The following is a 115343-nucleotide window of genomic DNA, read 5'->3' on the forward strand; positions in this document are numbered from 1 at the left end:
CATAACAAATGAAACGTTCCGGAACCGCAACTTTACCACTTCACTACGGAAAAGTACCGCCTTGGCTCTACGAAAGAATGGCTGTACTTGGGCTTTCTATTGTTGAAGTAATGCTTGCAGACTACGGGAAAAATGAAGTTCTCCGAAGGTTGGCAGATCCTTTTTGGTTTCAAAGTTTTGGTGCAGTGATGGGAATGGATTGGCATTCTTCAGGAATTACAACTTCGGTAATGGGAGCTTTAAAACGCAGCATCAACCAAAATTCCAAAGAGCTCGGAATTTATATTTGTGGCGGAAAAGGAAAGCTTTCCAAAGAGACACCAAACGAACTTCTTCTCATCGCAGATAAAACCGGATTAGATGGAAACGAGTTAGTTCGTGCGAGTAAACTTTCAGCAAAAGTTGATAATACTGCGATTCAGGATGGTTATCAGTTATATCTTCACAATTTTATTTTGTCAGACGAAGGAAATTGGGCAGTTGTACAACAGGGAATGAATGATTCTGATGGTACAGCGCGCCGCTACCATTGGCATTCTGAAAATATGAAATCTTTTGTAGATGAACCTCATAAAGGAATTCAGGGAGTCAACCGTGGAAATATTCTAAATCTTACAGCAAATGAAGCACAGGAAAACCGCAAAGGAATTTTAGAAATTTCTCATACGAATTCTGAAAAGATCATGCAGGATTTTGCCAATTTAATTTTGCCGGCTCATCATGATGTTCGTGCTTCAGATGTTGATTTAAAAAAACTCGGAACGCTTTTGTACATGACCAGAGAAAATCAGCCTGAAAATTTTGAAGAATTATTGTTGTTAAAAGGAGTAGGGCCACGAACTTTACAGAGTCTTGCTTTGGTAAGTGAAGTTATCCATGGTGCTCCTTCAAGATTCAGAGATCCTGCGAGATTTTCTTTTGCACACGGCGGAAAAGACGGTCATCCGTTTCCTGTTCCTATTAATGTTTATGATGAAACCATCAATATTCTCCAAAAAGGAATTGAAAAATCTAAATTGGGAAACTCTGATAAGTTACAATCCATTAATAAACTTCACACGATTATTTCAGAAGCTGAGAAAAATTTCACTCCGGATTTTGATATTAATGAAGTCATTGAGGAAGAACGCCAAAATTCATGGAGATTTGGTGGGAAAACAGTATTCGGCGATGCTGAAAAACCTTCAAAACCTAAACCAATTCAGCTTTCTTTGTTTTAAATTTTTGACTTAGGAAACGGAGACGTTAATAAAATTATAATTTAATCCGTTAAAAAATTCCCATTGTTTGAGCACGTTGATAAATTTGAAAAAAATAAAAAATATTGATTCGTGCGAGTTTTGAAAATTTTAGTCGGAGTTTCCCGTCTTGAATTTTTGGTTCTTTTGTTTGACTTCGTCGAATCTTCGATTTCAAGACAAAAGAACTAAATGATAATTTATACAAAATATTTCACTTTTAATTCCAATAAAAATTTTAATTTTAAAATCTCAAAATATTAATTGGATGACCAGCAAAGCCTTCGAAGTTTATCGTGATTTTCCTTTTTTCTTTCAAGAAGAACTTGATGAAATTATTCAGGCGCACGAAAAAGTAGTTTTCCAAAAAGGAGAAGCTATTCTTCAGGAAGGCAAAATGGCCAATGAATATTATATTTTAGAAAAAGGTTTGGCGCGTTCTTTTGTTAATGATTTTAACGGAAATGATGTGACAACAAATTTTTTTACAGAAAACGAAATTATCATCGATGTTTCTTCTCTGTTTCAAAGAATTCCCACTCAGGAAAATATGGTCTGCATTACAGATTGCGAATGTTGGAAGCTTGATTTTGATGTTTTCCAGGAGCTTTTTCATAAAATCCCGAACCTTAGAGAATGGGGAAGAGCCTGGATGTCTCAACAGCTTTTTTTATACAAACAGCGGTCTGTAGAGATGTTTACACTTTCTGCAACCAAACGTTACCTTCATCTTTTAGAACAAAAATCTCAGGTGATACAATTTGCACCTTTAAAACAAATTGCTTCTTATCTGGGAATTACAGACACTTCATTAAGCAGAATCCGCAAAGAAATAGTATCTCATCCGAAGAAAAATTAAATCTTGTCTTATGGCAAGTTGATTTTCGCAATGACTTGGTAATTTTGGTTAAAAGTTTAACATCAAAAATTACAAAATGGAAATCAATCAAATTTACGTCAACCTTCCCGTAAAAGATGTTCAGAAAACGAGAGAATTCTGGACTAAACTAGGTTTTTCGATCAACGAACAATTTTCCGATGAAAAAGCAATCTGTGTAATAATGAAGCAAGATCATATTTACACCATGTTTTTAAAAGAAGAGTTTTTCCAAACTTTTACAGACAGACCCGTTGCAAAAGGAGATACCACTCAAACGCTTCTTGCAATTGGCGTAAACAGTCGTGAAGAAGTAGATGAAATGGTGAAAACTGCTACAGAAAATGGAGGTTCGAAATACAGTGAACCAAGAGATTATGGCTGGATGTATCAGAAAACTTTTTCAGATTTAGACGGTCATCAATGGGAAGTACTTTTTTCAGATATGTCCCAGCTTCCTGCGGATTTTTAAATCTTCATATTTAACCTAAAAAAAATTGAAAAAATGAAAGTCAATCAAATTTACGTGAATCTTCCGGTGAAAGATATTCAGAAAACAAAAGAGTTTTGGACTAAAGTAGGATTCTCCATCAACGAACAGTTTTCAGACGATAAGGCAGTTTGTGTGGTGATGAGCGATACTATCTATGTGATGTTTTTAACGGAAGAATATTTTCAGACTTTTTCAGAAAGACCGGTTCCGAATGGCGATACTACACAAGTCTTGGTTGCAATCGGTTTAAACAGCCGTGAAGAAGTTGATCAGGTTGTAAATGCTGCTGTAGCGAATGGAGCTTATCAACATGAAGAACCACAGGATTACGGATGGATGTATCAAAATTCTTTTTGGGACATCAATGGACATGGTTGGAATGTCACTTTTGCAGATATGTCACAAATACCTACTGAGTAATTGAGGCTCTCGCAGATTTAGCTAATACCGCAGATTTATAAAGTGAAAAATTTGCTATAAAAAATAATAATAAACCCACAAATGGTCTTCAAATATTCACAATTATCCGTGAAAATCTGAGAAATCCGTGGGTGAAAAAAATCAAAATTATGGATACACCAAAATCATCAAAATTAGAAATTATAATTCCTGCATTTCGAGGACACAGTCAGAGTTTTCTGATGGTTCTTGATGGAATTTCAGAAGAAGATGCTTTAAAAAGAATTGAAGGCAGAACAAACCACATCGTTTGGATGGTTGGAAATTTTCTCGATATGCGTTATGCAATGGGAAGCGTACTCGGTTTAAATGAAGAATTTGAATTTAAAGATTTTTTCTTTCAGGGAAAAGCCTTAGACGAAAACTTAGAATATCCATCTTTACAGCAATTGAAAGATTCTTTTCATAAAATTTCACCTCTTGTTTATCAGAAATTATTGGAAGCTTCAGACGAAGATTTAGCAAAAGCTTTTCCAATGGGAATGAATATCGAATTTTTCCCTGAAAACGTGCTTAATTTCGTTGGAATGTGCATCGGTCGTGAAGATTATCTCTGCGGACAAATCGGATTGATGCGTAGAATTCTCAATTACGAAGGAATGAAATACGACTTTGATGAGAATATGAAGTATTAAAATCAAATGTAGATTTGAGTATATTTCAAACAGATTCTTTTTCGTTCAGAATGACAAATTGAATGAAAATATAACTTATTTTCTTTGCTGAGTAGGACGCCTTTACGAACGAAAAATGTTTTCAAATACTTTAAAGAAAATCTTTGTGCTCTTTGCGTTTAGATAAACACAAATGACACAAATATTTACACAAATTTCACGATAAATTTAATTGTTTTATTCGTGAAAACCATTAGCGAAATTCGTGTTTAAAAAAAACTAACTTTTAAAAAATAAAAATCATGGCAAAATTAAATCCGTACCTGAATTTTGATGGTACAGCAGAAAAAGCATTTACATTTTACAAATCTGTTTTCGGCGGAGAATTCGTTGGAGAGATCCACAAAATGGGTAACGCTCCCGGAACTGAAAATTTATCAGACGAAGAAAAAAACAGAGTGATGCACATTGCGCTTCCTATTGGGGGTGACCTTTTGATGGCTTCAGACATTGTGCCGTCATTCGGACAAAACTTAACCGTTGGAAACAATAATTATGTTTCTGTTTTCCCGGATTCCAAAGAAGACGCAGATAGAATTTTCAAGGGACTTTCTGAAGGTGGAAATATCGAAATGCCACTTGAAGACCAGTTTTGGGGTGATTATTTCGGAAGTTTTCAGGATAAGTTCGGTGTTCATTGGATGATCAATTATAACGAAGAATACACAAAATAGTTTTATATTTAATTAATGAAAGGGTAGATGTTGAGTTTACCCTTCTTTTTACACATTAAAAAACAAAATATTAAATGGATAAAGTTAAAATTGACATTACAATCTTGGCGTCCGTGGAAAAAGTTTGGGATTATTTTAATGCTCCAAAACATATTACCAAATGGAATTTCGCTCATGAAAGCTGGTTTTGCCCAAGTTCTGAAAACGATCTGAAAGTAGGTGGAAAATTCAATAATAGAATGGAAGCAAAAGACGGAAGTTTCGGCTTTGATTTTATAGGAGTTTATGACGAAGTAGTTCCGAATGAAAGAATAAAATATCACATTGAAGACGGAAGAGAAGTAGAAGTGATTTTTGAGAAAATAGACGAGAAAACAACCAAAGTGACCGAAATTTTTGATCCTGAAAAACAAAATTCAGTTGAGATGCAGCGTGAAGGTTGGTATGCGATTCTTAATAATTTTCATAAATATGTAGAAAACCATTAAACTTTAAAGCTGTAATCATGATCAATTTAGTAATAATGGCAAGATGCTTAAAGCCTATTTATACTGAGAATTATGTTGTGGAAAACAAATTTTTGCAGGGTATTATAGCAATGCCTGCAAGAAGAGCGCTGGAAAAAAAACAAATAGATTCTCTCACAAAACTGTCAGATTATTCTGAAAAAGAAGTAATGAAATTTCATGGTTTCGGAAAAAATACGATTTCGAAGCTTAAAAACTATATGAAAGAAAATAATTTTTCTTTTAAAAATTAAACACTTTGTCAAAGTTTAAATCTTTGACAAAGTGTTATATAAAATCAACAAGAATAAATCAAAATTATGAATAACAATATTTTCCCATGTCTTTGGTATGATGGGGATGCAAAAGAATCAGCTGAATTTTACTGCAAAATATTCGACGGAAAAATTACAGCAGATACTCCGATGGTATTGAATATAGAACTTTTCGGACAAAAATTAATGCTTTTAAATGGAGGTCCACATTTTGAAAAAAATGCTTCCGTTTCATTGATGGTGATGTGCGAAACTGAGGAAGAGGTTCAGAAATATTGGGATCAATTAGAAGATGGAGGGATTGTTTTGATGGCATTAGATTCTTATCCTTGGAGTAAAAAATACGGTTGGATTAGGGATAAATTTGGCGTAACATGGCAATTATATTTAGGTGAAAAGAAAAGTGAGCAAAGAATTATTCCGACTTTAATGTTTATTCATCAAAATAACGGAAAGGCAATGGAAGCTATGAAATTGTACACAGAAGTTTTTCCTAATTCAAAAATAGAAAGCGTTCTGAAATACGGAGACGGAGTAGGAGATGAAAACCACGAAGTTCCGGAAAATGTACAGCACGCCCATTTCCAGATTAATGGCTATTCTTTATTCTGCATGGATAATTCTTACGATCATAAATTCGATTTTAATGAGGGGATTTCAATGGTTATTATGACAGAAAATCAGGAAGAAACAGATCATTTTTGGAATTCGTTAACTGCAGATGGCGGAAGAGAAAGTATGTGTGGTTGGCTGAAAGATAAATTCGGAATGAGCTGGCAAATTGTACCTAAAAGATTAATCGAATTGATGAGCGACTCTGATCAGCTGAAAGCGCAAAAAGTAGTACAGGCAATGATGAAAATGCAGAAAATTGTGATTCGGGATTTAGAAGAATCTTATAATTTTTAGGCAATTAAGCTGGAAGTTTGATGTTGGAGGCTGGAAGTAATATAAAGACTGAAATAACTTCCAACATCCAGCTTCCAACAACTAACCTTTTCCTCTTCGGCTTGCTGTTTGATGATATTCATAAAAAGATTTGCTTATGAAGACACAGAACAAGTCAAAATCACTTTCCAAAGTACCTAAAGAAGGTTTGTATCCTGAAATTATCAGACAAAATTATTTAGGAAGTAAAAAACTACTTAATAAAAAAGCAATCATCTCAGGTGGCGACAGCGGAATAGGACAAGCTGTAGCGGTGCATTTTGCAAGAGAAGGAGCCGATGTTGCTGTTATTTATAAAGAAAGTGTAAAAGAAGCTAAAGAAACCAAGAAACTAGTTGAAAAAGAAGGACAGAAATGTATTCTTCTAAAAGGGGATATTTCTAAAAAAGCATTTAGAAAAAATTCTTTAGAAAAGATTGCTAAAGAATGGAAAACCATTGATATTTTGGTTAATAATGCTGGAATTCAGTTTCCAAAAAGCGATGTCGAAAAAATTTCAGATGATCAGATTAACGAAACATTCAATGTCAATATCATTTCAATGATTTCATTTACAAGAGATTGTTTGAAATTAATGAATAAAGGCGGGCGAATAATTTGTACCACTTCGGTAACTGCTTATCGTGGCAGCGATCATCTCATAGATTATTCGTCAACAAAAGGCGCAATTGCAACATTCGTTCGTTCTCTGGCGACAAATCTTGCAGAGCAGAAAATTTTGGTTAACGGTGTTGCTCCCGGTCCGATCTGGACTCCGTTAGTGAAAGAAACTTTTGACGATATTGCTTCTTTCGGAAAAGATACACCTTTAAAAAGAGCCGGCCAACCTTCAGAAGTTGCACCTGCATATGTTTTTCTGGCTTCGGAAGATTCCAGTTTTATCACGGGTGAAATCATTCACATCAATGGCGGAGATTTTGTAGGTGGATAAATAATTTTACTTAAACCTAAAAATTAAATTATGGAAATTTTAGAATTTGAAATAAAGATCAACGCAACTCCAGAAAAAATATGGACGGTTCTTTGGGACGACATGCATTATAGACAATGGATCTCAGCGTTCACGAAAGGCTCTTTTTATGTAGGAACTTGGGATGAAGACAGTATTATTAAATTTTTTGATCCCAATAACAACGGAATGTACAGCCGTGTTTTAAAAAATGATCCCAATAAAGAGATGACTTTTCTACATTTAGGGGAAATTTACGATGGTATAGAAGTTCCACAAGATTGGGGTGATGCCACGGAAACTTATACATTAGAGGAAACTGAAGAGGAAACAATATTAAAAGCCACCATTAAATCTTCACCAGAATTCAAGGACTTTTTTGAAGAAAAATTACCTGCAGCACTTCAGAATGTGAAAAATTTGGCTGAAAATCAGCTTTGATTTATTAGAAAGACACCATTGTTTTTTACCAAAATTATACCCAAAAAAAATCATTATTATGGAAAACTTATCATACAATATCATTATTGATGCCCCAAAACAAAAAATATGGGACGTTTTGTGGACCCCAGAAACGTATAGTGAATGGACAAAATTTTTCAATCCTAAATCAATTTCATTGATGAGATCGGATTGGAAAGTTGGCGGAAAGACCTATTTTACAAATACCGAAGGCGAAGGAATGGTTTCCACAATCGACAGTCTGGAAAAACCTGATCAGATCGTTTTTAAACATTTGGGAATGGTTGATAAAGACGGAAATGAAGACACTCAAAGCAAAGAAGTGATGGAGTGGAACGGTTCTTTCGAAAAGTATTTCCTGATCTCGCTTGATGATGGAACGGTGAAACTTCAGGCAGAAGTTCAGGCCGAGACCGAATGGAAAGACCACATGAATGAGGGTTTTACAAAAGGTTTACAGATCGTGAAAGATCTTTCCGAATCAAAATAATATGAATCGAATAGTATCTATCAAGAGGTTTTTACAGGAAACCTCTTTTTTTATTTAACTTTAAAAAATATTCTCAATCATCTGTGGAAATCTGTGATATCTGTGGGAGTCTAAAACAATTATCATGAAACTACTGGCAATTCTTTTTATTACATTCATTTTAGCGCTACTGGGCACAAAAATATTTCAGGGAAATTGGGATCTATTATTTTCAGGAAATCTCGGAATGGCAGTTTTTATGCTATTCACAGGCTTTGCCCATTTTAAATTCCAGAAAGGAATGGCTTTAATGATTCCTGAGTTTATTCCGGCAAAAATGTTTTGGGTCTATTTTACAGGTGTAATCGAGATTGCCGCAGCAATTGGTTTAATGATTCCTTCAATTCGTGAGATTACTTCAATCTTGTTGATCATCTTTTTTGTGTTAATATTTATTGCAAATATCGATTCGTCAAGAAAGAAAGTCAATATTTTTAAAGCAAATTATTCAGGTCCCGGAATGGTTTATTTGTATAAAGAAAGAATTCCCATGCAGATTATTTTAATAGTCTGGACTTGGTTTTTTGGAATTTATCTGAACTGAAAATGAGTTTTAAATCGATTAAAATAACTTTGATGTAAACAAAATTTAAAACCAACATCACAATTTTTCTCTCTCACCGAAAATCCTTATTTTTGCATATCTAAAAAGTAAAAGTAAAGAAATGAATTCCTACAAAAATCCATTGGAAGAGCGCTACTCCAGTGAAGAAATGTTATTTAACTTTTCTCATAACAATAAATTCCAGAATTGGAGAAAGCTTTGGATCGCCCTTGCTGAAATCGAAAAAGACCTTGGACTTGACATCACAGACGAGCAAATCGCTGAGTTAAAAGCCAATGCAGAAAACATCGATTATGATGCAGCTGCAGCTTATGAGAAAAAATTCCGTCATGATGTAATGGCTCACGTTCACGCTTATGGTGATGTTGCGCCTTCTGCAAAAGGAATTATTCACTTGGGAGCAACTTCGGCGTTTGTAGGAGACAATACAGATTTAATTCAGATCCGTGACGGACTTTTAATTTTAAAGAAAAAGTTGGTGAACGTGATGAAAAATCTTTCTGATTTTGCTATTCAATACAAAGATTTACCAACTTTAGGATTTACACACTTCCAACCAGCTCAGCTAACAACTGTTGGAAAAAGAGCAACACTTTGGTTACAAAGTTTAGTTCTTGATATTGAAGAATTGGATTTCTTCTTAGAAACTCTACGTTTCAGAGGAGTAAAAGGAACAACAGGAACTGCTGCAAGTTTCCTTGAGCTTTTCAATGGTGATTATTCTAAAGTAAAACATTTAGATAAAGAATTGTCAAAAAGATTCGGATTCGAAAAAGTTTTCGGAGTTTCCGGACAAACTTATGACAGAAAAATTGATGCTAAAGTTGTGGCTTTATTAGGAAATATTGCTCAATCTGCACATAAATTTACAAACGATCTACGTCTTCTTCAGAATTTGAAAGAAATAGAAGAACCATTCGAGAAAAACCAAATCGGTTCATCTGCAATGGCTTACAAACGTAACCCAATGAGAAGCGAAAGGATCGGAGCGTTGGCAAAATACGTAATGTCTTTAACGACAAGCTCTGCAATGGTTGCTTCAACACAATGGTTCGAAAGAACTTTGGATGATTCTGCAAACAAGAGATTAACTATTCCTCAGGCGTTTTTAGCGGTTGATGCGATCCTATTGATTTGGAATAACATTATGAATGGAATCGTAGTTTATCCGAACAGAATCAACAAACATATTATGGAAGAACTTCCTTTTATGGCGACAGAATACATCATCATGGAAGAGGTGAAAGCTGGTGGTGACCGTCAGGAAATCCACGAAGTAATCAGAGTTCATTCTATGGAAGCGTCTAAGAAAGTGAAAGAAGAAGGTAAAGAAAACGACCTTATCGAAAGGATCTTAAATGACGATTCATTAAAGCTAGACAAATCAAAATTAAAAGAAGTTCTTGATCCTAAAAATTTCATTGGTTTTGCACCTATTCAGACGGAAGAATTCATCGCAAATGAAGTTCAGCCGATAATTGATGCTAACAAAGACTTGATAGGATTAGAAGCCGATCTTAAAGTATAAATTGATATGCAGTCTTTTTGGGCTGCATATTTTGCATTACACTTTGTCAAAGTTGAAAATCTTTGACAAAGTTTTGAAAACTGAAATGTTTTTTGGACAGCTTTATCCGCCTTCCGTTCCCGCTTTTTGCCTCCACTTTGTTGCGGCAAAAGAGCTCCACTCAAGTCGGGCTGCAAAATGGAGGTTGCCAAAATAAATTTCAGTTAAAAAATTAAAATAAACCTAATAAATATCTGACATCTAATGTCTAATAACAAAAGAATTTTCGTAGAAAAAAGAGGTATTTTCGATGTAGAAAGTCCAAAAATTTTTGATGAAGTAAAAGCGGTTGTTCCGTCTATCCAAAGCGTAAAAGTGTATAACGTTTACGATATTTTTGGATTAAACGATGGTGAATTCGAAAAAGTGGTAAACAGCACTTTCGTAGATCCGGTTACTGATATTTTGATCGAAGAAAATCCTGCACAAGGAACTCATTTCGCATTAGAATTTTTACCGGGACAATACGATCAGCGTGCTGATTCTGCACAACAGTGTATTGCTTTACTGACTGAAAATGAGAAGTCTAAAGTAAGAAGCGGTAAACTTATCGAGTTCGAAGGAGTTTCTGAATCTGATTTGGTTAAGATCAAAGACCTTTTGATCAATAAAGTAGAATCTCAGGAGAAAGATCTATCAACTTTAAATATTCCTGCGGAAGAAACACCGTCAAAAGTGATTGTTCACGAAGGTTTTATCAATTTTGATGATGTTCAGCTTGAAGCATTCTTTAATGATCACGGTTTTGCTTTAGGATTGGATGATTTGAAATTCATTCAGGAATATTTTAAAACAGAAAAGAGAAACCCTACGGAAACTGAACTTAAAGTTTTAGATACGTATTGGAGCGACCACTGTCGTCACACAACGTTTGAAACAGAATTGTCAAATATTGAATTTGAAGGACAGTTTAAACATACATTGGAAACTATTTTCAATGATTATATCGAAAAAAGAAAATTCTTAGGACGCGAATTGAAACCAATCTCTTTAATGGATTTGGCGACCGTTTGCGGAAGATATTTTAGTAAAACCGGAAAGCTTGATAACTTGGTGGTTTCAGACGAAATCAACGCTTGTACCATCCAAATAGAAGCTGAATATGATGGTAAAAAAGAACCTTGGTATTTATTATTCAAAAACGAAACGCACAATCACCCAACAGAAATCGAACCTTTTGGTGGAGCTTCAACATGTTTAGGAGGCGCGATCAGAGACCCTTTGTCCGGACGTTCTTTTGTTTTCCAGGCAATGAGATTGACGGGTGCTGCTGATGTTTTAGAATCAGTTGACCAAACATTACCAGGAAAATTACCTCAAAAAACAATTACAAAGCAAGCTGCGAACGGATATTCTTCTTACGGTAACCAAATCGGTTTGGCGACTACAATGGTTTCTGAAATCTACGATGAAGGCTACAAAGCAAAAAGAATGGAGGTCGGTTTCGTTGCCGGAGCTGTTCCTGTGGATTGGGTAAGACGTGAAAAGCCTCAAGCTGGTGATTCTATCATTATTTTAGGGGGTGCAACAGGTCGTGACGGAGTTGGTGGAGCAAGCGGAAGTTCGAAAGAACAGGACGAAACTTCAATCCACACGATGAGTTCTGAAGTTCAGAAAGGAAATGCGGTTGAAGAACGTAAAATCCAGAGATTATTCAGAAATCCTGAAGTAGCGAGATTGATTAAAAAATCGAATGATTTCGGAGCGGGTGGAGTTTCTGTAGCAATCGGTGAGATTGCTGATTCTTTGGAAGTTAACTTGGATGTTTTACCTTTAAAATACGAAGGTTTGAACGGAACCGAGCTTGCTATTTCTGAATCTCAGGAAAGAATGGCGGTTGTGGTTGAACCAAAAGATAAAGAACAGTTCATCAAATTCTGTGAAGCTGAAAACATTGTGGCTGTAGAAGTTGCAAAAGTAACAGATTCTGGAAGAATGCAGATGTTTTGGAAAGGTGATAAAATTGTTGACCTTTCAAGAGCGTTTTTGGATACAAACGGTTGTTCTAAAAGCCAAGAAGTTAAGATTACACATCTTAATGAATTGAAAGAAGAGGCACAGACTTTTAACGAAGAGAATTTCTTAAAAATATTAAGCGATAAAAATGTTGCCTCTCAAAAAGGTTTGTTGGAAATGTTCGATTCATCGATTGGTGCTACTACGGTTGCGATGCCTTTAGGTGGAAAATATCAGCAGACTTTGATGGAAGGAAGCGTTCAGACGTTACCAATTTTAGGAGCAAAAGACATCGAAACGGTTTCTTTGGCAAGTTGGGGATTTGATGCTGAAATTTCAAAGCAAAACTCATTGTTAGGAGCTTCTTATGCAGTGGTTGAAAGTGTTGCGAAGATCGTTGCGATGGGTGGCGATTATAAAAATATCAGATTCAGTTTCCAGGAATATTTTGAAAAATTAGGACAAAATCCAGAAAAGTGGGGGAAACCTTTGGCGTCTCTTTTGGGTGCTTATGATGCTCAAATCAATTTTGGTTTAGCAGCGATTGGAGGCAAAGATTCAATGAGTGGAACATACCAGGATTTGAATGTTCCCCCAACGTTGATTTCTTTCGCTTGTGCTAATGGAGAAAAGAAAAATATCATCTCTCCGGAATTTAAACAGGCAGGAAATAAATTGTATTTCTTCAACCATATTCCACAGGAAAACGGACTTCCAAACTATGATAAGTTGAAAGATGTTTACGAACTTATTTTCGAAAATATCAAAGCTGGAAAAGTGGTTTCTGTGAAGACGATTAAAGAAGGTGGAGTTGCAGTTGCTTTAGCAAAAATGAGTTTCGGAAACAGATTGGGAGCTGAAATAAATATTGCTGATGAGAACGTTTTATTAGCTAAAAATATCGGAAGTTTAATCATCGAATCTAATGAAGAATTAAGTTCTGTTGAACTTCAATTAATTGGTGAAGTAAAAAATTCAAATGTTATGAAAATCAATAATTTGAATTTTGAAATCGAAAAATTACTTGAAGCGAATACAAAAACTTTCGAAAATCTTTTCTCAACGGTTGAAAAAGAAAAAATCGTGGTTGAATTAGATTCAAAACTGAACTCAATCAACCCAAGAAATATCATTATTAAGAAACACGGGATTGCTCAGCCAAAAGTTTTTGCACCGATTTTCCCAGGGACAAACTGTGAGTATGATACGTTGAATGCTTTTGCAAAAGAAGGCGCAATTGTCAACAGTTTACCTTTAATCAATATCAATCATCAGTTGCTTGACGAAAGCATCGATGCGTGGGTGGAAGAAATTAAACAGTCGCAAATTTTAGCATTCTCTGGAGGGTTTTCTGCAGGTGACGAACCAGATGGTTCTGCTAAGTTTATCGTGAATGTTTTGAAGAACGAAAAGATGAAAAATGCCGTTCACGAATTGCTTGACAGAGACGGGATGATTATCGGAATTTGTAACGGTTTCCAAGCGTTGGTAAAGTCAGGATTGTTGCCTTACGGAAGAATCAAAGATTTGGATGAAAATTCTCCGACGTTGGCTCACAACGCCATCAGAAGACACATTTCTCAAATGGTCAATGTGAAAGTATTAAATGATGAATCGCCTTGGTTGAAAGGAATGAAAGATCAAGTTTTCACCATTCCGATTTCTCACGGTGAAGGTCGTTTTATGGCTTCGGAAGAAGAAATTCAGAAATTATATGAAAACGGACAGATTGCCACTCAATATTTAGATTTAGACGGAAATATTGCTCACGGAATGCCATTCAATCCAAATAACTCATTATTCGGAATTGAGGGAATCACAAGTCCTTGTGGAAAAATCTACGGTAGAATGGGACACCCTGAACGTTTTGCAGAAGGATTGATGAAAAACATTCCAACTGCGAAATATCATAATATCTTTAAAAACGGAGTTGAGTATTTCAAATAAGCGATTTGATAATTAATTTTTAGTTCAAATCTAACGGATTTTAAAAACCAGTTAGGTTTAGAAAAAACAGATTATCTTCGTACCTAAAATTACAATTTGGATACTTCAAATAATAATAACAAGAAAATGACCGTCATCAATGGCGGTCATTTTTCAGATTTAGAAGGTTTTTACCAAGAGATTTCTCAACTTTTTATGAAAGATGAAGATTGGAAAGTAGGAACCTTAGATGGCTTTGATGATATTTTATATGGAGTTGAAACAGATATTGTTTGGAAAGATTCTCAAAAGTCAAAAGAAGATTTAGGTTTTGATCTAACTAAAGAATTTTACGAAAATAAGATCAGACAAGGGAAACCTTTCAATGTACAATTGATTCAGCAAAAATTAGACGAATTAATTGCCGGGAAAGGGCAGACTTTATTTGAAATTTTAATTGAAATTATAGAGTCGCATAAAAATATTACGTTGATTTTAGATTGATCTTTAAACATAAATTACACGAATGTTTTTCGCAAATAACACAAAATACCTGTGAAGATCTGAGAAATCTGTGGGAATTACCAGTATCAATTTAAAATTAATTGAGATTGTTTCGTCGCTTCGCTCCTCGCAATGACTGTTTAGTTAAAAATATATTTCCAGTAAACTAAAACTCCCACAATCACAGAAAGTATCGCCATCAAAGTAACGGCTCCTGCAGAAACATCTTTTATAAAACCTATTCTTTTATCAAATTCAGGTTGGATGATATTACAAATTTTCTCGATTGCTGTATTGAAAATTTCAGCAGTTAAAACTCCAAAACTGACAATAAGGATAAGAATTGTATCAAAATTTGACAGTTTTAGATAAAAAATCAGAAAAATATTGATTAAAAGGGCGAAAACTTCAAGTTGAAAATTTCTTTCAGATCTAAGCATAAAGAAAATACCTCTAAAAGCATTCAGAAAACTTTTATGAATCGGAGGTTTACGCATTTTTTCTTTTTTACAAATATAGAAAAAAGGATAAGATTTTAATTTTTCTCTTATATTTGATAAATTTTATTTTAATGATGAAAAATGTACTTTTTTTACTAGGCTTAGTAGTTTCTACTAACCTTTTTTCACAGAGCTATAAGAAAGAAATTGCCAAATCTTCTTGCGATTGCGTAAAGTCAATTAAGACCGAAGGAAAAAGTGGTTCTGCAATAACTGCGGAGCTTGGAGTGTGTATGCTGAAAGCTACAATGCCTTTTTCAAAAGAGATCAAAAAAGATTATAATATCGATCCTACTGCTGATATTATGGACAGTGCGAAAATGGAACAGTTAGGAATAAAAATGGGAATTCTGATGGCGGAAGAATGTCAGGAAGAGTTTTTAAAAATAGCTCAATATTCTGACGAGGCAGAGGGAGGAAAAGAATCTTCGGAGCTTTTGATCAACGGAACGGTATCTAAAATCGAGAAAGAAAACTTTATTGTTTTCCATGTGGTAGGAGAAAATAAGATACTGAATAAGCTTTACTGGATCTCTTCTGTGGATTCTAATTTAGATTTACCTAAAGAATATCAAACTTTGATGAACAAGAAAGTTAGCATCAGTTATTTTACGATGGAGATTTTTGATCCGAAAATTAACGACTACAAAACTCTGAATATTATCTCAACACTTAAAACAGAATAATGATGTTTGTTAATAACTCTCCATATTATTCTTTTTTATCTGTTTTCTATTTATTATATTTGTAGAAACTTATTTTTAAATCTATGAAATTTATTATTTCAAGTGGTGAACTGCAGAAGGCTTTGCAAACTGTAAGTGGCGTAATATCAAGTTCTCAGTCGAGACCGATTTTAGAAAATTATCTTTTTGAACTAAACGAAAACAACGTTACCATTACTGCATCTGATGGCGAAACGACACTCATTACTTCTTTGGAGGTAAAGTCTGACGATTCTGGTAAGTTTGCGGTTCCAGCTAAGATTTTTCAAGATTTTATTAAAACCTACGGCGAACAGCCTCTTACTTTGGTAGTGAAAGACAATGCTGAAGGTACAGGAAGTTTGCTTGAAATTTTGGATGAAAAAGATAATTTTGCTGTGGCTTTAGATAACGCAGACGATTATCCTGAAATTCCTGAATTTGATGCTTCTCAAAGTATTACAATGCCTGCAGGAGTTTTGTCTGAAGCTTTAACCAATACGCTTTTTGCAACAAGTAACGATTCTCTTCGTCCGGTAATGACAGGAGTTTTGTTCCAGTTTGGGGAAAACGAAACCAACTTTGTTTCTACAGATTCTCACAGATTGGTGGTGTACAAAAGAACAGATTTGATGAATGCCGAACCAATGGAATTCATCATGCCTAAAAAGCCTTTGAATATTTTCAAAAATATTTTAGCAAGCTCAAACGAAGATCTTACCATCGACTTCAACGAGAATATGGCTAAATTTACTTTTGGTAAACATATCTGGATCTGTAGATTGATTGACGGAAAATATCCTAATTATACTGCGGTAATCCCTAAAGAGAACCCGAATGTTTTGACAATCAACAGAAACCTTTTATTAGGAGCAATCAAAAGAGCGTCAATTATGTCTAATAAATCAACCAATCAGGTAAGATTCAAATTATCTGCAAATATTCTTCACCTTCACGCAGAAGATACAGAATATGCAAACAAAGCAGATATGCAGATTCCTTGTGATTATAACGGTGAAGACATCAATATCGGTTTCAGTTCTAAATTCTTAACAGAAATGTTGGGTATTTTAGGAGCAGATGATATTACCATGAAAATGTCTCAGCCGAACAGGCCGGGAATCATCGAGCCTCTTGATGGTCTTGAAGAAAACGAAAATATATTAATGCTTTCAATGCCGGTAATCGGATTGTAAGATTAAAAAAAATATAAGTGAAAAGGATCTCAAATTTTTGAGATCCTTTTTTTGTTGGCTATTTTATTGATGATATTTAATCTACAGGTTTTACCTTGTAACTTTTCATTGCATTATTAATTTGAGATTGCTCCGTAATATCATTATATAAAAAATAACTTGGTGCTTGAATTGCGTCCACTTTTGTTACTTGTATTTCAATTATTGTTTTAATCGGGAATTTATCAGTAAATAAATCTGTTAATGATTTTACCTTTAATGCAAAACGATCGTCAGTTTTATCAATAAGAGTAGCAATACCCTTTAATTTAAATCCTTTTTGAACAAACACATCCACAAAGCTTATACAAACATTTGGATTATCTTTTATATTGTCAATACTATTTGGAGATGCGAGATTTGCAATTAAAAATGTGGTGTCGCCTTTGTAAGTAAATATTTCTTTAGGTGAAACATTTGGTTCGTTGTATTTATTGGAAGTTGCTAACCAACACAATACACTCTTGTCTATATATTTTTTTACTTCGTCTGTTAGCATTTTTATTTTGTTAAGTTATTATATAATTTGCTGATCTTTGATGGCGTGATAAGAATAGAGGCAATATTTGCTTTTACATATTACGTCATCAAAGTTGGAGTTTTGATAAAAATAAAGAAATATTGTATAATAAACAATTTTTAATTCAAACCTGAATGAAAAAAATGAATTTTACATTTCTGCTTAATTAATATAACTCTTTTTATTCAATCAACTAAAATTCTATCATCAAAAACTTCTTTTCTATTTTTTAGGATTGAATCAAAATCAATGGGTTTAAAACTAATCTGTCTTTTATAAAATTTAAAATCATCATTGTAAATCTCTAAAATTTTATCTTTAGTTTCTTTATTGGGATTTTGTAAATATTTTTCACAAAGGCAAAGTGCCAATTCTTGTTTCGCAGATTCAAGCCTCCATTGATTACCGACCATATGTTGTCCGTCTACTTTAAATTCCACTTTTTCATCTAAAACATCATATTTGATTTTACAAGATTTAAAACTAATTTCTCCGGTATATTTTTCGGTACAGGAAAACAGTATTGTCAAAAGGGAGAATAGATAGATTGGTTTCATTTTGTAAAGCCTATGGTAGCTATAGTTTTTATTGTTTTAAAAATTCACGGACATTTTCATAGTTTTTTTTGCTATTTTCCAGAAAACTTAATCTTATTTGAATTTTATTTTTATTAATTAATAAAAATCCTTTTACTAAAAACTGATCAAGTTTTGTTTCACGTTTCGATATTACATTATTTAGAGACTTTAAATAAATTAGTATTGAAGAATTATTGTTATTATCGAATAATGCGGTTTTCTTTATATCTTTTTGTTCGACAAAATATTTTCCATTTTTATAAATAATTCCGTTTACTTTCGTCAGTTCAAGTTTTCCTCGAATTAACATACTCAATGAGTCAGCTAAAAGAACTAAAAAAAGCAAGTTCAGAAATAAAGAAATTCCTAATAACAAGTTTTCTCTTTCATAAAATAATTTTCCCACCCATCGATGTCTTCCAGATGATGAAGGTGGTCTATGAGCCAAATATTCATAATTTATTGTTATTAAACCAAAAATGGCTAATAAAATTATTGATAAACTCAAGTATTTTATAACTTTTAATTTATTATATTTAATTGTAAGTTCTTTCACTATTGATGGTAAATTAGTAAAAATTGCAGCTAACGGAAAAAGTATTGGTGAAGTGCAGGTCAAATGTGGAAATTTTTTCAATTATCTTTTCCTTCTACATTTTGCCAATATAATGTTAGCCGAAGTTGCTATTTGTAGTTTATTTTGCGATTTAACTCAATTGGATTATTGTCTTGTAAAATATTATTTTGCATCTCTTTAACCTTTATAGAAATATCCACTGTATTACCTTTCGGATCGGTAAATGTAGCTGTCTTCCAACCTTTTGAATTTATATTAAATGGGTCATTAAAATATGATTTTGCAAGTGTTTCATATTTTTTCCAATCAATTTTTACTGTTTTTGTTCGTGCGTCAAAAATATTCCCGCCTTTCTTGACTTCTATCAAATTAAATGAATATTCATTGTTTGAATCTTGAATAGAAACGATCAACCCAGGTAAACCACTGAAAATATAGGGACCATCTGCAAAAGGTAATTCTGTAGTAAACCAAGCGATCCAGTTTCTTCCTCCATAATGTGTTTCTGCTTTTTGAGATCTATATTTTCCAATGAGTTTTTGTTCCGAAGTAATATTCCAATTTAATATTTCCTCAACTGGAAGAAGATAATCTGTTCCCAAATAAGTTATTACTTTTTCAATTCTTTTTTGAGCTAAATTCTTTTTGATATAGAATTGGTTTTCAACACCCATTTTAAACCTTCCGTGTCCATTATTCAACTTTATTGAATCTAAATTTTTGTCTAGTGAATCTCTAAAAATTGAACTATTTTTTTTTAAATCCAAAATCATATAATCGGAATTGACATCATCTGGTTTTTCTGAATTTAGTTTGTATTTTGTTTCGTAAATAAAACTAAATTTTTGCGAGAAGCAAAAAGTAGATATTCCAAGAAAAAATATAATAAATTTCATTTGTGAAGAGAGTTTGTTTAAAACTTCTGCTAACGGTTTGGAGCTTTGCGAAGTGAGAAAATTATAAGAATGAAAAGTTGAATAATTCACAATCATAGCGATTTTTTTTTCAATGAAATTAAATTGCTAGAAAATGTGGAATTGAAAAGTAGGGGCGAAAAAGATGTGAAAACCTTCAATTCAATATTTTTTCCCGAATTTCAAATAACTTGTTATTTACAGGTGTTTTTAAGTGAAAATTTCCTTAAATTCATCAATAAAAGAAAATTGTTCATATCCCAAATATTTGATTTTGATTTCAATTTCATTTTTTAGAAGGAAGTAATTTTTATGATAAAATTCTGATATTTTTATTGTTTTTTTGTCATTTTTGTACAAATATAAATATTCATAAGTTCCTCCTTTAGATGTTTGATGAGAATACTTCCATCCTGTAATTTCAGAAAATTTGTAAGTTTCAATTTTAAGTCCAAAAAATCTTCTTACTTCAAGCTGATTATTTTCAATTTTTACGATAATAATTTTTGTTCGTAATTCTCCAACTAAGAATAATAATGTTAAAATAAGAATTGAGGGAACGAATATTTTTGGAAATATTTTGTCTTCGTAATATGGATTATTAAAGAACGTCGGTATTACTTTTATTACAGTAAAAATTACAGCAAAAAATAAAATTATAGTGAAATATGTTTTAATTGTGAATTTTGATTTCATTTTGTTCTGCAGTTTTTTTTAGGAGACGTTTTTCGGTAACGTTTAACCTTACGCATTTCGCCAATCCAAACTTATTACGTTAAAGTAATATAATTATCTAGTTCAAAACAATTTTAAATCAACATTAAAAGAAAAATATTGATCTCAATATTTATAGAAGTATTGAATTTTTGGCTTCCAACTTTTCAATCAAATTCCCTTTCACCACCGTAAAAGTATAATCTTTAGCTTCTGCAAACGAAATCTCGTATTTTCTTTCAATATTTCTCAATTCTTCTGGAAATTGGGATAAAATATGGTCGTAATATTCATCAAGAAAATCTTTTGAAGGCATTTTGTAATTAATCTTTAATTGAAAACGTCTGATGATGGCGGTATCAATAATTTCTGCGTGATTGGTAGCACACAATAAAAGTGCATTTTCAGGATAATAATCAATTAGCTGAATCAGAGTATTAACCAGTCTTCTCATTTCACCAACATCTTTATCGTCACTTCCACGGGCTTTTCCGATTTGATCGAGTTCGTCGAGAAAAAGAACCGATCTTTCTCTTGCAGCCTTGTCGAAAATCATTTTGATGTTTTGAGAAGTTTCCCCGATTCTTGATGAAACAATGTTGCTCAAATTTAAGATGATAATACTTTTTCCTAAAGCATTGGCAATTGCTTTTGCGGTCATTGTTTTTCCGCAACCTGAACTTCCTTCCAGAAGTATTTTGTTATTAACCGGAAGTCCGTATTCCTGAAGTTCTTTGATGTAAGTATGTTCTTTGATGAGCTGTACAAATTGTTCTTTATTTTGAGGCTCAAGATAAACTTCATCAAGCGTTACAGCTTCTTTATCCTGAATAATGAGATTGTACAGATTCATATTTCTTGAACATTTATATTAATCTGCAAAGATAATTGATTTAAAATTTTGAATCCTATTTAAATGAGTCTGAAAAACAATTTCTCCATTTAATTTTCAAATTCTTGTAAATTAAATTCATCTATTTTAAAGCATTTTAAATCTGCTCAATCCGCAAAATATGCGAGAGAAAATTGTAATTTTTATTAAGCTTTAGATTTTAAAATAGATTCAAACTTCTCAACATAATTTTCATCAGCAAAGTCTATAAAAAACTGATTCTGCCAGTTTTGAGTTTTTGTTGCCTGTTTATTTTGTGGAATATCCCAGTTCGGATAGACTCTGAAACCTCTTTTTCCATCTTTAAGATCTGTACTGAGAATTTGATTTTTAATTAAAACATCTTTCGTAAAAAGGAAAAAACCGAAATTCTCAGATGTTTCAGTTAGAATTAAATAAAAATCGGAAGTGTCTTCAGAAGTAAAAGGTTCTGTTTCTTTAGAAATAGGATTTCTTTTCCATAAAGTGACGAACTGACCAATTTTTGTTGGGGTTACTTTAGCTTTTCTGAATTTAATTTGAAAGGAGTTGAGCTGAAAGTTGCATCCAAAATATTCTTTGGATTCTTGATCTTGATGTAGCTTGGAAATGACTAAATCGAGTTTTGAAAAAAGTAATATTTGAAGTTTCTCGAGTAGGGTAGTCATTGTTTTATGTTTTCGGCTCTTTTACTCCGGGTGAGTAAAAGAGCAGCAGTTCTAGACTGCAAACATAAATAAAAATATTAATTGAAATTTGTTAAATAAAAGAAAGTGTTTATTAAAAACTAGTTTCTTTCTTTTCTAGTTGTTACAAAATAAGAAGTAACAATAACTGCACATGTAGCGATACCAATATAAGCGATCATAATTTTTAAATTTTTAAATTATTTATTATTTATTGCGAATTTTATAATTGCAATATTACGACTTTCAAATGACGTGCCAAATTGAATCTCTATGATGTATATCAGTGTTTTGTGTATGTATAAACAGGTTTTTATATAAATTTAGTATTAATAAATTGACTATTGAAGATGTTTGATTCTTTTATTTTTAATTGTTTAATTCATAAAAAATTAAGAATATGTTAATGTTTTTATATTTGTCGTTTTCAGGTTGATAAAATCAAGGAAATGGAATGTAAAGCATATTAAATATTAGAAATATTAAAAACTGACTTTTTTATACTTTAGTTTTATGTCATATTTTTCCGGTTTTTTGAAAAACATGTAAAAAATTACACCTTGAAATAAAATAAGTGTCAGTAATTGCAGTAAGAAAATGAAACGGATTTTTGTTTGTTGCCGAAAATCTTAATATAACTTTTGATCGTTTTTGCAGAAAAAACTTGTGCGTTTTCCTTTTCCAGTATCTTTTTTTATGACTTCTGCACCACATTTTGGGCAGTTTTTCTGATGGTAAATCTGAAAATGTTTACTCAAGACATTGGCTTTTTTCCATTTTTTAAAATCGAAGCTGTAATTTCTTGCTTCTGAAATGATTTCCTTTAATTTTTTCGGAGGCAAATTTCCAATCAGACTTTCCGGATGAATTCCAACTCTGAATAAAGCTTCATTTTTAATAATATTTCCAACTCCTGAAAAAATATCCTGATTCATCAAGGCATCACAAATCATCATTTTAGGATTTTCTTTTAAAACTTTTTCAGTTTTTTCTGGGCTCCATTTGTCGCTCATCACATCAGCTTCCCAGTCGATTTTTTTAAGAAAACTTTCATCTACAGTTTTTACTGAACAAGTATAAAAATACATTCCGTCATCTTTGAAAGTCAGCCCCAATCGGAGCGTGTCGATGTCTTTTCTTTTATATAAACTGTAAGAGCCAAACATCAATAAATGAATTTTGAAAATAATTGTATCGAAAATCAAATAAGTTTGCTTGCCGAAAGTTTTAATTTCTCTTAAAACCTGTCCTTTTATATTATGAACTTCAGAGATTTCACTTCCATCAGCTTTAATCACCTTTTCACCTACAAATTTTTGCAGATCTTCTTTCATTAAAACAATTGTTGGACCTTCAGGCATGAGTTGGTTTTTAAAGAAAAACTCAAATATTATTCCTTTAAAAGTAAAATTTGAATTAATTTTGAAAAATGATGAATTTGAACCAAATTTTTACCAGTCAGCGTACCGGTAACAATCCAAATACTACAGCTTCAAGAACAGATTTTCAGAGAGATTTTGATAGAATTATCTTTTCTTCGGCTTTCAGAAGACTACAAAATAAAACGCAGGTTTTTCCACTTCCGGGAAGTGTTTTTGTGCATAATCGTTTGACGCATTCTTTAGAAGTTTCTTCTGTAGGAAGAAGTTTAGGAAGTGTGATCGGAGAATTTATAGCTGAAAATTTTAAAAGTGATCTTACAGAAGATTCAAAGAATTTTTACAACCATAATTTAGGAAATGTAATTGCTGCAGCCTGTCTGTGTCATGATGTTGGAAATCCTGCTTTCGGACATTCCGGGGAAGATGCAATTGCCAGTTATTTCGACCGGAATGAAAATGATCTGAAGCCTAAATTTCACGAAAAAGAATGGGCTGATCTGGTTAATTTTGAAGGAAATGCCAATGCAATTCGGGTTTTAGCACAACAGCAAAACGGAAAAGATGCAGGAGGAACTCAATTAACGTTTGCAACTTTAGCAAGTATTGCAAAATATCCCTGTGAAGCCATTGCCAAGAAAAAAGGAATTATCCACAGAAAAAAATTCGGATTTTTTCAGAATGAAAAAGATATTTTCCTTGAAATTGCAAAAGGAACAAATTTAATCTCAGAAAGCGAAGAACCATATATTTTTAAAAGGCATCCTTTCGTATGGCTAGTAGAAGCTGCCGATGATATTTGCTACAATATTATCGATATGGAAGATGCGCACAGATTGGGTATTGTTTCAACGGCCGATTGCACAAACTTGTTTTTTGAGCTGGTAAAATCAGAAACTGATGATGTTGACAGAGTAAAAAGAAAGCTCGATTCTATAGGAAATGACAACGAAAAGATTTCCTATTTAAGAGCAAAGGTTATTAATGCTTTAATTAATAAATCGATTTCGATGTACAAGCAAAACTTTAATAAAATTCTTGAAGGAAACCTTGATAAAGCCTTGCTTGATATCTATAAAAGTGAAAATAAAGCTTTGCAGGATATCGAAAGCTTTTCAGTCGAAAAAATATACAATCATAAAGCAGTTGTGGAAATTGAAAATGCAGGATACAACGTAATGTACGAATTGCTTGATCATTTTATTCCGTCAATTTTAAAATCTGAAGATCAAATTAAATCTTACGATACCAAAGCTTTAAAATTAATTCCAAAACAATTCATTTACGAAGAAGGAAGCGATTACCAGAAAGTTCTTGGTGTGATTGATTTTGTTTCGGGAATGACTGATAATTACGCAACTGACCTTTACCGAAAAATAAAAGGAATTGATATTGGGATGACAATGTAGGATTAATCATTTTAATTTGATTTATCTGTAATTATTTTTGTATCTTCTCAACGAATTAAAATTAAATAATATGTTTCCAATTTTAGGGGTACTTATATTTTTTGGGCTTATCGTCCTTTTCGCTTCCTTTTTTACTGTAAAGCAGGAATCTGCGGCTGTTGTAGAAAGATTAGGAAAGTTTTTGAAAGTGAGTCATGCTGGTTTGCATTTGAAAATTCCGTTTCTGGATCAGATTTCAAAACGTCTGAATCTTAGAATTCAGCAATTGGATGTTATTATTGATACTAAAACATTAGATAATGTTTTTATCAAAATGAAAGTTTCTGTACAGTATCAGGTAATCAGAGAAAATGTAAAAGATGCCTATTATCGTTTAGAAAATCCTGAAAATCAGATTACATCTTACGTTTTTGATGTAGTGCGTGCAGAAGTTCCAAAAACGAAATTAGATGATGTTTTCGTAAGAAAAGACGATATTGCAATTGCTGTAAAAAGTGAATTGCAGGAATCAATGCAAAGTTATGGTTATGATATTATCAAAGCTTTGGTAACCGATATCGATCCGGATGAACAGGTGAAGCACGCCATGAACAGGATAAACGCTGCAGAACGTGAAAAAACTGCTGCAGAATACGAGTCTGAAGCCCAAAGAATTAGAATTGTTGCCGTTGCAAAAGCTGAAGCAGAATCTAAAAAACTTCAGGGACAGGGTATTGCAGACCAAAGAAGAGAAATTGCAAAAGGTCTTCAGGAATCTGTCGGAATGCTAAATTCTGTAAATATTAAACCTCAGGAAGCTTCCGCATTAATTGTTGTAACCCAACATTATGATACTCTACAGTCGATTGGTGCAAATAATAGAAGCAACTTGGTTTTATTACCTAATTCTCCTACAGCAGCGAGTTCTATGTTGAATGATCTGGTTGTTTCAATGGCAGCAACACAAAAAATGGAAGAGTATTCTAATGCTCCATCGCCTAATCCGCCAAAAAATAGAGGACATCAGGAATAAATAATTTAAAAAAATCCCTTTCAAAAATAATTGAAAGGGATTTTTTTTATTTCTTGGTTTTAGAAACCTGCTTTATCAAAGTATATTTAATTGAAGAAGCATCCATTGGTGGATTTTCAATTTTCTCTGTTTTTACTTTTAAAACATATTCATATCCCGGTTCGTAAGTGAAACCTTCAATGTTGGTGTAGAAATTTTGCCAGCTATCAGATTCTTTTTCTTTTACCTGAAGACATTTCATAGGAGCTACTCCTGTGCAATCTGCTGTTTCGGGACCTACAATAAATGTTTTTTCATTGTCTGATGTCGAGTTGGGCATCGGCTTACATTGTGATAAAACAAATAAAGACGATACTAGTAATGTTCCTTTTAGAAAGAGTTTCGCATTTTTCATAACTTCATATAATTTGGGGTTGGGTTACAAGTTTTGTGCCAAAGAAAATTCATGGATGTTTTCCATTAAATTTCTGTTTTCCGATCAAAAGCTCAAAAAACAGCTTAAAATCAGACAATAAAGACCAAAGTGGATATTTGAAAGTGGCAGGTTTATTTCTTTCAATAAAAGCGTGACTGAGCCAGGCAAAACCATATCCAAATATCGGAATATACCATAAGAACCTTTCTTTACCGGTGTATATTACAAAACCGATGACGATAAATACAAATAAAATTCCAAGAAAATGAAAAATTCTTGTTCCTAATTTTTTGTGTTCACCGAGGTAAAACTCATAGAACTCATCGTATGTTTTTATTCTTTCAGACATGGCATTATAGTTTAAAGTTCTTAAAGAACCTTAGCAATAATTTCGCCAATTATTTGTTACTCAAAGATGCTTAGTATTTTAGGTGTAATGTCAATAGTTTAAAGTTCCAATCATAAATGATTTTGAAGCGTTCAAAGCTTGAGATGTTTGCGCTAATTCTTTTACAACACCTTTATTTTTGATATAATTAGAATGAATAAAATAGGTGTCTTTGTTTTCTCGAGTAATAAACCCAGTATGAAAATCTAAACCGACAATATACACCTGATTTTTATTTTTGCTTAAAATATAGGTATCCAAATCTTGCCGTTTGCTGAAATATCTGATGTCTTTACAAAGCTTTTTTATCATCACCGACGAAGCCTGTTGTGCTAAATAAGTTCTGTTAATATCAAAGCCAAAATCAGTCAACGTATTGGTTACAAAATATCCACAAGCAATTGTTCCTTTCTGTGGTTCCCTCGATGTTCCGTTAAACGACCATGGAGTAGTAGCCCAATAATTTGGAACATCATAATTGATAAATGTAAAAAGATATTTTTTCTTATCTTCTTCAGATTTTTTGTTGATCAACACCAAAAACTCTTTGTACGGAATTTTATTTTCTTCTACATTTTCACTAATTGAATGATTGTCAGATTCAACTTTAGTTTTGTTGCATCCGATAATGACTAAAAATAGTAAACAGAAAAGATATTTCATCAATCAATTAGGCATTTCTCAGCTTGCTGTTTTTATATCCGTAACAGAAATAAATAACCAAGCCTACAGCAAACCAAATTCCGAAGTAGAACCAGTTTTCATGGCTCATTCCGGTAAGAAGATATAAGCAAGAGCTTAAACCAATCAATGGAATTAGAGATAGATTTTTAATGAAAGTAAGAATGCACAATAGTATATTAAGAATTATAAATACGAAAATTGCAATTCTAAATTCAAGATAAGTATTATCTTTTATAACAATTTGATGTTTGTTTGAAAATGTTTTGAATGAATTTTCAATTGATTTTGAATTATCTTTAGTTTCATTTTTTAATACAAAAAATGGTTCTTTTACATTTTTTTGAGAAGTAAGTAAATTGTTTTCAATTTCTTGGATGGTATATTTTTTACCATTTAAGAGTGTTTCTCCATTTTTGGTGATGACTACAGTATCTGGTTCTTCAAAAAACGTTGGTTGATAACTGTAAAACCCGACCAATCCACCAATAAAAATGATTGGGAAAATAATTTTTCCGTTAATATAAGGAAGGTGAAAACGTCCTTTAAGTTTTTCTTTTGGCGGAAGCATTAAAACCCCTGCGCAAACCAAGACAAACGCAAAAATAGTCCCAATACTTGTAAAATCTAAGATAAAAGTTTTATCGGTGAAAATAATAGGAACACCTACTACAATACCGGTAACAATCGTTGCAAATGAAGGTGTTTTGTATTTTGGGTGAACATCCTGAAACTTTTTCGGCATCAATCCGTCACGGCTCATTGCGTACCAGATTCTCGGCTGTCCCATCTGGAAAACCAATAATACGGTAGTAATTGCCACAATTGCTACGAAAGAAACTGTTAATTCCATCCAAGCAACGTTTGCATTTGTTTTTTCAAAGATGAATGATAGTGGATCTCCGATTCCGTCAAATTTTCTGTAATCTACCATTCCGGTTAAGACTAAAGTCAGAGCAATATAAATAACGGTACAAAGAACCAAAGAAATAATCATTCCTTTTGGTAAGGTTTTTTGTGGGTCTTTTGTTTCTTCAGAAAGTACACTCAGTGCATCAAATCCTATGTATGCAAAGAAAACTCCTGAAACAGCGCTCATCACTCCGGCAAAACCATTCGGCATAAATGAAGGATTTCCTGTTTCCAGACTTACTGGTGTCCAGTTTTCAGTATTAATGTATGAATATCCAACCAAAATAACCAAAACGATTACGGCAAGTTTTAATATAACTAAAGAATTGTTGAAGTTTTTGCTTTCTTTTACTCCACGGTAACACAGCCAGGTAATCAACCCGTTAATAACCAATGCAGGAATATCAACGATGAATTTTAAACTTCCCAATAAAGGAGCATTTACCCATGCGTTAATTAATTCTTTATTTTCAGAACCATTTTGAAAAGCTTTTTTAGCTTCGGTATAACTGCAAGTAAGATAATCAGGAATGTGCATTCCGAGACGTTCTAGAAAACTTGTGAAATAATCTGACCACGAAAAGGCAACGTAAATATTTCCGAAAGAATATTCCATAATCAAAGCCCAACCGATTACCCAAGCAATCAATTCACCAAAACTGGCGTAAGCATAGGTATAAGCAGAACCTGCCGTTGGAATTCTACTTGCAAATTCAGCGTAGCACAAAGCAGTAAAACCGCAGGCAAAACCACAAATTAAATAAAGAAGAATCACACCGGGACCGCCTCTGAAAACGGCCTCGCCCAAACTACTGAAACTTCCTGCTCCAATAATGGCTGCAATACCAAAAAATACAATGTCCCAAGTTCCTAAAACCCTTAAAAGATTAGTGGATGTGTCTGTCTCTGAATAGGTTTTCCTTCTGAAAAGTTGATTCATTCAATGTTTATATAAAGTTGAAAAAAACAAATGTAATTATTTCTGTGAAATAATTAAGATTTTCTTAATATTTCTTATATAAAAGTTAATTACTGCTAAAAAAGAATTGAGATACTAACAATGTGCAAAAAGACTTGTTTATACAATATCTTTTCGATATTTTCGTTGATGGATTGTGGATAACTCTTATCTGAAAATTAAAATATTTGGTCTTGTTTTTGAAGGCTTATCCAATTTAAAATTTGATATTAATGAAATCAAAAAAAATACTTTTAGCGGCTGCTGTTTTCTATTTCGGAGTTTCCGAAGCGCAACAGTCTCAATACTTTACCCAAAAGGAAAACTATAGGTTTAACTTAGCTCAGAATCTTTATCAGACAAAAATATACAACGCTTCTCAATACGAATATGCCCGTCAGTATTTCTATAATCAGAATCTGGAGCAGTCGAAAAAAGAAGCTGCGCAGTTTTTTGATAATGTAATTGGAGTTATTCTTCAGAAAAATCATGCGGAAGACGGTTTGACGGCTTTCATGAAAGAATATCCTAATTCTGCGTACTTTGCACAGGCAAACTTACCTTTGGCAGATTATTATTTAGCTAAAAAAGATTTTAAGGAAGCTTTAAAAACTTTAAAGAAGGTTAATCAATATCAATTAACCAAAGAAGAAAATACACAATATATTCTGAAATTGGGGTATGCTAAATTTATGATGGGCGATTCTAAAGGTGCAATTGATGCATTGGAAGAAGCTCACAAAACTGCTGATGAATCTCAAAAAGGCGACATTGCTTATATGTTGGGCCATTTGTATTATTCTAAAAGACAGAATGATCAGGCTTTCCAATATTTTGATTCTGTAAAAGATCAGCCTAAATATTCAAAATTGGTGCGTCCGTATTATGTGCAGATGTATTATAATGATAAAGATTATGATAAAGCAATTTCAGAAGGAAATGCTTTGTTGAATGAAGATATTTCAGATTCTTATAAAGCAGAAGTACACAAAATCATTGGTGAATCTTATTTCATGAAAAATGATTACAATTCCGCTTATCCACATTTGAAAGACTATTTAAGTGTTCAGCAAAACCCATCTGAAAACGATTTGTATGAAATGGGGTTTGTAGCAGCACAGCTTAAAAAATATGACGAAGCCGTTTCTTATTACAACCAATTATTAAACAGTAATTCGGCTTTGGCTCAGAATGCTTATTATCAATTAGGAAATGCCTATTTGGCGGTTGACAAAAAGCAGGAAGCACTTTCTGCATTCCGTTCGTCTTATCAGATGGATTATGATGCAAGTGTAAAAAAACTGGCGCACGAACAATATGCAAAACTGAGTTACGACATTGGTAATCCTTTTGAAAGCCCTACAACAGTTATTCAGAATTATATTGCTACCAATAATAACGATGCTAAAACTGCAGAAATGAGATCGCTTTTGGTGAAATCTTATCTGTATTCCGGGAACTTTAAAGAAACTTTGAATGCGATTGACAAATTGCCAAACTCAAATCCTGAAATCGATAAAGTAGATCAGGAAGTTTCTTATCTTTTGGGAACGGAAGAATTCAATAAAGGGAATTTCGATGAAGCTGAAAAATATTTCCTTAGAAGTTTAGAATTCGATTTAAATAAAGAATTCCACAGCAGAGCTTTGTATTGGTTGGGGCAGGTTTATTACCAAAAAGGAAATTATCCTTCTGCAATCGTGCGTTACGAAAAACTAACGAACGAAACTTTCCCTGAAAAACAGCAGCTTCCTTACGATTTGGGATACGCTTATTTTAAATCTAAAAAATTCGATCAGGCAGAGCAATATTTTACACAATATTTAAAAAATCCGAAACCTGAGTTTAAAAATGATGCTGAACTTCGTTTAGCAGATATTAATTACGCCAACAACGATTTAGATCAGGCAATTGCGATTTACGATAAAAATAATGAAGATGCTACAGACTATACTTTATATCAAAAAGCGTTGGCTTTAGGATTTAAAGACGACAATATTGCGAAAATTACCAACTTAAAATCATTAATTTCAAAATATCCTGCTTCAGAATACATCGATGATGCACAATATGAAATTGGAGTAGCTTATGCCGCTCAGAATGATTTTACCAATTCAAATGATTTCTTCGGAAAAGTAATTAAATCTTCTTCAGATAAAGATTTGATAGCGAATGCATCAATTTATAGAGCGCAAAATTATATTGACCAAAACCAAAATGATAAAGCGTTATCTGAGTTAAAATCTCTTGGTGAGCAGTATAAAAATACAGCTTACGCACAGAAAATTGCTCAGGCTGCAAAACCGATTTTTACAAAAAATGGGGATGTTTCAGGTTACGCTGATTTTGCAAGAAATATAGGTGTAAATATCGATGCATCTGAAATTGATGAAATCAACTTATCGACTGGAAAACAGTACTTCACGAAGAAAGATTATAAAAATGCAATCTCTTATTACGAGAAATATTTAACTCAAAATCCTACAGGAGAAGGTCTTTATCAGGCTAAATACGAGTTGGGTGAAAGTTATTACCAGACCAATAATCCTACAAAATCATTATTAGTTCTTCAGGAAGTAGCAAATGTACAGAACGATTATCAGGATGATGCGGCAACTCGAGTTTCTCAAATTTATCTTGCTCAAGGAAATTCTGCTGAAGCTAAAAAGTATTTAGAAAATATTAAAAATTCATCAAACGTCAACGTTAAAAATTATGCTAATGTTGAGTTGATGAAAATGTATGCTGAGGAAAAGAATTTCTCGGAAGCTGAAAAATTAGCCAACGCTGTAATTGCCAACAATAAAAACTCTGCTGCAGTTATTGAAACAGCAAAAGTAATTAAGGCAAGAAGTCTGATGAATTCAGGGAAAGATAAAGACGCACAAACGGCTTATACAGTTCTTGAAAAATCTTCAAACACGGAAGTTGCAGCCGAAGCTTTCTATGCGAAAGCATTTTATCAAAACAAAGCGAAAGCTTATAAATCTTCCAATGAAACGATCTTTAAAATTGCCAACAATTACGCATCAGAAGATTATTGGGGAGCAAAAGCATTGGTTTTGATGGCGAAAAACTATATAGGTCTGAAAGATAATTATCAGGCGAGTTATACTTGCGACCAGATTATCTCAAACTATGCAGATTTCCCTGAAATTGTTGCAGAAGCGAAGGAAGTTAAAAAGCAGATTAAAAAATAAAATGTACTGTCGTATTTATGTAAAATGTATTCATGTGATTTAATCATTAATACTTTTTACTTTATACATTAATACAATATATATGAACAAGAAAATTCAAATACTATCTATATTATTTCTGGGGATTTCGTCTGTGGCGTTTTCTCAGATCAAAGAAGAAAAGCTGATTCTTAATAAGAAAAGAGAACCGGAAGTAAAGAAAATCGAGAAGAAGAAAACTTCTGTCGTAACAGAGAAAAATTATCCACCTGAAGAGAAGTCGGCAAATCCTGTAAAATATACGATCACTGATGTTCCCGCGGTTTCAGATTTTAAAACTTCTACGATTCAGGGTGAAGATGTAACTCCAAAGTTTGACGGAACGGCTCAAAATAACTATTTCCAGCTAGGAATGGGGAATTACGGAAAAATTTTAGCCGATGCTAATATTTCTACAACGCTTGAAAATAAGCTGGAAGTCGGTGCAGATGTTCATGTTTTATCTACAAACGGACTGAAAAAAGTCTATCCTTGGGATTCTAAGCAAAGTTCGGCAACTTTAGGAGCTTTCTTAAATTCTTACGGGGAAAAAGGGAAAATCAATGTGAATGCTGAATATGGTTTAAATAACTATAATTATTATGGGATTTATGCGGTCAATCCTTCAGCTGATGTAGATTTACAACAAAAAGTCAATCAGTTTAAGGTAAATGGTTATTATGATTTTTATTCTAATGAAATTTTAAATGATGTAAGAGTAAAATCTTCATTTTTGAGTGACCATTTTGATGCAAAAGAAAATCAGGCTTCCATTTTAGCTAATCTTTCAAAACATGCTGTAAAGCTTTCAGACAATGGGATTGTAATGAATGCTGATCTAGGATTAGGTTTGGAAACAGTAAAAACAGATTTTGCGTTATTAAACAAAAATTCTTCAACGTTTTTCAATGCAGATATTGCTCCGAAAGTAACCTTTGCAAAAGGTGAATCTTATCTAATGTTAGGTTCTTCATTTAACTTTTTAAATGCAAGAAATTCTAATTTGATTTTAGCGGAAGAATTAAAAAATAACAAAACGTATTGGTTTCCACAGGCTGAATTTCAGGTGGCTGCTTCTAAAGAATTCAAATTCTATGGTGGAGTAGATGGTGGTTTAAAACTAAATACGTACGCTGAATTATTACAGGAAAATCCATTTTTGGTTTCAGACCAAATGTTGAGACCTACAGAAACGCAATATCATTTTTATGCAGGTTTGAGAGGTGATATCGACGAAACTTTTAAATATGATGTTTCAGCAGGATTCGGAAAAATGAAAAATATTATGTTCTTCGGAGCCAATAATCTTTTCACTAATGAGTTTACTTTAGACAGACCTGGTTACGATTTTGCCAATACTTTCTCTACAATCTATGACGATGGAAATGTAAGTGATATTAAAGGTAGTTTACAGTATTTCCCATTAGAAAACCTGGTTGTAGATGTAGATGCAAGATTTTTAAAGTATGATTTAAAGAACTACGAAAATATTTACAACGTTCCTTTAGTTACAGGAAGCATCGGTGCAAAATATACAATGTTTGAGAAAAAATTGTCTTTAGGTTTTAAAGGAATTTTCGCAACAGACAGAACAACGAACTCGTATATGCTTGAAGGAGTGGGAACTCCGTCGTTGATTTTCCAGTCAACTGAAGATACCAATGATAAAGTTGGTGGTTATGCAGATTTAAACTTATCTGCGGAGTACAAAATTCACAAAAATTTCAGTATTTTCGCACTCGGAAACAATCTTCTAAGCTCAAAATACCAAACGTACAAAGGCTATAAAGTTCTTGGTGCGCAGGTTGTAGGAGGGGTGAAAATCACGTTCTAAATATAGATAATGAGTAATTGGTAATGGGCAATATTTGCATTACTTATTATTAATTACTCATTACTTATAAAACCGGCTTCGTAGTTCAACTGGATAGAATGGCGGATTTCGGCTCCGTTGGTTGGGGGTTCGAATCCCTCCGAAGTCACAAAAAAAACGGAAAAGCATTTTTTAGCTTTTCCGTTTTTTATTTATAAATCTGCTGTTTAGCATTCTTCCTTTTAGATTGTATTCAAAAATTCACTTAGATCTTCTTCTTTTGCCAATCCTATTTTTGATTTTACTTTAGCTTTATAAACTCTTATACTTCCTACAGCAAATTTTTCAATAAGAGCAATTTCTTTTCCGGATAAATTTAGCTTAAAATACACGCATAGTTTTAATTCTTGATGGGTAAGAATCGGAAATCTTTCAGAAAGTTTATCCATGAATAACTTATTTTCCAGTGAACTTTCGTTAATAAGCTCATTGTCTTTTTTGTCAAGCTGTATTAAATTGTTTATTTTAAATTGAAGATCTCTTAAAATCTCTTCTGGTTCAACATTTTTGGTCTTCTTTATTTTTTTTAAATTTTCAAGAAATGCTTTTTGAGTTTCTGTTTTCAAATTAAGATTGAGGTGAAGATTTTTTACCTTTTCTTTTTGAAGTTGAAGATCTTTCTCAAGAATTTCTTTTGAGGTTTCAAATATTATTTTCTCTTTTTCTACAAGCTCTTCTTTTTTCTTTTTTCGCATTCTTAAAACGATTATAAACGCAATAAAAACAGCTATTACAAAGGCTAAGAAAAAAACAAGAAGTATATTTTTTTTCTTTTCATCCTCTTTGTCTTTATTGATTTCTTTAATGATGTAGCTGTCGATAGTATCTACTGTTTTGCTTAATTCTATTTGAGATAGACGGTCTTGTTCCTCATTCAATTCCGCCAATTTCATTGAAATACCTTTAAAATCTTTGAAATTATCATTTCTTAAATAATAATCTTTGATCAGTTTAGTCAATAAAATTTTATCATCTACTTTTTTCAGTTTGGGTTCAATAATTTTGAGAGATTCAACAATTTCAGCTTCATCAGTTCTTTTCCCTGTGATATCGTAAATCTTCAAAATATCTCTGGCTGCGAAAAGCGCCATTCTGTTATTCCCGTTTTTAAAAGAGAATTTCCATTTTTCTAAAAATAATTTCTCAGAAATGTCATATTTTTTCAAATCTAAATAATATTGAGCTAAACTTCCCTTCATAAAGTGAATAAATACTTTTTGCTCATTATTTATTTTCTTTTGCTCTGTTAATAACCGTATCCCTTCATTTGTTTCTTTAATGGCCAGATTTAATTTTCCCATTTTTGCATAACACATTCCGAAGTTATTATGCATTGATGCAACATAAAGCAACTCTTTCTTTTTATCATAAGTATTGAGTGCTTTCTTAAAAAATATAAATGCATTTTGATAATCTCCTTTGTTATAGAGAAGCCTTCCTTTAAAATGGTATAAATGAGGTAAATAATATTTGTTTCCTATCTTTTCATTTGCTGCTATGGCGTCATTAATATGACTCATAGACCATTCGGGAGAGCTAATTTCAAACTGAGTTGCCAGATTATAGTTGCAGGCAATGGAAACGTATTTATATTTTCCGTTATTAAGTCTTAAAAGATCATATACAAGCGGAATTTGTTCGTTTCTTTTTTCTGCGTGATAAAGTATATTTACAAATTTACTGCTTATTAGATAAAGCTTTTTGTTGCTTTCATTATATTTCTGTAATTCTTCGTTATAGAAATTTTTAATAATAATATCACGATCTTCTTTTTGCTTATAAAGAGTTTTGTCTATTTTCTTATGTAATTCATCAAAATATTCATCTCCTTTCGATGAATTACAGGAAATAAATAAAAAGCTAAAGAATAAAGAATAGAGTAAATATTTAATCATTTATGGTAAATGTCTTTATAATGGCAATATCAGTATATTTTTTTTATTTATCAAATTATAAAAAATATTAAAAAAATATTTTTTAAGAAATTAATGCTTTGTAAAATGTAAATTATTTATTTTCAAGTATTTATTTGTTTAAAATTAACATTTTTTTTTAACATTTCAATTTTTATTAATATTAATTAATCATTCTTTTCTTATTAATTAAATCTGCTCGATGTAAATTCGTTTCTATACAGTTTGAAAAAAATAAAGATTTATTTAAAAAAAAGTTAAAAACAGCAATTTAATAATATTTATGAATCATTTCATTGTAAGGAACAATGATTTATGAAAATGATAATTTGAAAATGAAGTTAGATTATAAAAGAATCCATATTGGAAATTTAATTCAAGAAGAGGTTAAAACAAGTAAAATTGAAAATGGTCGAATCTATAACTTTATGAACTGTGATGAAAAAGAAATCGAAGAAATGTATAAATCGACCGATCTTCCCACTAATATATTGTTAAAATGGTGTAAACTTCTTGAATATGATTTTTTTAGAATTTATTCGCAACATCTGATTTTGTTTTCTGCGCAAAAATCGGGTTCTAAGTCGAATAAAGAAAATAAAAGTTCTCTTCCTAATTTTAGAAAAAACCTTTATACCAAGGAACTTATCAGCTTTGTTCTTGAACTTATACGAACTGGAAAAAAGACCAGAGCTCAGATTATAGAAGAATATAGAATTCCTAAAAATACACTATTGAAGTGGATTGAAAAATATTAAAAAATTTGCTTATCAGAGCCAAAAATTACAATAAACATAACACCGAAAAGTATATCAGGATCACCTATAGCTAAGTATATCAAAATATTTATATAAAGAAAAAAGAAACTAATGATTAAGCCAGATTATCAAAAGATTTATATGGATCTTTTAAAAATGAAGTTTCCTGAAAAGGAAAAAGAATGTTTACCATTGTTACAGAAAAAGAATTTTTCACAATTGGATGTTATTAAACTTGAAAGAATATTATTTAATGAGCAATCACTTAATAATGGAATTCATCGTTCTTATGATAAATCAACAATTTTTAAAATTCTCGATTACCAAAAAAAGAACAATCTGAACAATAGTGAACTTGCAAAACATTATGGACTCAGCAGAAACACAGTTGCCAAATGGAAAAAATATTTTCTAGTTTAGTTTTTTTCTAAGAAACTTTAACTATTCTTTTTTAGGGTCAAGTAACATCTGTTGCTTGGCTTTTTTATGTTAAAAGTATATCTATTAATTAAAATATTCAATAAAAGTTTTCATTAAATGTAATAATTTGGAAATTTTGACAAGCTTTAATGATTGATCTGTAAAATATGTAATTTGCTTATTTTTAGATAATTGCATTTTTTTTTAATTTGTATAATTCCGGAATTTTACCAGATATGTATTTTTTCTTTTCAAAAAACTGATTTAAGTTTGTTTCAATAAATATTTAGAGCTGATCAGCGAAAATCCCATGTCAGGGATTGTATGACAAAAAATAATCAGTAATTTTAAAATAATTAAACAGATGAAAAATTTTAAAAAACTATCGAGAAAAGATTTGAAAAATGTAGTTGGTGGGCAAGCCTGTACATTATCAATTCAAGGATCAAATGGAGAATGGGTAACGAGATCAGGAACATGCGCAAAAAAAATGGAATTAGTTACGATTGGAGAAGTAACATTGCCAACTTTTACAAGTTATTGCGAGACTGGATTAGGGCAAGTGCCTGTGACATCAAATGGAGGGAAATCTCGTTGTTAGTAAAATATTAATTTAAAAAAATAAGGAGGTTTTTTTAAACCTCCTTTTAGCAATATGAAATATTATTTTTTTTATTTTCTATTTTTTATAGTATTGTCATGCTCAGAGACAAAGCACACATCTATTATAGGCGATATTAGTAATTTGCCTGATGGAAAAATGTATTTGTATAAAGACACTCCAGATAATAAAATAGATAGCACAGATGTAAAGAATGGTAAATTTGAGTTTAATTATAATTGGACAAATAATGAACCTGTTTATTTAGGGCTTGATCATCTTGATAAAAATAAAATTGTTAGAGCTTTTAATTTTCCTACTCATTCTAAATATAGAGGTTCAGGTTGGAATTCACCGAGTTTTTTTTCAGATTCAATTATTTTTATAAAAGGGAAAATTACAGATTTCAAAATTAATGACATTAAACTTCCTGCTAAATTTAAATTTGTTACAAGTCCGACAATAATTGCAGGAAATCAAACTAAAGCCTTATATGATATAGATGAAGACTTATTTGAAAAAATTGATAATAAAACAGTTGAAATTATAAATGAAAAATTAAAAAAATATCCGTATTCATATCATTTACTTTATAAAATTACTGAAAATAAGAATAGCTTCTCACCACAGCAAATTGATGAATTTTTAAAATCTTTTAAAGGTGAGATTACCAAAAGTGATACCTACCAAAAATTGGCTACTTATAATAAAAAAAGATTTAATGAAAAAAGTCTCTCTTTACCATTACTTGAAGATAGCAATGGTGTAAGAAAAGATATTTTAAATAAAAATTACAAAAAACACTTAGTAATCTTTTGGGCTAGTTGGTGTGGTCCTTGCAGACAAGAAATACCATTATTAAAAAAAGTTTATTCTGAAAGCAATAAAGAAATAGAATTTGTTTCAGTATCAATAGATAAGGATAAAAAATCTTGGCAGGAAGCATTGAATATTGAAAAAATGGATTGGAAACAACTAATTGTGAATGAGAAAAATAAAACAGATTTTGAATCTATACAAATTCATTTTAAACTTAATCAATCGATTCCTTATACAGTTTTAGTAGATAATAATATGAATATTTTGGCTTTTTCAATAGGATTGTCAGATGAAATTGAATTGAGAAAGATGATTAAAAAATAAGCTAATTATACAAAATTAAATGTATTTGTATTTTTTACAATAGGATTTATTACATGAAAAAAACATGTGTAAATCTAAGCACTGTGAATATGTTTTTTTGTCATAAAAACTAAAATTTATTATTTTTTCTTGAATAGAATGTGTGAAGAAAATATTTTTTATTATCTTGATCCCCGTTAAACATTACCAAATCACTCAATGAACTTCGACAAATTAATAGACCATTTTAAACTAGACAAGCAAGAATTTTATTTTCAGTTTAATTCCCATCCCAATTATCCTTCCGCTTTAGCTTTTAGCGACACCCTTAATTTTTTAGGCTTAAAAAATGATGCCTATGAACTGGATAAAGAGTATTGGGACGAATTACCTGATGAATTTATGGCCTTGGTCAACAATTCTTTTTCTTTAGTAAAAAAGAAGGAAAATGATTTTACTATCTATTCCGATAAAGTAAAAAATCTAAATAAAGAAGAGCTTTACAAAAATTCGGATGATTTTGTACTTCTTTTTGAGAAAACAGAGAATGTAAAGTCAACATCATTTTTTAATTTCAAACCGTTTATTTATGCAATTTTCGGGATAATTCTTCTCTATTCATTCCTGCAGTTCACTTGGTACGAAGGTATTTTCAATCTATTGTCGTTACTGGGAGTTTATATTTCTTTGGAGCTTTTTAATCAGAAATTCGGGCAAGAATCTGTTGTTGTAAGCAATATTTGTGGCGGAGCGCCGAATAGTAATTCTAAAAGCTCATGTGCAACCATTTTTTCTGCTGATAAAACAAATATTTTAGGCTTAAAGCTTTCCGATTTTAGCTTAATCTATTTCTTGGGAATGACTTTTATCGGTCTTTTATTTCCGGGCGCTCAGTTTGTTTTAAAAATTATTTCACTGATTTCAGTTGTCGTGATTTTATATTCACTTTATGTTCAGACTTTTGTAGAAAAATCACTTTGCAGAGTGTGTCTCTTTATTATTTTTATTTTGTTGGCGCAGATTGCAGTGAGTTCTTTCTATTTCGACTTGGCAGTTTCTTTACCTATTGTTTTTATCGGTGCAGTTGCATTTATATCTTTGTTTTTTACGATTGCTTTTGTCAATAATCTGATGAACCAAAAAGAAGAACTTAAAAAGTCGAATGCAAAAAACCTTAGATTCAAGAGAAATTATGATTTGTTCAAAAGAGAGCTTTTAGACAAAGAAAAAATTGAATTTTCAGATAAAAACACTTTCTTTTTGGGAAACAAGGACGCAAAACTTCATATCTCGGTAGTTTCAAATCCTTATTGCGGATTTTGTAAAGATGCGCATAAAATTCTTGAGGATTTATTAGCAAAATATCCGGATGATATCTCTGCACAGATAAGATTTAATTATTTAGGTGAAAGTGCTGGCGAAAAATATACCCAGCTTATTTCCGACTTTTTGAGTATTTACAAAAACAAATCACAAAAAGATTTTTTAAATACGATCGATACTTGGTTTAAAAATAAAGATGAGGGCGAAATTAAAATAAAATCCGGAACACAAGATCCGGAAGATCTTACAAATATTATTCAGATGACTTCTGAAAATAGTTCTGCCGGACTTAATTTTACTCCTGTTTTCATTATTAATGGTTATCAGTTTCCGGATAAATATGACCGCGACGATATTCATTATTTCATTGGGGAATTGATTGAAGATGAAGATTTTTAAGTTTAAAATAAAATTGATTAATTTTATACGAATTAAAAAGCGGATTCCGAAAAGCTTAAAAAGAGTAGGAAATTACCAAATTCAATCTTTATGAAAAACCTTAAAAAAATCAACCGACAGGCAATGAAAACCATTCAGGGAGGTATTGTCTGCACAGGCGGACAACTTTGCCTGATCAACGGAAAATGGAAATGTATGCCATACGACGGATGTGGCGGCGGAAACCAACCTTAATGAACCATCAAATCAACCAAACTATCTATTATGAAAAATTTAAAAAAAGTCTCAAGAAGTCAGATGAAAGACATTAACGGAGGAGCTTCAACTTGTTCTCAGGCATGTTGCCCTCCTCCAGGAATAAAAAGATGTCCCAACATTTATTGTTTTGCACCATGTCCCGTAGAATCTTAAAAATAATTATATGAAAAATTTAAAAAAAATTTCAAGAAACCAGATGAAAAATATTACCGGAAGCGGTGGAATAATCGTAAAACAATGCGTAAACATCTGTTGTCCGCCTCCTGGACAAATTAAATGTCCAAAATTGATTTGCCCGGCAGTAGTATGCCCACAATATGTATAGAGAATTTTATAAATAATAATACTCATTTTAAAGAAAGAGGCTGTGCATTTAGCCTCTTTTTTGATATATTTTTATTGAAGTTTTTGTTTTAAAATTTTGATTTTTGTAATTCTTCTTCTTAAGTCGATTACATTTTTAGGAATAACCACGGATTATAGACTTTGCAATTAATTAAGATGAGATGAAAAAAATCAATTTATTATTCAAATCACCTCCTAAAAAAGTTTCTCAAGATTTAATTTAACTAAAGTACTCAACTATTTTTTGTTGTACATAAATGTAATTGTGAAAATGTTCACTGTTATATTAATGAATTGATGGTAAATGAAAATATTCTTCTCATATAAATACTAATTTTAACTTTTTTTAACTTAAGCAGTTCTAAAGATTGAAATATTTCTTTTATATTTGAAATAAGTAAAGCGGTATCCGAAAAGCTAATAGAGTAGGAAAAAAATAAAATTACAATAATGAAAAAATTAAAAAAAATTTCGAGAGAAAGTATGAAATCAATTTTTGCTGGAGAAAGAGGTCTTTCCAATTCTGGTACTAATGCTTGTGAATCACCTATTAATCATAACATGTACGGCGTCTATATGGGTGAACAGTGTACTTGCGTAAGAACGGGAGGTAACTGGATCTGCGGACAATGTTATCATGGAGGTAATTATGCTATAATTGCATCTATCTCAAACAACTGTGATCAATTTGGCGGTTTTTCTGGAGAAGGAGGCCTCTAATTGAATAAAAAAGTTTTTAAAAGAATGGTCCGTATTAAATTCATTTGAATACGGACTTTTTTAATTTATTATTTTGAAAAAAAAATTCCCAAATTACATCCAGCCCGATTCTAAAGATTGCGGCCCTACTTGTCTCAGAATTGTCAGCAAACATTACGGAAAAAGTATTTCCCTGCAACAAATTCGTAACCTTTCAGAAACCACCCGTGAAGGAAGCAGCTTGCTTGGTTTAAGCGATGCTGCCGAAGATTTAGGCTTCCGTTCTTTGGGAGTTCAGGTTGATTTTAATACATTGGATGAAGAAGTTCCTTTCCCATGCATCGTTCATTGGAACAAAAATCATTTTGTGGTTGTCTATAAAATCGATAAAAATAATTTGGTGTATATCTCAGATCCGAGTTACGGACTGATTACCTATTCCAGAGAAGAATTTATCAAGCGATGGATTGGCGAAAACGCTAACGAAAATACAGAAGAAGGAATTGCTTTGATTCTGGAAACTACCCCAGCATTTTTCCAAACCGAATTTGATGAACAAGAAAGTAGAGCCAGTTTCTCTTTTCTGTCTAAATACTTACTAAAATATAAATCGTTAATTGTTCAGTTAGCGGTAGGATTATTAGCGGGAAGTTTATTGTCGCTTATTTTACCTTTCCTTACTCAGAGTATTGTAGATGTCGGAATTCAGAATCAGGATCTGAATTTTATCTATCTTGTTCTTCTCGCTCAAGTGATGCTTTTCCTGGGCAGAATGGGAATTGAAGTTATCCGAAGCTGGATTTTGCTTCACCTTTCAACAAGAATCAATATTTCAATCATCTCCGATTTCTTTATTAAATTGATGAAACTTCCAATTAGTTTCTTTGATACAAGAATGACCGGAGATATTATGCAGAGAATTAATGATCATCACAGAATCGAACAGCTTCTGACCAATTCTTCTCTGAATACACTGTTTTCATTAGTCAACCTCATTATTTTCAGTATCGTATTGCTGTTTTATGATTATCGTCTGTTTATTGTTTACATCGTTGGAGCGGCTTTATACATTGGGTGGATTACGTTTTTCCTAAACAAAAGAAAAGAGCTTGATTATAAAAGGTTTTCACAGGTTTCGCAGGAACAGAGTAAAGTTATTGAGCTTATCAACGGAATGCAGGAGATAAAAATGCATAACGCCGAAAAACAAAAACGATGGGACTGGGAATTTTTACAGGTAAAACTTTTTAAACTTAAAATAAAATCGCTCTCATTAGAGCAATGGCAATCGGTTGGAGGAAATTTCATCAACCAAATGAAAGATATTCTGGTAAGTTTTCTTTCTGCTAAATTGGTTTTGGAAGGAAATCTTACTTTAGGGATGATGCTTTCTGTGCAATATATTATTGGACAATTGAATAGTCCTTTATTACAATTAATCGATTTTGTAAAACAAACTCAGGATGCTAAAATTTCTTTGGAAAGACTACGCGAAATTCATGATAAAGAAGACGAGGAAAGTAAAGATGATCAGTATACAACGGAAATTCCTGATAAAGACATAGAAATCAATAATATGTCTTTCAGATATATTGGTTCAGATGCATTTGTTTTTGAAAATTTAAATTTAAATATTCCTCACCAAAAAACAACGGCAATCGTTGGAGCCAGTGGAAGCGGTAAAACGACATTGCTGAAATTATTAATGAAGTTTTATGAACCTAACGAAGGTGAAATCAGAATTGGAAATACCCAAATGAAAAATATTTCACCAAGATTCTGGAGAGATCAGTGCGGTGTGGTAATGCAGGAAGGCTATGTTTTCAATGATACCATTGCCAATAATATTGCAGTCGGAGAAGATTATGTAGATAAATCTAAATTGAGAAAAGCTGTAGAAATTGCCAATATCAAAGAATTTATTGAAGATTTACCGTTAAGTTATAACACAAAAATAGGAAATGAGGGAGTTGGTGTAAGTGGCGGACAAAAACAAAGACTTTTCATTGCAAGAGCTGTTTACAAATCTCCGGAGTATATTTTCTTTGATGAAGCAACCTCAGCTTTAGACGCAAATAATGAAAAAGTAATTATGGAAAATCTGGAGCAGTTTTTCAAAGGCAAAACAGCGATTGTCATTGCTCACAGATTATCAACCGTAAAACATGCCGATAAAATTGTTGTATTAGATAAGGGCAAAGTTGTAGAAGAAGGAAATCATGCGGAACTGGTAGCTTTAAAAGGAGAATATTACAGACTCGTTAAAAATCAACTGGAATTGGGTAATTAAATTTTAAAATAATTCATCTATATCGGAATTATTTTTTATATTTAAATCTCATTAAAAGCGTTATCCGAAAAGCTATAAGAGAGTAGGAAAAACCAAAAAAAATAATTTTTATGAAAAATTTGAAAAAAATCTCAAGAAAAGAATTGAAAGACATTAAAGGAGGAGGTCTTTCTGATGATTGTTTTGCTCACTTTGTTCCTGGTGACCAAATTCCAGAAGATGGAGGTTATGCTTGTCCTTGTAGACTAGTGTGGTGTCCAGAAAGAGGATCATGCATTCATCAAAATATGTACGACCCGCAAGAATGTCAGACTGGTCTTTAATGAGATGAAAATTTATTAAAAGCGTTACCCGAAAAGCTATAAAAGAGTAGGGAAATCAAAATCAAACTAATTTATTATGAAAAATTTAAAAAAGCTAAAAAGAGATGAATTAAAAAATGTAGTTGGAAGCGGTCATGGAGATTGGCAACTATATTGTGATCCGAATTATAGTGGGAGTGGTTCCCCGAAAGGAACATGTAATTCTGGGTATATAATGTGTCTCGATTGTTGCTACAGAATAGAGCAAAATTTTTGTGATTAATTTTATAAATTGATTATTTTCAGAAAAAAGTTAGACTAAATAATATCACAATAATTTATCAATATGAAAAATTTAAAAAAACTTTCAAAAAAGAATTTGAAAGAGATCCATGGCGGAGGTTATGGGGAAAATGATTGGGGTGCTTGTCGTATTAATGGAGTATGGGTGCCTACAAAGTGTTTAGATCGTTGTCCGAATGGTACAGATCCAATATGTTTAGCTCCGGAAGTATAATTAAAAAACAAATTTATTATGAAAAATTTGAAAAAATTAAATAGAAGCGAGTTAAAAAATCTTAAAGGTGGTGGACCAACTAGGGCTTATTGTTATCAACACATGACTCAATTTGTAGAAGCTCTTCCTGATGATTTTTGTTATCATGAAGAAAATGCAGGTCATATTGCTTGCGAGTGTAAAAGACTTTATGGTCTTTAATTTGAAAATAAAAGTTAAATCCTCATTTTTGAGGGTTTAACTTTAAATATACAAACGTGAAAAAAGACATTTTAGACAATATAGAACTACGCTCAGAAAGCGTTCAGGATATTCTCACACAACCACCACATTGGATGTTCCGATGGGGAAATACGATTATATTTATTATTCTGTTGCTCATTCTTGCAATGAGTTATATCATCAAATATCCGGAATTTGTTCCGGCTCCTATTGTGGTGACTTCGCAAAATCCGCCTGAAAAAATTGAAGCAAGAAGCAGCTCAAAAATTGAAAAAATATTTATCAAAGATCACCAAAAAGTAAAAAAAGGTGATGTAATGATGGTTCTGCAGTCTACAGCAAATTATCAGGATGTTTTAAAACTTAAAAAACTCGTAGATTCTATTGCTTCAGATCAGTTGCTTTCTTTTCCGATTAAAGAGGCTTCTCATTTCAAATTGGGCGAACTTCAGGGTGATTACAATAGTTTTGCAAAAGCTTTTCAGGATGAGAGTTTATTTACTCGTTTACAACCCTATGCTCCGGAAAATATTGCCACTAACCTTAGTATATCAGAATCGAGAAGCAGAATTGCTACTTTAAAACAACAAAAAAATCTGGAAGTTGCAAAAGCTGAACTTTCCCGTAAAAGCTATCAACGATCACAGGAATTATTTAATCAGGGCGTGATTGCTGCGGTAGAATTAGAAAATGAAAAAATAAAATATCTTCAGGCTCAACAAAACTTAGAAAACTTAAATATTTCTCTTTCTCAATTACAGGAAAGTATTTCTAATTTCAATAAAACAAAAAGCGGAACAGCGATTAATACAGAAAAAGATAAAATCACGTATTCATCTCAAACCCTTCAATTATTCGAGCAATTGCGAAAATCTTTGAAACAATGGGAACAGAACTATCTTATTATTTCTTCGACTGATGGAATGGCAAGTTTTCAGCAATTTTATGGTGAAAATCAGTTTGTAAAAGCAGGTGATCCTATATTATCTATTTTACCGGATCATACAGAGCAAATAGTTGGAAGAATGTCGGTTCCTACAGCCAATTCTGGGAAGATTATTCCGGGTGAAAAAGTGTTGATTAAATTAGACAATTACCGTTTTCAGGAATATGGAATCATCGAAGGAAAAGTTCAAAATATTTCATTAATTCCGGATGATAAAGGAAATTATTACGTGGATGTTGTTCTTCCTAAAGGCTTAAAAACTTCCTATAATAAAACATTGAAATTCGACAAAGAATTGAGAGGAAATGCCGAAATCGTAACACAGGATTTAAGATTAATTGAAAGGTTTTTCTACCAGATTAGAAAACTGTTGGGCTATCAGTCTTAAAAATATAACATCATTATTTTGAATTTACTTTTTAACTGACTTTTAAACTACTGAACTTCAATAAAAGTTCAGTTTATACAAACTATTTTTCTATTTTTGCTAAGTGAAACTTTTAAGATTTATATTGACAATTTATTTCATTGCACTGCTGATTATGCCGTGCAGTGATGTCAAAGCTGAATCTGGAAAAGATAATCATACCCAAATTTCACTCAATACTGAGGATTCTCATTCTCATAATATAGATGATGGCTGTTCTCCTTTCTGCTTTTGCAGCTGTTGCCAAATTACGGTAACTGCATTTAAAATGGAACCTTTTTTAGAAGTTCCTAGTCAGGTAAAAGCCTATTTTTCAAAAAAAATTCTTTTTCATAGAAACAACATTGCCTATCAGGTTTACGACCATATTTGGCAACCTCCCAAAATTTAATTTTTAACGATCAGATGAAAGAATTCTTTCATCAAAACCTTTAGGAAAACTTTGCAATATCATTGCATGGTATTCTTAGTCATTTTTGCATTTCAGGAATGTATCAATTATTTGATGCAGGAAAGAGATTAGGTCAATAAAAATTAAATAAAATTCTATGTTAGATAAAATCATAAAATTTAGCATCAAAAACAAGATTGTCGTTGGAATAATGACTTTGTTGTTGATAATTTGGGGTGTTTGGAGCACAACTAGATTACCGATTGATGCTGTACCCGATATTACCAATAATCAGGTGCAAATTATCACGGTTTGTCCTACACTTGCAGGTCAGGAAGTAGAGCAGCTGGTTACTTTTCCCATTGAGCAAAGCATTGCAAACATTCCGGATATCGAAGAAACAAGAAGTATTTCCAGATTTGGATTATCGGTTATAACCGTTGTTTTCAAAGAAGATGTTGATGTATATTTTGCGCGTCAGCTTATCAGTGAAAAACTAAAAGAAGCTGCAGAAGAAATTCCAAAAGGCATCGGAACTCCTGAATTGGCTCCTGTAAGTACCGGTTTAGGTGAGGTTTATCAATATATTCTGCATCCTAAAAAGGGAAGTGAAAACAAATATTCTTCTCAAGAACTGCGAACAATGCAGGACTGGATTGTAAGAAGACAGCTTAATGGCACACCGGGAATTGCAGAAGTCAATAGTTTTGGCGGTGAGTTGAAGCAATATGAAGTCGCTATTGACCCTAACCGACTGAAAGCGATGGGTGTAAGTGTGACTGATATTTTCACATCATTAGAAAAAAACAATCAGAATACAGGAGGAGCTTATATCGATAAAAAACCGAATGCCTATTTCATCCGTGGAATTGGGGTTGTCGCTTCTCTTGAAGATATAAAAAACATTGCTGTAAAGAACAACACAGGCAGTGTTCCGATTTTTATAAAAGATGTTGCCGATGTAAGATTAGGAAGCGCAGTACGTTATGGAGCAATGACGTTTGACGGAAAAGTTGACGCAGTAGGAGGGATTGTAATGATGCTTAAAGGAGCCAACAGTAATGAAGTGGTAAATCTGGTAAAAGAAAAAATCCCGACGATTCAAAAATCTTTACCCAAAGATGTCGTTATCGAACCATTTTTAGACAGAACAGATTTGGTGGGAAGAGCTATCAATACGGTCGAAAAGAACCTAATTGAAGGTGCATTGATTGTCATTTTTGTTCTTGTGCTATTTCTTGGGAATTTCAGAGCCGGATTAATCGTTGCTTCAGCAATTCCATTGGCATTGCTTTTTGCGCTTGGAATGATGAATGTCTTTGGCGTAAGTGCAAACCTGATGAGTCTTGGAGCAATCGATTTTGGACTGATTGTAGACGGTGCAGTCATCATTGTAGAAGCTACACTTCATCATTTAGGGCTCAGAAAATCGACTCAAAAACTGACGCAGGCAGAAATGGATGAAGAAGTTTTTCTTTCCGCTTCAAAAATAAGAAATAGTGCAGCATTTGGTGAAATTATTATTCTCATCGTTTACATTCCTATCTTAACTTTGGTTGGAGTAGAAGGTAAAATGTTTACACCGATGGCAAAAACAGTAGGTTTTGCAATTTTAGGAGCCTTGATTTTATCATTGACTTATATTCCGATGATGAGTGCCTTATTTTTATCTAAAAAACCTTCCACAAAAGAAAATTTTTCAGATAAAATGATGCGCAGGTTGCAGAATATTTACCAGCCTTTATTACAGAAAGCACTTCGTTTAAAATATGTTTTAGTTTCGGCTACTGTTGCATTATTTGCAGTCAGTATTTTTATATTCAGCAGAATGGGAGGTGAGTTTATCCCACAATTGCAGGAAGGAGATTTTGCATTTCACTGTATTTTGCCACAGGGAAGTTCGCTTACCCAAAGTGTGGAAACATCGATGCAGGCATCAAGAATTATTAAACAGTTTGATGAAGTAAAAATGGTTGTAGGAAAAACAGGTTCTGCCGAAGTTCCTACCGACCCGATGCCGCCGGAAGCAACGGATATGATTATTGTTTTAAAACCACAAAAAGAATGGAAAACAAAAAAATCTTACGATGAATTAGCAGACGAAATCTCTGAAAAACTGGAAAACATTCCCGGTGTTTTCTTTGAGAAAAATCAACCGATACAGATGCGTTTCAATGAATTAATGACCGGAATTCGTCAGGATGTTGCGGTGAAAATTTTTGGTGAAAACCTGGATTCTCTTGCGATTTATGCGAATAAGGTCAATAATGTAATTCAATCGGTGGATGGTGTAACTCAACCTCAGATTGAACGCGTTAGCGGACTACCACAAATCAATGTAGAATACGACAGAACAAGAATGGCGAACTACGGATTGAATATTGAAGATGTCAATAACACGCTAAGTACCGCTTTTGCAGGTAAAAGCGCAGGTTTGGTTTTTGAAAATGAGAGACGTTTTGATTTGGTTGTTCGTTTAGACAGCCTTCACAGAACCAATATTGATGATGTGAATAATCTGATGATTTCCACCAATTCGGGAAATCAGATTCCGCTTTCTCAGGTCGCTAATATCAGTTACAAACTCGGTCCGGCACAGATAAGTCGTGAAGAAGGAAAACGTAGAATCGTAATCGGTTTTAATGTGAAAAACCGAGATGTGGAAAGTGTGGTGAAAGATATTCAGGCAAAACTGGATGATAAAGTAAAGCTTCCTTCTGGTTATTACTTCACTTATGGCGGGCAATTCGAGAATTTACAGGCTGCAAGTAAACGATTGATGATTGCTGTTCCGGTTTCTCTTTTATTAATTTTTATGCTGCTTTATTTTACATTTAAATCTTTAAAGCAAGCCGTCTTGATTTTTACAGCCATTCCGATGAGTGCAATTGGGGGTATTTTCGCATTGATTATTCGGGATATGCCATTCAGCATCAGTGCAGGAATTGGTTTTATCGCATTGTTTGGAGTTGCAGTTTTAAACGGAATTGTTTTGATTGGAACTTTCAATCAATTAGAAAAAGATGGAGAAACTGATATTCTGAAACGTGTTTTTGAAGGAACTAAAACTAGGCTTCGTCCGGTTTTGATGACTGCAGCGGTTGCTTCTTTAGGATTTCTTCCGATGGCGATTTCCACCGGAGCTGGTGCAGAAGTTCAGAAACCTTTGGCAACCGTTGTGATTGGCGGATTGATAACGGCAACTTTCCTTACATTATTCGTTTTACCAATGCTTTACATTATTTTCAGCACAAAATTCAATATTAAGAATGTCAAAATGAAACCTTTAACGACAGTGATTATTTTAGGTTTTTTATTATTTGGACAAACATTGACGGCTCAAACAACAAAGACTCTGTCGGTAGAAGAGGCGACAGAAATGGCGCTGAATAATAACTATTCAATAAAATCTAAAAACTTGGACGTTAAAGTTTCTGAAAGCCTGAAACCAACGGCAAATGAACTTCCCAAATTGAGTTTCAATGCACAATTGGGACAATACAACAGTCCGAAATTTGACCAGTCGTTTTCTATTTCACAAAGTATTCCGTTTCCTACTTTATTTAAAGCGAGAAAAGAATTGATTGCGCAGGAAATAAAAGGAAAACAAATTAACAAAGAAATTACGGTTAATGAGCTTGCAAAACAGGTGAGAACATATTTTTATCAAATTGAATATCTGCATTATAATCAAAACAAACTGTTGAAACTGGATAGCCTTTATCAGGATTTTATCAGGATTGCAACGGTAAGATTTAATGCAGGTGACATCAAAAAAATAGAAATAAGCACTGCAGAAACGCAGAAAGGGGAAATCAATTTATTATTAAATCAGAATAAAATTTATCTTAATAATGCCTACAAAAACCTGAAAACCCTTCTGAATACGGATGATGATATTCAGATTACTTTCAATAAAAATTATGAACCTTTGAAAGCAGAATATGTTCTGGACAGCACTGCTATTGCCAATCATCCAACGGTAAAAGCTTTTTATCAGGAAATGGAAATTGCCGATAAGAATAAAAATGTTGAAAAGTCACAAGGTTTGCCGGAGTTTACTTTAGGCTATACCAATCAGTCGATTATAGGTTTTCATACGTTGAATGGTCAGGAAAAATATTATGATGCAGGAAACCGTTTCAGTGTTGCAAGCATCGGAATTGCGATTCCGTTGACTTTTGGAGCAACCAAAGCACGAATTCAGTCTTTAGAATATCAAAAACAAATGGCAGAATCGAATGCGAAACAACAGCAAAAACAATTGACCGCTCAGTTGGAAAATGCATTAAACCAATATCAGCAAGACATTCAGCAATATCAATATTACGTTGACCAGGCTTTACCAAATGCTGAAAAAATAGTTAAGGCAGGGCAACTCGGTTATAAAACGGGAGAAATCTCTTACGTTGAATATTTATTTGCTTTGCAGACTGCAACCAATATTCAGCTGAAATATCTGGAGTCTATACAACAGGTCAATCAGTCTGTAATCATCATTAATTCTTTAATCAACAAATAAAATGAAACGAAATATCATCTATATCACCCTTACTTTTATTTTTCTCGTAAGCTGCGGAAAAAAAGAAACAACTGTAGAACCTGAAGGTGAAATTAAGACAGAACAAACCGAAGAACACGGCGAAGAAGCCCCTCAAACGATTGCGAGTCTTACCGAAGAGCAAATAAAAAGCGTGGGTGTTACTTTAGGAAAAATTGAATTAAAAGAACTGACTTCCACGATTAAAGCAAATGGTACATTACGGGTTCCAAACAATAATAAAGCGACTATCACTTCAATGTATGGCGGAATTATAAAGACTTTGAATGTTCAGATTGGGGATTTTGTAAAAAAAGGTCAGGTCATCGCATCGATAAGCAATCCTGAATATATTCAATTACAAGAGCAATATCTTACGGTGAAAAGCAGAATTGCGTTTGCTGAACAGGAATACAGAAGACAAAAAGAACTGTTTGATAATGATGCCGGTGCAAAGAAAAATCTGCAAAGTTCTGATGCCGAACTGAAAACTTTAAGAACTCAAAAATCATCTTTACAAAGACAGCTTCAGATTATGGGAATCAATCCTGCCAATGTGAATAATGGTAATTTACGTTCAGGTTTGGTCATTACATCGCCAATTAGCGGAACGGTAAGTAATATTTCTGCGCAGATAGGAAGTTACGTTGATATCTCATCACCGGTTGCTGATGTGATTGATAATGGTTCTCTGCATCTCGATTTACAGGTTTTTGAAAAAGATTTACCAAAAATGAAAGTCGGGCAAATTGTTCATTTTAAACTGACCAACAACCCGGAAACCGAGTACGATGCAAAAATATTCAGCATTGGTTCATCTTTTGAAAACGAAAGCAAAACCATTTCTGTACATTGTTCTGTCACAGGAAATAAAGCCGGATTAATCGATGGAATGAACATCACAGGAATTGTAAGTCTTGATAAAAGTACGACACCAGCAGTTCCTAATGAAGCGATTGTAGAAGCAGACAGCAAATATTATATTTTTATTAAAACAAATAAAAAACCTGAAGAACACGCTGAAGAAAAAAGTGAACATGCACACGAAGAGAAAGCAAACCAAAAAGAATCTAAAACAGTCAATTTTGAAAAAATAGAAGTTGTAAAAGGTTCTTCCGATATGGGGTATACAGCAATTACTACTGTTACCGAAATTCCTGCAGATGCATCTGTAGTTACAAAAGGTGCCTTTTTCGTGAATGCCAAATTATCAAATTCAGGCGATCACGAACATTGATTTCTGTTCAAAAATTTAATTTAAATAAAAACACCGTCTGCAAATTTCACAGACGGTGTTTTTTAATTATGATTCTTGAAGCTATATTTCATTCATCAATTCCTGAAACTTTTCAGCAAACAATCCAATATGAAAACCATCCATCAATCCGTGATGCGCATGAATAGAGACAGACATTAATTTTTTACCATTATTTTCGGTTACTTTACCAAAAGATATTTTGGGGCAACTGTCCGGAAATGTAAAACTTCTTGCATGAGAAAGTGAAGTAAAATCAAACCACGGAACAGCAGAAAAATGGATAACATTTTCTCCCGAACCTGCAGGAATCAAGCCTGTAGATTGCTGTACTCTTACAATTTCTTCTTTTGCATTTTGGTTAAATAATTCTTCGTTTTTATCATAATCCATATAAGAGAAACCAAAGGTTTCATCGGGTCTGTTGATGGTTGCAGAAGCATTGATCTGATCAAACAGATATACCTCTTTATCAATAATTCTATAACGGAAGTTTTCTATTGCATTGGCAGCTTTTAAAGATCTGTACAGATAATAAAGGAAAAAAGAGTTTCCTTTTGCCTTTGCTTGTTGATAGGCTAAAGTACAGTCGATCGTAATGTTTACTCCAAAAAAAGGTTCTTCAAATTTTGAAAAAAATAGAAAATGGTCTTTTCTTTTCCATTCCTCTTGCTTAATAAGCTGTTTCATATTTTATTAAATTTTATATTAAAAATTGATGAGAATCACTAATTTTATTTCTCAGCAGTATTGTGTATTTTTCTGCCGCAAATTTCAACCTATATAAAAAATCCCGAAAGGACATTTGTCCCAAATAAGAATATGTTACGCACAAACCAGACATTTTTAGATTTTATTACAAAACTTTACGAGAAACAGGAGAGAAAAGAAGACGTGATTTTGAAACAGTTTGCAAAAGGAGAAAGACTTTTGATGCAGAACGACAAATCATCCAAAGTCATGTTGATGAAAGATGGGATTGTAAAATGCTATTTCAGTGAAGAAAACGATAAAGAATTTATTCTTGAATTTTTAGGAAAAGGTGAAATTCTTGGCGAGATAGAATGCATTAGAAACATTCCCTGTTTATGCAATATCGAAGCGATGACCGATGCTTCGGTGTATGCGTTGTCGGTTCCTTACTTTCGCGAGTTGTTAAAAAATAATTTAGAACTCAATGCTCTGCTCGTCGATGCTTTTGCAGAACGCATTGTGAATACTTCAAAACGGGCGTCTTTCCAACAATTATACACAGTTGAGCACAGTTTACGGAAACTTTTAGAACTTCAGTCAAAACAGGATATTCAGCTTTCTAAAGAAGATTTAGCAGCGTATTTAGGCATTTCTGTGAGAAGTTTAAATCGAAGTTTGAAAAATTTAGCTGATTGATGCAAAGTTTTTTACTTTCAAAATTGCTTAAACTTTATGAGTAAAAAAGGGGAAAAGTACGCAAAACCTTTAAAAATCTTTGATTTTTATTCTTTTGAGAGCTATGATTATCTAATAATAGCATTATAATTGTCTTTTGTTCCTTTTGCGGTTAAATCTAAAATTAGTTTAAATAGACTTTTTAAAATCTGCTTAATTTGCCCAATCAGCGAGAAAATTATTTTTTAAAGTCATAATATTGGTTTCCTGTATATCAAATTTCTTTCAAATTCTCCAACATGAAAGAGCAGGATGCTGTAAAGTCTCGGAATGTTTATTTTTATGAAAATGAAATGAAAGAATAATTTTCTTTCTAATTGTTTGTAATATGTCATTATTCAAATGCCTTTGGACTCTTTGCTGAGTGAAATCGAAGATTCGACGAAGTCAAACGCCTTTGCGAATTTTAAAAGCAGTTAGTAGTAAAAAAATCTTTGCGAACTTTGCGTTAAATAAAGTATTGTGATAATTTACAGATAATCAATTTGAAAATTATTTTACTGATTTTTGTGTTTTTTAAACAACTATTCACAAGGATCAAAATCATACAGCAATATAAATACATTATGAAATTTCCAAATACATCCAAATTTCTTGGCTCTCTCTTGATTCTCGCTTTATGCTCAACCGGATTAAAAAGTCAGGATAAATTCCCGGACGGAACCGCAATTCCAAAATGGTTTAAAGAAAACAAACCAACAGACATCAATAAACTAGGTAAGAAATACATCATCACAGATTTTGGTGTAAAGAATGACAGTACCATTCTTCAGACAAAACAGGTTCAGAATATTATCGATGAAGCTTCAAAAAACGGAGGTGTAATCGTTATACCAAAAGGAACTTTTCTCATCAGTTCGCTTTTCTTTAAACAAGGCACACATTTATATTTAGAAAACGGAGCAAAATTAAAAGGAAGTGATGATATCAATGACTTTCCTGTAGTGACAACCAGAATGGAAGGTCAAACTGTGAAATATTTTCCGGCTTTAATCAATGCAGACGGATTAGATGGCTTCACAATTTCAGGAAAAGGAACTTTGGATGGAAACGGACTTCGTTTCTGGAAATCATTCTGGAAAAGAAGAGAATGGAATCCTAAATGTACCAATATGGATGAAATGAGACCGAGAATTATCTATGTTTCCAATTCAAAAAATATTCAGATTGAAGGAATTACCGTGAAAAATTCGCCGTTCTGGAGCACGCATTATTACAAATCTCAATTTGTAAAATTATTAAACTTAACGATTTTAGCGCCAAAAGAACCTGTAAAAGCACCAAGTACAGACGCCATCGACATCGATGCCTGTTCAAATTTGTTAGTTAAAAACTGTTATATGTCGGTAAACGACGATGCCATTGCTTTGAAAGGCGGAAAAGGTCCAAAAGCAGATGTTGACCCGAATAACGGAGAAAACAGAAACATCATCATCGAAGACAATACTTTCGGATTCTGCCATTCTGCGCTTACTTGTGGAAGCGAATCGATTCACAACTACAACATTATTTTCAGAAATTCTACGGTGAAAGATGCATCAAGGTTATTGCACTTGAAAATGCGTCCAGACACGCCTCAACATTATGAGTACATCACTTTAGAAAATATCAAAGGAAATGTAAAAACCTTCATTTACGCAAAAGGATGGAATCAGTTTTTTGATTTAAAAGGCGAAGAAAGACCGAGAAAAGGATTGGCAAATAATATTACTATCAAAAACATTGATTTAAGTTGTGAAACAGCGTTTTCTATTGAAAAATCAGATTTGTTTGATTTAAAAGATTTCACTTTTGAAAATTTTAAAGTTAAAGTTCTGAAACCTGAAATGCAAAACCTGAATTATATTCAGAATTTAAAACAAAAAAATATTAAGGTGGAGCAAGTTGCTTCTCTCACACAATCTTACGATAAAAAAGACGATTCCGATATTGCTGCAAAATGAGTTGTTTTTCCAAAATATTCGTTCTTTTATGTTTATGCTCTCAATTATTGCATTCTCAATCTAAGGAAATCCAATTCCTGAGCGGGAAAGATTCTGAGCATACCAAAGAATGGGATTTTTGGATAAACGGTGGACGAAAATCAGGAATCTGGGATAAAATTCAGGTTCCTTCTCAATGGGAACAGCAAGGTTTTGGTTCATACAATTACGGACGAGATTATGTAACCTACGGCAAAAATTTTAAATTTAATGACGAAGTAGGTTTTTATAAACACCATTTTTCAGTTCCAAATTCCTGGAAAGGAAAAACCATCAACATCGTTTTTGAAGGTTCAATGACCGATACCGAAGTGAAAATCAACGGAAAATCAGCCGGAGCAATTCACCAGGGTGCTTTTTATGAATTTAAATATGATATTTCAGATAAATTAAATTTCGGGAAAGAAAATATTTTAGAAGTCAAAGTTTCCAAAATGTCGGCTGATAAATCGGTCAACAATGCAGAACGTCTCGCTGATTATTGGGTTTTGGGCGGGATTTTCAGACCTGTTTATTTAGAAGCAACTTCAAAAGAACATATTTCCTGGACAGCGATTGATGCAAAAGCAGACGGAACTTTTCGTTCAAATATTTATTTAAAAGGAATCCAATCCGCCAATACTATAAAGGTTGAATTATTTGATGTTAAAAATAATTTAGTCGGCGAATCTCAGGTTCAAATTCAGAAAGGAGATACTTTAAAACAGATTCAGTTCTCCCTTAAAAACCCAAAACTTTGGACGGCGGAAACACCGAATTTGTACAAAGCAAAATTCACTTTAAACAAAAACAGAAAAACAATCTTTCAGTCCGAAGAAAAATTCGGTTTTCGAACGATAGAAATCAAAAAAGGTGACGGAATTTTTATCAACGGAACAAAGGTAAAAATGAAAGGCATCAATCGTCACGTTTGGTGGCCGGAAACGGGTAGAGCAGTCAATGAAGACATCGATTTAATGGACGTTCAGCTCATCAAAGAAATGAATATGAACGCCGTTCGTTGCTCTCATTATCCACCGAATAAATCATTTTTAAAAATTTGTGATTCGCTCGGTTTATATGTTTTGGATGAATTGGCAGGTTGGCAAAAAAAATACAGCACAGAAGTTGGCAAAAAGCTGGTGAAAGAAATGGTTATAAGAGATGCAAACCATCCTTCCATTATTTTCTGGAGCAACGGAAACGAAGGCGGACATAATTTTGATTTGGATTCCGAATTTGCAAAATATGACTTGTCAAATCGACCTGTAATTCACGCACATCATAAACCAGGAAATGCTTTCAACGGAATCGACTGCAATCATTACGAAGATTATTACAGCACAAAAAATATCCTTGAAGGCGAAAATATTTATATGCCGACCGAGTTTTTACACGCACAAGATGACGGCGGTGGCGGAACTTCTTTAACTGATTATTGGGAACTGCATTGGAACTCAAAAAAAGGAGCGGGCGGTTTTCTGTGGGCTTTCGTGGATGAAGGTTTGGTACGAACGGATTTTAACAATCAGATTGATGTGAACGCAATTAACGCTCCCGACGGAGTTTTGGGGCCACATCGTGAGAAAGAAGGCAGTTTTTACGCCATCCGTGAAATTTACAGTCCGGTAAAAATTGATTTGAAATCCTTACCAAATGATTTTAATGGAGTCATTCCCGTGGAAAACCGTTATCATTTTACGAATATTAATGAGCTACAGTTTAAATGGAAATTAGTGAAATTTAAAAATCCTTTTGATTCAGAAGCAGGATTTGATTTGGCTAACATGAGGAAAGTATCTTTACCAAATATTAAGCCTACAGAAAAAGGGCAGCTCAATCTTCGATTACCGGAAAATTGGAAAGAAAACGATGCTTTATTCCTTACAGCAACCGATATTTTCGGAAAAGAAATTTACACTTGGACTTGGAAATTGAAGTCAAATGATGGGATTTCAAAACAATTTTCAAAAGCTTTAATCAAAGAATTTTCAGTCTCGATTATAGAAAACGATTCATTATTTATTTTAAAATCAGACGAAAAAGAATTTTCCATCGGGAAAAAAGATGGCTTATTAAAATCAGTCATTGTCGATAGAAAAGGCAAAAAAATGACCTTCAAAAATGGACCTGTTTTCGTAAACGGAACTATGGAATTATCATCCATTAAATCTTTTGTAGAAGGACAAAATCAACTGATTGAAGTCAATTATAAAAACGGAAACAAAATAATTTGGAAACTAAATCCAAACGGAATTTTAGAATTAAATTATGAATATTCTTTGTCCGGAGATTATCATTTTTCGGGCGTAAGTTTCGATTATCCTGAAAATTATGTCATCAACGCAAAATGGCTCGGAAAAGGACCTTATCACGTTTGGAAAAACCGTTTACAAGGACAAACTTATAATGTTTGGCAGAATTTGAAAAACTCAACAAGAACAGGACAATCACCATGGATTTATCCTGAATTTAAAGGCTATTTTGATGATATTTCGTGGCTACAGTTGGATACTGCAGAAGGAAAAATAACAATCGGAACAAAAGAAGAAAAAATGTTCGTCAGACTTTTTGATTTTTACGGAATCTACGGAGCGGAAGGTTATCCGAAATTGCCAAGCGGAAATATTTCATTTTTGGATGCAATTCCACCGTTGGGAACTGTTTTAGCGTTTAATATTAACGATAAAACCGAATCTTTAGGATTAGAAAGCGAACCAAATCATCTGAACGGAACGTTTAAAAGAACTTTGTATTTCTACTTCGGATTGCCGGATTTGGGCGATGAAAATAAACAGTTTACCATGCCAAAAGAAAATATTTTAACGGATTAATAATGAAAAATAGATTAGGATTTTTAATGTCTTTTATTTGTTCGTTGATGTTTGCTCAACAAACAACTTTCAAATTTGATTTTGGTGGAAACAGAGTTGAAAAAGGTTTCATTCCAATTAATTCAACATCAAAATTTGACAGAAAAATCGGTTACGGCTTTATGGATATTTCGGGTTTAAAATCTGTTGACAACGGCGGCAATGCTTTGACCGGAGATTTTATTACAAGTGACAAGCCTTTTTATTTTTCGATGGTGATACCTGAAGGAAATTATGATATCAAACTGAATCTTGGGGATACAAAAAGAGGTTCTGAAACCACAGTCCGTGTAGAAAACCGTCGTTTGATGTTGAATGATATTAAAACAAAACATGGTGAAATTGTTGAAAAACAAATTACCGTTCATGTAAAAGACAGCATTATCCGAAATCAAAATGGCGAAAAAATCGGAATTGTAAAATTAAAACCAAGAGAAACAAAATATTTACACTGGGACAATCTTTTAACGATTGAATTTAATGATAAAGCTCCGAAAGTTTGTTCAGTCATTATTCAGCCCAACAAAACGGCAAAGACCATTTATTTAACTGGCGATTCAACAGTTGTGGATGCGCAGTACGAGCCGTGGGCTTCGTGGGGACAAATGTTACCGTATTTTTTCGTTCCAAATGAAGTGGTAATTGCCAATTATGCCGAAAGTGGAGAAACCTTAAAAGCCTTTGAAGACCGCCATCGAATCGATAAAATCTGGAATAAAATAAAACCGGGAGATTATTTGTTCATTCAATTCGGACACAATGACCAAAAAGCAGGAAATAGTACGAAATCCGGCTACAGAAAACGTTTGAAAGAATGGATTTTAAAAGCCAAAGAACTGGGTGCAATTCCGGTTTTGGTAACTTCTATGAACCGTCGGGTTTTTGATGAAAACAATAAAATTGTGAATACTTTAGATGATTTTCCTGATGCAATGCGGGAAATTGCGAAAGAAGAAAAAGTTGATTTAATTGATTTGAATGCGTTGAGCAAAACCCTATTCGAAGCAATGGGACCGGAAGCGGCGAAGAAAGCATTTGTTTATTATCCTGCGAATTCTTACCCAAATCAACCAACAGCTTTGGCGGATGATACGCATTTTAATCCTTATGGAGCTTATGAATTGGCGAAATGTGTAGTGAAATCTATCGTTGACCAAAACTTGCCTTTGAAGAAATTTATTTCAAAAAATTATAAAAATTTTAACCCAAATAAACCTGATGATATTAAAAAATTCCATTGGCCGGAATCTGTTTTTATGGAATCTTTAAAACCCGATGGAAATTAATTGCTGTGAATAAAGATATGCAGTTTGTCATTCAGAACGAAACGAAGTGTAGTGAAGAATCTCAATTTTAAATAGATTTCTCGTTCCTCGAAATGACAAACGCCTAAAGCAAAGGTTTAAAAATGAAAACCAAGGTTTTCAAAACTTAAGTGTTCTTCTCAAAAGTCGAATCACAAACTTAAAATAACTAATGTGTATAAAAACTTTTGTGACTTTTGTGGTTCAAAATAAAAAGTTAAAAAAATGAAATTTAAAAATATCATAAAACTCAGTGTCATCTGTTTTGCTTTCGGAAATCTTTCCGCACAAAATCCCTGGCCAAAAACTACCGAGACCGCAAAACCGTGGACGCGTTGGTGGTGGATGGGAAGTGCCGTTGACGAAAAAGGTCTGGATAAACAACTTACAACACTTTCTAAAGCAGGTTTTGGAGGAGTAGAAATTGTCCCGATTTACGGCGCAAAAGGTTTCGAAAACAAATACATCAATTATCTTTCTCCGGAATGGATGAAAATGTTGCAATTCACTACAGACAAAGCTAAAAGTCTGAAAATGGGCGTTGATATGGCAGTCGGAACGGGCTGGCCAATTGGCGGACCGCAAGTTGGTGAAGAAGATGCTGCAACGAAAATGATTGTTCAGAACTATGCAATTAATCCAAATGAAAAATTTTCTGAAAAGATTGTTCTGAAAGACGAAAAACAGAAGAACTTAAAAACAGTAAAACTGGATATTGTAACGGCTTACAACGAGAAAAATGAAGCGGTAGTTTTAACAGATAAAATCAATGTAGACGGAACTTTAAATTGGAAACCAACCTCCGGAAAATGGACAGTTTACGCAGTTTTTATCGGTAAAACTTTACAAAAAGTAAAACGTGCCGCTCCGGGTGGCGATGGCTACACATTAGACCATTTTTCTCCTGATGCAACGAAAGATTATCTCAAAACTTTCGATAAAGCTTTTGGAAATTCAAACTATGGAATCCGTTCGTTTTTCAATGACAGTTACGAAGTTTACAACGCAGATTGGACGGCTGATTTTAAAGATGAATTTAAGAAAAGAAGAGGGTACGATTTGAGTCCATACATCAAATATCTGGTGAGTGATGAAGAAAGCGAATTGTCAGGAAGAATAAAATCTGATTATCGTGAAACAATGAGCGAACTGATTCTACATAATTTTACTGAAAATTTCACCAATTGGGCTCATTCCAAAAACTCGAAAAATACCAATCAGGCACACGGTTCGCCCGGAAATTTACTGGATTTGTACGCTGCAGTCGATATCCCGGAATCTGAAACTTTCGGAAGTACAAAATTTGATATTCAGGGTTTGAAAAGGAATGTGGAAGACATCAACACCAAGGAAATTCCTGATATTAATATGCTGAAATTCGCTTCTTCGGCGGCAAACATTACCGGAAAACCTTTGATTTCTAATGAATCTTTTACGTGGTTGACGGAACATTTTAAAACGTCTTGGTCACAGGTAAAACCGGAAGCCGAGCAAATTTTTCTATCAGGAATCAACCACATTTTTTATCACGGAACGACTTATACGCCGGCTGATGTTCAGTTTCCGGGCTGGTTGTTTTATGCTTCGACTAATTTTGTTCCGGAAAATTCTTCGTGGCCAAATATTAAAGGTTTAAATTCATACATCGAAAGAACTCAATCCGTTTTACAAAATGGAAAATCAGACAACGAAATCCTGATGTATTGGCCTATTTATGACCAATGGGCAAATCCGAAAGGAAAAGATATGGCGTTTAAAATTCACAATATTGAAAAATGGTTGCATCCGACTGTATTTTATGAAAATCTTGAAAAATTAGGGAAATCAGGCTATTCTTTGGATATGATTTCGGATAAGATGATTTCTGAAGCGAAGTTTGAAAATCAGAATATTCAGGTTTCAAAAAATGGAGGTTCTTATAAAGTTTTAATTATTCCACAACTAAATTATTTTTCTGAATCAACTTTAAAAAATATTTTAAATCTGGCTCAAAATGGAGCTTCTGTGATTTTTCAAAGTGAGCCGAAAGACGTTCAGGGATTTTTTGAATTTGAAAAAAGAAGAAATGAATTACAGTCTTTATGGTCTAAAATTTCTTTTCAGCAGGAAGGAATTTTAAAATCAGCAACATTCGGAAAAGGACAAATCGTTTTGAGTTCTGATGTTGAAAAAGCCTTAGAATATTTAAAAATTGAAAGAGAAAAACTGACCGATACAGGATTGAAATTCGTCAGAAGAAAGTTCGATAACGGAAAATACTATTACATCGTCAATCACACTTCCAAAGAAATTAATCAGAATATTCCGCTGAATTTTGTTGGAAAACAAATTGCTTTGATGAATCCTGAAAATGGAGATTTTGGAGTTGCCGAAACTCAGAATAATTCGGTAAAAGTTCAATTAAAATCAGGAGAATCTTTAATTATAAAAGCTTTAGAAATTCCGGATAATTCTATTTCAAAATGGAAATACATTGAGAAAACAGACGCTCCGATTGTTTTAAACCAACCTTGGCAACTGACCTTCAAGGAAGGCGGTCCCGAACTTCCGAAGTCAAAAACTTTAGACAAACTTCAACCTTGGACCAATTTCACAGACGATGCTTCAACGCAGAGTTTTTCGGGAACTGGAGTTTACACAACATCATTTAAATTAAATAAAAAAGCCGACGATTTTGTACTGAAATTCGACAAATTGTATGAAAGTGCAAAAGTCATTATCAACGGACAAGATGCCGGAATTGTCTGGAATCTTCCGTTTGAAATCAACGTCGGAAAATATTTGAAAAAAGGGAAAAATATCATTCAGATTGAAGTTTCAAACCTGATGGCAAACAGAATCCGTTATATGGACCAGAATAAAATCCAGTGGCGAAATTACCATGAAATCAATTTTGTAAACATCGATTACAAACCATTCGATGCATCCAACTGGAAAGTTCAGCCTTCCGGTCTGGATGGTGAAATTCAATTAATTCCGGTATATTTCTCAAAATAATTTAATGACAGTCTGCAATTTACAATCTTTGTGTTCTTAGCTGAGTTTACGCCTTTGCGAACTTAAAAACATTTAGTAGTTAAAAAAAACTTTGTGGACTTTGCGTTAAAAATTTTAGAAAAACGGGTTAAATTAAATAGTATAATAAAATTATGAAACAAGTCATAGTAAAAACATTAGTATTAGGAACGCTCCTCACATTCGGATTTTCCAATGCTCAACAGAAACCGAAAGTTGTTTTAGATAACTTTTTCAATAACGAAAAAAAGGAAAACAAAGAAACCAAAATCCTTGAATCTTGGCATTATACCTGGAACGACACTTCAAATGGAGGATTTTCTTTGCTGGGTGAAATCTTCCAGAAGCAAGGCGCAGAAATCAGCACTTTGACGACCGCTCTATCAAAAAAAGATTTGAAAAAAGCCAATATTTACATTATCGTTGACGCTGATATCGACAAAGAAGCTTATGGAGGAAAAGCCAATCTTATTGATGCCAATTCTATCAAAAACCTTACGGAATGGGTGAAAAAAGGTGGCGTTTTGGTTTTGATGAGCAACGACAACGGAAATTCTGAGTTTGAACATTTCAACAGATTGGCGGGAGAATTCGGGATTCATTTCAATGATGACAGTTACAACCGTGTTCAGAAAAGAGAATTTGAACAAGGGAAAGTAATGGTTCCTGCTGGAAATGAGGTTTTCTCCGAGCAAAAATTATATATGAAAGAAGTAAGTTCGATAGATGTAAAAGCTCCTGCCAAAGCCATTTTGACGGCAGAAGGCAAAAATATCGGTGCGATTGCAAAAGTCGGCAAAGGAACCGTTTTCGCGTTGGGTGACCCGTGGTGCTACAACGAATATATCGACGGGAAAAAACTTCCGACAGATTTCACAAATTATCAGGGGACTGAAGAATGGGTAAAGTGGTTGCTGAAGCAGGTTTCTAAAAAATAATTGAATTTGTGCAATCGGTTGAGCTGAAGTGATTGAATTTATTTGACTACGTCGAACCACGTTGTTAGGTTTGGGCAGCTTTTTCCGCCCTCCGTTCTCGCTTTTTTGTCTCCGCTTTGCTACGACAAAAAGAGCTCCACTCAGGTCGGGCTGCGAGAAATCGAGGAATGAGATTCATCGATTCAAAGTGAAAATAAAAGATTAGAGATAAATTCAATGTAAAAAATCCTTGTCAAGGTTTTAAACCTTGACAAGGATAACAAAGGGAAGCAAGTTGATTTCGGAAGGCAAAGATTAAAATTTGGCTTTTGGTAAAACGTAAAGTAATTATTCTTGTCCGCTAAAAAATTGAAATATAATTTACAGGTCGCTCTTCTAAAGCTTTAATTCATTGAATAATTATTTTCTATTAACAGTTCGTTTTTAAAGGAACTTTTTAAAATCCCAGCGGGATTTACTGTTAATAGATAAAATGAAGAACATACAAACAAGCTCCGTAGGAGCGACCTGTTGCTTCATCTTTTTTATAGAAAAAAAATGAAAAATAATGTGCATTATGAAAATTAAATACATATTCATTACATCTGTCATTTTTCTTTCGCAAACCATTTTTGCCCAAAGACAAATGGAATACCTGAAAAGAGGAATCGTTGCGATTCCTTCAGAATCAGGCGTTTTTGTGAGTTGGCGTTTATTGGGAACAGAGGAACAAAATGCGAAATTTGATGTTTATCGTACAGAATATCGCACAAAAGGTGCCTATACAAAAAAACTAAATAAAGAACCACTTCTTGAAGGAACCAACTTTTTAGATAAAACGGCAAAAAAAGGCAAAGGTTACACCTATTTTATTCAATCTTTTGGTGAGGATTTGACTGTCAATTATGATTATGCAAAATATACAGCAAATCAGAAACCTTATTTTTCAATTCCGTTGAAAACGCCTGAAGGCTACACTCCGAATGACGCTTCTGTTGCTGATTTGGACGGTGATGGAGAATACGAAATTATTCTTCATCAAACAGGAAGGTCGCACGACAACAGTCAGAAAGGAGAGACAGACCCGCCGATTATTCAGGCTTATAAAATGAATGGAACGTTTTTATGGGAAATTAATTTAGGTAAAAATATAAGAGAAGGAGCTCATTACACGCAGTTTTTAGTTTATGATTTAGACCAAGACGGAAAAGCTGAAATCGTAATGAAAACCGCCGACGGAAGCAAAGACGGAAAAGGAAAATATATTGGTGACCCAACCAAAAATTACGTCAATGAAAACGGAATGATTCTTTCCGGACCGGAATTTCTGACGGTTTTTAACGGAGAAACCGGAGCGGAAATTAATACCGTAAATTATGAAGTTCCAAGATTTTCAGGCAGCTTGAATCCGACCAACGAAGAAATGACGGAAACTTGGGGAGACGCAAAAGGAAACCGCATCGACCGATTTTTGGGAGCTGTTGCTTATTTGGACGGAAAAACTCCGAGTGTAATTATGTCAAGAGGATATTACACAAGAACTGCGATTGCAGCTTGGGATTTTAAAGATAAAAAACTGAGTCTTCGCTGGCTGTTTGATACTGAAAGTTCGGAAGAAAATAAAAAATACCGCGGACAAGGAAATCACAATTTGAGCATTGCAGATGTAGATAATGACGGTAAAGACGAAATTATTTTTGGCGCAATGACGGTTGATGATGACGGAAAAGTTTTGAACAGCACAGGTTACGGTCATGGCGATGCGCTGCACGTTGGAGATTTAGACCCGTCAAATCCTGGATTGGAGATTTTTGACATTCAGGAGAGATTTGATGATGCAGGAGCGCATTTCAAAGACGGAAAAACAGGGGAAGTTTTATGGAAATTACCTTCGACGGTTTACAGTAAAGCAGGCAAATTTCAGGGGCCGGGAAGAGGTTTGTCTTTAAATATTGACCCTCGTTATGAAGGTTCAGAATGTTGGGCAGCCGGAGCAGGTGTGAAAGGTCTCTATGATGCGAAAGGAAAAAAAATCAGCGATAAAAACCCGGCTGTTAATATGGGAATTTATTGGGACGGTGATTTTCTTAGTGAAATTTTAGACGGAACTGTTGTTTCAAAATGGGACTGGAAAAAAGAAAAATCGAATTTAATTTTTGATGCTAAAAATTTCCAGTGTGAATCGAATAACGGAACTAAAAAGAACCCTTCTTTGGTTGCCGATTTATTTGGCGACTGGCGTGAAGAAGTGATGTACAGAACTGCCGATAACAAGGAATTGAGGATTTTTTCTACAACCATTCCTACGAAACACAGATTGTATACCTTGATGCATAATCCGCAATACCGATTAAGTATCGTTTGGCAAAATGTCGGTTATAATCAGCCACCACATACCGATTATTATCTGGATGAATCGGTGAAAGAAATTCCGAAACCCAATATTTATACAGTAATTCCTAAAAAATAATCAATTATGAAAATCAAAATCATTATTCCGCTTATCTTATTGGTTGTATTTGTTGGAGTTTCATTTCAAAAAATTCAGAACAAACCTGTTCTTTATATTATTGGTGATTCTACGGTACAAAACGGTTCCGGAAAAGGCGCAGATTCACTTTGGGGATGGGGAAGTTTTATGAATTTATATTTTAATACAGATAAAATCGAAATTCAAAATCATGCGAAAGGCGGACGAAGCAGTCGAACTTTTATCACAGAAGGACGATGGGATTCAATAATGAAAACCATTAAAAAAGGAGATTATGTTTTAATGCAGTTTGGTCATAACGATGGCGGTGAATTAGCCGATACATTACGAGCAAGGGGAACTATCAAAGGAATTGGAGAAGAATCAAAAGATATTTACAATCCTATCCGAAAATTAAACGAAACGGTTTATACTTACGGTTATTATATGAGGAAATATGCGAATGAAACGAAAGCTAAAGGAGCGATTCCTATCATCGTTTCTCCTGTTCCGAGAAATAAATTTGATAAAAACGGAAATATAGAAAAAGATCAGTATGGAGTTTGGGCTCAAGAAGTTGCAAAACAGACCGGTGCTTATTTTTTAGATTTAAATACAATGGTCATTGCAAAATATGAAGAAATAGGCTCTGAAAAAGTGAAAGCTTTCTTTCCAAAAGACCATACTCATACCAATGAGGCAGGAGCAACTCTCAATGCAGAATTGGTGACGAAAGGAATTAAAGATTTAAAAGGTTGTCAACTTAAAAAATATATAAAATAAAGATATTATGAAAAAACTATTAACAGCAAGCTTTTTTGCACTGATTTTGGGAGGCGTTACTTCCTGCTCGGTTCAGAAACAGACTACTGCAAGCAAAGTAGAGCTTCCGAATAAAAAAGAGGTTTTGGAAGTTTCAAGAAGAGCCAATCAATATTTCATGAACAAATGGCCCGATACAGGAAAAGATATCGTCGGTAAAAAAGTGTGGCCAAGTAATCTTTGGACGAGGGCTGTTTATTATGAAGGACTCATTGCATTGTATAAAGTTGATCCTAAAAAAGAATATTATGATTACGCAATGTCGTGGGCAAATAATCACAAATGGGATCTGATGCGTGGAACTTACACCAGAAATGCAGATCATCAGGCTTGTGGACAAACCTACATAGATTTGTATGAAATCGATGGTAAAAAGCATCCTGAAAGAATTAAAAATATAAAAGCATCGATGGACAGTATGATTGTTACGCCAAAAGTTGATGATTGGTGGTGGATTGATGCGCTTCAAATGAGCATGCCGATTTTTACTAAATTGGGTAGAATTACAGGAGAGCAGAAATATTTCGATAAAAACTACGAAATGTATGCTTACACAAAATATAAACACGGAGGAAATGGCCTGTACAATCAGGCCGATAAAATTTGGTGGAGAGACAAAAGCTTTGTTCCGCCTTACAAAGAACCGAATGGGGAAGATTGTTATTGGAGCAGAGGTAACGGTTGGGTAGTGGCTGCTTTGGCTAAAACCCTTGAAGATACGCCAAAATCTGATCCTCATTATCAGGAATATTTGCAGGATTATAAAGATTTGCTGGCTGCTTTACTTCCGATTCAGCGTGAAGATGGCTTCTGGAATGTGAGTTTACACGATCCGACGAATTTTGGAGGAAAAGAAATGACAGGAACCGCTTTATTCGTTTACGGAATGGCGTATGGAATTAATAATGGATTAATCGACAGAGATACTTATCTGCCTGTTTTAGTAAAAGCCTGGAATGCAATTGTGAAAGATTCAGTTCAGCCAAACGGATTTTTAGGTTGGGTACAGGGAACGGGAAAAGAACCAAAAGACGGACAGCCACTTTCTGTAAGCAAAGAACCGGATTTTGAAGACTACGGTTTAGGCTGTTTATTGCTTGCCGGAAGCGAAGTTTATAAATTGAAATAAATTTAACTTTTAAGTAAAATTGAAAGGCTTAATGATGAAAATCGTTAAGTCTTTTTTGTTGATTTAAAAATGAAAACCGTGTTTGAATTATTAAAAAGCAAGAATAATGAAGAATTGATGTATATTTTTGGTAAAAGGTTTTTAATTACAATCTGATTAAAGTCGATGTAACTGTCATTAAAACAATGAGTTGGAGAATTTGTATTTAACAAAATAAAAAATCTTATTTTTTCAAAAGTTTAAGCATGACACTACAAGATGCGCAATCGATTACATCTTGTTAATTTTCAAACTCAACCAATACGATAAATTATGAATGCATTATTAGGAGTTATTTTCCATTTTTTAGGAGGCTTTTCTTCAGGTAGTTTTTATCTGCCTTACAAGAAAGTGAAGGGATGGCAATGGGAAACTTTTTGGTTGATTGGCGGTGTATTTTCCTGGATCATTGTTCCGCCTTTGGCTGCATTTCTTACCATTCCTAATTTCTGGGAAATTATTCAGAATGAAAGTTCATCAATTTTAGGATTAACTTTTCTATTTGGAGCACTTTGGGGAATTGGTGGTTTTATGTATGGTTTGGGAGTTCGCTATTTGGGGGTTGCTTTGGGTAGCAGCATCATGTTGGGACTTACCATGGTCATTGGTTCGCTTTTGCCTTCTATTTATTATGAATTTAATCCACAAGACGGGAAAGATAATATTGGTTTAATGCTTTCCAGCGATTGGGGAAGAATGGTTCTTTTAGGGCTTTTAATTTGTGTAGTCGGAATTGTCATCAGTGGAAAAGCTGGTGTGATGAAAGACAAAGAACTTCAATCTGATTCTATTGATCCTCATGGAATGGAAGTAAAAACAGAATATAAATTTGGGCTAGGATTAATTGTAGCTATTATTTCCGGTGTTTTAAGCGCGTGTTTCAATTTTGGTCTGGAAGCGGGAAAGCCAATGGCAATCGTCGCTAACGAAGCCTGGAAAATAGCAAATCCTTCGCAGGGAGAATTTCTTTTTCAGAATAATGTAACCTATGTTGTGGTACTTTGGGGCGGAATGGCTTCTAATCTTATCGGTTGCCTTTATCTGTCATTTAAAAATAAATCTTACACAGATTATACAAAAAAGAATGTACCTGTTGTAAAAAATATCATTTTCTGTGCATTGGCAGGAACGATGTGGTTTTTACAGTTTTTCTTTTACGGAATGGGAGAAAGTAAAATGGGAAATGGCCCAAGCTCATGGATCTTGCACATGGCATTTATTATTTTAATAGCCAATTTGTGGGGTGTTATCATTAAAGAATGGAAAGGAGTTTCCAAAAAAACGATTTCTACCATTATTTTCGGAATGATTGTCATGTTTATCTCCATTTTAACGGTAGGATACGGAAATTCTTTGCGATAAAAATGTACAGCATTTAAAATTTTATTTTTATCATATTCATATAGTTAAGAGTTAGAAGCTCAATAAGGCACTGATCTTTCAGTGTCTTTTTTATACTAATCAATGAATGTTTTTTTGATGACAATCATTATACTATTGTTTTATAATTCTAAAATTTATCAAAGTTTACATAATTGAATTGCTAATTATTTTAAATTTTAAATCTGATTTTTGTAAAAAATTAAGATAAATTATGAGTTTTGTAATACAGGATATTGCAGGATGCCAGAACTTCAGCAACTGTGTACTTTGGTAACATGATAATTAATGTAAATAAAAGTTAATATATATGTCTTTAATAATTAAACAGAAGAATTTTAAGCCACTCATCGCACCGCTATTTTTGCTTGCGTCTGGCTTTATGTTCGGACAAAAGGCAGTAAGTGATTCTGCCAAAACAGGTACTAAAGATATCGAAGAAGTGGTAGTGATAGGATACGGAAAAGTAAAAAAATCTGACCTTACCGGATCTGTATCTTCAGTGTCTGCGAAAGATTTGGCAGCTACACCCGCAATGAATGCTTTACAGGCATTACAGGGAAGAGCTGCGGGATTAAATATTGTAACGGCGGGCGGTGCTCCCGGAGCTACTGCCAATGTAACTGTTCGTGGTGGTGCTTCCATTACTCAGGGTACAGAGCCGTTGTATATTGTAGATGGTTTTCAATTGGATAATGCATTAAATATTATCAATCCGAATGATATTGAAAGTATCGATGTATTAAAAGGGGCTTCTGCAATCGCAATCTATGGAGCTCGTGGATCTAATGGTATTATTGTTATTAAAACGAAGAGCGGAAAAAAAGGAAGAACTACTATTCAGTATAATTCTTTTATGGCGTTTGATATGCTTTCAAAGAAACTGGATATGGTTTCAAATCCTGAGCAATATGTGAAATATCAGTATGAAATGGCGCAGCTTCAGGGAAAAACAACCCAATGGAGTAATGTTTTTGATAACAGCTTAGGTATAGATTCGCCAGGATTTTACACAGGTGCTTTCAGTAGAATCAGTAATAGATACGGATCTGAAAACGGATTAGACTGGCAAGAAAAAATGCTTGGTGGAACTGGGTTGACCCAGAATCATAACGTAAGCGTTTCTGCTGGTACAGATAAAACACAGGCATTTATCAGTTATAATTACAATAAGCAGGACGGTTTATTACAAAATTTCAACGAAACAAGAAATTCATTACGTGCCAACATCAATTCAGAATTATATAAAGGAATACGTTTAGATTTCAGTTCAATGTTTACTTCCAATTCTACAAACGGAGGCGGAGCGTATTCTGGAATGAAAAAAATACTTCTTCAGCCGATTACTGGAGGAACTTTGTTTACGCAGGATCAGTTGTTTAATACGCAGACTTTTGCAGATTATTCAAGTTTGGATTCTTCATTTGATACAGAAAACCCTTACATAGAAACTGCAGCCTCTACCCAAAACAGAAGAGCAAGAACATTTTTAGCAAATGTAGGTCTGGAATTTGATTTGTTGAAAGACTTTACATTCAGAACTGCAGGTTCTTATAACTGGATGAATAGTAAATCAACTGCATTTTCAGATAAAAATTCCCGAGCATTTCTTACAGATCCTGTAAATACAGGGATTAACGGAAGTATCGCAAATTCTGAAGCTTACAGATATCAGATCACCAATACATTAACTTACAATAAAACTTTAGGAGAAAAACATAAACTGACTGGTTTAATTGGTAATGAAATTATTTATCAGGAAAACGAAAGCAACAGCATGAGACTGACAAAATTCCCGACTATTTTAAATTATGGCTTGGATGACATCACAAATGCTACAGTGGCAGATAAAGATGCGGATAGATCTAGTAATGCTTTGATTTCATATTTTGCACGTGTAAATTATAATTATGATAATCGTTATTTATTAACGGGTACTATTCGTAGAGACGGTTCTTCTAAATTTGGTCCGGATAAGCAGTGGGGAGTATTTCCATCTGTAGCTGCAGCATGGAGAGTTTCAGAAGAAAGTTTTTGGAAAAACTCTAAAGTTGACAGTTATATCAATGATCTGAAGTTCAGATATGAATATGGTATTGTAGGAAACAATAGTATACCAAATAATGTATTCAGAACCAATGTGATAGGGACTGATTATCCTATGAATAATACTATAGGTAACTTAGCCTTAATGACAAGCAGTGTCTTGGGTAACCGTATTGTACAATGGGAAGAAATGAGATCTACTAACGTAGGGGTTGATCTTGCATTATTTAATAATAGAATTAAATTAACTTCTGAATGGTACAACAACAATGTAAGTGGAATGTTATTGGAAACTGTACTTCCAGCGTCTACAGGATATAAAAGTAAGTTTGTAAATGTCGGTTCTATGAAAAACACCGGTATGGAATTTACCTTAAACTCCATCAACTTAAAATCTGAAAATTTCAGATGGTCTACAGACGCCAATATAGGTTTCAATAAATCAAAAGTACTATCTCTTGATGAAGGAAGAACTTTCAGAAACTTTAGCGTTGGAAGTAACAGAGCAGGTATGGTAACTTATTATGCGACCGTTGGAGAAGAATTAGGAGACATGTATGGATATGTTTATCAAGGAATTTATACAACTGATGACTTTACCCAAGCTGGAAACGGAACATTAACTTTAAAACCGGGAGTTGTAAAACCAGCTTCGGGAACTCCAAAACCGGGTGATATTAAATTTGCTGCAGATAATGAGGCAGGTGATCAGTTTACAAGAAAACTGGTAAAAATTGGAAATGGTACACCTGATTTTATTGGAGGTATTAGCAATAACTTTTCTTACAAAGGTTTCGATCTTGCGGTATTCTTGAAATTCAGCGTGGGTGGTGATGTTTATAATGCGACTAAGCACAGTATGAGTCCGTATGCAATGTTCCAGAATGTACCTTCAGAATTTGGAGATAATTATTATCATGTGATTGATCCTAATACAGGACAGGCTGCAACAAGCTTAGTGAGATTAAAAGAGCTTAATCCTAATGAAGATTCCAGTCTTTGGAGTTTGGGGACTACCAATTCTAGCTACATCACTTATCCTTCATCGTATTATGTAGAAGACGGTTCTTATTTAAGAGTTTCTATGGTAACATTGGGATATTCTTTTTCTAAAGACTTTTTAAGTCATATCAAGTTGACTAATGCACGTATCTATGCAACAGTAAATAACTTGGCAACCATTACCGGGTATTCAGGATTTGACCCGGAAGTTTCTGCGGCAAGCGGTGTTACCGTTACACCTGGTTATGACAATTCTTCATTCCCAAGATCTAGAAGCTATGTTTTGGGTATCAATCTTACTTTTTAATATTTAAATGTTTCAGTCATGAAAAATATATTTACTAATCGCAGTCTTTTAAAAAATCTAATAATAGTTCCAACTATTTTGATTGCTGGTTTAAGCATCAATTCGTGTAGCGATGATTTTTTAAATCAACCTGCTTATAATTCGTCAGATACAGAATCTGTATTTACCAATATAGAAACTGCAGATGCTTTTGTTCAGGGATTATACAGAGGTCTTGTTCCTACCGAAATGTTTTATCAATTGGGAGCAGGAGATACGGTTACTCATTCTGCAGAAGACGGATCAACCAATAATTCTAAATACAATATCTGTAACTACCAATACGATGCAAAAACACCAAATACCGTTACAGGAATTTATTCTGCAATGTATGCGGTAATCGAAAGAACCAATATCGCCATCGACAGATTACCAGATATGCCTGCAAGTCAAAAACGTGATGCTTTATTGGCAGAAGCAAAGGCTATTCGTGCATTTTGCTACTATAATTTAATTAGAGTTTACGGTGATGTTCCTGCAATTTGGATTCCTTTGGAGGAAGCAGATCCTAATGATCCGAGTACTCTTTATCCTAAACGTGCTTCTCGTGACGTCATTTATGATAAAGTTATTGCAGATATACAAGAATCTATTAACAATATGCCGGCTTCAAATGGAACGCCGGAAAGATTAAACAAGCAGTCAACGAATGCACTTTTGGCAAAAATTGCTTTATATGCAGCAGGATATTCTCTTCGTTGGGAACTAAACACAAGCTCTCCGGGGATTATGTCTCGTCGTCCAGATAACGCAAGAGTTCAGCAATTGTATCAGATTGCAGATGCAGCAGCACTTTCTGTAATCAATGCAGGTACCAATAGTCTGGTACAAGCTCAAGGAGGAAAAAGTGGTTTCGAAGCTTTGTGGTTTAATTTCGACAGAAGAAATTTTTCAGCGGTAAATCAGGAAATGATGTGGCACATCGCCGAATACGGACCAAATACCAATTCAGCATTTGGAGTTTATGCACATCCTGGTTCTAGAGGAGGTACTTATGGTTCTCGTAAAGCATTACAATTTATACTTCCAAGTTATTATCTTTCTTTTAATGCGGCAGATAAACGAAGAGATGTTGCTTGTACTTCTTACAGTATTTATTTCTTAAATGCAGGTGCAGCATCTGATACTTGGGTTGATGTAGGAACTACTTATTCTTGTATTATGCCGGGTAAATTTAGAATTTCTTGGTGTGTAGAGCCACAAGCTGCAGACGCACGTAATTTGAATATTCCTATTATCAGATATGCTGATGTTTTATTGATGTATGCAGAAACGCAAAATTATTTAAATTCAGGACCTACAGCTGCAGGAATTGCAGCATTGCAACAGGTAAGAAACCGTGCAGGAGTTGGTTCATTACCAATTCCAAGTGGTCAGCAAGCTTTTGAATCAGCGCTTGTTCAGGAACGTAAATGGGAGTTTTCAGATGAATTTATGCTTCGTACAGATTTAATCAGAATGAATCGTATTGCAAGCGAAATCGATGCGACAAAAACAGCAATGAAAAATCTATCAAACCGTACAGGTCAGTTTGCGTCAACACCGGTTTACCGACTTTACAAATACCACAAAAATGCACAGGTTTACGGAGATCCGTTCTTGGCGATTACTTATATTGATTTAACGGACCCTGCACAGATAGCACAAGTTCAGGCAGTTCCTACAAGTTCAGCTGGTTATGCGGCGTATCAAACAACTTTGAAAGCTATAGCATTGGCAAACGGACAAACTTCAACAGCTGATGACAAATGGTATCCTGCCAATATGTTCCAGGCTTATACAAGTACATTTAATGGTAATGCTAGAAAAGCGGTAGGATTTACAGCCGGATTTAATGCACTTCAGATAGGAAATATTATCTACACAAAACCAACAGGTTCAGCTGAAAATGGAGGAACCTATCCAAACTGGATCGAAGGTGGTGGAGACGGTCTTTTCTACGGATTTGTACCTAATAAAACAGAATTGCTTCCGTTTGCAGCAGCTTCTGCAGGACATCCGTTGATCGATAATCCAAACCTTACTCAGCTTCCTGGGTATTAATTAAAAAACTATTCACCAATCAAAATATTAATTTATTTAACCTTAATGAAATGACTGTACAGCTGAATCGAAACGTGATAAATATCAGTGTTAATTTATCTTTAAATAATCGATTCAGCAGTATAGTACGGGATGCTGTAAAAAATACTACAGTCTAAATTTGGGTTAAAATTCAGAAAACAAAAAGAAAACAAATGGAAAACGTAAAAACATTCAAATACGTAGATTATTTATGGGATGAAAGCAAGGCCGCATCTTTAGGAAACGATCAGGTGGCTTTATTTTTATACCGTTCAAACATATTAGGAGCAGACCTTAGAATTACCAATTATGGCGGAGGGAATACAAGTTGCAAAACCATCGAAAAAGATCCGCTAACCAATGAAGAAGTTGAGGTAATGTGGGTAAAAGGTTCAGGTGGAGACATCGGAACATTAACAAGAAAAGGAATTGCCGGATTATATACAGAAAGACTGAGAAATCTTAAAAATGTTTACGAAGGTTTAGCAGACGAAGACAGAATGGTTGGCTTATTCGATCACTGTATTTTCGATTTAGACAGCAAAGCACCTTCGATTGATACACCACTTCACGGTTTACTTCCATTTAAACATATCGATCACCTTCACCCGGATGCACTAATTGCAGTTGCAGCTGCAAAAGACAGCGAAAAAATTACCAAAGAAATTTGGGGTGACACAATGGGATGGGTTCCTTGGCAAAGACCTGGTTTCGACTTGGGTTTACAGCTTGAAAAATGTTTAGCTGAAAATCCTGGAATCAGAGGAATCGTTTTAGGAAGCCACGGATTATTCACTTGGGGAGACACTTCTTACGAATGTTATATGAACAGTTTGGAAGTAATTGAAACAGCTTCTGAATATATCGCTAAAAAAATCGAAGAAAACGGACAGGTTTTCGGTGGACAAAAAGTAGAATCTTTACCAGCTGACGAACGTAAAAACAAAGCTGCTCAATTAATGCCTTTGTTGAGAGGTTTGGCTTCTTCAGAAAACAGAATGGTTGGTCATTTTACCGACAGTGATGTTGTTTTGGAATATATTAACAGTAATGATTTGGAAAGATTGGCTCCGCTTGGAACTTCTTGCCCTGATCACTTCTTAAGAACGAAGATTCAACCTTTGGTGTTGACTTTAGATAAAAATGAAGATTTAAGCGATTCTAAAGCAATTTTAGATAAATTAAATCCACTTTTTGAACAGTACAGACAAGAGTACAAAGAATATTACGAAACGTGTAAGCACCCAAACAGCCCTGCAATGCGTGACCCGAATCCGGTAATCATCATTTATCCGGGAGTAGGGATGTTCAGTTTTTCAAAAGATAAGCAGACGACTCGTGTTGCCAACGAATTTTACGTAAACGCGATTAATGTAATGCGTGGTGCAGAGGCTATTTCTGAATATACTTCTTTACCAAGACAAGAAGCATTTGACATCGAATATTGGTTGTTGGAAGAAGCTAAATTGCAAAGAATGCCGAAAGAAAAGCCTCTTTCAAGAAAGGTGGCAATCGTAACCGGAGCAGGAGGCGGAATCGGACAGGCAATTGCTGATAAAATGGTTGCAGAAGGTGCTGTGGTTGTTTTCACAGACCTTAATCAAGGAGCGGTAGAAGAGGTAACTTCAAAATATAGCAAAGATCAAGCGGTTGCCGTTACTTGCGACGTGACGAGTGAAGAAGGCATTGCTAATGCTTTTAAAGAAACAGTTTTGGCATTCGGTGGAGTAGATATCATTGTACATTCTGCAGGTTTGGCGATTTCTAAATCTTTGGAAGATACCACCACAAAAGACTGGGAATTACTGGAAAACGTTTTGGTAAAAGGTCAGTTTATGATGGCCAAAGCCGGAACTGAAATCATGAAAAAGCAGGATTTAGGCGGTGATATTGTGAATATTGCAAGTAAAAACGGCTTGGTAGCAGGACCAAACAACGTAGCGTACGGAACTGCAAAAGCAGCGCAACAACACATGACAAGATTATTGGCGGCAGAATTGGCAGCAGATAAAATTAGAGTAAACGTTGTCAATCCAGACGGTGTTATTGTTGGAAGTAAAATTTGGGAAGGTTCTTGGGCAGAAGGCCGTGCAAAAGCAAACGGAATTACCGTTGAAGAGTTGCCTGCTTTCTACGCAAAGAGAAATCTGTTAAACGAAATTATTCTTCCGGAAGACATTGCCAACGGAGTTTTCGCTTGCGTAGCGATTTTAGACAAAACGACAGGAAATATCATCAATGTAGATGGCGGAATGGCAAATGCTTTCCCGAGATAATATTTATTTTTGGTTGTCGGTTTTTAGTTGTCGGTTGTTGGTTTTTCACTTCAATTTATTTGGGCAGCTTAATCCGCCTTCCACTCCCGCTTTTTTGCTCGTCGTACCTCCTCGCAAAAAGAGCTCCGTTCAAGTCGGGTTGCGAGAGATTCGAAAGCAAGTGCAGGAAAAAATAAAATATTAAATACTAATTTTAGACAATAATCAACCATGTCAAGGTTCAAAACCTTGACATGGTTAATCAAAAAATAAATCATGATTATAGGAAAAGATATCATTGAACAATACAATAAAAACGAAGTCGAAAATTTCAATTCAGACTATGCTTATTTATCAGATAAATTAGCAAGATCAGGAGCAAATGTTTCAGATATTGTCAACAAAATTGCCGATTTTCAGGTAGCCATTCCAAGTTGGGCTTTAGGCGCTGGAGGAACCCGTTTCGGAAGATTTTCTTACGAAGGCGAACCATCTTCTTTAGAACAGAAATTAGATGATGTAGGTTTAATTCACGCTTTAACGCACTCTGCAGGTGCTATTTCACTGCATATTCCTTGGGATATTCCGACTGATGTAAAGGCTATCAAAGAAAAAGCTATCTCTCACGGATTGATTTTCGATGCAATGAACTCAAACACATTTCAAGATCAGCCGGGAGCAAAACAATCGTATAAATTCGGTTCTTTAAACGCCTCAAATGAAGACGCAAGAGCTTACGCAGTGGAACACAACAAAGAAGTGATCAGAATCGGGAAAGAATTAGATTCAAAAAGTTTGACCGTTTGGTTGGCAGATGGAGCAAGTTTTCCGGGACAGTTGAATTTCCAGACTGCTTTGGCTAAAACTGAACAAAGTTTAAAAGAGATCTATTCAGATCTACCGGAAGACTGGAAGTTGTTCATCGAATACAAGCCATACGAACCGAATTTCTATTCAACAACCATTCAGGATTGGGGAACGTCGTTTATGTTAGCAAATGCTTGCGGAGACAGAGCGTATACTTTGGTAGATCTTGGTCATCATTTACCAAACTCAAACATCGAGCAAATCGTTGCAACCTTGATGTACAAAGGGAAATTAGGAGGTTTCCATTTCAATGACAGCAAATATGGAGATGATGATTTAACAGTTGGATCGATCAAACCTTATGCGTTGTTCTTGATTTTCAATGAATTGGTGTATGGAGTAGAAAACAATCCAAACAATCCTTATCCAGCTTGGATGATCGATGCAAGTCATAACATCAAAGATCCTTTGGAAGATTTATTACAATCTTTAGAAGCTATCTTAATCGCTTATGCACAGGCACTTTTGGTAGATCAAAAAGCATTGAAAGAGGCACAGCAAAATAACGATGTTGTTTTGGCTCAGGATATTTTGCAGAATGCTTATAGAACCGATGTTCGTCCGTTATTAAGAGCAGCAAGATTGCAGACTGGGGCAGCTTTAGACCCGATCGCAACATACAGAAACCTTAAAGTAAGAGAACAATTGATCTCCGAAAGAGGTTTAAATGTAAAAGCAACAGGATTATAAAACCTGTTTTAATTTGATAATTTCAACTTTCAAGTGCAATTGAGAGTTTAATTATATGTATCCTTATATAGTTTCGTTAAGGGAAAAGTGTTTAGATTACTAAGTTTTTTTGTTGTCTAAACACTCCTTAATGATTTGTTTTTTAATAATTAAAATAAACAAATTAGTGCTATTAGTGAAAATATTTGCACTATTTGTGTTTAAATAAATAATTCATCATAAGAATGTCCAAGAAAAAGGTAACCATCGTATTTGATATTGGAAAGACCAATAAAAAATTCTTTTTATTTGATAAAAATTACAAAGAGGTCGTTCGTGAATATACAGAATTACCACTCACAACAGACGAAGACGGTTACCCCACGGAAGATCTTCCCGCATTGCAAAACTGGATAAAAGATAATTTTAATGCCATTCTTGATGATGAAAATTTTGAAGTAAAAGCCATCAACTTTTCTACGTATGGAGCGAGTTTCGTACACCTTGATCAGAAAGGAAATGTTTTGACGCCTTTATACAACTATACCAAACCGATGGATCAGGATATTCTTGATTTATTCTACGAAAAACACGGTGGAAAATTAAAAATTGCCCGTGAAACAGCATCTCCACAAGCAGGAATGTTGAACTCTGGTTTGCAGTTGTTTTGGTTAAAATATAAACATCCGGAAGTTTTCAAAAAAATCCGTTACAGCTTACATTTACCGCAGTATTTATCGTATTTATTTACTGGGATTTGTGTTTCAGAATTTACATCAATAGGTTGTCATACCAATCTTTGGGATTACGATAAAGCAGATTATCACGATTGGGTTTACGAAGAAGAAATTGATGCTTTATTGCCGCCAATTGTTCCTACTTCTGCAAGTATCAATACGTCTTACAGAAACAAAAAAATTAAAATCGGTGTCGGTATTCACGACAGTTCTTCAGCGCTATTACCTTATATTTTAAGCAAGAAAGAGCCGTTTTTATTACTTTCAACAGGAACATGGAGTATTTCTTTAAATCCATTTAATGATGAAAGCTTAACAGATGAAGACATCGAAAACAATTGCCTAAATTATATGCGAATCGATGGAAAACGTGTGAAAGCATCGCGTTTTTTTATGGGTAATGAATATAAAATTCAGGTCGAAAAACTCTGCGATTATTACGGAAAGGAATATGGTTTCCACAGAGAAGTACAATTCGACCAGGATCTGTACCTTCGTTTAATGAAACATAAAGCGGTTTATTTCCGTTTTGAAGGTATTATTTTAAAAAGAAAAATGATTACTGCAACAGATTTAAACTCATTTGAAACTTTTGAAGAAGCCTATCATCAGTTAATGATTGAACTGATGGATTTACAGATTCATACGATTAAAAATGCAATCGGAAATTCAGATATAAAAAATATTTACATTGACGGAGGATTTACAGACAATGACGTCTTTATGAAACTGATGTCGCATCATTTTCAGCATTACAATGTAATGTCTACACATTCTCCGCTAGGTTCTGCATTGGGAGCTTCAATGGTGATTTCAAACAAAAAAATAGACGAAACTTTTCTACAGCAGCATTATCAGATGAAAGTGCTTCAACCGTTAATTTTAAATTATTAAATTTAGTTGTTGGTTGATAGTTGTCAGTTGATGGCAAAATCTCAAAACCAACAACTATCAACCAACAACCAATAACTAATTATGTCGTTTCCATTTGATACCAATTACGCTTCTCTCGAATTGCTGATTGAAAAAGCAAAAAAAAGAATGCCCCGTTTCGCTTTCGAATATTTGGATGGCGGATGTAACGAAAACATCAATCGAGACAGAAATACAAGCGAATTGAGAGAAGTTTTGCTTCGTCCGCAATATCTGAACAATAATTATACGGAAGCCAATATGGAAACTGAATTGTTCGGAAAGACTTATTCTGCACCTTTCGGAATTTCTCCTGTTGGTTTACAAGGATTAATGTGGCCCAATGCTCCGGAAATTTTAGCAAAAGCAGCTTTCAAACATAATATTCCATTTATATTAAGTACGGTAACAACAAGCAGTATCGAGAGAATTGCAGAATTAACGGAAGGAAAAGCTTGGTATCAATTGTATGATCCTAAAGAAGAATGGTTGCGTGATGATATTCTAGACCGTTGTGAAGCTTCTGGTTATGATGTGTTGTGTGTTTTATCTGATGTTCCGACTTTTGGTTACAGAGCAAAAGAAATAAGAAACGGTTTGGCAATGCCGCCGCAACTGAATTTCAGAAATGTTTCTCAGGCTTTAGCAAGGCCAGAATGGTGTCTGGAAATTTTGAAACATGGTGTTCCAAGTTTTAAAACGATGGAAAAATACATGGACAAAAATATGGGCGTAAAACAGCTCGGACAGTTCATGAATTCTACTTTTTCCGGAAGATTAAATTCAGACAGAATAAAAGCCATCCGTGATAAATGGAAAGGGAAATTGGTCATTAAAGGAGTTGCTTCAGATGAAGATGCTGCAGAAGCAGTTCGTTTAGGTTTCGACGGAATGATTATTTCTAATCATGGCGGAAGACAGCTTGATGCCGGAGAATCTACGATTTCCGTTGTGAAAGAAATCAGTGAGAAATACAAAGGTCAAATCAAGATTATGATGGATAGTGGAGTGAGAACCGGTCCTGATGTTGCCAGAGCTTTGAGTTGTGGCGCAGAATTTACTTTTATGGGACGTACTTTTATGTATGCAGTCGGTGCTTTAGGCGAAAAAGGTGGCGACCATATTATTGAAATGCTTAAAATGCAATTCAGACAGGTAATGGAGCAGGTTTGCTGTGATAAGCCCGAAGATCTGCAGAAATTTAGAGTAAAGTAGTTTTTAAGCTGGAAGCAGGAGGAGGGATGCTGGAAGTTTTACAATTCAGCAAAAAAAGAAACAGAATAAATTTATCAATAGGAACGGGCTTTGGCCCATTTTTAAATAAGAAGAAATTCAATTATTTTAAAATTAAAAATAAATAACATAATTTGATTATGATTAAAAAAATAATATTCACCATTGGTTTTTTAATGACATTTGTTGTGTCTGCACAAAAAGTAAATGATAATGAAGCCGTTACTGCTGCAGCTGAAAAATTAAGATTAGCCATGGTAAGCGGAGAAAAAGCAGCATTAGAATCTTTAATTTTACCTGAGCTGACGTATGGACATTCAGGAGGTCACATTGATGATGCAAAGGAATTTGTTGAAAAATTAGTCAGCAAAAAATCTGATTTTTTAACCATTGATATTACTAATCAAACCATCAATATTGTTGGAAGCACAGCAATTGTTCGTCATCATTTTTACGCAACGACGGCTGATCTTGGAAAAGATCCGGGTGATGTAACGTTGGATATCGTATTAGTTTGGGTAAAAACCAAAAATAACTGGAAATTATTGGCAAGACAGGCCGTAAAATCTGGAAAGAAAAAATAATTGACCAAATTAGAATAAACAAAAAATTCGTAAAGCCAACTTTACGAATTTTTTAATGAATAGGGTTTTATAAAGAATCCCTTTCAATATATTTAAAGACATTATTTACCTGCTCTTTTTTATTTTTTAAAACCATATACGCTGCAGATTCTGCCATTGCTTTAAAATCTGTGGTGATTACGGTAATTCCCAGCAACTCTTTCAAAGGGGTTTCGTTGTAGGAAATAATTCCGATGTCTTTTCCCAATTCAAGGTTTTTCTGTCTGATTTGTTTTACTAAATTCACCAAATCACGCTCGCGAATGGTGATGAATATATCTTTATCCTGAAGTTCCATATCGGGATAAATTTCATCCAAAATTTCGTAATCCAATTTAAAATCTTCACAAAACTTCTCAAAACCACGTACAATACGGAAAGGATAGGGATGAATCGATTTATTCGGATAAACCAAAATGATTTTCTCGTATTTTTTTATTTTTTCTAAACCTTCCTTTAAAGCGTTGTAAATATCATGCTCAAAATCTTGAAAAATAGAGCCGTATTCTCCTGAAATATTAGGTTTCGTATTGTCAAGCATCAACAATTTATTCTTCGGGATTTTTTCAATCATTTCGATTGCTCCTTGTGTAGAACTGGTGTGTTTCGACTGTTCATCACGAAAATGGGGCATAATGACATAATAATCAAAACCACCAAGATTTTTTTTCAAAGAATTGATAAAAAGGGTTTCGTCACAATGGTAAATATACATCTCAACATTCCCTTTGGTACCGATTGCATTGACGAAATAATTATAAATCATCATTTTATAAGTACTCGGTTTGTTAATCAGAAAGAAAATATTAATAATGTCATTCTTATTGATGCGCGAAATATAATATCCTTTCCCTTTTACCGACTCAATAATTTGCCTTTTGCGAAGCTCTTTGTAGGCTTTTTCTACTGTATCTCTAGACAGAAAACAAGATTCGCTAAGCTCATTGATTGAAGGGATTTTTTCTCCAATCTTGATTTGTCCTCCGTCAATTCCGTTCAAAATAGAGTCTACAATTTGCTTGTATTTCGGAACTCTCGAGTTTTCATTAATGTTGATTTCTAGTGTTTCAGACATGATTTTGAGGTAGGAGATGGTACTTCAGTTAAAAAATTATTTATTCAATGTATTGATTAAATATTGAAGACAATTTACAAAAATTTAGATTAACTATTTTATTGATGAATTTAATATAGATAATAGCTTTAAATCGTTGAATTTTAAACATTTGTTTCTTTAATTTATATTGCCTTTAATTTGTATGAAATTACCATTTTATTAAGTCAGCAATAAAATTTTATTAAATATTTAAATTAAAAATAACTTTTCATAAATATTCAGTTTAAATATTTTAAATGTATTTATTTTGATTTAAAGAAACTCAAATAAATAATCCAAAAATGATACGTCTGACTTGGAATATTTACACGTCTGAATAAGAAAAATAACACGTCTAAGTTTTACAATTAACACGTCTCATATTGAGTATAAAAAATAATGATACAGATTTCTGTAAAAAAGTATGCTCCGGAGGAGCAGTATCTGTGTAGAAACAAAAATCAGAATAATTAGGGCAGTCCGTAGGACTGCTATCCAAAAGAATTCTCACAACAAATTCCGAATCAAATCACCCAAACCCTAAAACTCTCAAACCCTCCGACACAAAAAAAGCCTGCTCTTTTCAGAACAGACTTCAATTAATATGAATGTGAAGTTTTTTAAGGCATCTTTTTAAACCCTTCCGCTTTTATTTTCCATGTTCCGTCTTTCGGAAACCCTGGAAATTGCCCTGTAGAATTATCCCAACCTTCGAGCATCATTGCAACAGTTGTCAAAACTCCACCATTTCCGGGAAGGTAAATTCTCAGTCTTCCATCTTGGTAATTATGTCCGTTTTTAAGATAGGTATTTGTCTGAATATCCATAAATAAAGCATCTAAAGCTTTGTTCGGAAGCCCAAGCCTTGCTGCTGTCATAGCAGTCATTGGGAAATCCCAACCCCAAGTGTGTGCCCAGTTCCATCTTTCCCAAACGATATCAAGCGTGTTTTTCATAATTTTTTTATCCAGTTTTGGAGATTCAGGAACCATTCCTAATGCTCCTAAAACAGCTGGGTGGTCGGTCATCCATTTTGGATAGGTGAAAGAATCTTTTGCCGATTCTGTCGATAAATAAACTCCATCCTGAACCGGAAGCGGAGCCAGTTTCGAGATTACATCATCCCATTTTTTATCTCTCGATTCGCCCAATCTTTCTTTCCACTGTTGCGCAACTTTCAAAGCCCAATCCCAATACGCAACTTCGTAAGTTGGGTTGTATGTATCTTTCGCCGGGAAAACTTCCTGTGCAGGAATTACCCCTTTTCCTAGATTATATCGGTTTTTTTCTTTGTCATAAGTTGCAAAATCAGCCATAAATTCTGCGGTTGCATACACCAAATCTTTATATTTTTCAAGAACTTTTTTGTCTTTGTTGTGACGGTATAAAAGTTCAGTCATATAAATCAAATGCGGTTGTTCCCAAATCAAAAATGCAGCTACAGAAGACGGACTTTCATTTCCTTCATTATCAGACATTTTAATCCAGCGAACGCCTTTGTAACCTTGTCTTTCAGCTAGTTTTTTTGCTTTTTCAAAAGACCTGAAATAATAATCTAATTGTTTTTCCAAAATCTCCGGTCTTCCCCACAAAGCGTAATGAACACCGTGCCACCAATGCATTTCCGTGTGCGGTTTTCCGTACCAACTATTGAAAGTCAAACCTGTTTCCTGTGGCGGATTGCTTCCTCCACACTGAACTTTTGTTAGATATTCAGACAGAACAATTCTGCGCTCCAGTTCATTGGCTCTTTTATCGGTGCTTCCTTCAAAATCTACGGCTGCACCGCTTTCCCAGAAGTTTTTCCAGCCAGCAATACTTTCTTTTTCTGCATCAGCAAATAAGGTTTTTGAAGATTTTGGATTTTTCTCTGAAAATTCAACCGTCAATTCCAGTTTTTTACTTTTCGAAGAAGGTTCAAAAACGAAATTATGCTTTCCGGATTCGCTTAATTTTCCATCCGTAAAATATAGTTGCGTGAAATAATCAGCAGTTTGTAATTTATGCTCAATCAATCCCTGCGTTGAATTTGAAGAAATGATTTTTGTTGAATGTTTATCAGCATTTCCGTAAAAAGCTGCTTCATCCAAAAATTGTCCACTAGGATAAGGATATTTTGCAAAAACTTTTAATCTCTTTTGACTGATTAAATCAGACTCAATTTTAACCCCAATTTTATCTGAATTCTGAAAAGAAACAGTCCAAACCTTTACAGGAGTTCCTTCTAAAGAAAACTCACTCGTGATAATTCCAGTCCACAAATCAATTTTCTGATTGATATTTTGAATATCTGAAACCTGTGCTTTTTGCCCATTCTTTTTAATCAGTTCAAGCCCGATATTTCCCAATTGCAAACGATGTTGATTGACTCTGAAATATTCAACTGCTTTTTTGTTGCGTTCCGGCTCTTTGATTTGAACACTGTACAACGCTTTTCTTCCGTCATTATTGAAATCGTATGGCTTTAAAGTCTCCTCGAATTTATAATTTTCGGTATTCGGAAAACTATTCCAGCCCCATTCAGACTGAGTTCCGAGAGAAACTCCATTTTTGTAATATTCCGGGAAGGACTGCATTCCCGTGATGTCAACTGTGTAGGCAAATTTCCCGTTTCCAACCGTTAAAGTTGATAAAGTATCTGCTTTTATATTGACGATATTATGTCGCTGAACCACTTTTTTACGGTCGATTTTCTGAGCATTCAAGGATGAAAACCCGATGCAGAAAAGACTCAGATATATTGCAATTTTTTTATTCATTATATAGATTTATTTAGTTCAAATTTTATTTTTTAGCCTCGAATGCACGAATTAATAATACATTTTTATTAAAATATTCGTGAATTCGTGGCATTAAACCTATCTCAAAACAGTTGCGCTCATCATTCCAATCACAACGTCATTACTTACAGCCGTTAATTTTATCGATTTTAACTCTTTGTTCGGGTCAATCGGTAAATCCAGAATCGTTGCAGCACCACCATCAACCTGACGGTCTGTAAATCCTTTGATACTCGAATATTTACTTAAAGTTCCGCCTTTGTACAATTCTCCGGTTTTCAACTGAACCCGAAACGGAATTTTATCATCCGGAATTTCAAACGCAAAGTTATCATCAAACAAATCCTGCTCAATCGGCCACCAATTTATCGGATTTTTTAGCTCTAATTCTGAAGTCGAGCCATCAACATATTGAACCGTAATTTTTCCATTCACAATCTGTGACTGCATCGGATTCGTAGAACCTGCCATCAGGAAATAGATTTTCTTTCCTTTCCCCGAAAGTGGAATTTCAATTGAATCAGGATAATTGTCCCACTGACTTGCAAAGGCAATATTTTTATCTTCTTTATCAATTAAAAAAGGAATTCCCAGAAACTCAATTTTGTTGTTTTTCCTTTTATTCATCAATCCACTGTCATCAATTTGAGCGGTAATTAACGGATAGCACCAGTTTCCAATTCCTTGCCACGGAAGCTGTAGCGTAGGGACTTTCAATCTTGGCGAAAGATATTTTTGGTTGAAAATATCAGTTACTTTTTCATTATATTTTGATGCTAATGAAATATTGTTGAACTGACCTTGATTTTCAATTTCCCAATCTGTGATTTCAATATTTTGTTTAATTCCGTTGTATTCAAGCGTGATAAAATTGGTTCCTTTACTTAAATAATTTATTGGAATTTCAATTGACGAATTTTGTTTTTTTTGAATGCTAAAAGTTTTATTTAAACCATTAATACTCAGTTTTCCATTAATTGGATTGGATGATTTTGACTGAATCTGCAATTTTTTATTCAACCATTTTGTTTCCAAAGGAAAACGAATATCAACATTCACAGGTTGCCACCAACTTGTTCCGTTTTGCTCAACTTGCACAAAAAAAGTACCTTTTCTTTCTTCCTGAATTAAACCAAATTGATTTCCATTTCGAGTTTTAATTAATTCTTGCGGGTCAAGAATATCTTTAATTTTCTTTTTTGAATCAAAATTCAACTGAAGACTTTCAGAAATATAATTAGTAAAATCAGTCTGTTCATTTTTAATTTCTTCACCCGAATAATTAATTTCAATCTTAAAATCTTTTCCTTTCGACGTTTCAAACTGAATAATCGGCTGTAAAATAGAATTAGGTTTAATTTTCCAATCCACATTTTTACCATTCACTTTTACCGATTTGATATTAGGATAATTTACAGGAATCTGCATTTCCAATGAAACAAAATTCTGATATTTTGAATTAAATAAATATTCAGTTTTCTTGGAAGTTCTTTTAAACTGATATTCCCAATCCGGAAGTTTCAGTTCTGCAGAATTCCAGTCTTTCGGAAATCCCGGTTTAATGCTGATTTTATTTTCTAAAAGATTCGGATAAACTCCAAAAAGTCCTTCGGTCAAAGTTCTTGAAGCCACACCAATCGGGTCTGCAAAATCTCGGTACAATTCTCCACGAAATGCATCGTAATGTGAAAGCTGTTCAAAATTTCCTGGACTGATGCCATAATACATCGACTCAACCAGATTTCCTTTCCAAAGTTGGTACGCATCTTCATTTCTTCCGGCTTGCCAATACGCCAAAGCGGCCTGTAGATTTTCCGCTAAAGCCACATTGTTAATCGACCAGTCGTAAGGTTGCCAATTGGTGGTCGCCAACGTAAAATAGTCTTTATTGTCCGCACCTTTTACCGTAATAGGAATTTTTGGTGTATGATTATTAATGTATTGTAAGTTCTGATAATCCTCAAATTCATTTAAAATAAACGCATCAGAAACGTGATAAATAGACCAGATTCCCGGCTTATCGTGAACGATTTGATTGCCTAAAGCATCTTTATATTCTGAAAAATATCCTTTGTTTTTAATCCAAAGTTCATTTTTCATTGCCTTCAAAATCGCATCAGCTTCCTGTTCGTAAGGTTGAGGGTTTTCGCCAATAATTTTTGCCAGTTTCGCCATTTCACGATTGGCTCTGTAATTATAAGCCGAAGTATGCGTCACTTTTCCACCAGAATATTGAAGCGCATCGCTTGCCCAAATCGCTGCATAGGCATCATACAAATCACCGCGTTTGAAATTTCGTTTTTCCCAATCCATATGGCGAACCATCGTCGGCCACATTTTCTTCAGAAATGCTTTGTCTCCCGTGTAATTGAAGTGCGAAAACATCTGGTCAAAAAACACCAGATTCATATCGTAATGATGTGGTTTTGAGTTGTCGTTCGGGTTTCTGGAAACATATCCGCTGGAAAAAACCGAAGTTCCCATTTTCTCCGCACTTCTCGCTAAATGAAGCAAAGTGTCCATTTCGACAGGTGCAGAATCAGGTTTTAAAACCTGCGAATTGGCGTAACTTTCAAAATGCTCTTTCGCTCGGTCGTGCCAACTCAACGCATTGGCTGTGTAAGCTCCTCTCCAAGCATTCAGTCGCATTCTCCAAGCCACTGCTCCGTGAAGGAAAGTTGGACTTTCCCAAATTCCGTCTGCGGCAACGGCTAAATTCGCTCCGAAATTATTTAAATCTGCATCCGGAGTTTTGAGCTGAATTCGATTCGTTAATGTTAAACGAGCTTTTTCAGCTTCATTAAATATATTTTTTAAATCTTCATCCGAAAAATTTTTAGCTGGTTTTCCTTTTGCAACCTGTATATAAATCGGTTGTTTTTGTGGAGAATAAGTAGCGTAAATAATCGGTGATTTATCTATTTTATTCTGAGTAAAAGCGGAAAGGTTTTCTAATGTTTTTGCGTCAGTCATCTGCAAAAAAGGAACATTCGAAAAGTTCCCATTTACCATTTGAGCTTCCTTTTTCTTATTTAAATAATTCAACTGAAACTGATTCTTTAATGCCTGAAACTGATTGTTCAGACAATATTCAGGTAACAGATAAAATCCGGATTCCGGGTCTGCACCGATGTCGCCGTTTCTGCTGAAAGTCGTTCCGCTCGCTCCTCCGTAAACTGCATATATTTTTGTTGATGAATCTATATTGACAGTTTCCATTTTTAAAACCAAACCTTCTTCTTTAGCCTGTGCTAAAACGGTTAGCTTCAAAGTTCCGTTTCCAAGAATCGGGTCTTTGATTTCATACAACATCGAACCTGGACGATAACGGGTTTCAATTTTATCAGCCTGAATTAATTTTTTAATCGAATTTCCGTTCTGAATGACGAATTGAAGATTTCCGCCCATTCCCGGAAGATAGAGTGCAAATTCCGGCAAATCTCCGGCTTCAACTCTCGATGCACGATTATCTCCGTACAACGCACGATTGAAACGGTATTTTCCGTTGACCAATAGAAAATCGCCTTTGTCTTCTTTATAATGCAGTTCACGCTCTTTGTTCTGCCAATGTTTTGACTGAGCAAAAGAATGTGAAAATGCCGATAAAACAATCAGTCCGGCGAAAATGGTTTTTCTGCGCATTTTATGGTTTTAACTCGGTTAAAGGTTGTCCGTTAACGGTTACATTTTTCAGTGTCACATTTTTCATATAATCTACTTTGTAAGGAATCTGAACGCCAACCATTTTAGCATTAATCATTGTGAAATCTGTTACAGGCGAAGATTCGTAAGCATCAGAAAATACAGCATATTTTCCACCTTTGTCAACCGTTAGATTTTCAACCCAGATATTTCTCATCGTCGGAATGTGATTTCCCGGTTTTTCATAATGCATATTAAAACGAACAGCAGCTTCTTTATAAGCACCTACTTTTGTATTGTAGAAAAATACGTTTTCGATAATTCCTCCTCGGCTTGAGCTTGTTTTAATTCTTAAAGCTCGGTCAAGATTTTTGCTGTCCATAACGTTTCCGATAGCATAGATATTTTTTGCGCCTCCCGCAATTTCACTTCCGATAACGACACCGCCGTGACCGTCTTTCATTTCGCAGTTTTCAATGATATGATTTTCAGCTGGTCTACCGATATCTCTTCCGTCTTCGTCTCTTCCGGATTTGATGGCAATACAGTCGTCTCCTGTATCGAAATAAGAATCTTTAATCCATACATTTTTACATGCTTCAGGGTCGAAACCGTCGTTGTTCGGTCCGTGACTGATTACTTTTACTCTTTCAATTAAAACATTTTCACACAAAACAGGATTCAAGTTCCACATTGGAGAATTTTTAACCAAAACATCCGCCATGTAGAAATTTTTAGACTTGTAAGGCTGAACAAAGTTTGGTCTTAAATAATAGCCGTCACCGAAAATTCTTTCTCTCGCAGGTTTTCTTTCTGCCATATATTCGTGAAGTTTTGCACGGGCAGGATTTTGTCTTCCCGGACGAGTTTCGTTATAACCATATTTTGTCGCACCGCACCAAAACCACCAGTTATCATTATCAGAATTTCCGTCTAAAGTTCCTTTTCCGGTGACGGCGATATTTTCTTCTTCGTAAGCATAGATTAGTGATGAGTAATTCATACATTCCATTCCTTCCCAACGCGTGAAAACGATAGGATAGTCTTTGCTGTCCTGACTGAATAAAATCGTAGAACCGTCACTTAAATGCAAATTGACATTCGATTCCAAATAAATGGCACCTGTTAAGAAAATTCCATTCGGAACGATAACTCTTCCGCCACCTTCTGCACTACATTTCTCAATTGCTTTTTTGAAAGCTTCTGTATTTTTTGTTTTTCCATCGCCAACAGCTCCAAAATCGGTAATCAGGTAATCAACTTTTCTGAATTCCGGTTTTTTTATCTGCTTTTTTAAAGCTTTAATTTCTTTTAAAGGTTGTTTTGCAGAAGTCCACGGTTTGTATTGAGCCGATGTATGAATCGATAATAAGAATACAAAAAGGAGTAAAACATATTTTTTCATAATTCTAAAGCATTGTAAGTTTTTAAGAAGGCTGGTTTTCTTTTCTAATCGCAATCTAAAATAATTGAATCTAAAAATTATCCTGCACTGTCTGTTATTATTTTTTTAATTATTTCAGTGTGTAAACGATTGCAAAATATAAATATTGTAATTAATGTAAGCAAAGAAAATTTATTTATTTTGAAAGAATTGAAAATAAATAAAGAAAAGTTTTTTGAAATTTAGAAACAAAAAAAAGAGAAGTAAACCATGTTATTTCTCTTTTATATTTCAAAAATATTGTGAAGTCTTAAAGCTAAATCTACATTAAAATTTATAAACGAATGCATTAATGTTCATTCCTGCGCCCACTGATGCAAACAAAACAATGTCATCTTTTTTGATGGAATGTGAAGGCAGTTCATTATTCAAAATCATTGTTAATAATGAAGGTATTGTTGCAACACTGCTGTTTCCGAGCTTACTGATTACCATCGGCATAATATCTGAAGGTGGAGGAGTGTCATATAATTGGTAGAATCGGTTGACAATTGCTTCATCCATCTTTTCGTTTGCCTGATGAATAATTATTTTATCAAGCTGATCTATCGAATAACCACTTTGATCGAGACATTTCTTCATCGCTTCCGGAACATTCACAAGGGCAAATTCGTAGATTTTTCTGCCATCCATTTTAATGTATCGTGTATCCTGACAATTATCGTTGTTATAAGATTTTCCAAAATTCAGGAAGTCTTTTTCTTTTAGGGTAAAAGAGGCTGAAACATGGGATTTTATTCCAGAATCATCATCATCTTCATTGGCTTCCAAAATTACGGCTCCAGCTCCGTCTGCATAGATCATACTGTCTCTATCGTGAGGATCTGTGACACGAGAAAGCGTTTCTGCACCAATAACCAAGCATCTTTTTGCGATACCTGATTTGATGAATGCATTAGCCTGAATCACTCCTTCAATCCAACCGGGGCATCCAAATAATAAATCATAACCAACGCAGAAGTTATTTTTGATCTGCAATAAATGTTTTACTCTTGAAGCAAGACTAGGAACAGCATCGGACTGTATTGTGCCAGATTTTATATCGCCAAAATTATGAGCGAAAATAATATAGTCTAAAGTTTCAGGATCGATTTTTGAGTTTTCTATTGCATTTTTAGCCGCAATAAATCCTAAATCAGAAGTTACCTGATCTTTGCTTGCATATCTTCTTTCCTCAATTCCGGTAATTTTTTTTAGCTTACTGGTAATCAATGAATTGTCGTCCTTTAAGTTTTCGCCCTGTTCATTAAGAAAAATATGCTTATCGAAAAACAGATTGGTAATGGTTTCTGATGGTATGTAGTTTCCTACCCCTATAATTTTACTTTTCATATTGCGGGAATCTCATTGCCGAGATTCAATAAAATATTATAAATTATTGATATTTTTTCAATAAAGGTAGTTTTTTTATAATGAAAAATATTGCAATCAATAATTTATTGCAAAGATTTAACATTCAATGCATATAAATGAATGCTGTAATAGTGTTATTCGGAATTTATAATTAATTGAATGAAAATAAATTAAGTATAAAAAAACGTAATACCAATTTTTGAATTACGTTTTAAAGTTTAAATATATAGTTGGATGAAAATTTGATTTTGAAAAATAAATTAATGATCTGAAGTGTAATTACATTAATTACTGAAAGTTTTTTTATTTACTTTTTTCTCTCTTACTTTAATAATAAAATCGGGAACAACTACCATTTCGCCGGCTTTTATATTAATATCAAAGCTTTTTGTCTCGCAATAGGTATTTGCAGGAAGGGTAGACTCGTCAATGATAATTGTATAATTACCAGTTGGCAAAAATGAGTTGAATTTTCCATCGTCGTCACTTCCGATTCTTTGAATGACATTGTTTTGCTTAATAATTTGAAACGCTACTGAAGATGCTCTGTGCTCGAAATCAACTGCAACTTTTGCATTATAGTCAAAAAATATTTTGCCCTGAAGTGTTCCGTTCTGATGAAGCGGAATGCTTAACGGATATGAATAAGAATCTAGATTAAAATCATACTCATCATAATACCAACCTTGCTGTATAAACTGTTTCAGCCTGTATTTTCCGAAAGGCACATTTTTATAAGTTGCTGTTCCGTCTGCATTGGTTTTAAGGGCTATATTATTGATATTAACGATATAATCGTTTGCCGTTTTTTCTCCTAGATCAAAGATATTGTTATTGTTTTCGTCATAAAATGCAAGTACCTGAATTTTTCCTTTTTTATCGGGATTTAATACTGTATTTCTTAAATTTAAAGTTAGGCCAAGCTCAAATGTCAGAATATTATTTGCTAAAACTCCTACCGAATAATTGTACCATGAAGAGTTTAAAAATATATTGAAATTTTTGCTGTTATACTTTGCATTTACAAACGCAGAAGGCGATTTTCCGTAGATAATATCATCTACATAAGATAATCCGGTACTCAGATTAAATTTGTCTTTGATGAAACTGTCGTTATAGAAAAGTGAAACTGTAAATTTTTTATAATCAGTATTTTCTGCTGCTAAATGTGAGAAAGCAAATTCAGATAAATAATAACTTCCGGATTGGTAAATTGCATTGATATTGAATTTTTTAAAACTGTAGTTTCCATTCAGTTTCATTTGAAATTTTTTGTCATCAGAAAGCGGATATTTTACAATTCCTGTTTCAAATGCAAATACTGCAGATTGTCTTGTTTTTAAATCTGACCATGAAATTTGTTCTACAATTCGGTGTGCTGTAAGGTCACGCAATTCGCTATTTTCCCAGGTTCCAAAGAAATTGTTGTAACTGTTCGAGTTTTCATTTTGGAACTGATAAAAAAGCCCAAAACTAATATTTTTTACTCTTGGAAACTTAGTTCCCACCTCAATTCTTGTGTTTTCAGAAACCTGTGGCCGGTCCAGAAAGTAATATTTTGGCGAAAAATTAGAGAATATAGCGTTACCGAAAAAGTTGTAATTTTTGTAATTCTTTGAAATAGTCTGCTGCAACTGTATACTTCCACGTCTGTTTCCAGGATAATATCCTGAACTGAAAAAGTAGTTTCCGTTAAGATTATAATCTTTAATAGCTCCAATATAATTAGATTCTGCAGAGAAGGATGGTTTTGTAAGATCCTGAGTTTCGTAAGAACTTAAACCTGCATTTACCTTTGCAATCATGCTCCATACTTCATCAAAGGCATAATTGGCTTCTGTTCCCAAAATACTGTGCTTACTTTTTTCAAAAGGATCGTAACGGTAAATATACGCTGCCGAAATATTTCTTGAGCTGTTGTTGGCGTTGAGTGTTCCTTTGGTGAAGAATCCGTAACCGTTTTTTAAAAAGCTGTTTTTTTCAATAAGATTAAAATTCTGATCAATAAATCCGACCTCCAATTTTTTGTTTTTTTCGAATGTATGGCTGTATTCTACACCTCTTCCCACCAAAGTCATTTCTAAAAGCTTATTAACGTTTCCAATGGTATATTGATCCTTACCTTGCTGAAGAACAATATTCGTATTGGTTACCAAAGGTTCTTGCTGGCTGTTGAGAAATGCAATATTCCCTCTCATATAAAGAAACCCGGAAGGCAAATTGAAACCACCCGAACCAATCAGTTGATACATGTCGATATTATCTCCTACCTTTCTGTAAGAAGCTGTAATCTGATTTTTTGTTTCCTCTGTAAAATTATTGAATTGCGGATCCTGATATTTTTGAACACTGGAAATATTCTGCACAAAAACAGTTGCTGAATTGAATATTTCTTTGTCGGGATTTCTAAAACCAGAGACATTTATCGAAAAATTTGATAATCTGGATAAACCTTTTGAAGGCTGATAAGTAAATATAAAAGTAGAATCTTTTTTTACATTGATTACAGCTTGTTGCTCTAAAAACTGATTTCCATTTTCAGGATCTGGAATTTTGCAAACCAAAGTAATATCCTGAGAAATATTTCCCGAATTGCTTACTCTTACTTTAACCGATATAGGTTCTTGGCTGGAAGATCTGTAAATAGGTGCATTTAATACAGATAAATTAAGGTCGTTATTAATCTCAATAATATGTTCTTTGATTCTTTCTGAAATTAAAATTCCAAGCTGATCGACTAACCTTACTTTTATAGGAGAAGATCCTGCTTTTGCATCAGATCCTACAATGATTCTTACAGGTAAATATTTTTTTTCGTTGGGCTTAAGTTCTATTAATGGTTCTTCACCAGAGATAATTTTAAATCCTTTCGGACATACAAACTGCAGTTTTCCGCTGAAATTATTAGAATTTAAGTTTTGAACAGCAACTACAAGATTTAAAAGTCTGGAACGTGATGACGAACTTTCTTGTTCTATTTCCATCGTTACATTTGATTCAGTTTTTTGCGCGTTTATATAAATACTACTGAACAAAACGATAAAAAGGGTGAACAAAAATCTTCTGCTTAAAAAAGGCATCTTTTAAATTTTATTGAGGAGTAATTTCGTACTGTAGCGTAGTAGAATACTCAGTAGGCTTAGCATTAATTAATTGCTCATCTTGTGGCAATGTAAAATATTTGATGTCGTAATTATAGATTGTCGTTTGAGATACATTTCCTTTGGCAAGAGTCTGGCTTGTGGTGCTTAATGTTATAGGAAAAATAGTTTGATTACTCTGCCCTAAAGGCTGCAAACTAAGATGTACTGCACTTACAGGAATAGAATAATTACCTACATTAGATAACAGATGACTTTGTAATGATTTTACTTTGATCTGAAAATTGGTATTTGTACTAATTTGCAATCCACTAGGATAGACAACACTCGTTCCATTGTTGTAGTCCTGCATGCTGTTAAATTCAAGCAAACCGTTTACAGCGTTCATGTTTACTTTTAAAGACATTTCCTGTGTTACAGGTGGCGTTCCCGATAAATCAGCAATATGAAATTCAAAAGTATGACTTACTTTTCCCATCACATTGTTGTATTGATCATAAGCTGTAAATTCTATAGGTGCTGCAAATCTTGTCCATGTAGGATATGATCCTAAATAAGCACCTCCCATTATGGTAATTCCAAATTTAAGCTGAAGATTATAGTAACCATTTGGTGTCGAAGGCATGTTGTATAACGGTGCATTTGATTGAGGAACCAGAAAAACCTCTGCATTTTCCTGTAAAAATACATTAGGTGGCACTCCTATTTGTGTGAGCGATGGAGTAGGATTAGGATCAGCTTGTCCTGTTGAAGAAATAGGCTGAAAAGATATTTTATTTCCAGGAATAGTATATTGACCGTTCGTAGAAGTAATTGGTTGTTTAAGTTTTGCAGAAAGCTTCCAATGAGGCATGTTTAAGTTGCCATTTGCCGCAAAAGTTACCGTATATGCATCCGGATTATTATTTCCATTATAGGAGTTTACCTGCATATAGCTGTTTGTCCATGAAGTAAATGAAACCTGTGCATTAACTATCATAGATATTGTGATGAATAGAGCGATAAATACTTTACTCATAGTTAAAATTTAGTTCTCCCATTTCTAATGTCTCGTTATCTCCATAATCAATCATAACCGACACATTATAAGAGCCTTTTTCTGTTAAATCTTGTACAGGAATACTTATTTTACGGATATTTCCAGGTAATGTATAAAAAACAATAGGGTCTATGGCAATTTTTTTACCAGTACCTGTATTGATGATATCTGTGATGATTTTTCCATCAGTCCAAATATCAGATTGATTTTGAAAGGTGATATTCAATAGCTTTTTCGAGCTGTCGAATTTCAAATCTTGAATTTCAATTTTTCTTTTTATTGGTTCTGGTGTTTTGTGGAATATTTTAATTCCTGAACGAATACTTACTTTTATTTTTGCTCCTTTATTGTCTACATCATCTACAGGGTTCATTTGGCTTACAAATAATACAGCAGTATGTGCCGAAAGCTTGTCCTGATTTACTGTAGGTGGAGTAAGGGTTACTTCAAGTTCCTTTCTTTCTCCGGGAGCCAGACTGAAGTAGTTATCGTTTTTCTTTATATTAACCCAGCTTGCACAAGAGTTTTTCAATGTGCCGGCTGCATACATTATGTTTTCACCTTTTTCATCATAATCCCAATCTCCCAAACTTACTGCAAGGTCTAATGTATTTTTTGCACTCACATTAGTAACTGTTATTTTTTGTGTGTTACTAGATCCTGCAGCAGACTCAAAATATACTCTCGGTGGAGAAACCGAAATACCTGTCTGTGCACTGATTTGTATCATCAGAAATAAGAAAAGTAAGGTGATTTTGTTCATTGATGGTGTTTTTAATTACATGAAAAGTGTCACAAATAAATTGTGACACTATAATATGCTATAGTTTATAGTTTGTTATTTACTAACAATCGTATAAGTTAATTTTGTTGTATAAAGAGTAGGATCTTGATTAGCAATATAGTTGTTTATGTAAGTATCTCCTCCAGCTCCTTTATATTCAATGTTAATCTTTTTGTTAACTCCACCATTCGTAGAAGTTACCAAAGTACTTTCGGTTGCAGCTAACTGCACGTTTTGAGAGTATTGAGCTCCATTAACAGCATCTGAACCAGCTGTAGCTGTTAATCTAATAGAGTTTGTTTGGATACTTTTTCCTCCATTCTGCATTGCAGCGTTTTCACTTTTTACTTTTACCTCAAAGCCTCCTGTACTGTAGATGTTTAAGTGATCTGGGTTTGTTGATTTTACACCATTTGCATAGTCATCTTTTGTTGCGTATTCTAAGTTAACTTCTTCTTGAGATTTGTTTACTACTAGCGTTTGAATTGGCTTTAATTTCACGTTTAATGTTACGTTTTGAGCGCTAGCTGTTGCGAAGGCAAACAATGTTGATGCCGCAAATAAAAATTGTTTCATATTATCAATCAGTTTTAATTAAGATAAGTTGTTATCTATTCTTTTCGGGTGCAAAGATATGGCTCATATAGAGATTGGGATTTGTAAAAACTTGCTTATTTTTTGCAAATTTTTACATAAATGAATTGAAATACAGCATTTTTTGCAAAAAAAAGCCTTGTTGATTAAAGTATTCAATTAAAATAATTAGCTGTAAGTGGCTCTGGGAGCTAATTGTAGCAAATTTTGCTTAAAAAAAAATAAGGTAACTGGGTTCATTGATTTTATTCAATAAATCCAGTTACCATTGAAAACTGATGATGAAAAGTTTATTAATATGATGAATGTATCGGTTGAAAAGAATAGATTATTATACTAATAAAAACTTTGTGATTTGGTGTTCTTTTTTTATTTTCTGATATAGATAATTTTTTGTTGTCTTTAATTATTACTGCAAATCTAGTCAGTATATATACGTAATGCAATTTACTGTGGGTTTGATTTAATAATTTTTACGTAATAATTTATAAATTTTTACGTAAAAATTTATTTTAAATATTTGATTATTAATTACTTGTATTTTTCTTGTTAAGAATTGTACATAGACAAAAAATGCCCTTGAAAATAGGGCAATATTTGGTGCGAAAATAAAATAATCGGGAGTTTTTAGGAAATTTAACCAATTAATTCTCTCATATCGGATGGTCTTTTTCCGCTGTGTTTTTTTACAAAATTAGTAAAGTTAGCTTCATCTTTAAATCCTAAGTCGAATGCAATTTCAGATAGAGTCTTGGGAGAAAACTTAATAGCCTTTTCACACTCGAATCTAACTTTTTCAATAATCATTTGCTTGGCAGATTTACCATAAACAAATTCTGTCATATCAGTTAGCTTTCGGCTAGAAACTCTTAATTCGTCTGCATAATGAGAAACTTTTTTTTCAATCTTATAATCTCTGTGAAGAATTACCGTAAAACGGTTGACTAAACTTACCGATTCCAAATGTTCTTTTGGGTCGTTTTTATGATCAATATGCAGATGGGCATCAAGTATTAAACTTTCAATGGCATTATGTGCTGCAGAAAAATAGATGTCTTTTTCATCAATAGCAGAAAATCTTTTAAGCCTTTCTATTAAGATGATTTTGTTGTAATCATTATTGCCAAAATATGGAGCAACAAAAATGTGAGATTTACTGTTGAAAAAAATGCCAGAATTAAGATATATACTGTCTTTTGATGTTTTGTCGAAAAATTCTTTAGTAAAAACAATCGCATAAATTTCTTTACCCAGTGCATTACCAAATTCTACTTTCTTTTGAGGACCAATAAAAACAGAATTTCCACCAGGAATATGATAAGGCTTATGCTCAACGGTGATGGTGAGATCTTCGGCAACCAAATAGATTGCAAAATATTCTAAAGTGTTAAATTTTCTTGAAAAATTATTGCGTTCTATTATGTCAGAAACGAGATTAATGCTGAAGCCGTTTTGTTTTAATTCATCGGATACTTGATACATTTTTGAAGTTTGTGTTTTGAGAATGGTTATATTCTTCAAAAATAGGCATTAATTGACGATAATTGTTACTTTATTTTAAGGTTTTGTTGTAATTTTTCAAGAAATGTTATAATGAGGTTTGATTATGCTATTTTTGTTTTGTTAAAAAATCGATTTATGCTGATTTAATCATATACATTACTATTCTCAATCTTTTAATTTCTTTACTGTTTATCGTCTTTCTTTATTCAAAATATTATATTATAAAGGATGATATGGTAATAAATTGGAAAATAAGTACAGAGAAATATGTAATTTTTGATGAAAATTGATTTTACACTTAAAATATTATCCGAAACAGCAGAATGACCTATTAAATTCATAATCAACGTATTTTTAAAATATCTACTTATGTTTTTCAGGTTTTGATATTATATTTTAGATTCTACATATCAAAAAATGCCTCTACAATTAGGCTGGAATGGTCTGAAACCATATATTTGCACCCTAAATTTTTATAGACATGAAAGAACTTATCGAAAAAATCAACGCAGAATTTGAAGCGTTCACAACTGAAGCTAACCAACAAGTTGAAAAAGGTAACAAAGCAGCTGGAACTAGAGCTCGTAAAGCAGCTCTTGAACTAAGCAAATTGTTCAAAGACTTCAGAAAAGTTTCTGTTGAAGAATCTAAAAAATAAAAAATAAGCCGGCTGATTCAGTCGGCTTATTTTTTTAGGCTAAAATTATATATTCTTACTTACTTTTGGCTTCGTATTCATTATCGCCAGATATGATGATGTAAATGCTGAAAGACTTTTGTACCCCACTTTATAAGCAACCTCGCTTAATGTAAACTGATGGGAGTTAATCAATTCTATACTTTTCAAGATTTTAATCAGCTGTGCGTATTTCTTTATGCTTATTCCGGTTTCTTGTTTGAAAATACGCTGAAGACTTCTTACAGAAAGATTTGCAGTTTCTGCTAATTCTTCAACACTGTAATCGTTTTTGAAATTTAAATTAATAAATTGGCAGACTTCAAGTAATCTTAAATCCGAAGGCAACGGAATTTGTAAAGCCGTATTTTCTTTGCAAAAATTGGGAAGGCTGATTAATAATGCATTCATGAAAGCTTCCTGTTCATGGTTTTCAGCAGTTTCTTTATTCCATTTTTTAGCATAAAAAATCATTTCTTTTAAAATCGGAGGTGCAGGAAAAACATGTGTTGTCTTGTAAAATTGTTTTTCCGGTATATTTTTAAATAAACTTACCATCAATTTTACAGTTTCTGCTTCTGAAGTTATTTTATGTTTTTGCAATGACGGGATCCAGATGACATGATTTTGCGGAACAAGATATACTTTATTGTCAATGTGAAAATATTGATAGCCTTCTTTCACAAAAGTAAGTTGTGCTCTCTGGTGAAGATGCTCGTCATCGTCATGTAGCCAATTTTCTTCGTACCAAATGTAAGCATCTTTCTGAATGGAATCATCCAAAAATCCGTTTTCATTTTCGATGAGACTACATTTTGAATTGGCGTTTTGCATAAAATTTTTGGCAAAATTAATAAAAATGACAGCATTAAATTTGCATTATCATAAATAATTTACATGAAAACACTCAATAGATTTTTAGCAGTTTTTATTTTAACAATAATTTCAAATGCAATGATGGCTCAAAATAACAAAACAAAAGTATTGGTACTGATCCATTCTGATAATGGCGGAACTTACGAATTGGCAAAACAGATCTCAAAAGGAATTGAAGCTAATGGAAATGTTCAAAGTATTATTAAACAGGTAAAATCATCCAATCATCCAAGTTTAAAAGATATTCCGGTGGCTTCTGTGGAGGAATTAAGTTCTTATGACGGAATTGCTTTTGGTTCACCCGTTTATTTTGGAAATATCAGTACAGGAATGAGTGAGTTTCTTTCTAAAACTGTCAATTTATGGACCAATCATGCATTGGAAGGAATGCCTGCAACAGTTTTTATGTCGGCTGGAAGCGGAGCTGGAAATGAATTGGCAGTTCAGGCTTTTTGGAACAGTCTTTCCGTTCACGGAATGGTTTTAGTGTCAAACGGAATTCGAGGTGTTGAGAAAATAGATAAAAATATTCCGCAAGGAAATACGGTTTTGGGTGTCACAAGTCTGGCTTCTGTAAAAAATGTAGACAGACCAAGTTCTGATGAAAAGCAAATTGCTTTTGAACAAGGGAAAAACTTTGCAAAAATTGTATTTGCTTTGAAAGGAACTTTTAACAAAAATTCTGAAATTAAAATTTCACAAAACAAAAGCATTGAAAAGGTTTTAGCCGAGAAAAATATTGTTCTTCCCAATGTTCCGAAGCCTGCCGGAAATTATCAGCCTTTTGTAAGATCTGGAAATCTGGTTTTCATCAATCAGGTGGCTCTGAAAGATGGAAAAATTTTGCATCCCGGAAAATTGGGTGTTTCTGTAGATGAAAATCAGGTAAAAGAAGCGACTAAACAAACAATGCTGAATGTTTTGGCAGTACTAAAAGATGCTGTTGATGGTGATTTAGATAAAGTAAAAAGGATAGTGCAACTTACCGGAATTTTCAACACAAAAGATGATTATACTAAACATGCAGATTTGATGAATGTTGCTTCAGATCTTGCGGTAGAAGTTTTTGGTGAAAAAGGAAAACATGCAAGAGCTACATTTGGAGCTTCTTCTGTTCCTGTAAATTCTTCTGTAGAAATTCAGGCAATTTTTGAAGTAGAATAGTTTTAAAATATCGTTAAAGAAATTTAAATATTCACAAATAATATTAAATATATCAAACCTTGTTGAAATGTATTCTCATTTGAATATATATTTGTTCCGCTAATAAACCATAGCGGAACTTTTTATGAAACACATTTCTTTTTTATTTGTTTTATTATCTGCATTTTTCTCAGCACAAAAATTACAGGTTGTAGATGCCGAAAACGGAAAACCAATTGCCAATGCCAGAATTATTTTATCAGATCAATTGGTTTATACTAATGAAGACGGTTTTGCTTCCGTTTCTAATGATTCTAAAAATTTTGAAATTTCAGCTTCGGGTTTTAAGAAAGAAAAATTTAAGAATTTCAATTCGGTCATTAAACTTAAACCTGCTTTTAAAGAGATTGAAGAAGTGAAAATTATTGCCGTAGATATTAAAAAGCTTTTTGAAGATGTTTTTAAAAATTATCACAAAAGATATTATGATGAACCGTCTGTTTACGATGTAGTGATGAAGCAGAAATTTTTTGATAATAAAAAACTGTACTTTATGGCTATTTCGGAAGCTAAATTTTGGAGTAAAAGTAATATGTATAATTTCAGAGATGGTTTTGATAAAAAATACGATGATATTCTTCAGTTGCAGCTTAATAATGTAAAATACCTAAAAAGAAATAATACCGACAGCGTATTCTTTGCCCAAACCGATGAAGTAAATCACGATAATATGGGGATTTATTTCTTTAATTATGAGCTAAACAGGAATATCCGAAATATTAAATTTCACAATTCGAAGTATTCCGGAACATTAATTTCAGAAGAAGACGGTGAGCAATTCATTAGTTTTAAAATTAAGACAGAAAGGGGAACTAATATTGAGGGTAATATTAAGTATAATAAAGCCGATAAAGTGATTACTTTTTTTGAAGCTAATTATTCTATGGATGATCTACCGACTGAGAAGAAGGTTTCAACGGATGGAAGAGAGTTTAATTATAAGTACGGACAAGCCACTTTAACCTACGATTTTTACAAAAAAGACGGAGTATATGTTCCTGCATTGAGCAAATTTGAAAGTGATAATTACGTGATGTTTTACAAAGATGAAACGCATGTGAAAAGATCAATTCGGGAAGTTGTTTACAATACATTCGCAAAATCAGACAAAAAAGGTTTAGATCCAAAAGTTGATTTTAACAAAAATATTTGGCTCAACATACCTGTAAAAGATGACAAAGAATCTACTGTTTTGCTTTCTGAAGAAGAGCAGGAATTTATCAATAAGAAATAATTTACCATGAAAAATATACTTTTAACAACAGTTTTTCTGGCTTGTTTTGCCGGAAAAGCGCAGACTCACCGTTTTATTTATGATGTAGAATACAAAAAAGATTCTACACAAAATGTCACCACTAAAGAAAATTATCATCTCGATATTGAGCCTAAAATCGTAAAATATTATCCACGTGATTTCTATATTGGTGATTCTTTAGTGACAAACAATCTTCCCATTACGGATGGTTCAAAATTTAATACGTCGCATATTATTACTCACAAATCTGGTTCTACAGACTATGATTATTATGACGTTTTGGAAAATGTTGTTTTGAAACTTTCATCTAAGAACACCCAAAACTGGAAGCTTACTAATGAAAAAAAGAAAGTGAAAGATTTGAATATGCAAAAAGCGACAACAAATTGGGGTGGAAGAAACTGGACGGCGTGGTTTACCACAGATATTCCTTTCCAGGAAGGCCCTTACAAATTTCATGGACTTCCCGGTTTAATAACAGAATTGTACGATGATAAAAACAATTACAAATTTGAATTGGTAAAAACTCAGAAGATCGCTGATCCTAAAGGAAATATGTACATCGATTATATGTTGGGAAGCAGTGTTGCTGTAGATGATACAAAGTATAAAGATTCTAAGTTGAAATATTACGATTCGCCCGTTAATTATCTAAGAAATGCAACACAACAAACCCGTTCAAATGAAGAGTTTTTTCTAAACGATGGAACTAAGGTCGGACAAAACAATTCTCGTGAAGTCAATGAAAGATTAAAGGAAAAAATCAGAAAATATAATAATCCGATAGAATTAGATAAGGCGATAAAATATTCATTGTAAATTAGAAATTAGAAATTAGAAATTAGAAATTAGAATTTTTTGCCCTAAATTCTAAGAATGGAACTTGTAATTTTAGATCTGTGCAAATCTGTGTGATCTGTGTGAGAAAAGATCATTTCCCCTAATCATGAAGGTTTGCATAGATTTTTTATTTTTAATAGAGGATGTAAGAATTTTAATTTTCGTTAAATAGCTTTATCTTTATGCCAATCAATAAAAGTATGAAGATAAACACCTTTTTTGCATTTCCTGCAGTAGTTTTGGCGAGCCAATTTGTCAATGCACAATCAACTACACAGAAATTAAATCCCATTGTTGAAAATTTTGTAAACGAAACCAATAATCATTCTCAGTTAGAAGATATGGCGTTCGAGCTATTAGATGGCATCGGACCGCGTTTAGTAGGAACTCCGGAAATGCAGAGATCTAATGAATGGACTGCCAATAAATTAAAATCTTGGGGTATTGATGCCAATTTACAGCAATTCGGAACCTGGAAAGGTTGGCAAAGAGGAACTACGCATGTCGATATGGTGTATCCACGTGTAAAATCCCTTTCTGCAACACAATTAGCTTGGAGTCCTTCAACGAAAAAAGCAGTTGAGGCAGAAGTAATTGTTTTACCTAAAGTTTCTTCTAAAGCGGAATTTGATCAATGGCTTCCTTCTGCAAAAGGGAAAATAGTTTTGATGGCTCAATATCAGAAAATCGGTCGTTCAGATGAGCAGATCAAAGAATTTGCAACTCCTGAATTATACGAAAAACTGAAAGCTGAAAAAGAGCAGGCTTCAAAAGATTTCCGTGATTATGTGAAAAATATCGGTTATGATAATAATACACTTCCTGAAGCTTTAGAAAAAGCTGGAGCAGCCGGAATTGCAATTTCAAACTGGACGGGAATTATGGGTGCAAACCGTATCTTCGGAGCTAAAACTTCAAAAATCCCAATGTTTGATATCGACATAGAAGATTATGGAATGTTGTACAGAATGGCTGAAAAAGGAAGCAAACCAAGAATTAAAATTGATGCACAATCAAAAATTCTTCCTGATGCAAAAACATTCAACACCATTGGAATGATTAAAGGTTCAGAAAAACCTAATGAATATGTGATCCTTTCTGCCCATTTAGATTCTTGGGACGGTGCTCAAGGTGCTACAGATAACGGAACAGGTGTTTTAACGATGCTTGAAACGATGAGAATCCTTAAAAAATATTATCCCAATCCTAAAAGAACCATTGTTGTCGGACTTTGGGGAAGTGAGGAGCAAGGTTTGAACGGATCAAGAGGTTTTGTTGCCGATAATCCTGAAATTATTAAAGGAACTCAGGCAGTTTTTAACCAAGATAACGGAACCGGAAGAGTTGTAAATATTGCAGGACAAGGTTTTGTAAAGTCGTATGATTATATCGGGAAATGGCTAAATGCGGTTCCAAAAAATGTGAGAGATCACATCAAAACAGATTTCCCGGGAATGCCGGGTGGAGGAGGATCGGATCATGCTTCATTTGTTGCAGCTGGAGTTCCCGGATTTTCTTTAAGTTCGCTAAACTGGGGATATTTCGGTTACACATGGCACACTACAAAAGATACTTATGATAAAATTGTTTTTGATGAAGTAAAAAATAATGTGATCCTTACTGCAACGTTAGCGTATATGGCATCCGAAGATCCTGAATTTACAAGCAGAGAGCGCAGAACAATGCCTGAAAATGATAAAGGCGAAGTAGCAAAATGGCCGGAAGTGAAAGAGCCAAGAAGAGATTCTAAAGATTACAAATAAATAGCACTATATGAAACGAATAATTACCGCACTTACCTTTTGTTTAGTAATAGCAAATAATTTTGCCTTTTCCCAGACTACAGAAGAAATTAAGGCAAAAGAAATCATTGAAAAAACAATTAATAGTAGAGGAGGGAAAGAGCTTTTAAGTAATATAAAAACTCTTTATACTAAATCTTCTACTGTAATGGATGGAAGAGATGTAAGTTATATTACTAAAGAAATGGCGCCTAATTTAGGTAGCTTTGAAATAGAATATCAAGGAAGAATTGTTTACAGATCTTGGTTTGATGGAAAAACAGGGTACGAAACCGTAAAAGGACAGAAGCAAATTGCTGATCAGGATGAGTTTAAGGATAAACATGATAGAAAATACATAATGAATGAAATAGCCTACCTTGATCCTCAATTATTTAAAGTGAAATTTATTAAAACAGATACTGATCAAAAGCTCCACGAAGTAGAGGCAATAGCAACGGACGGTAGTATTACCAAGCTATTTTATGATACAGAAAGTTTCTTGTTGAAGAAGGAAGAGAAAATGAATCCCAATAAAGATTCTTTCTCCACTATTTTATGTACAGACTATAAAAAGTTTGGTGATCTTACTTATTGTTCAAAAAATATATTCAAATCTGAGAATGGTGATCAAGTCGTTACCTTATTAGATTTAAAGTATAATAAGGACATTAAAAAATCAGATTTTAAATATTAAATCTAAAACTATCATTTAAGTAATAAATTCTTTCTGAAAGAAAAAAAATCGGGTTGAGATCATATCTTAACCCGATTTTGTTTATTTAAAAATGAAAAAATTATTTTACACGAACAAAAACCTGATCATCAAAATCCGGATACGTTCTAATGAGTGTATCTTGTTTTTTAAAACCAATAAAATTCTTATTTAAAGTGGTATTCTCGTATAGAAATTCTTTAAAGGGAAATATATTGTATTCGTCAGATTCTACAAATTTATAGTTGAACTGTTTATTGCTAATTTCACGTTCACGTTGCATTTTTTGAGGTTCAGAAATCGTAACGGTATATCTGTCTTCAATTATCTTATTTTCATGGGTTTTCTGTTTTATCTCTAATGTTATATTCAAAGAATCATTAGTCTTCCAGGTACCGATAAAATCTTTACCGTTATTTGTTTTAGATGATGGTTTACAGCTTATAATAAGTGCAAAAAAGAATAAGTATAGATATTTCATTAATCTAATGTTTTATGATTGAGAAGTTTTCTGATTTCCGGAATTTGATTTTCTTTTACAATATAAGTTTTACATAATTTATTGTTTATGTGCATACTTAAATCTGTTCTAAAAAATGTCTGAGTTCCAAATGCTACATTTTTGATTGTGTACTCTGAAAAGGAAGGGTAGAAGTTTGATAAACACAAAAAATTTCTTTTTAAAGATTTAACAAAATCAGGAAAGTTTCCAAAATCATCGATAACTACCATTTTGAAAATTTTTTTTCCTAAAGTTGTTCCCCAAAGAGTTTCTGTAATACTTCCAATAATTATTACAGATGGTATTGAAAACAAAAAAGAGAAAAAAGGATTTTGTTTAAAAATAAAAAGAAAAATCAAAAATAAAGGGAGCATATCAATTACTTTTGCCCATTCTCTTTGTCTATCACTACGTGGGAAATCAGCTTTGTATGGTAAATAATATTCAAATTCATCATAAATACGTCTGCCTTCCGAATCAAAATTCCGTGTAGCTCTGCGAGTTGTTTTTCTTTCCTTAAGTTCTGATATTTTTTTCATCGATAATCAAAATTAAATATTTTTCATAAATTATCAATAGAGTTTGAATTAAAAATATTCAATAGAGCTATCATTTTAAAACTAAAAAAGCAAGAACAGAAATGCTCTTGCTTTACTATTTATCTCCGCTCATCAAAGTTAATAAGGTTTAAATACAAAATTCCAGATCTGAAAATTTTGAAACGGAAGGTTTGTACTTCGAAATATTCAATGTTCCAAAACCATATTCACAGAAAATAAATGATAAATGGTTTGCTTTCGCAGAATCATAATCTGTCTGTGTATCGCCTATGTAGACTGAATTTTCATGGCTTAAATGATTTCTTTCCATGAGCAGTTTTATGTTTTCAGCTTTCGGTTTTTTAGTACGTCCATGAGATTCAATGTCTGTAAACAGATCATTAAATTGATAGTATTCTAAAAATGCTTCAATATAGCCGTCCTGACAATTGCTCACAATGAAAAGATCGTATGTTTTTTTCAAATTCGCCAGAGTTTCTGCAACTCCTTCATAAAGAATACCGCCATGAGCGCGCAAAACCTTATTTTCTTTTTTTACAATTTCCACAAGAATCTCCTGCACCTGTTGATCTGAAATTCCGGGAATGATATCTTTTAAAATATCATCAAATAGCAGTCCCATATATTGATCCATATCTTCGGGTTTCAATTCTCTTTGTAATAGTTGACGTTGGGTTAAAACCTCATTCCAGATTTTGATGATGGTCGCTCTGGGATCCCAAAGTGTTCCGTCTAAATCGAAAATTAAATTTTTTTTATTCAAAATGTATTGTTATTTAGGTTGATTTATTTGATTGAAGAGCTTTATTTACAAAACCATACTCAGCTGAATCCTCTTCCTCGCTTCATCCACTTCAGTTACTCTTACCTGAACATGTTGATGTAATTTCACCACCTCATTGACATCAGAAACGAAACCGTCTTTCAATTGAGAAATATGTACCAATCCGCTTTCTTTAATTCCTAAATCTACAAAACACCCGAAAGCAGTAATATTATTCACGATTCCCGGAAGAATCATTCCTGTTTTTAAGTCGGTGATCTTTTTTACATTTGGATCAAATTCAAAAACTTTTGCAGATTTTCTCGGATCTAATCCGGGTTTTTCAAGTTCTTTTAAAATATCTTTTATGCCTAGAATTCCGATGTCTTCAGTAGTATATTTTTCAGGTTGAATTAAATTGATTTTCTCTTTATTGGCAACTAATTCATTGGTTTTAATGCCTAAATCTTTCGCCATTTTTTCGATAATTCCATACGCTTCAGGGTGTACTGCTGAATTGTCTAAAGGATTTTCTCCATTGGTGATCCTAATGAAAGCTGCAGCCTGTTGGAAAGCTTTTTCACCCAATCTTGGAACTTTTTTCAGTTGCTTTCTGTTTTCGAAAGCTCCGTTTTCAGCACGGTAATTTACAATGTTTTCTGCCATTTTTTCGCCAATTCCGGAAACATAGCTTAAGAGTGATTTGCTTGCCGTATTTAAATTAATTCCGATGGAGTTTACGCATTTCATTACCGTTGAGTCGAGTTCGTTTTTCAATTGAGTTTGGTCTACATCGTGCTGATATTGACCGACACCAATTGATTTAGCATCGATTTTTACCAATTCAGCCAACGGATCAGAAAGTCTTCGTCCGATAGAAACTGCGCCACGAACGGTCACATCAAAGCTTGGGAATTCATCTCTTGCAATTTTACTTGCCGAATAAACAGAAGCTCCGGCTTCCGATACCACAAAAACCTGTAAAGGCTTATCAAAAGCAATTTTTTTAATGAAAAATTCAGTTTCACGACTTGCGGTTCCGTTTCCGATAGAAATTGCCTGAATATTATAAGCATTGACCATCGAGCGGATTTTCTTCATCGCCATTCCGCTTTCATTTTGCGGAGCGTGCGGATAAATCGTTTCGTTGTGTAATAAATCTCCTTTTTCATCTAAACAAACCACTTTACAACCACTTTTAAAACCTGGATCGATCGCTAAAATTCTCTTTTCTCCTAAAGGCGGAGCTAATAAAAGCTGACTTAAGTTTTCAGAAAATATTTCGATGGCTTTTTTATCGGCTTTTTCTTTTGCTTCCTGAAGCGTTTCGTTGGAGATTGCAGGTTCCAAAAGTCTTTTGTAAGAATCTTTGATAGCTAAAGCAATTTGTTCAGCGCTTTCGGTTTTAGATTTAATAATCGCATTTTCTATAAAATCTAAAGCTTCTTCTTTATCGATTTCAATATTTATTTTCACAAAACCTTCAGTTTCCGCTCTGAGCATTGCCAAAAGTCTGTGAGAAGGAGTTCGGTTAAGGCTTTCTTCCCATTCAAAATATTGTGAAAATTTTTGGGCATCTTCCTCATCTTTTTTTGCTTTTACAACTTTGGACGTAATTACGGCTTTTCGCTGAAAAAGACGGCGCAGATTTTTTCGGACATACATATTTTCATTAATCCATTCTGCCATGATATCTCTTGCACCTTGCAGAGCTTCTTCTTCAGACGAAACCAGATCATTCAGATATTTTGAAGCCAAAAACTGAATATCCTGAGCTTTTTGACTCATAATAATTTTGGCTAAAGGCTCAAGACCTTTTTCTTTGGCAGCATCTGCTTTGGTTTTTCTGCGTTTTTTGAAAGGTAAATATAAATCTTCCAATTCCTGAATGTCAAAACTTTCTTCGATTCGCTGTTTCAATTCAGGATTTAAAGCATCTTGTTCTTCTATTGATTTTAAAATACTTTCTTTACGTTTTACAATCTCTTCAAACTGTTTGTTGAGTTTTGAGATTTGCTCAATTTGTGTTTCATCAAGATTTCCTGTAGCATCTTTTCGATAACGAGAAATAAATGGAATTGTGCAGTCTTCAGATAATAATTTTAAAGTGGCATTTATGCTTTTATCAGATAGGTTGAGTTTTTTATGTATAAATTCTGTTGCGTTCATTCTGCATTTTTAGAATGGCTAAAATACTGACTTTTTTAGAGGAATAAAATATCTGTGAATGGCAATTTACACTTTGTAAGATTTATCTGATTAATATATTTAATGAGTTTGAAAATAAGATAAAAATATTAATTCATTGAAAAAGATAAATAATCTACATTTTTAGTAGAATATACAATTGTTTTAGATAATTATGTTGTGTTATAAATAAAAATACTATATTTGTGAATTGTCACAAAATAGCATGCCTATGAGGAAATTTTCTACTTCTTCTATTTTTTTTGTATCTACAAATTCAGATGTTTCTCTAATCCAAAAAACATCTCAATTTTATTTTTCAATTACTAACCATATTCTATATTATGAACAGATTTTTAACAATTCTGGGGATTTTGCTGTGTTTTCAGCTCAAAGTCTCCGCACAATGTACGGCAATGCCCGTCCCTTTTTTACAATCTTTCAGCACGGGTGTATTACCCCCCTGTTGGACAAGTCAAAACCCCACAAGTACATCAACAAGTTTATATGTTAAATGGAGATTTAACACCTCTGCTGGTTATGGTGTAACCGGAAACGGAGGAAAGGCTGCAGGTACTTTTGCTTGGGTTGATGCAAGTTCACCGTATGATAACGAGCACACGGTTGAACTTATTAGTCCACAAATCAATCTTACCGGATTGACCAATCCTTATGTGAAATTTGAATGGTTAAAAAACCATCTTACCTCAGCAACTGGAACGCTTCCTCCTTACGAAAATAATAGAATGAAGCTTGAGGTAAATAGCGGAAGTGGATGGGTTGAAATTTGGTCTGATAACAGCAATGCTCCAGAATGGAGAACAGTAGGAGTTGCTCTTGCAGCAAGTTATGTAGGAACAACTATTCAGCTTAAATTTACTGTTGACAAAGATGTTGCTAATAACGGATATTTTTATGATGATGTACTTTTGGATGAGGTTCAGGTAATACAGGCTCCAACATGTTTTGAACCTGTTGTTGCTCCTGTAACAAATCTTGCACCCAATTCTGCAACTCTGAATTGGGCAGCACCATTAGCTCCGGCTCCTGCACCTGCAGGTGGATATGAGTATTATTACAGTACTTCAAGTACACCTCCAACTGCAGCAACAGTAGGAACTATTGTTCCCGGATTTTCAGCTAATATAAATTCTTTGGTTTCAGGAAGTACTTATTATTGGTGGGTTCGCTCGGTATGTAGCGCTTCGGATAAATCTTTATGGGTAGAAGGAGATTTCTTTATTCCGGGACAGATTGGTGGTGGAACAGCAACACATGCATACTTACCGGCATACTCTTGTTCAGGATTTAATTATTCTCAGCAAATATATACACCGACAGAAATTGCAACAGCAGTTGGAACAAATAATATGATCACATCTATTAAGTTTTTTGTTTCTACTACTGCGGCTACTCAGGCAAATTACAATCAATGGGTAGTTTATATGGGAAATACGGCTCAAACCGATTTTCCTACAACTACAAGCTGGGTTCCTGCCGGAACAATGAATCAGGTATATAGCGGAACATTACCAGCAATGACAGCAGGAACATGGGTTGAAATTCCTCTTGCAACACCATTTCTTTGGGATGGAACGAGTAATGTTGTGATTGCAGTAGATGAAAATAGTACAGGAACATCTTGTACAGCGAACTGGGGAAGTTATTCTGCCGGACCCAACAGAGGAATGCTTTATTATAGCACAACTACGAATCCCAATCCATTAACTCCTCCAACTGCAACGAGTAGGTATGCAGTTTTGCCGAGGCTTCAGCTTGTAGGTAGTGTTTTGCCTTCTTGTACAAATGTGCCACCGTCAAATATAGCGGTAAGTAATATTACAGCTACTTCTGCTACAGTATCTTGGACAGCGACTCAGAATGCAACCTATGTTGTAAGATACAGAGTTTTACCATCCGGAGCGTGGCAAACTATTAATATTACTACGCCTTTTACTAATAATGTATTGCTTTCGGGACTTATTGAGCAAAGTCAGTATGAAGTGCAAATTGCTACAATTTGTGGAACTCAGGGAACTTTTTCTGCATCGGTTCCTTTCAGTACTCCGGCTCTCACTTATTGTGGTTCCGGAACCGCAACAGTGACTAATGGCTACATTAATAATATTACAATGATAGGAACGAATGTTCCTGCCACGTCTAATAATTCAGGACCAAGTACTTATACAGATTATTCCCTTGATCCTTCCAAAACCATTACTTTATTAAGAAATTCGGTTAACAATACCTTATCGGTAGGAAGAATGATAGCTTCAGGAACTTACACGACGTATGCATGGATAGATTTTAATGGAGATGGAGTTTTTAATAATAATCCTGTAGGAACTGCGGGAGGAGAAAGAATCATGAATCTTGGATATTCTAATACTACTCCTGTAACAGCTAGTTTTGATGTACCTGCCAATGCTTATATTGGAAACAGTAAAATCAAAATGCGTGTTATGGTTTATTTTAATACTCCGACAGATCCTTGTATGAATCTTACAAGCAATGGCGAAGTAGAAGATTATTATATTAAATTTATTGACCTTCAACCCTGCACTACAGCGCCTCCAACAAGTATTGCTGTAGGAAATCTTACTCATAACTCAGCATATGTATCTTGGTTGCCAACAGCTAATGCTACTTATGTTATCAGATGGAGACAAGGAACGACAGGAGCATGGTTGCCAAGTGCGGCTGGATTAACGCTTCCTGTGGGGCAAAGCTTTCATACAATTACAGGTCTTACTGAACAAACTGCTTATCAGGTACAGATAGCTACGATATGTGGTGGAAATCAAGGAGCTTTCTCGCCATCATTAGATTTTACAACTCCGCCTGTTACTTACTGTAATATGACTGGAACAGGTACAATTGATTACATCTCGAATGTAAAAGTAACACCTATAAATTTTCCGATGATGGAAAATGCATCGCTTCAAACTAATTATATTAGTTATACAACTCCTGCAACATTAATTAATCTGGAAATAGGATCAGTAGGTAATCAAATTTCAGTATCAAAAGATTGGGATGGACTTACTTATGCTGATTCGGTGCATGCTTGGATTGACTGGGATAGAGATGGTGTATTTACAGATAGTGAAAAAATAATGAGTACTCCTTCTAATACTGCAACTCCGGTTACGGCTACATTCGATGTTCCAGCAACAGGAGTTTATACAGGAGCCAATACCACAACAATGAGAGTTGTTTTGAAGCGAGGAAGCGCACCAATAATGTGTCAGAATGCAACGAATGGAGAAGTAGAAGATTATGCTGTAAAATTAAGACCATGTAACAATGCGACGCCGGGAGCACCAACTTTCACTACGATAACTCATAATTCGGCTATCGTTAATTGGATTCCTGCTACAAATAATAATGCATTTGTTTTAGAATATAGACCAGTAACCACTCCTGCTTCTGCATGGACGACAATGAATCTTACAGTTTTGGGAGGAAATCCACCAGTGACTATTACAGGATTAACACCTGCAACAATGTATGAAGTTAGAATTGCTGCAGTATGTGGAAGTGGAGGAGCAGGTGCTTTTACTCCTGCTCAGACATTTACGACAAGATGTGATCCAGCACCGCCAAATGTAGTGATCTCTAGTATTACATCAAATTCAGCAATGGTAACGTGGAATCCGCTTGTTCCAAATGCAACTTATGTT

General features: G+C 33.7%; 94 protein-coding genes, 1 tRNA gene and 1 pseudogene (1 of these 96 running past the window's edge). 66 read left to right on the forward strand and 30 right to left on the reverse strand.

What is annotated here, in order from left to right; genetic code table 11:
* Positions 1–8 precede the first annotated feature (8 nt).
* From OEW74_RS10395 to OEW74_RS10470, 16 genes are all read left to right on the forward strand, one after another.
* On the forward strand, positions 9–1220 hold the full coding sequence (locus tag OEW74_RS10395) for a DUF763 domain-containing protein (RefSeq protein WP_265428417.1): 1212 nt from the start codon (positions 9–11) through the stop codon (positions 1218–1220).
* Between the two features lie 286 nt (positions 1221–1506).
* A complete protein-coding gene (locus OEW74_RS10400) occupies positions 1507–2097 on the forward strand; it encodes a Crp/Fnr family transcriptional regulator (protein WP_265428418.1) in 591 nt (196 codons plus the stop codon).
* A gap of 76 nt (positions 2098–2173) precedes the next feature.
* Positions 2174–2587, forward strand: coding sequence for a VOC family protein (locus OEW74_RS10405; protein WP_175620562.1), 414 nt, complete (start codon positions 2174–2176; stop codon positions 2585–2587).
* 33 nt (positions 2588–2620) lie between these two features.
* Positions 2621–3028, forward strand: coding sequence for a VOC family protein (locus tag OEW74_RS10410; RefSeq protein WP_265428419.1), 408 nt, complete (start codon positions 2621–2623; stop codon positions 3026–3028).
* 149 nt (positions 3029–3177) lie between these two features.
* The gene (locus OEW74_RS10415; protein ID WP_102979880.1) at positions 3178–3702 is read left to right on the forward strand and encodes a hypothetical protein; all 525 of its coding nucleotides are present in this window, start codon (positions 3178–3180) and stop codon (positions 3700–3702) included.
* 281 nt (positions 3703–3983) lie between these two features.
* Positions 3984–4415 (forward strand): VOC family protein, encoded by a 432-nt coding sequence (locus OEW74_RS10420; protein ID WP_265428421.1) that lies wholly within the window; start codon positions 3984–3986, stop codon positions 4413–4415.
* 74 nt (positions 4416–4489) lie between these two features.
* Complete coding sequence (locus OEW74_RS10425; RefSeq protein ID WP_265428422.1) at positions 4490–4903, forward strand: SRPBCC family protein; 414 nt, start codon at positions 4490–4492, stop codon at positions 4901–4903.
* 17 nt (positions 4904–4920) lie between these two features.
* The gene (locus OEW74_RS10430) at positions 4921–5175 is read left to right on the forward strand and encodes a hypothetical protein (RefSeq protein WP_265428423.1); all 255 of its coding nucleotides are present in this window, start codon (positions 4921–4923) and stop codon (positions 5173–5175) included.
* A gap of 66 nt (positions 5176–5241) precedes the next feature.
* Entirely contained in the window at positions 5242–6105 is an 864-nt protein-coding gene (locus OEW74_RS10435) for a VOC family protein (RefSeq protein WP_265428424.1), read from the forward strand.
* Between the two features lie 136 nt (positions 6106–6241).
* Positions 6242–7075 (forward strand): SDR family oxidoreductase, encoded by an 834-nt coding sequence (locus OEW74_RS10440; protein WP_265428425.1) that lies wholly within the window; start codon positions 6242–6244, stop codon positions 7073–7075.
* A 30-nt stretch (positions 7076–7105) separates the two neighbouring features.
* On the forward strand, positions 7106–7534 hold the full coding sequence (locus OEW74_RS10445) for an SRPBCC domain-containing protein (protein ID WP_265428426.1): 429 nt from the start codon (positions 7106–7108) through the stop codon (positions 7532–7534).
* A gap of 58 nt (positions 7535–7592) precedes the next feature.
* Complete coding sequence (locus OEW74_RS10450) at positions 7593–8045, forward strand: SRPBCC family protein (protein ID WP_265428427.1); 453 nt, start codon at positions 7593–7595, stop codon at positions 8043–8045.
* A 124-nt stretch (positions 8046–8169) separates the two neighbouring features.
* Positions 8170–8628 carry a DoxX family protein gene (locus OEW74_RS10455; protein WP_265428428.1) on the forward strand — a complete coding sequence of 153 codons (459 nt, stop codon included), beginning with the start codon at positions 8170–8172 and terminating at the stop codon, positions 8626–8628.
* 121 nt (positions 8629–8749) lie between these two features.
* Entirely contained in the window at positions 8750–10177 is a 1428-nt protein-coding gene (gene purB, locus OEW74_RS10460; RefSeq protein WP_265428429.1) for an adenylosuccinate lyase, read from the forward strand.
* A 243-nt stretch (positions 10178–10420) separates the two neighbouring features.
* On the forward strand, positions 10421–14119 hold the full coding sequence (locus OEW74_RS10465; protein ID WP_265428430.1) for a phosphoribosylformylglycinamidine synthase: 3699 nt from the start codon (positions 10421–10423) through the stop codon (positions 14117–14119).
* Between the two features lie 96 nt (positions 14120–14215).
* The gene (locus OEW74_RS10470) at positions 14216–14602 is read left to right on the forward strand and encodes a ribonuclease inhibitor (protein ID WP_265428431.1); all 387 of its coding nucleotides are present in this window, start codon (positions 14216–14218) and stop codon (positions 14600–14602) included.
* Between the two features lie 140 nt (positions 14603–14742).
* Here the strand turns inward: OEW74_RS10470 and OEW74_RS10475 are convergent, their stop codons facing one another.
* Complete coding sequence (locus tag OEW74_RS10475) at positions 14743–15099, reverse strand: diacylglycerol kinase family protein (protein ID WP_265428432.1); 357 nt, start codon at positions 15097–15099, stop codon at positions 14743–14745.
* Positions 15100–15173: 74 nt separating this feature from the next.
* On the opposite strand from OEW74_RS10475, the gene OEW74_RS10480 reads away from it, so the two are divergent.
* Positions 15174–15788 (forward strand): hypothetical protein, encoded by a 615-nt coding sequence (locus OEW74_RS10480; RefSeq protein WP_265428433.1) that lies wholly within the window; start codon positions 15174–15176, stop codon positions 15786–15788.
* A gap of 83 nt (positions 15789–15871) precedes the next feature.
* Complete coding sequence (gene dnaN / locus OEW74_RS10485) at positions 15872–17002, forward strand: DNA polymerase III subunit beta (protein WP_265428434.1); 1131 nt, start codon at positions 15872–15874, stop codon at positions 17000–17002.
* 76 nt (positions 17003–17078) lie between these two features.
* Here dnaN and OEW74_RS10490 read toward each other — a convergent pair whose 3' ends face one another.
* The 8 genes from OEW74_RS10490 to OEW74_RS10525 form a co-directional block, all read right to left on the reverse strand.
* Positions 17079–17540, reverse strand: a complete 462-nt coding sequence (locus OEW74_RS10490) for a pyridoxamine 5'-phosphate oxidase family protein (protein ID WP_265428435.1) — start codon at positions 17538–17540, stop codon at positions 17079–17081.
* 206 nt (positions 17541–17746) lie between these two features.
* Positions 17747–18118 carry a hypothetical protein gene (locus OEW74_RS10495; RefSeq protein ID WP_265428436.1) on the reverse strand — a complete coding sequence of 124 codons (372 nt, stop codon included), beginning with the start codon at positions 18116–18118 and terminating at the stop codon, positions 17747–17749.
* A gap of 28 nt (positions 18119–18146) precedes the next feature.
* Positions 18147–18776, reverse strand: coding sequence for a hypothetical protein (locus OEW74_RS10500; protein ID WP_265428437.1), 630 nt, complete (start codon positions 18774–18776; stop codon positions 18147–18149).
* A gap of 47 nt (positions 18777–18823) precedes the next feature.
* Positions 18824–19708: a GLPGLI family protein gene (locus tag OEW74_RS10505; RefSeq protein ID WP_265428438.1), complete on the reverse strand. Its 885-nt coding sequence runs from the start codon at positions 19706–19708 to the stop codon at positions 18824–18826.
* Between the two features lie 132 nt (positions 19709–19840).
* Positions 19841–20326: a hypothetical protein gene (locus tag OEW74_RS10510; RefSeq protein WP_265428439.1), complete on the reverse strand. Its 486-nt coding sequence runs from the start codon at positions 20324–20326 to the stop codon at positions 19841–19843.
* Between the two features lie 151 nt (positions 20327–20477).
* Positions 20478–21197, reverse strand: a complete 720-nt coding sequence (locus tag OEW74_RS10515) for an AAA family ATPase (protein ID WP_265428440.1) — start codon at positions 21195–21197, stop codon at positions 20478–20480.
* A gap of 185 nt (positions 21198–21382) precedes the next feature.
* Complete coding sequence (locus OEW74_RS10520; protein WP_265428441.1) at positions 21383–21883, reverse strand: MepB family protein; 501 nt, start codon at positions 21881–21883, stop codon at positions 21383–21385.
* Between the two features lie 647 nt (positions 21884–22530).
* Entirely contained in the window at positions 22531–23262 is a 732-nt protein-coding gene (locus tag OEW74_RS10525; RefSeq protein ID WP_265428442.1) for an endonuclease, read from the reverse strand.
* Positions 23263–23333: 71 nt separating this feature from the next.
* Here OEW74_RS10525 and OEW74_RS10530 point away from each other — a divergent pair, with 71 nt between their 5' ends.
* Positions 23334–24689, forward strand: a complete 1356-nt coding sequence (locus OEW74_RS10530; protein WP_265428529.1) for a deoxyguanosinetriphosphate triphosphohydrolase — start codon at positions 23334–23336, stop codon at positions 24687–24689.
* A 70-nt stretch (positions 24690–24759) separates the two neighbouring features.
* Positions 24760–25701, forward strand: a complete 942-nt coding sequence (locus OEW74_RS10535) for an SPFH domain-containing protein (protein ID WP_265428443.1) — start codon at positions 24760–24762, stop codon at positions 25699–25701.
* Between the two features lie 46 nt (positions 25702–25747).
* Here OEW74_RS10535 and OEW74_RS10540 read toward each other — a convergent pair whose 3' ends face one another.
* The 4 genes from OEW74_RS10540 to OEW74_RS10555 form a co-directional block, all read right to left on the reverse strand.
* Positions 25748–26095: a DUF4377 domain-containing protein gene (locus OEW74_RS10540; protein WP_265428444.1), complete on the reverse strand. Its 348-nt coding sequence runs from the start codon at positions 26093–26095 to the stop codon at positions 25748–25750.
* 49 nt (positions 26096–26144) lie between these two features.
* Complete coding sequence (locus tag OEW74_RS10545) at positions 26145–26465, reverse strand: DUF962 domain-containing protein (protein WP_265428445.1); 321 nt, start codon at positions 26463–26465, stop codon at positions 26145–26147.
* A 90-nt stretch (positions 26466–26555) separates the two neighbouring features.
* Entirely contained in the window at positions 26556–27167 is a 612-nt protein-coding gene (locus OEW74_RS10550) for a hypothetical protein (protein WP_265428446.1), read from the reverse strand.
* A gap of 7 nt (positions 27168–27174) precedes the next feature.
* Positions 27175–29037 (reverse strand): amino acid permease, encoded by a 1863-nt coding sequence (locus OEW74_RS10555; protein ID WP_265428447.1) that lies wholly within the window; start codon positions 29035–29037, stop codon positions 27175–27177.
* 251 nt (positions 29038–29288) lie between these two features.
* Here OEW74_RS10555 and OEW74_RS10560 point away from each other — a divergent pair, with 251 nt between their 5' ends.
* The 3 genes from OEW74_RS10560 (at position 29289) to OEW74_RS10570 (ending at position 34255) form a co-directional block, all read left to right on the forward strand.
* Positions 29289–32255, forward strand: a complete 2967-nt coding sequence (locus OEW74_RS10560) for a tetratricopeptide repeat protein (protein ID WP_265428448.1) — start codon at positions 29289–29291, stop codon at positions 32253–32255.
* An 82-nt stretch (positions 32256–32337) separates the two neighbouring features.
* On the forward strand, positions 32338–34107 hold the full coding sequence (locus OEW74_RS10565; protein WP_265428449.1) for a TonB-dependent receptor: 1770 nt from the start codon (positions 32338–32340) through the stop codon (positions 34105–34107).
* Between the two features lie 74 nt (positions 34108–34181).
* Positions 34182–34255, forward strand: a tRNA-Arg gene (locus OEW74_RS10570).
* A 73-nt stretch (positions 34256–34328) separates the two neighbouring features.
* Here the strand turns inward: OEW74_RS10570 and OEW74_RS10575 are convergent.
* A complete protein-coding gene (locus OEW74_RS10575) occupies positions 34329–36041 on the reverse strand; it encodes a tetratricopeptide repeat protein (protein ID WP_265428450.1) in 1713 nt (570 codons plus the stop codon).
* A gap of 353 nt (positions 36042–36394) precedes the next feature.
* Here OEW74_RS10575 and OEW74_RS10580 point away from each other — a divergent pair, with 353 nt between their 5' ends.
* The 19 genes and pseudogenes from OEW74_RS10580 (at position 36395) to OEW74_RS10655 (ending at position 52856) form a co-directional block, all read left to right on the forward strand.
* Positions 36395–36817, forward strand: a complete 423-nt coding sequence (locus OEW74_RS10580) for a transposase (RefSeq protein WP_265428451.1) — start codon at positions 36395–36397, stop codon at positions 36815–36817.
* Positions 36818–36928: 111 nt separating this feature from the next.
* Entirely contained in the window at positions 36929–37237 is a 309-nt protein-coding gene (locus OEW74_RS10585) for a helix-turn-helix domain-containing protein (protein ID WP_265428452.1), read from the forward strand.
* Positions 37238–37601: 364 nt separating this feature from the next.
* Positions 37602–37838: a bacteriocin-like protein gene (locus OEW74_RS10590; RefSeq protein WP_265428453.1), complete on the forward strand. Its 237-nt coding sequence runs from the start codon at positions 37602–37604 to the stop codon at positions 37836–37838.
* Between the two features lie 54 nt (positions 37839–37892).
* Positions 37893–38981, forward strand: coding sequence for an AhpC/TSA family protein (locus OEW74_RS10595; protein ID WP_265428454.1), 1089 nt, complete (start codon positions 37893–37895; stop codon positions 38979–38981).
* A gap of 198 nt (positions 38982–39179) precedes the next feature.
* The gene (locus OEW74_RS10600) at positions 39180–40682 is read left to right on the forward strand and encodes a vitamin K epoxide reductase family protein (RefSeq protein ID WP_265428455.1); all 1503 of its coding nucleotides are present in this window, start codon (positions 39180–39182) and stop codon (positions 40680–40682) included.
* Between the two features lie 90 nt (positions 40683–40772).
* Complete coding sequence (locus tag OEW74_RS10605; RefSeq protein WP_265428456.1) at positions 40773–40916, forward strand: bacteriocin-like protein; 144 nt, start codon at positions 40773–40775, stop codon at positions 40914–40916.
* Between the two features lie 30 nt (positions 40917–40946).
* On the forward strand, positions 40947–41093 hold the full coding sequence (locus OEW74_RS19705; RefSeq protein ID WP_204535963.1) for a bacteriocin-like protein: 147 nt from the start codon (positions 40947–40949) through the stop codon (positions 41091–41093).
* 10 nt (positions 41094–41103) lie between these two features.
* Complete coding sequence (locus OEW74_RS10610) at positions 41104–41265, forward strand: bacteriocin-like protein (RefSeq protein WP_164463126.1); 162 nt, start codon at positions 41104–41106, stop codon at positions 41263–41265.
* A gap of 470 nt (positions 41266–41735) precedes the next feature.
* Positions 41736–41783, forward strand: a pseudogene (locus tag OEW74_RS19710) (bacteriocin-like protein); the annotation flags it as partial.
* Between the two features lie 63 nt (positions 41784–41846).
* Entirely contained in the window at positions 41847–42005 is a 159-nt protein-coding gene (locus tag OEW74_RS10615; protein WP_265428457.1) for a hypothetical protein, read from the forward strand.
* Positions 42006–42078: 73 nt separating this feature from the next.
* Positions 42079–44274, forward strand: a complete 2196-nt coding sequence (locus OEW74_RS10620) for a peptidase domain-containing ABC transporter (RefSeq protein WP_265428458.1) — start codon at positions 42079–42081, stop codon at positions 44272–44274.
* A 110-nt stretch (positions 44275–44384) separates the two neighbouring features.
* Positions 44385–44597: a bacteriocin-like protein gene (locus OEW74_RS10625; protein ID WP_265428459.1), complete on the forward strand. Its 213-nt coding sequence runs from the start codon at positions 44385–44387 to the stop codon at positions 44595–44597.
* Positions 44598–44673: 76 nt separating this feature from the next.
* On the forward strand, positions 44674–44859 hold the full coding sequence (locus tag OEW74_RS19715; RefSeq protein WP_332595984.1) for a bacteriocin-like protein: 186 nt from the start codon (positions 44674–44676) through the stop codon (positions 44857–44859).
* A 63-nt stretch (positions 44860–44922) separates the two neighbouring features.
* Positions 44923–45093, forward strand: coding sequence for a bacteriocin-like protein (locus tag OEW74_RS10630; protein WP_185681227.1), 171 nt, complete (start codon positions 44923–44925; stop codon positions 45091–45093).
* Positions 45094–45111: 18 nt separating this feature from the next.
* Positions 45112–45294, forward strand: a complete 183-nt coding sequence (locus OEW74_RS10635; protein WP_265428461.1) for a bacteriocin-like protein — start codon at positions 45112–45114, stop codon at positions 45292–45294.
* A 56-nt stretch (positions 45295–45350) separates the two neighbouring features.
* Positions 45351–46649, forward strand: a complete 1299-nt coding sequence (locus tag OEW74_RS10640) for an HlyD family secretion protein (protein WP_265428462.1) — start codon at positions 45351–45353, stop codon at positions 46647–46649.
* Between the two features lie 103 nt (positions 46650–46752).
* A complete protein-coding gene (locus tag OEW74_RS10645; protein WP_322645545.1) occupies positions 46753–47079 on the forward strand; it encodes a DUF6660 family protein in 327 nt (108 codons plus the stop codon).
* Positions 47080–47236: 157 nt separating this feature from the next.
* Complete coding sequence (locus tag OEW74_RS10650; RefSeq protein ID WP_265428464.1) at positions 47237–51601, forward strand: CusA/CzcA family heavy metal efflux RND transporter; 4365 nt, start codon at positions 47237–47239, stop codon at positions 51599–51601.
* A 1-nt stretch (position 51602) separates the two neighbouring features.
* A complete protein-coding gene (locus tag OEW74_RS10655; RefSeq protein ID WP_265428466.1) occupies positions 51603–52856 on the forward strand; it encodes an efflux RND transporter periplasmic adaptor subunit in 1254 nt (417 codons plus the stop codon).
* A gap of 81 nt (positions 52857–52937) precedes the next feature.
* On the opposite strand, the gene OEW74_RS10660 is transcribed toward OEW74_RS10655, so the two are convergent.
* Positions 52938–53564 carry a chloramphenicol acetyltransferase gene (locus OEW74_RS10660; protein WP_265428467.1) on the reverse strand — a complete coding sequence of 209 codons (627 nt, stop codon included), beginning with the start codon at positions 53562–53564 and terminating at the stop codon, positions 52938–52940.
* 132 nt (positions 53565–53696) lie between these two features.
* Here OEW74_RS10660 and OEW74_RS10665 point away from each other — a divergent pair, with 132 nt between their 5' ends.
* The 17 genes from OEW74_RS10665 (at position 53697) to OEW74_RS10745 (ending at position 82927) form a co-directional block, all read left to right on the forward strand.
* Positions 53697–54263 (forward strand): Crp/Fnr family transcriptional regulator, encoded by a 567-nt coding sequence (locus OEW74_RS10665; protein WP_265428468.1) that lies wholly within the window; start codon positions 53697–53699, stop codon positions 54261–54263.
* A gap of 605 nt (positions 54264–54868) precedes the next feature.
* The gene (locus tag OEW74_RS10670; protein ID WP_265428469.1) at positions 54869–56245 is read left to right on the forward strand and encodes a glycoside hydrolase family 28 protein; all 1377 of its coding nucleotides are present in this window, start codon (positions 54869–54871) and stop codon (positions 56243–56245) included.
* Positions 56242–59097: a glycoside hydrolase family 2 protein gene (locus OEW74_RS10675; protein WP_265428470.1), complete on the forward strand. Its 2856-nt coding sequence runs from the start codon at positions 56242–56244 to the stop codon at positions 59095–59097. The genes OEW74_RS10670 and OEW74_RS10675 overlap by 4 nt, the downstream gene beginning before the upstream one ends.
* 2 nt (positions 59098–59099) lie before the next feature.
* On the forward strand, positions 59100–60422 hold the full coding sequence (locus tag OEW74_RS10680; protein WP_265428471.1) for a rhamnogalacturonan acetylesterase: 1323 nt from the start codon (positions 59100–59102) through the stop codon (positions 60420–60422).
* A 243-nt stretch (positions 60423–60665) separates the two neighbouring features.
* Positions 60666–63437 carry a glycosyl hydrolase gene (locus OEW74_RS10685; RefSeq protein WP_265428472.1) on the forward strand — a complete coding sequence of 924 codons (2772 nt, stop codon included), beginning with the start codon at positions 60666–60668 and terminating at the stop codon, positions 63435–63437.
* 152 nt (positions 63438–63589) lie between these two features.
* Positions 63590–64393 carry a DUF4350 domain-containing protein gene (locus OEW74_RS10690; protein ID WP_265428474.1) on the forward strand — a complete coding sequence of 268 codons (804 nt, stop codon included), beginning with the start codon at positions 63590–63592 and terminating at the stop codon, positions 64391–64393.
* 556 nt (positions 64394–64949) lie between these two features.
* The gene (locus OEW74_RS10695) at positions 64950–66842 is read left to right on the forward strand and encodes a rhamnogalacturonan lyase (RefSeq protein WP_265428475.1); all 1893 of its coding nucleotides are present in this window, start codon (positions 64950–64952) and stop codon (positions 66840–66842) included.
* Positions 66843–66848: 6 nt separating this feature from the next.
* Positions 66849–67625: a rhamnogalacturonan acetylesterase gene (locus OEW74_RS10700; protein ID WP_265428476.1), complete on the forward strand. Its 777-nt coding sequence runs from the start codon at positions 66849–66851 to the stop codon at positions 67623–67625.
* 7 nt (positions 67626–67632) lie between these two features.
* Positions 67633–68793 (forward strand): glycoside hydrolase family 88 protein, encoded by a 1161-nt coding sequence (locus OEW74_RS10705; protein ID WP_265428477.1) that lies wholly within the window; start codon positions 67633–67635, stop codon positions 68791–68793.
* Positions 68794–69105: 312 nt separating this feature from the next.
* Positions 69106–70194, forward strand: a complete 1089-nt coding sequence (gene rhaT / locus OEW74_RS10710) for an L-rhamnose/proton symporter RhaT (protein ID WP_265428478.1) — start codon at positions 69106–69108, stop codon at positions 70192–70194.
* Positions 70195–70522: 328 nt separating this feature from the next.
* Positions 70523–73567 (forward strand): SusC/RagA family TonB-linked outer membrane protein, encoded by a 3045-nt coding sequence (locus OEW74_RS10715; protein WP_265428480.1) that lies wholly within the window; start codon positions 70523–70525, stop codon positions 73565–73567.
* 18 nt (positions 73568–73585) lie between these two features.
* Positions 73586–75649 carry a RagB/SusD family nutrient uptake outer membrane protein gene (locus OEW74_RS10720; protein ID WP_265428481.1) on the forward strand — a complete coding sequence of 688 codons (2064 nt, stop codon included), beginning with the start codon at positions 73586–73588 and terminating at the stop codon, positions 75647–75649.
* Positions 75650–75843: 194 nt separating this feature from the next.
* Positions 75844–77946, forward strand: a complete 2103-nt coding sequence (locus OEW74_RS10725) for a bifunctional aldolase/short-chain dehydrogenase (protein ID WP_265428482.1) — start codon at positions 75844–75846, stop codon at positions 77944–77946.
* A 255-nt stretch (positions 77947–78201) separates the two neighbouring features.
* The gene (locus OEW74_RS10730; protein ID WP_265428483.1) at positions 78202–79482 is read left to right on the forward strand and encodes a TIM barrel protein; all 1281 of its coding nucleotides are present in this window, start codon (positions 78202–78204) and stop codon (positions 79480–79482) included.
* 224 nt (positions 79483–79706) lie between these two features.
* Positions 79707–81092, forward strand: a complete 1386-nt coding sequence (locus OEW74_RS10735) for an FGGY-family carbohydrate kinase (protein ID WP_265428484.1) — start codon at positions 79707–79709, stop codon at positions 81090–81092.
* An 81-nt stretch (positions 81093–81173) separates the two neighbouring features.
* Positions 81174–82325 (forward strand): alpha-hydroxy acid oxidase, encoded by a 1152-nt coding sequence (locus OEW74_RS10740; protein ID WP_265428485.1) that lies wholly within the window; start codon positions 81174–81176, stop codon positions 82323–82325.
* A 158-nt stretch (positions 82326–82483) separates the two neighbouring features.
* Positions 82484–82927 (forward strand): nuclear transport factor 2 family protein, encoded by a 444-nt coding sequence (locus OEW74_RS10745; RefSeq protein ID WP_265428486.1) that lies wholly within the window; start codon positions 82484–82486, stop codon positions 82925–82927.
* Positions 82928–82994: 67 nt separating this feature from the next.
* On the opposite strand, the gene OEW74_RS10750 is transcribed toward OEW74_RS10745, so the two are convergent.
* The 10 genes from OEW74_RS10750 to OEW74_RS10795 form a co-directional block, all read right to left on the reverse strand.
* A complete protein-coding gene (locus OEW74_RS10750) occupies positions 82995–84041 on the reverse strand; it encodes a GntR family transcriptional regulator (protein ID WP_265428487.1) in 1047 nt (348 codons plus the stop codon).
* 641 nt (positions 84042–84682) lie between these two features.
* Entirely contained in the window at positions 84683–86821 is a 2139-nt protein-coding gene (locus OEW74_RS10755; protein WP_265428488.1) for a hypothetical protein, read from the reverse strand.
* A gap of 99 nt (positions 86822–86920) precedes the next feature.
* Positions 86921–90484, reverse strand: a complete 3564-nt coding sequence (locus OEW74_RS10760; RefSeq protein ID WP_265428489.1) for a DUF4450 domain-containing protein — start codon at positions 90482–90484, stop codon at positions 86921–86923.
* 1 nt (position 90485) lies between these two features.
* Positions 90486–91889 (reverse strand): glycoside hydrolase family 28 protein, encoded by a 1404-nt coding sequence (locus OEW74_RS10765; RefSeq protein ID WP_265428490.1) that lies wholly within the window; start codon positions 91887–91889, stop codon positions 90486–90488.
* Positions 91890–92195: 306 nt separating this feature from the next.
* On the reverse strand, positions 92196–93260 hold the full coding sequence (locus tag OEW74_RS10770) for a 3-oxoacyl-ACP synthase III family protein (protein WP_265428491.1): 1065 nt from the start codon (positions 93258–93260) through the stop codon (positions 92196–92198).
* Between the two features lie 305 nt (positions 93261–93565).
* Complete coding sequence (locus OEW74_RS10775; protein ID WP_265428492.1) at positions 93566–96265, reverse strand: hypothetical protein; 2700 nt, start codon at positions 96263–96265, stop codon at positions 93566–93568.
* A 106-nt stretch (positions 96266–96371) separates the two neighbouring features.
* Positions 96372–97400 (reverse strand): hypothetical protein, encoded by a 1029-nt coding sequence (locus OEW74_RS10780; RefSeq protein WP_265428493.1) that lies wholly within the window; start codon positions 97398–97400, stop codon positions 96372–96374.
* A complete protein-coding gene (locus tag OEW74_RS10785) occupies positions 97393–98184 on the reverse strand; it encodes a molecular chaperone (RefSeq protein ID WP_265428494.1) in 792 nt (263 codons plus the stop codon). Before OEW74_RS10785 ends, OEW74_RS10780 begins: the two co-directional genes overlap by 8 nt.
* A gap of 75 nt (positions 98185–98259) precedes the next feature.
* Complete coding sequence (locus OEW74_RS10790) at positions 98260–98781, reverse strand: hypothetical protein (RefSeq protein ID WP_265428495.1); 522 nt, start codon at positions 98779–98781, stop codon at positions 98260–98262.
* A 654-nt stretch (positions 98782–99435) separates the two neighbouring features.
* Positions 99436–100281, reverse strand: a complete 846-nt coding sequence (locus OEW74_RS10795) for an AraC family transcriptional regulator (RefSeq protein WP_265428496.1) — start codon at positions 100279–100281, stop codon at positions 99436–99438.
* 502 nt (positions 100282–100783) lie between these two features.
* Here OEW74_RS10795 and OEW74_RS10800 point away from each other — a divergent pair.
* Positions 100784–100960 carry a histone H1 gene (locus tag OEW74_RS10800; protein ID WP_034678341.1) on the forward strand — a complete coding sequence of 59 codons (177 nt, stop codon included), beginning with the start codon at positions 100784–100786 and terminating at the stop codon, positions 100958–100960.
* Between the two features lie 45 nt (positions 100961–101005).
* On the opposite strand, the gene OEW74_RS10805 is transcribed toward OEW74_RS10800, so the two are convergent.
* On the reverse strand, positions 101006–101812 hold the full coding sequence (locus OEW74_RS10805; RefSeq protein WP_265428498.1) for an AraC family transcriptional regulator: 807 nt from the start codon (positions 101810–101812) through the stop codon (positions 101006–101008).
* A gap of 63 nt (positions 101813–101875) precedes the next feature.
* Here OEW74_RS10805 and OEW74_RS10810 point away from each other — a divergent pair, with 63 nt between their 5' ends.
* The 5 genes from OEW74_RS10810 to OEW74_RS10830 all read left to right on the forward strand — a co-directional run bounded on the left by OEW74_RS10810 (position 101876) and on the right by OEW74_RS10830 (position 107630).
* A complete protein-coding gene (locus OEW74_RS10810) occupies positions 101876–103018 on the forward strand; it encodes an Atu1372/SO_1960 family protein (protein ID WP_265428499.1) in 1143 nt (380 codons plus the stop codon).
* A gap of 124 nt (positions 103019–103142) precedes the next feature.
* Positions 103143–104291, forward strand: a complete 1149-nt coding sequence (locus OEW74_RS10815) for a carboxypeptidase-like regulatory domain-containing protein (RefSeq protein WP_265428500.1) — start codon at positions 103143–103145, stop codon at positions 104289–104291.
* A 6-nt stretch (positions 104292–104297) separates the two neighbouring features.
* Positions 104298–105131 (forward strand): GLPGLI family protein, encoded by an 834-nt coding sequence (locus OEW74_RS10820; RefSeq protein ID WP_265428501.1) that lies wholly within the window; start codon positions 104298–104300, stop codon positions 105129–105131.
* A gap of 221 nt (positions 105132–105352) precedes the next feature.
* Positions 105353–106915 (forward strand): M20/M25/M40 family metallo-hydrolase, encoded by a 1563-nt coding sequence (locus OEW74_RS10825; protein ID WP_265428502.1) that lies wholly within the window; start codon positions 105353–105355, stop codon positions 106913–106915.
* 10 nt (positions 106916–106925) lie between these two features.
* Complete coding sequence (locus OEW74_RS10830) at positions 106926–107630, forward strand: hypothetical protein (protein ID WP_265428503.1); 705 nt, start codon at positions 106926–106928, stop codon at positions 107628–107630.
* A 100-nt stretch (positions 107631–107730) separates the two neighbouring features.
* Here the strand turns inward: OEW74_RS10830 and OEW74_RS10835 are convergent, their stop codons facing one another.
* The 4 genes from OEW74_RS10835 to OEW74_RS10850 form a co-directional block, all read right to left on the reverse strand.
* Positions 107731–108129: a hypothetical protein gene (locus OEW74_RS10835; RefSeq protein WP_265428504.1), complete on the reverse strand. Its 399-nt coding sequence runs from the start codon at positions 108127–108129 to the stop codon at positions 107731–107733.
* Positions 108129–108689, reverse strand: coding sequence for an RDD family protein (locus OEW74_RS10840; RefSeq protein ID WP_265428506.1), 561 nt, complete (start codon positions 108687–108689; stop codon positions 108129–108131). Before OEW74_RS10840 ends, OEW74_RS10835 begins: the two co-directional genes overlap by 1 nt.
* Before the next feature lie 148 nt (positions 108690–108837).
* On the reverse strand, positions 108838–109473 hold the full coding sequence (locus OEW74_RS10845; RefSeq protein WP_265428507.1) for an HAD family hydrolase: 636 nt from the start codon (positions 109471–109473) through the stop codon (positions 108838–108840).
* A gap of 45 nt (positions 109474–109518) precedes the next feature.
* Complete coding sequence (locus tag OEW74_RS10850; protein ID WP_265428508.1) at positions 109519–111642, reverse strand: Tex family protein; 2124 nt, start codon at positions 111640–111642, stop codon at positions 109519–109521.
* Between the two features lie 434 nt (positions 111643–112076).
* On the opposite strand from OEW74_RS10850, the gene OEW74_RS10855 reads away from it, so the two are divergent.
* Positions 112077–115343: the 5' portion of a GEVED domain-containing protein gene (locus tag OEW74_RS10855; RefSeq protein ID WP_265428509.1), read on the forward strand. The gene runs 1176 nt beyond the window's last position; the window shows 3267 of its 4443 coding nt (coding positions 1–3267); the start codon lies at positions 112077–112079; its stop codon lies beyond the right edge, outside the window.

The organism is Chryseobacterium sp. YIM B08800 (assembly GCF_026163565.1).
Classification (GTDB): domain Bacteria; phylum Bacteroidota; class Bacteroidia; order Flavobacteriales; family Weeksellaceae; genus Chryseobacterium.

Excerpts from the sequence above, each read along its gene's own strand:
- OEW74_RS10800 (WP_034678341.1), top strand. The coding sequence starts at position 100,784 with ATGAAAGAACTTATCGAAAAAATCAACGCAGAATTTGAAGCGTTCACA.
- OEW74_RS10525 (WP_265428442.1), bottom strand. The coding sequence starts at position 23,262 with ATGCCTGAAGGTCCAACAATTGTTTTAATGAAAGAAGATCTGCAAAAA.
- OEW74_RS10780 (WP_265428493.1), bottom strand. The coding sequence starts at position 97,400 with ATGAGTAAAGTATTTATCGCTCTATTCATCACAATATCTATGATAGTT.
- OEW74_RS10565 (WP_265428449.1), top strand. The coding sequence starts at position 32,338 with ATGAACAAGAAAATTCAAATACTATCTATATTATTTCTGGGGATTTCG.
- OEW74_RS10395 (WP_265428417.1), top strand. The coding sequence starts at position 9 with ATGAAACGTTCCGGAACCGCAACTTTACCACTTCACTACGGAAAAGTA.
- purB (WP_265428429.1), top strand. The coding sequence starts at position 8,750 with ATGAATTCCTACAAAAATCCATTGGAAGAGCGCTACTCCAGTGAAGAA.
- OEW74_RS10755 (WP_265428488.1), bottom strand. The coding sequence starts at position 86,821 with ATGAATAAAAAAATTGCAATATATCTGAGTCTTTTCTGCATCGGGTTT.
- OEW74_RS10685 (WP_265428472.1), top strand. The coding sequence starts at position 60,666 with ATGAAATTTAAAAATATCATAAAACTCAGTGTCATCTGTTTTGCTTTC.
- OEW74_RS10435 (WP_265428424.1), top strand. The coding sequence starts at position 5,242 with ATGAATAACAATATTTTCCCATGTCTTTGGTATGATGGGGATGCAAAA.
- OEW74_RS10590 (WP_265428453.1), top strand. The coding sequence starts at position 37,602 with ATGAAAAATTTTAAAAAACTATCGAGAAAAGATTTGAAAAATGTAGTT.
- OEW74_RS10545 (WP_265428445.1), bottom strand. The coding sequence starts at position 26,465 with ATGTCTGAAAGAATAAAAACATACGATGAGTTCTATGAGTTTTACCTC.
- OEW74_RS10725 (WP_265428482.1), top strand. The coding sequence starts at position 75,844 with ATGGAAAACGTAAAAACATTCAAATACGTAGATTATTTATGGGATGAA.
- rhaT (WP_265428478.1), top strand. The coding sequence starts at position 69,106 with ATGAATGCATTATTAGGAGTTATTTTCCATTTTTTAGGAGGCTTTTCT.
- OEW74_RS10665 (WP_265428468.1), top strand. The coding sequence starts at position 53,697 with ATGTTACGCACAAACCAGACATTTTTAGATTTTATTACAAAACTTTAC.
- OEW74_RS10675 (WP_265428470.1), top strand. The coding sequence starts at position 56,242 with ATGAGTTGTTTTTCCAAAATATTCGTTCTTTTATGTTTATGCTCTCAA.
- OEW74_RS10550 (WP_265428446.1), bottom strand. The coding sequence starts at position 27,167 with ATGAAATATCTTTTCTGTTTACTATTTTTAGTCATTATCGGATGCAAC.
- OEW74_RS10760 (WP_265428489.1), bottom strand. The coding sequence starts at position 90,484 with ATGCGCAGAAAAACCATTTTCGCCGGACTGATTGTTTTATCGGCATTT.
- OEW74_RS10850 (WP_265428508.1), bottom strand. The coding sequence starts at position 111,642 with ATGAACGCAACAGAATTTATACATAAAAAACTCAACCTATCTGATAAA.
- OEW74_RS10715 (WP_265428480.1), top strand. The coding sequence starts at position 70,523 with ATGTCTTTAATAATTAAACAGAAGAATTTTAAGCCACTCATCGCACCG.
- OEW74_RS10700 (WP_265428476.1), top strand. The coding sequence starts at position 66,849 with ATGAAAATCAAAATCATTATTCCGCTTATCTTATTGGTTGTATTTGTT.
- OEW74_RS10790 (WP_265428495.1), bottom strand. The coding sequence starts at position 98,781 with ATGAAACAATTTTTATTTGCGGCATCAACATTGTTTGCCTTCGCAACA.
- OEW74_RS10605 (WP_265428456.1), top strand. The coding sequence starts at position 40,773 with ATGAAAAACCTTAAAAAAATCAACCGACAGGCAATGAAAACCATTCAG.
- OEW74_RS10765 (WP_265428490.1), bottom strand. The coding sequence starts at position 91,889 with ATGAAAAAATATGTTTTACTCCTTTTTGTATTCTTATTATCGATTCAT.
- OEW74_RS10660 (WP_265428467.1), bottom strand. The coding sequence starts at position 53,564 with ATGAAACAGCTTATTAAGCAAGAGGAATGGAAAAGAAAAGACCATTTT.
- OEW74_RS10690 (WP_265428474.1), top strand. The coding sequence starts at position 63,590 with ATGAAACAAGTCATAGTAAAAACATTAGTATTAGGAACGCTCCTCACA.
- OEW74_RS10775 (WP_265428492.1), bottom strand. The coding sequence starts at position 96,265 with ATGGAAATAGAACAAGAAAGTTCGTCATCACGTTCCAGACTTTTAAAT.
- OEW74_RS10455 (WP_265428428.1), top strand. The coding sequence starts at position 8,170 with ATGAAACTACTGGCAATTCTTTTTATTACATTCATTTTAGCGCTACTG.
- OEW74_RS10740 (WP_265428485.1), top strand. The coding sequence starts at position 81,174 with ATGTCGTTTCCATTTGATACCAATTACGCTTCTCTCGAATTGCTGATT.
- OEW74_RS10810 (WP_265428499.1), top strand. The coding sequence starts at position 101,876 with ATGAAAACACTCAATAGATTTTTAGCAGTTTTTATTTTAACAATAATT.
- OEW74_RS10580 (WP_265428451.1), top strand. The coding sequence starts at position 36,395 with ATGAAGTTAGATTATAAAAGAATCCATATTGGAAATTTAATTCAAGAA.
- OEW74_RS19715 (WP_332595984.1), top strand. The coding sequence starts at position 44,674 with ATGAAAAATTTAAAAAAGCTAAAAAGAGATGAATTAAAAAATGTAGTT.
- OEW74_RS10510 (WP_265428439.1), bottom strand. The coding sequence starts at position 20,326 with ATGAAATCAAAATTCACAATTAAAACATATTTCACTATAATTTTATTT.
- OEW74_RS10695 (WP_265428475.1), top strand. The coding sequence starts at position 64,950 with ATGAAAATTAAATACATATTCATTACATCTGTCATTTTTCTTTCGCAA.
- OEW74_RS10475 (WP_265428432.1), bottom strand. The coding sequence starts at position 15,099 with ATGCGTAAACCTCCGATTCATAAAAGTTTTCTGAATGCTTTTAGAGGT.
- OEW74_RS10430 (WP_265428423.1), top strand. The coding sequence starts at position 4,921 with ATGATCAATTTAGTAATAATGGCAAGATGCTTAAAGCCTATTTATACT.
- OEW74_RS10770 (WP_265428491.1), bottom strand. The coding sequence starts at position 93,260 with ATGAAAAGTAAAATTATAGGGGTAGGAAACTACATACCATCAGAAACC.
- OEW74_RS10420 (WP_265428421.1), top strand. The coding sequence starts at position 3,984 with ATGGCAAAATTAAATCCGTACCTGAATTTTGATGGTACAGCAGAAAAA.
- OEW74_RS10650 (WP_265428464.1), top strand. The coding sequence starts at position 47,237 with ATGTTAGATAAAATCATAAAATTTAGCATCAAAAACAAGATTGTCGTT.
- OEW74_RS10575 (WP_265428450.1), bottom strand. The coding sequence starts at position 36,041 with ATGATTAAATATTTACTCTATTCTTTATTCTTTAGCTTTTTATTTATT.
- OEW74_RS10680 (WP_265428471.1), top strand. The coding sequence starts at position 59,100 with ATGAAAAATAGATTAGGATTTTTAATGTCTTTTATTTGTTCGTTGATG.
- OEW74_RS10625 (WP_265428459.1), top strand. The coding sequence starts at position 44,385 with ATGAAAAATTTGAAAAAAATCTCAAGAAAAGAATTGAAAGACATTAAA.
- OEW74_RS10480 (WP_265428433.1), top strand. The coding sequence starts at position 15,174 with ATGATGAAAAATGTACTTTTTTTACTAGGCTTAGTAGTTTCTACTAAC.
- OEW74_RS10585 (WP_265428452.1), top strand. The coding sequence starts at position 36,929 with ATGATTAAGCCAGATTATCAAAAGATTTATATGGATCTTTTAAAAATG.
- OEW74_RS10425 (WP_265428422.1), top strand. The coding sequence starts at position 4,490 with ATGGATAAAGTTAAAATTGACATTACAATCTTGGCGTCCGTGGAAAAA.
- OEW74_RS10750 (WP_265428487.1), bottom strand. The coding sequence starts at position 84,041 with ATGTCTGAAACACTAGAAATCAACATTAATGAAAACTCGAGAGTTCCG.
- OEW74_RS10735 (WP_265428484.1), top strand. The coding sequence starts at position 79,707 with ATGTCCAAGAAAAAGGTAACCATCGTATTTGATATTGGAAAGACCAAT.
- OEW74_RS10610 (WP_164463126.1), top strand. The coding sequence starts at position 41,104 with ATGAAAAATTTAAAAAAAATTTCAAGAAACCAGATGAAAAATATTACC.
- OEW74_RS10540 (WP_265428444.1), bottom strand. The coding sequence starts at position 26,095 with ATGAAAAATGCGAAACTCTTTCTAAAAGGAACATTACTAGTATCGTCT.
- OEW74_RS10450 (WP_265428427.1), top strand. The coding sequence starts at position 7,593 with ATGGAAAACTTATCATACAATATCATTATTGATGCCCCAAAACAAAAA.
- OEW74_RS10465 (WP_265428430.1), top strand. The coding sequence starts at position 10,421 with ATGTCTAATAACAAAAGAATTTTCGTAGAAAAAAGAGGTATTTTCGAT.
- OEW74_RS10720 (WP_265428481.1), top strand. The coding sequence starts at position 73,586 with ATGAAAAATATATTTACTAATCGCAGTCTTTTAAAAAATCTAATAATA.
- OEW74_RS10595 (WP_265428454.1), top strand. The coding sequence starts at position 37,893 with ATGAAATATTATTTTTTTTATTTTCTATTTTTTATAGTATTGTCATGC.
- OEW74_RS10405 (WP_175620562.1), top strand. The coding sequence starts at position 2,174 with ATGGAAATCAATCAAATTTACGTCAACCTTCCCGTAAAAGATGTTCAG.
- OEW74_RS10555 (WP_265428447.1), bottom strand. The coding sequence starts at position 29,037 with ATGAATCAACTTTTCAGAAGGAAAACCTATTCAGAGACAGACACATCC.
- OEW74_RS10670 (WP_265428469.1), top strand. The coding sequence starts at position 54,869 with ATGAAATTTCCAAATACATCCAAATTTCTTGGCTCTCTCTTGATTCTC.
- OEW74_RS10560 (WP_265428448.1), top strand. The coding sequence starts at position 29,289 with ATGAAATCAAAAAAAATACTTTTAGCGGCTGCTGTTTTCTATTTCGGA.
- OEW74_RS10705 (WP_265428477.1), top strand. The coding sequence starts at position 67,633 with ATGAAAAAACTATTAACAGCAAGCTTTTTTGCACTGATTTTGGGAGGC.
- OEW74_RS10600 (WP_265428455.1), top strand. The coding sequence starts at position 39,180 with ATGAACTTCGACAAATTAATAGACCATTTTAAACTAGACAAGCAAGAA.
- OEW74_RS10415 (WP_102979880.1), top strand. The coding sequence starts at position 3,178 with ATGGATACACCAAAATCATCAAAATTAGAAATTATAATTCCTGCATTT.
- OEW74_RS10830 (WP_265428503.1), top strand. The coding sequence starts at position 106,926 with ATGAAACGAATAATTACCGCACTTACCTTTTGTTTAGTAATAGCAAAT.
- dnaN (WP_265428434.1), top strand. The coding sequence starts at position 15,872 with ATGAAATTTATTATTTCAAGTGGTGAACTGCAGAAGGCTTTGCAAACT.
- OEW74_RS10520 (WP_265428441.1), bottom strand. The coding sequence starts at position 21,883 with ATGACTACCCTACTCGAGAAACTTCAAATATTACTTTTTTCAAAACTC.
- OEW74_RS10820 (WP_265428501.1), top strand. The coding sequence starts at position 104,298 with ATGAAAAATATACTTTTAACAACAGTTTTTCTGGCTTGTTTTGCCGGA.
- OEW74_RS10730 (WP_265428483.1), top strand. The coding sequence starts at position 78,202 with ATGATTATAGGAAAAGATATCATTGAACAATACAATAAAAACGAAGTC.
- OEW74_RS10530 (WP_265428529.1), top strand. The coding sequence starts at position 23,334 with ATGAATTTGAACCAAATTTTTACCAGTCAGCGTACCGGTAACAATCCA.
- OEW74_RS10535 (WP_265428443.1), top strand. The coding sequence starts at position 24,760 with ATGTTTCCAATTTTAGGGGTACTTATATTTTTTGGGCTTATCGTCCTT.
- OEW74_RS10505 (WP_265428438.1), bottom strand. The coding sequence starts at position 19,708 with ATGATTGTGAATTATTCAACTTTTCATTCTTATAATTTTCTCACTTCG.
- OEW74_RS10440 (WP_265428425.1), top strand. The coding sequence starts at position 6,242 with ATGAAGACACAGAACAAGTCAAAATCACTTTCCAAAGTACCTAAAGAA.
- OEW74_RS10635 (WP_265428461.1), top strand. The coding sequence starts at position 45,112 with ATGAAAAATTTGAAAAAATTAAATAGAAGCGAGTTAAAAAATCTTAAA.
- OEW74_RS10815 (WP_265428500.1), top strand. The coding sequence starts at position 103,143 with ATGAAACACATTTCTTTTTTATTTGTTTTATTATCTGCATTTTTCTCA.
- OEW74_RS10615 (WP_265428457.1), top strand. The coding sequence starts at position 41,847 with ATGTACGGCGTCTATATGGGTGAACAGTGTACTTGCGTAAGAACGGGA.
- OEW74_RS10410 (WP_265428419.1), top strand. The coding sequence starts at position 2,621 with ATGAAAGTCAATCAAATTTACGTGAATCTTCCGGTGAAAGATATTCAG.
- OEW74_RS19705 (WP_204535963.1), top strand. The coding sequence starts at position 40,947 with ATGAAAAATTTAAAAAAAGTCTCAAGAAGTCAGATGAAAGACATTAAC.
- OEW74_RS10515 (WP_265428440.1), bottom strand. The coding sequence starts at position 21,197 with ATGAATCTGTACAATCTCATTATTCAGGATAAAGAAGCTGTAACGCTT.
- OEW74_RS10490 (WP_265428435.1), bottom strand. The coding sequence starts at position 17,540 with ATGCTAACAGACGAAGTAAAAAAATATATAGACAAGAGTGTATTGTGT.
- OEW74_RS10805 (WP_265428498.1), bottom strand. The coding sequence starts at position 101,812 with ATGCAAAACGCCAATTCAAAATGTAGTCTCATCGAAAATGAAAACGGA.
- OEW74_RS10445 (WP_265428426.1), top strand. The coding sequence starts at position 7,106 with ATGGAAATTTTAGAATTTGAAATAAAGATCAACGCAACTCCAGAAAAA.
- OEW74_RS10495 (WP_265428436.1), bottom strand. The coding sequence starts at position 18,118 with ATGAAACCAATCTATCTATTCTCCCTTTTGACAATACTGTTTTCCTGT.
- OEW74_RS10785 (WP_265428494.1), bottom strand. The coding sequence starts at position 98,184 with ATGAACAAAATCACCTTACTTTTCTTATTTCTGATGATACAAATCAGT.
- OEW74_RS10655 (WP_265428466.1), top strand. The coding sequence starts at position 51,603 with ATGAAACGAAATATCATCTATATCACCCTTACTTTTATTTTTCTCGTA.
- OEW74_RS10630 (WP_185681227.1), top strand. The coding sequence starts at position 44,923 with ATGAAAAATTTAAAAAAACTTTCAAAAAAGAATTTGAAAGAGATCCAT.
- OEW74_RS10795 (WP_265428496.1), bottom strand. The coding sequence starts at position 100,281 with ATGTATCAAGTATCCGATGAATTAAAACAAAACGGCTTCAGCATTAAT.
- OEW74_RS10840 (WP_265428506.1), bottom strand. The coding sequence starts at position 108,689 with ATGAAAAAAATATCAGAACTTAAGGAAAGAAAAACAACTCGCAGAGCT.
- OEW74_RS10835 (WP_265428504.1), bottom strand. The coding sequence starts at position 108,129 with ATGAAATATCTATACTTATTCTTTTTTGCACTTATTATAAGCTGTAAA.
- OEW74_RS10825 (WP_265428502.1), top strand. The coding sequence starts at position 105,353 with ATGAAGATAAACACCTTTTTTGCATTTCCTGCAGTAGTTTTGGCGAGC.
- OEW74_RS10400 (WP_265428418.1), top strand. The coding sequence starts at position 1,507 with ATGACCAGCAAAGCCTTCGAAGTTTATCGTGATTTTCCTTTTTTCTTT.
- OEW74_RS10745 (WP_265428486.1), top strand. The coding sequence starts at position 82,484 with ATGATTAAAAAAATAATATTCACCATTGGTTTTTTAATGACATTTGTT.